This is a genomic window from Acetobacter fabarum (assembly GCF_022483405.1).
In the GTDB taxonomy this organism is placed as follows: Bacteria; Pseudomonadota; Alphaproteobacteria; order Acetobacterales; family Acetobacteraceae; genus Acetobacter; species Acetobacter fabarum.
The window spans coordinates 680172-792597 of record NZ_JAKVNI010000001.1 but is presented as its reverse complement, the minus strand read 5'-3'; the positions used below and the strand labels follow the sequence as shown (position 1 = coordinate 792597).

General features: G+C 58.6%; 109 protein-coding genes, 6 tRNA genes and 1 pseudogene (2 of these 116 only partly in view). 53 read left to right on the top strand and 63 right to left on the bottom strand.

The annotated features are described in order from the left end of the window. A protein-coding gene (locus LKE65_RS03920; RefSeq protein ID WP_278740517.1) for an N-acetylglucosamine-6-phosphate deacetylase crosses the window boundary here: on the top strand, nucleotides 1–981 show its 3' portion. The gene continues 126 nt to the left of window position 1, outside the view; only the last 981 of its 1107 coding nucleotides appear in the window; its start codon lies beyond the left edge, outside the window; it ends in the stop codon at nucleotides 979–981. A gap of 54 nt (nucleotides 982–1035) precedes the next feature. Here LKE65_RS03920 and mdoH read toward each other — a convergent pair whose 3' ends face one another. The 3 genes from mdoH to LKE65_RS03905 all read right to left on the bottom strand — a co-directional run bounded on the left by mdoH (nucleotide 1036) and on the right by LKE65_RS03905 (nucleotide 5169). Continuing rightward, a complete protein-coding gene (gene mdoH / locus LKE65_RS03915) occupies nucleotides 1036–3186 on the bottom strand; it encodes a glucans biosynthesis glucosyltransferase MdoH (protein ID WP_278740516.1) in 2151 nt (716 codons plus the stop codon). 2 nt (nucleotides 3187–3188) lie between these two features. Then, on the bottom strand, nucleotides 3189–4733 hold the full coding sequence (locus LKE65_RS03910; RefSeq protein ID WP_086646896.1) for a glucan biosynthesis protein: 1545 nt from the start codon (nucleotides 4731–4733) through the stop codon (nucleotides 3189–3191). 61 nt (nucleotides 4734–4794) lie between these two features. Next, nucleotides 4795–5169 (bottom strand): winged helix-turn-helix domain-containing protein, encoded by a 375-nt coding sequence (locus LKE65_RS03905; RefSeq protein WP_086646897.1) that lies wholly within the window; start codon nucleotides 5167–5169, stop codon nucleotides 4795–4797. Nucleotides 5170–5233: 64 nt separating this feature from the next. On the opposite strand from LKE65_RS03905, the gene LKE65_RS03900 reads away from it, so the two are divergent. After that, complete coding sequence (locus LKE65_RS03900; RefSeq protein ID WP_278740514.1) at nucleotides 5234–5749, top strand: GNAT family N-acetyltransferase; 516 nt, start codon at nucleotides 5234–5236, stop codon at nucleotides 5747–5749. Here the strand turns inward: LKE65_RS03900 and recA are convergent, their stop codons facing one another. Then, complete coding sequence (gene recA, locus LKE65_RS03895; protein ID WP_095349508.1) at nucleotides 5750–6781, bottom strand: recombinase RecA; 1032 nt, start codon at nucleotides 6779–6781, stop codon at nucleotides 5750–5752. 262 nt (nucleotides 6782–7043) lie between these two features. Further along, on the bottom strand, nucleotides 7044–8480 hold the full coding sequence (locus LKE65_RS03890; RefSeq protein ID WP_086646900.1) for a gamma-glutamyltransferase: 1437 nt from the start codon (nucleotides 8478–8480) through the stop codon (nucleotides 7044–7046). Between the two features lie 193 nt (nucleotides 8481–8673). Here LKE65_RS03890 and LKE65_RS03885 point away from each other — a divergent pair, with 193 nt between their 5' ends. Further along, complete coding sequence (locus tag LKE65_RS03885; RefSeq protein ID WP_095349507.1) at nucleotides 8674–9450, top strand: DsbA family protein; 777 nt, start codon at nucleotides 8674–8676, stop codon at nucleotides 9448–9450. 457 nt (nucleotides 9451–9907) lie between these two features. Then, nucleotides 9908–10966, top strand: coding sequence for a methyl-accepting chemotaxis protein (locus LKE65_RS03880; RefSeq protein WP_278740512.1), 1059 nt, complete (start codon nucleotides 9908–9910; stop codon nucleotides 10964–10966). A gap of 58 nt (nucleotides 10967–11024) precedes the next feature. Here the strand turns inward: LKE65_RS03880 and hemA are convergent, their stop codons facing one another. After that, on the bottom strand, nucleotides 11025–12338 hold the full coding sequence (gene hemA, locus LKE65_RS03875) for a 5-aminolevulinate synthase (protein ID WP_095349529.1): 1314 nt from the start codon (nucleotides 12336–12338) through the stop codon (nucleotides 11025–11027). Nucleotides 12339–12399: 61 nt separating this feature from the next. Then, nucleotides 12400–12876 carry a hypothetical protein gene (locus LKE65_RS03870; RefSeq protein WP_086646903.1) on the bottom strand — a complete coding sequence of 159 codons (477 nt, stop codon included), beginning with the start codon at nucleotides 12874–12876 and terminating at the stop codon, nucleotides 12400–12402. A gap of 254 nt (nucleotides 12877–13130) precedes the next feature. Between LKE65_RS03870 and LKE65_RS03865 the strand changes: the two genes are divergently transcribed. The 3 genes from LKE65_RS03865 to LKE65_RS03855 are packed head-to-tail and all read left to right on the top strand — an operon-like array spanning nucleotide 13131 to nucleotide 17355. Further along, on the top strand, nucleotides 13131–15086 hold the full coding sequence (locus tag LKE65_RS03865) for a transketolase-like TK C-terminal-containing protein (protein ID WP_278740511.1): 1956 nt from the start codon (nucleotides 13131–13133) through the stop codon (nucleotides 15084–15086). Between the two features lie 20 nt (nucleotides 15087–15106). Continuing rightward, the gene (gene gap / locus LKE65_RS03860; RefSeq protein WP_086646905.1) at nucleotides 15107–16129 is read left to right on the top strand and encodes a type I glyceraldehyde-3-phosphate dehydrogenase; all 1023 of its coding nucleotides are present in this window, start codon (nucleotides 15107–15109) and stop codon (nucleotides 16127–16129) included. Then, the gene (locus LKE65_RS03855) at nucleotides 16129–17355 is read left to right on the top strand and encodes a phosphoglycerate kinase (RefSeq protein WP_278740509.1); all 1227 of its coding nucleotides are present in this window, start codon (nucleotides 16129–16131) and stop codon (nucleotides 17353–17355) included. The genes gap and LKE65_RS03855 overlap by 1 nt, the downstream gene beginning before the upstream one ends. A 191-nt stretch (nucleotides 17356–17546) precedes the next feature. On the opposite strand, the gene LKE65_RS03850 is transcribed toward LKE65_RS03855, so the two are convergent. The 8 genes from LKE65_RS03850 to LKE65_RS03815 all read right to left on the bottom strand — a co-directional run bounded on the left by LKE65_RS03850 (nucleotide 17547) and on the right by LKE65_RS03815 (nucleotide 26154). Continuing rightward, on the bottom strand, nucleotides 17547–19445 hold the full coding sequence (locus LKE65_RS03850; RefSeq protein ID WP_278741750.1) for an acyltransferase family protein: 1899 nt from the start codon (nucleotides 19443–19445) through the stop codon (nucleotides 17547–17549). A gap of 131 nt (nucleotides 19446–19576) precedes the next feature. Further along, complete coding sequence (locus tag LKE65_RS03845; protein ID WP_278740508.1) at nucleotides 19577–20494, bottom strand: DMT family transporter; 918 nt, start codon at nucleotides 20492–20494, stop codon at nucleotides 19577–19579. Between the two features lie 28 nt (nucleotides 20495–20522). Next, entirely contained in the window at nucleotides 20523–21185 is a 663-nt protein-coding gene (locus LKE65_RS03840) for a tyrosine-protein phosphatase (protein WP_086646909.1), read from the bottom strand. A 185-nt stretch (nucleotides 21186–21370) separates the two neighbouring features. Then, nucleotides 21371–22153 (bottom strand): succinate dehydrogenase iron-sulfur subunit, encoded by a 783-nt coding sequence (locus LKE65_RS03835; protein ID WP_086646910.1) that lies wholly within the window; start codon nucleotides 22151–22153, stop codon nucleotides 21371–21373. Between the two features lie 24 nt (nucleotides 22154–22177). Beyond that, a complete protein-coding gene (gene sdhA, locus LKE65_RS03830) occupies nucleotides 22178–23989 on the bottom strand; it encodes a succinate dehydrogenase flavoprotein subunit (RefSeq protein ID WP_086646911.1) in 1812 nt (603 codons plus the stop codon). Between the two features lie 116 nt (nucleotides 23990–24105). Continuing rightward, complete coding sequence (gene sdhD / locus LKE65_RS03825) at nucleotides 24106–24519, bottom strand: succinate dehydrogenase, hydrophobic membrane anchor protein (RefSeq protein ID WP_086646912.1); 414 nt, start codon at nucleotides 24517–24519, stop codon at nucleotides 24106–24108. Between the two features lies 1 nt (nucleotide 24520). Further along, complete coding sequence (gene sdhC, locus LKE65_RS03820; RefSeq protein WP_086646913.1) at nucleotides 24521–24994, bottom strand: succinate dehydrogenase, cytochrome b556 subunit; 474 nt, start codon at nucleotides 24992–24994, stop codon at nucleotides 24521–24523. Nucleotides 24995–25131: 137 nt separating this feature from the next. Continuing rightward, the gene (locus LKE65_RS03815) at nucleotides 25132–26154 is read right to left on the bottom strand and encodes an aspartate-semialdehyde dehydrogenase (protein WP_086646914.1); all 1023 of its coding nucleotides are present in this window, start codon (nucleotides 26152–26154) and stop codon (nucleotides 25132–25134) included. A 409-nt stretch (nucleotides 26155–26563) separates the two neighbouring features. Between LKE65_RS03815 and LKE65_RS03810 the strand changes: the two genes are divergently transcribed. From LKE65_RS03810 to LKE65_RS03790, 5 genes are all read left to right on the top strand, one after another. Continuing rightward, nucleotides 26564–27712 (top strand): NAD(P) transhydrogenase subunit alpha, encoded by a 1149-nt coding sequence (locus LKE65_RS03810; protein WP_278740507.1) that lies wholly within the window; start codon nucleotides 26564–26566, stop codon nucleotides 27710–27712. Beyond that, complete coding sequence (locus tag LKE65_RS03805) at nucleotides 27712–28038, top strand: NAD(P) transhydrogenase subunit alpha (protein WP_166115435.1); 327 nt, start codon at nucleotides 27712–27714, stop codon at nucleotides 28036–28038. The genes LKE65_RS03810 and LKE65_RS03805 overlap by 1 nt, the downstream gene beginning before the upstream one ends. A 1-nt stretch (nucleotide 28039) precedes the next feature. After that, a complete protein-coding gene (locus tag LKE65_RS03800; protein ID WP_278740503.1) occupies nucleotides 28040–29455 on the top strand; it encodes an NAD(P)(+) transhydrogenase (Re/Si-specific) subunit beta in 1416 nt (471 codons plus the stop codon). Nucleotides 29456–29520: 65 nt separating this feature from the next. After that, nucleotides 29521–30549, top strand: coding sequence for an alcohol dehydrogenase AdhP (gene adhP, locus LKE65_RS03795; RefSeq protein ID WP_086646916.1), 1029 nt, complete (start codon nucleotides 29521–29523; stop codon nucleotides 30547–30549). A gap of 37 nt (nucleotides 30550–30586) precedes the next feature. After that, nucleotides 30587–31978, top strand: a complete 1392-nt coding sequence (locus tag LKE65_RS03790) for an NAD-dependent succinate-semialdehyde dehydrogenase (RefSeq protein WP_086646917.1) — start codon at nucleotides 30587–30589, stop codon at nucleotides 31976–31978. Between the two features lie 219 nt (nucleotides 31979–32197). Here LKE65_RS03790 and LKE65_RS03785 read toward each other — a convergent pair whose 3' ends face one another. The 4 genes from LKE65_RS03785 to xseA form a co-directional block, all read right to left on the bottom strand. Beyond that, nucleotides 32198–33373, bottom strand: a complete 1176-nt coding sequence (locus LKE65_RS03785) for a phosphoserine transaminase (protein WP_086646918.1) — start codon at nucleotides 33371–33373, stop codon at nucleotides 32198–32200. A 31-nt stretch (nucleotides 33374–33404) separates the two neighbouring features. Beyond that, nucleotides 33405–33491, bottom strand: a tRNA-Leu gene (locus tag LKE65_RS03780). Between the two features lie 85 nt (nucleotides 33492–33576). Continuing rightward, nucleotides 33577–33918 (bottom strand): hypothetical protein, encoded by a 342-nt coding sequence (locus tag LKE65_RS03775; protein ID WP_278740502.1) that lies wholly within the window; start codon nucleotides 33916–33918, stop codon nucleotides 33577–33579. Nucleotides 33919–34014: 96 nt separating this feature from the next. Further along, complete coding sequence (xseA, locus tag LKE65_RS03770; RefSeq protein ID WP_278740501.1) at nucleotides 34015–35463, bottom strand: exodeoxyribonuclease VII large subunit; 1449 nt, start codon at nucleotides 35461–35463, stop codon at nucleotides 34015–34017. A gap of 43 nt (nucleotides 35464–35506) precedes the next feature. On the opposite strand from xseA, the gene purD reads away from it, so the two are divergent. Continuing rightward, nucleotides 35507–36796, top strand: coding sequence for a phosphoribosylamine--glycine ligase (gene purD / locus LKE65_RS03765; protein WP_278740500.1), 1290 nt, complete (start codon nucleotides 35507–35509; stop codon nucleotides 36794–36796). An 81-nt stretch (nucleotides 36797–36877) separates the two neighbouring features. Here the strand turns inward: purD and LKE65_RS03760 are convergent, their stop codons facing one another. The 8 genes from LKE65_RS03760 to uvrA form a co-directional block, all read right to left on the bottom strand. After that, nucleotides 36878–37321: a GNAT family N-acetyltransferase gene (locus LKE65_RS03760; protein ID WP_278740499.1), complete on the bottom strand. Its 444-nt coding sequence runs from the start codon at nucleotides 37319–37321 to the stop codon at nucleotides 36878–36880. Between the two features lie 14 nt (nucleotides 37322–37335). Continuing rightward, nucleotides 37336–38028, bottom strand: a complete 693-nt coding sequence (tsaB, locus tag LKE65_RS03755; protein ID WP_278740498.1) for a tRNA (adenosine(37)-N6)-threonylcarbamoyltransferase complex dimerization subunit type 1 TsaB — start codon at nucleotides 38026–38028, stop codon at nucleotides 37336–37338. Beyond that, on the bottom strand, nucleotides 38028–38612 hold the full coding sequence (locus LKE65_RS03750) for a malonic semialdehyde reductase (RefSeq protein ID WP_086646922.1): 585 nt from the start codon (nucleotides 38610–38612) through the stop codon (nucleotides 38028–38030). Before LKE65_RS03750 ends, tsaB begins: the two co-directional genes overlap by 1 nt. Nucleotides 38613–38714: 102 nt before the next feature. Next, complete coding sequence (locus LKE65_RS03745) at nucleotides 38715–39275, bottom strand: NifU family protein (protein WP_086646923.1); 561 nt, start codon at nucleotides 39273–39275, stop codon at nucleotides 38715–38717. A gap of 207 nt (nucleotides 39276–39482) precedes the next feature. After that, nucleotides 39483–40694 (bottom strand): DUF2075 domain-containing protein, encoded by a 1212-nt coding sequence (locus LKE65_RS03740; RefSeq protein ID WP_278740496.1) that lies wholly within the window; start codon nucleotides 40692–40694, stop codon nucleotides 39483–39485. An 80-nt stretch (nucleotides 40695–40774) separates the two neighbouring features. Then, entirely contained in the window at nucleotides 40775–41977 is a 1203-nt protein-coding gene (locus LKE65_RS03735) for a YVTN family beta-propeller repeat protein (protein WP_086646924.1), read from the bottom strand. Between the two features lie 135 nt (nucleotides 41978–42112). Then, nucleotides 42113–42931, bottom strand: coding sequence for a creatininase family protein (locus LKE65_RS03730; protein ID WP_278740494.1), 819 nt, complete (start codon nucleotides 42929–42931; stop codon nucleotides 42113–42115). Then, complete coding sequence (gene uvrA, locus LKE65_RS03725) at nucleotides 42931–45795, bottom strand: excinuclease ABC subunit UvrA (RefSeq protein ID WP_253529147.1); 2865 nt, start codon at nucleotides 45793–45795, stop codon at nucleotides 42931–42933. The genes LKE65_RS03730 and uvrA overlap by 1 nt, the downstream gene beginning before the upstream one ends. A 238-nt stretch (nucleotides 45796–46033) precedes the next feature. Here uvrA and LKE65_RS03720 point away from each other — a divergent pair, with 238 nt between their 5' ends. The 4 genes from LKE65_RS03720 to LKE65_RS03705 all read left to right on the top strand — a co-directional run bounded on the left by LKE65_RS03720 (nucleotide 46034) and on the right by LKE65_RS03705 (nucleotide 48344). Next, entirely contained in the window at nucleotides 46034–46990 is a 957-nt protein-coding gene (locus tag LKE65_RS03720) for a tetratricopeptide repeat protein (RefSeq protein ID WP_086646927.1), read from the top strand. Nucleotides 46991–47064: 74 nt separating this feature from the next. Beyond that, nucleotides 47065–47706, top strand: coding sequence for an LON peptidase substrate-binding domain-containing protein (locus tag LKE65_RS03715; RefSeq protein WP_086646953.1), 642 nt, complete (start codon nucleotides 47065–47067; stop codon nucleotides 47704–47706). Between the two features lie 22 nt (nucleotides 47707–47728). Then, nucleotides 47729–47914 carry a Trm112 family protein gene (locus LKE65_RS03710; RefSeq protein WP_059024588.1) on the top strand — a complete coding sequence of 62 codons (186 nt, stop codon included), beginning with the start codon at nucleotides 47729–47731 and terminating at the stop codon, nucleotides 47912–47914. Between the two features lie 34 nt (nucleotides 47915–47948). Beyond that, nucleotides 47949–48344 (top strand): hypothetical protein, encoded by a 396-nt coding sequence (locus tag LKE65_RS03705; RefSeq protein WP_278740491.1) that lies wholly within the window; start codon nucleotides 47949–47951, stop codon nucleotides 48342–48344. Nucleotides 48345–48353: 9 nt separating this feature from the next. Here LKE65_RS03705 and LKE65_RS03700 read toward each other — a convergent pair whose 3' ends face one another. From LKE65_RS03700 to LKE65_RS03685, 4 genes are all read right to left on the bottom strand, one after another. Next, complete coding sequence (locus LKE65_RS03700) at nucleotides 48354–49586, bottom strand: multidrug effflux MFS transporter (RefSeq protein WP_278740490.1); 1233 nt, start codon at nucleotides 49584–49586, stop codon at nucleotides 48354–48356. 144 nt (nucleotides 49587–49730) lie between these two features. Next, the gene (locus LKE65_RS03695; protein WP_233129171.1) at nucleotides 49731–50267 is read right to left on the bottom strand and encodes a Spy/CpxP family protein refolding chaperone; all 537 of its coding nucleotides are present in this window, start codon (nucleotides 50265–50267) and stop codon (nucleotides 49731–49733) included. 173 nt (nucleotides 50268–50440) lie between these two features. Then, nucleotides 50441–50516: transfer RNA gene (locus tag LKE65_RS03690), tRNA-Ala, on the bottom strand. A 99-nt stretch (nucleotides 50517–50615) separates the two neighbouring features. Continuing rightward, on the bottom strand, nucleotides 50616–51248 hold the full coding sequence (locus LKE65_RS03685; RefSeq protein ID WP_278740489.1) for a Maf family protein: 633 nt from the start codon (nucleotides 51246–51248) through the stop codon (nucleotides 50616–50618). Nucleotides 51249–51616: 368 nt separating this feature from the next. Between LKE65_RS03685 and hemE the strand changes: the two genes are divergently transcribed. From hemE to LKE65_RS03660, 5 genes are all read left to right on the top strand, one after another. Beyond that, the gene (gene hemE / locus LKE65_RS03680) at nucleotides 51617–52696 is read left to right on the top strand and encodes a uroporphyrinogen decarboxylase (RefSeq protein WP_095349494.1); all 1080 of its coding nucleotides are present in this window, start codon (nucleotides 51617–51619) and stop codon (nucleotides 52694–52696) included. Beyond that, complete coding sequence (locus LKE65_RS03675; RefSeq protein ID WP_095349493.1) at nucleotides 52696–53388, top strand: HAD family hydrolase; 693 nt, start codon at nucleotides 52696–52698, stop codon at nucleotides 53386–53388. Before hemE ends, LKE65_RS03675 begins: the two co-directional genes overlap by 1 nt. Further along, complete coding sequence (hemJ, locus tag LKE65_RS03670) at nucleotides 53388–53840, top strand: protoporphyrinogen oxidase HemJ (protein ID WP_278740487.1); 453 nt, start codon at nucleotides 53388–53390, stop codon at nucleotides 53838–53840. The genes LKE65_RS03675 and hemJ overlap by 1 nt, the downstream gene beginning before the upstream one ends. Nucleotides 53841–54087: 247 nt before the next feature. Continuing rightward, nucleotides 54088–54672: a TIGR00730 family Rossman fold protein gene (locus tag LKE65_RS03665; RefSeq protein WP_086646509.1), complete on the top strand. Its 585-nt coding sequence runs from the start codon at nucleotides 54088–54090 to the stop codon at nucleotides 54670–54672. A gap of 69 nt (nucleotides 54673–54741) precedes the next feature. Then, a tRNA-Pro gene (locus tag LKE65_RS03660) sits at nucleotides 54742–54818 on the top strand. Nucleotides 54819–55035: 217 nt separating this feature from the next. Here the strand turns inward: LKE65_RS03660 and LKE65_RS03655 are convergent. After that, nucleotides 55036–55485 carry a hypothetical protein gene (locus tag LKE65_RS03655; RefSeq protein ID WP_086646510.1) on the bottom strand — a complete coding sequence of 150 codons (450 nt, stop codon included), beginning with the start codon at nucleotides 55483–55485 and terminating at the stop codon, nucleotides 55036–55038. A gap of 223 nt (nucleotides 55486–55708) precedes the next feature. Continuing rightward, a complete protein-coding gene (locus LKE65_RS13520; protein WP_408744024.1) occupies nucleotides 55709–55888 on the bottom strand; it encodes a hypothetical protein in 180 nt (59 codons plus the stop codon). A gap of 10 nt (nucleotides 55889–55898) precedes the next feature. Here LKE65_RS13520 and LKE65_RS13515 point away from each other — a divergent pair, with 10 nt between their 5' ends. After that, nucleotides 55899–56141: a hypothetical protein gene (locus LKE65_RS13515; protein ID WP_408744023.1), complete on the top strand. Its 243-nt coding sequence runs from the start codon at nucleotides 55899–55901 to the stop codon at nucleotides 56139–56141. Nucleotides 56142–56455: 314 nt separating this feature from the next. Here the strand turns inward: LKE65_RS13515 and LKE65_RS03645 are convergent, their stop codons facing one another. Continuing rightward, the gene (locus LKE65_RS03645; protein ID WP_086646512.1) at nucleotides 56456–56920 is read right to left on the bottom strand and encodes a methylated-DNA--[protein]-cysteine S-methyltransferase; all 465 of its coding nucleotides are present in this window, start codon (nucleotides 56918–56920) and stop codon (nucleotides 56456–56458) included. A 180-nt stretch (nucleotides 56921–57100) separates the two neighbouring features. Here LKE65_RS03645 and mnmE point away from each other — a divergent pair, with 180 nt between their 5' ends. The 7 genes from mnmE to LKE65_RS03610 all read left to right on the top strand — a co-directional run bounded on the left by mnmE (nucleotide 57101) and on the right by LKE65_RS03610 (nucleotide 64670). Further along, the gene (gene mnmE, locus LKE65_RS03640) at nucleotides 57101–58420 is read left to right on the top strand and encodes a tRNA uridine-5-carboxymethylaminomethyl(34) synthesis GTPase MnmE (RefSeq protein ID WP_278740483.1); all 1320 of its coding nucleotides are present in this window, start codon (nucleotides 57101–57103) and stop codon (nucleotides 58418–58420) included. A gap of 21 nt (nucleotides 58421–58441) precedes the next feature. After that, a complete protein-coding gene (mnmG, locus tag LKE65_RS03635; RefSeq protein WP_278740482.1) occupies nucleotides 58442–60322 on the top strand; it encodes a tRNA uridine-5-carboxymethylaminomethyl(34) synthesis enzyme MnmG in 1881 nt (626 codons plus the stop codon). Further along, a complete protein-coding gene (gene rsmG, locus LKE65_RS03630; protein ID WP_165925737.1) occupies nucleotides 60312–60908 on the top strand; it encodes a 16S rRNA (guanine(527)-N(7))-methyltransferase RsmG in 597 nt (198 codons plus the stop codon). The genes mnmG and rsmG overlap by 11 nt, the downstream gene beginning before the upstream one ends. Further along, on the top strand, nucleotides 60895–61686 hold the full coding sequence (locus LKE65_RS03625) for a ParA family protein (RefSeq protein WP_086646516.1): 792 nt from the start codon (nucleotides 60895–60897) through the stop codon (nucleotides 61684–61686). The genes rsmG and LKE65_RS03625 overlap by 14 nt, the downstream gene beginning before the upstream one ends. After that, nucleotides 61683–62594, top strand: coding sequence for a ParB/RepB/Spo0J family partition protein (locus tag LKE65_RS03620; RefSeq protein WP_278740479.1), 912 nt, complete (start codon nucleotides 61683–61685; stop codon nucleotides 62592–62594). Before LKE65_RS03625 ends, LKE65_RS03620 begins: the two co-directional genes overlap by 4 nt. Nucleotides 62595–62661: 67 nt before the next feature. Beyond that, nucleotides 62662–62737, top strand: a tRNA-Lys gene (locus LKE65_RS03615). A 922-nt stretch (nucleotides 62738–63659) separates the two neighbouring features. Further along, on the top strand, nucleotides 63660–64670 hold the full coding sequence (locus tag LKE65_RS03610; RefSeq protein WP_278740478.1) for an integrase family protein: 1011 nt from the start codon (nucleotides 63660–63662) through the stop codon (nucleotides 64668–64670). Nucleotides 64671–64721: 51 nt separating this feature from the next. Here the strand turns inward: LKE65_RS03610 and LKE65_RS03605 are convergent, their stop codons facing one another. The 13 genes from LKE65_RS03605 to LKE65_RS03545 form a co-directional block, all read right to left on the bottom strand. Next, nucleotides 64722–66335, bottom strand: a complete 1614-nt coding sequence (locus LKE65_RS03605) for an ISL3 family transposase (RefSeq protein ID WP_075624942.1) — start codon at nucleotides 66333–66335, stop codon at nucleotides 64722–64724. Between the two features lie 164 nt (nucleotides 66336–66499). Beyond that, the gene (gene istB / locus LKE65_RS03600; protein ID WP_025437151.1) at nucleotides 66500–67279 is read right to left on the bottom strand and encodes an IS21-like element helper ATPase IstB; all 780 of its coding nucleotides are present in this window, start codon (nucleotides 67277–67279) and stop codon (nucleotides 66500–66502) included. After that, nucleotides 67269–68792: an IS21 family transposase gene (gene istA / locus LKE65_RS03595; protein WP_165926476.1), complete on the bottom strand. Its 1524-nt coding sequence runs from the start codon at nucleotides 68790–68792 to the stop codon at nucleotides 67269–67271. The genes istB and istA overlap by 11 nt, the downstream gene beginning before the upstream one ends. 180 nt (nucleotides 68793–68972) lie before the next feature. Continuing rightward, nucleotides 68973–69278, bottom strand: a complete 306-nt coding sequence (locus LKE65_RS03590) for a DUF1330 domain-containing protein (RefSeq protein WP_185706178.1) — start codon at nucleotides 69276–69278, stop codon at nucleotides 68973–68975. 11 nt (nucleotides 69279–69289) lie between these two features. Continuing rightward, complete coding sequence (locus LKE65_RS03585) at nucleotides 69290–69970, bottom strand: type 1 glutamine amidotransferase domain-containing protein (RefSeq protein ID WP_185706176.1); 681 nt, start codon at nucleotides 69968–69970, stop codon at nucleotides 69290–69292. Between the two features lie 46 nt (nucleotides 69971–70016). Next, the gene (locus LKE65_RS03580; protein ID WP_185706174.1) at nucleotides 70017–71042 is read right to left on the bottom strand and encodes an NADP-dependent oxidoreductase; all 1026 of its coding nucleotides are present in this window, start codon (nucleotides 71040–71042) and stop codon (nucleotides 70017–70019) included. Between the two features lie 21 nt (nucleotides 71043–71063). Then, the gene (locus LKE65_RS03575) at nucleotides 71064–72221 is read right to left on the bottom strand and encodes an iron-containing alcohol dehydrogenase (protein WP_185706173.1); all 1158 of its coding nucleotides are present in this window, start codon (nucleotides 72219–72221) and stop codon (nucleotides 71064–71066) included. A gap of 70 nt (nucleotides 72222–72291) precedes the next feature. Further along, on the bottom strand, nucleotides 72292–72903 hold the full coding sequence (locus tag LKE65_RS03570) for a TetR/AcrR family transcriptional regulator (protein ID WP_185706171.1): 612 nt from the start codon (nucleotides 72901–72903) through the stop codon (nucleotides 72292–72294). A gap of 110 nt (nucleotides 72904–73013) precedes the next feature. After that, nucleotides 73014–74024, bottom strand: a complete 1011-nt coding sequence (locus LKE65_RS03565) for a zinc-dependent alcohol dehydrogenase family protein (RefSeq protein WP_185706169.1) — start codon at nucleotides 74022–74024, stop codon at nucleotides 73014–73016. 50 nt (nucleotides 74025–74074) lie between these two features. Continuing rightward, nucleotides 74075–74743, bottom strand: a complete 669-nt coding sequence (locus tag LKE65_RS03560; RefSeq protein WP_185706167.1) for a glutathione S-transferase family protein — start codon at nucleotides 74741–74743, stop codon at nucleotides 74075–74077. A gap of 76 nt (nucleotides 74744–74819) precedes the next feature. Next, nucleotides 74820–75947 (bottom strand): alkene reductase, encoded by a 1128-nt coding sequence (locus tag LKE65_RS03555; RefSeq protein WP_185706165.1) that lies wholly within the window; start codon nucleotides 75945–75947, stop codon nucleotides 74820–74822. Between the two features lie 144 nt (nucleotides 75948–76091). Continuing rightward, the gene (locus tag LKE65_RS03550) at nucleotides 76092–77147 is read right to left on the bottom strand and encodes an NAD(P)-dependent alcohol dehydrogenase (protein WP_185706163.1); all 1056 of its coding nucleotides are present in this window, start codon (nucleotides 77145–77147) and stop codon (nucleotides 76092–76094) included. Between the two features lie 37 nt (nucleotides 77148–77184). Further along, a complete protein-coding gene (locus LKE65_RS03545; RefSeq protein ID WP_185706161.1) occupies nucleotides 77185–77595 on the bottom strand; it encodes an organic hydroperoxide resistance protein in 411 nt (136 codons plus the stop codon). Nucleotides 77596–77906: 311 nt separating this feature from the next. Here LKE65_RS03545 and LKE65_RS03540 point away from each other — a divergent pair, with 311 nt between their 5' ends. Together LKE65_RS03540 and LKE65_RS03535 are read left to right on the top strand one after the other, a co-directional pair. Then, nucleotides 77907–78536 carry a TetR/AcrR family transcriptional regulator gene (locus LKE65_RS03540; protein ID WP_185706159.1) on the top strand — a complete coding sequence of 210 codons (630 nt, stop codon included), beginning with the start codon at nucleotides 77907–77909 and terminating at the stop codon, nucleotides 78534–78536. A gap of 25 nt (nucleotides 78537–78561) precedes the next feature. Further along, entirely contained in the window at nucleotides 78562–79494 is a 933-nt protein-coding gene (locus tag LKE65_RS03535; protein ID WP_185706157.1) for an amidohydrolase family protein, read from the top strand. A gap of 39 nt (nucleotides 79495–79533) precedes the next feature. Here LKE65_RS03535 and LKE65_RS03530 read toward each other — a convergent pair. Further along, a protein-coding gene (locus tag LKE65_RS03530) for an IS3 family transposase (RefSeq protein ID WP_278740474.1) occupies nucleotides 79534–80687 on the bottom strand; the annotation gives its coding sequence in 2 pieces (ribosomal slippage) (nucleotides 79534–80429 and nucleotides 80429–80687; 1155 coding nt in all). Nucleotides 80688–81230: 543 nt separating this feature from the next. Beyond that, nucleotides 81231–81305: transfer RNA gene (locus LKE65_RS03525), tRNA-Gly, on the bottom strand. Between the two features lie 181 nt (nucleotides 81306–81486). On the opposite strand from LKE65_RS03525, the gene LKE65_RS03520 reads away from it, so the two are divergent. The 9 genes and pseudogenes from LKE65_RS03520 (at nucleotide 81487) to ubiM (ending at nucleotide 89787) form a co-directional block, all read left to right on the top strand. Continuing rightward, entirely contained in the window at nucleotides 81487–83538 is a 2052-nt protein-coding gene (locus tag LKE65_RS03520; protein ID WP_278740473.1) for an NAD(+) synthase, read from the top strand. A gap of 58 nt (nucleotides 83539–83596) precedes the next feature. Then, nucleotides 83597–84193 carry an imidazoleglycerol-phosphate dehydratase HisB gene (gene hisB, locus LKE65_RS03515; RefSeq protein WP_086646529.1) on the top strand — a complete coding sequence of 199 codons (597 nt, stop codon included), beginning with the start codon at nucleotides 83597–83599 and terminating at the stop codon, nucleotides 84191–84193. A gap of 137 nt (nucleotides 84194–84330) precedes the next feature. After that, the gene (hisH, locus tag LKE65_RS03510) at nucleotides 84331–84987 is read left to right on the top strand and encodes an imidazole glycerol phosphate synthase subunit HisH (RefSeq protein WP_253529099.1); all 657 of its coding nucleotides are present in this window, start codon (nucleotides 84331–84333) and stop codon (nucleotides 84985–84987) included. Then, nucleotides 84987–86326: pseudogene (gene hisA / locus LKE65_RS13510) on the top strand (1-(5-phosphoribosyl)-5-[(5-phosphoribosylamino)methylideneamino]imidazole-4-carboxamide isomerase). The gene hisH and the pseudogene hisA overlap by 1 nt, the downstream one beginning before the upstream one ends. Next, nucleotides 86320–87108 (top strand): imidazole glycerol phosphate synthase subunit HisF, encoded by a 789-nt coding sequence (gene hisF, locus LKE65_RS03495; protein ID WP_086646530.1) that lies wholly within the window; start codon nucleotides 86320–86322, stop codon nucleotides 87106–87108. The pseudogene hisA and the gene hisF overlap by 7 nt, the downstream one beginning before the upstream one ends. Beyond that, a complete protein-coding gene (locus tag LKE65_RS03490; protein ID WP_095349485.1) occupies nucleotides 87105–87587 on the top strand; it encodes a phosphoribosyl-ATP diphosphatase in 483 nt (160 codons plus the stop codon). The genes hisF and LKE65_RS03490 overlap by 4 nt, the downstream gene beginning before the upstream one ends. Before the next feature lie 6 nt (nucleotides 87588–87593). Beyond that, nucleotides 87594–87968 (top strand): histidine triad nucleotide-binding protein, encoded by a 375-nt coding sequence (locus LKE65_RS03485; RefSeq protein ID WP_086646532.1) that lies wholly within the window; start codon nucleotides 87594–87596, stop codon nucleotides 87966–87968. Nucleotides 87969–88008: 40 nt separating this feature from the next. Next, nucleotides 88009–88590 (top strand): nitroreductase family protein, encoded by a 582-nt coding sequence (locus LKE65_RS03480; protein WP_278740468.1) that lies wholly within the window; start codon nucleotides 88009–88011, stop codon nucleotides 88588–88590. A gap of 3 nt (nucleotides 88591–88593) precedes the next feature. Further along, nucleotides 88594–89787, top strand: coding sequence for a 5-demethoxyubiquinol-8 5-hydroxylase UbiM (gene ubiM, locus LKE65_RS03475; protein ID WP_278740466.1), 1194 nt, complete (start codon nucleotides 88594–88596; stop codon nucleotides 89785–89787). Here ubiM and LKE65_RS03470 read toward each other — a convergent pair. After that, on the bottom strand, nucleotides 89769–90245 hold the full coding sequence (locus tag LKE65_RS03470) for a DUF4186 domain-containing protein (RefSeq protein ID WP_165925743.1): 477 nt from the start codon (nucleotides 90243–90245) through the stop codon (nucleotides 89769–89771). The two genes, ubiM and LKE65_RS03470, sit on opposite strands and share 19 nt — an antisense overlap. An 8-nt stretch (nucleotides 90246–90253) precedes the next feature. Then, nucleotides 90254–90706, bottom strand: coding sequence for an Ivy family c-type lysozyme inhibitor (locus LKE65_RS03465; RefSeq protein WP_278740464.1), 453 nt, complete (start codon nucleotides 90704–90706; stop codon nucleotides 90254–90256). A 751-nt stretch (nucleotides 90707–91457) separates the two neighbouring features. Between LKE65_RS03465 and LKE65_RS03460 the strand changes: the two genes are divergently transcribed. After that, nucleotides 91458–91727 (top strand): HU family DNA-binding protein, encoded by a 270-nt coding sequence (locus LKE65_RS03460; protein ID WP_025826862.1) that lies wholly within the window; start codon nucleotides 91458–91460, stop codon nucleotides 91725–91727. Nucleotides 91728–91813: 86 nt separating this feature from the next. Here the strand turns inward: LKE65_RS03460 and LKE65_RS03455 are convergent, their stop codons facing one another. From LKE65_RS03455 to LKE65_RS03430, 6 genes are all read right to left on the bottom strand, one after another. Further along, the gene (locus LKE65_RS03455; protein WP_086646537.1) at nucleotides 91814–93055 is read right to left on the bottom strand and encodes an MFS transporter; all 1242 of its coding nucleotides are present in this window, start codon (nucleotides 93053–93055) and stop codon (nucleotides 91814–91816) included. Between the two features lie 243 nt (nucleotides 93056–93298). After that, nucleotides 93299–93373: transfer RNA gene (locus LKE65_RS03450), tRNA-Gln, on the bottom strand. A 69-nt stretch (nucleotides 93374–93442) separates the two neighbouring features. Next, the gene (locus LKE65_RS03445; RefSeq protein WP_278740461.1) at nucleotides 93443–94102 is read right to left on the bottom strand and encodes a TetR family transcriptional regulator; all 660 of its coding nucleotides are present in this window, start codon (nucleotides 94100–94102) and stop codon (nucleotides 93443–93445) included. A 64-nt stretch (nucleotides 94103–94166) separates the two neighbouring features. Further along, nucleotides 94167–94988 (bottom strand): pyrroline-5-carboxylate reductase, encoded by an 822-nt coding sequence (gene proC / locus LKE65_RS03440; protein ID WP_086646538.1) that lies wholly within the window; start codon nucleotides 94986–94988, stop codon nucleotides 94167–94169. Nucleotides 94989–94990: 2 nt separating this feature from the next. Further along, nucleotides 94991–95491 carry a YbjN domain-containing protein gene (locus LKE65_RS03435; protein ID WP_086646539.1) on the bottom strand — a complete coding sequence of 167 codons (501 nt, stop codon included), beginning with the start codon at nucleotides 95489–95491 and terminating at the stop codon, nucleotides 94991–94993. A 60-nt stretch (nucleotides 95492–95551) separates the two neighbouring features. Further along, the gene (locus LKE65_RS03430) at nucleotides 95552–95842 is read right to left on the bottom strand and encodes an accessory factor UbiK family protein (protein ID WP_086646540.1); all 291 of its coding nucleotides are present in this window, start codon (nucleotides 95840–95842) and stop codon (nucleotides 95552–95554) included. Between the two features lie 421 nt (nucleotides 95843–96263). Here LKE65_RS03430 and LKE65_RS03425 point away from each other — a divergent pair, with 421 nt between their 5' ends. Further along, complete coding sequence (locus tag LKE65_RS03425; protein WP_278740459.1) at nucleotides 96264–97190, top strand: J domain-containing protein; 927 nt, start codon at nucleotides 96264–96266, stop codon at nucleotides 97188–97190. Nucleotides 97191–97260: 70 nt separating this feature from the next. Here the strand turns inward: LKE65_RS03425 and LKE65_RS03420 are convergent, their stop codons facing one another. After that, complete coding sequence (locus tag LKE65_RS03420; RefSeq protein WP_086646542.1) at nucleotides 97261–97674, bottom strand: hypothetical protein; 414 nt, start codon at nucleotides 97672–97674, stop codon at nucleotides 97261–97263. 174 nt (nucleotides 97675–97848) lie between these two features. Here LKE65_RS03420 and LKE65_RS03415 point away from each other — a divergent pair, with 174 nt between their 5' ends. Next, nucleotides 97849–98190: a hypothetical protein gene (locus LKE65_RS03415; RefSeq protein ID WP_278740457.1), complete on the top strand. Its 342-nt coding sequence runs from the start codon at nucleotides 97849–97851 to the stop codon at nucleotides 98188–98190. 30 nt (nucleotides 98191–98220) lie between these two features. On the opposite strand, the gene LKE65_RS03410 is transcribed toward LKE65_RS03415, so the two are convergent. From LKE65_RS03410 to LKE65_RS03390, 5 genes are all read right to left on the bottom strand, one after another. Continuing rightward, a complete protein-coding gene (locus LKE65_RS03410) occupies nucleotides 98221–98973 on the bottom strand; it encodes a 2OG-Fe dioxygenase family protein (RefSeq protein WP_086646544.1) in 753 nt (250 codons plus the stop codon). Between the two features lie 12 nt (nucleotides 98974–98985). Next, entirely contained in the window at nucleotides 98986–101487 is a 2502-nt protein-coding gene (locus tag LKE65_RS03405) for a mechanosensitive ion channel domain-containing protein (RefSeq protein ID WP_165925748.1), read from the bottom strand. A gap of 135 nt (nucleotides 101488–101622) precedes the next feature. Then, nucleotides 101623–102282, bottom strand: coding sequence for an RDD family protein (locus LKE65_RS03400; RefSeq protein WP_278740456.1), 660 nt, complete (start codon nucleotides 102280–102282; stop codon nucleotides 101623–101625). Nucleotides 102283–102338: 56 nt separating this feature from the next. Then, the gene (argJ, locus tag LKE65_RS03395; protein ID WP_086646547.1) at nucleotides 102339–103586 is read right to left on the bottom strand and encodes a bifunctional glutamate N-acetyltransferase/amino-acid acetyltransferase ArgJ; all 1248 of its coding nucleotides are present in this window, start codon (nucleotides 103584–103586) and stop codon (nucleotides 102339–102341) included. An 84-nt stretch (nucleotides 103587–103670) separates the two neighbouring features. Next, nucleotides 103671–104582 carry a peptidylprolyl isomerase gene (locus LKE65_RS03390; RefSeq protein WP_086646548.1) on the bottom strand — a complete coding sequence of 304 codons (912 nt, stop codon included), beginning with the start codon at nucleotides 104580–104582 and terminating at the stop codon, nucleotides 103671–103673. A 245-nt stretch (nucleotides 104583–104827) separates the two neighbouring features. Here LKE65_RS03390 and secA point away from each other — a divergent pair, with 245 nt between their 5' ends. The 9 genes from secA to LKE65_RS03345 form a co-directional block, all read left to right on the top strand. After that, entirely contained in the window at nucleotides 104828–107551 is a 2724-nt protein-coding gene (gene secA, locus LKE65_RS03385) for a preprotein translocase subunit SecA (RefSeq protein ID WP_086646549.1), read from the top strand. 40 nt (nucleotides 107552–107591) lie between these two features. Then, entirely contained in the window at nucleotides 107592–108341 is a 750-nt protein-coding gene (locus LKE65_RS03380) for a YebC/PmpR family DNA-binding transcriptional regulator (RefSeq protein ID WP_086646550.1), read from the top strand. Nucleotides 108342–108343: 2 nt separating this feature from the next. After that, entirely contained in the window at nucleotides 108344–108850 is a 507-nt protein-coding gene (ruvC, locus tag LKE65_RS03375) for a crossover junction endodeoxyribonuclease RuvC (protein WP_086646551.1), read from the top strand. After that, entirely contained in the window at nucleotides 108847–109455 is a 609-nt protein-coding gene (ruvA, locus tag LKE65_RS03370) for a Holliday junction branch migration protein RuvA (RefSeq protein WP_086646552.1), read from the top strand. Before ruvC ends, ruvA begins: the two co-directional genes overlap by 4 nt. After that, nucleotides 109452–110528 carry a Holliday junction branch migration DNA helicase RuvB gene (gene ruvB / locus LKE65_RS03365; protein WP_086646553.1) on the top strand — a complete coding sequence of 359 codons (1077 nt, stop codon included), beginning with the start codon at nucleotides 109452–109454 and terminating at the stop codon, nucleotides 110526–110528. The genes ruvA and ruvB overlap by 4 nt, the downstream gene beginning before the upstream one ends. After that, nucleotides 110525–110938: a tol-pal system-associated acyl-CoA thioesterase gene (gene ybgC / locus LKE65_RS03360; RefSeq protein WP_086646554.1), complete on the top strand. Its 414-nt coding sequence runs from the start codon at nucleotides 110525–110527 to the stop codon at nucleotides 110936–110938. The genes ruvB and ybgC overlap by 4 nt, the downstream gene beginning before the upstream one ends. 97 nt (nucleotides 110939–111035) lie before the next feature. Further along, entirely contained in the window at nucleotides 111036–111776 is a 741-nt protein-coding gene (tolQ, locus tag LKE65_RS03355; RefSeq protein WP_025826892.1) for a protein TolQ, read from the top strand. Between the two features lie 2 nt (nucleotides 111777–111778). Next, nucleotides 111779–112210, top strand: coding sequence for a protein TolR (gene tolR / locus LKE65_RS03350; RefSeq protein ID WP_086646555.1), 432 nt, complete (start codon nucleotides 111779–111781; stop codon nucleotides 112208–112210). 32 nt (nucleotides 112211–112242) lie between these two features. Continuing rightward, on the top strand, nucleotides 112243–112426 hold the 5' portion of the coding sequence (locus LKE65_RS03345) for an energy transducer TonB (RefSeq protein ID WP_253529078.1). Its footprint extends 824 nt past the window's final position; only the first 184 of its 1008 coding nucleotides appear in the window; it begins with the start codon at nucleotides 112243–112245; its stop codon lies beyond the right edge, outside the window.

Sequence of the window (112426 nt, the reverse complement as noted above, 5' to 3'; positions counted from 1 at the left end):
GGCTTTATTGATGGCCATGTGCATGGCGGCAATGGGGCGGATACCATGGACGGCGTACAGGCCATTCACACACTTGCCCGTTTCCATGCCCGCCATGGCACCACCACCATACTGCCCACCACCATTACCAGCCCTTGGGCAGACGTGCTTGGCGCACTTGCCGCCATTGCCGAAGTTTGCGGTACCACCATGCCAGACGGCCCAAACATACATGGTGCACACTTGGAAGGCCCGTTTGTAAGCCCGCACAGGCTGGGTGCGCAGCCTCCCCACGCCTTGGCGCCAACCCCCGAACGCGTGGCGGAAGTTCTGGCGTTTGGCTGCGTGCGCGTTGTAACCCTTGCCCCTGAACTCCCCCATGCGCAGAAAGCCATGCAGCTTTTTGCGCAGGCTGGTGTGCGGGTCAGCCTTGGGCACACCCTTGCCGGGTATGAAGAAACCGAGCAGGCCATATGCCGCATCTGCTCCGCAGGGGGCATAACAGGCGCCACCCACCTGTTTAACGCCATGGCTGGCATAGAAAGCCGTAAGCCCGGCCCCGCCACGGCCCTGATGTGCAGCGATGCCTACGCCGAACTGATTTTTGATACGCACCACGTCCACCCCGCCACCTTCCGGCTGGCCCAGCGCGTTATGCCCGAACGCCTGCTGTTTGTAACAGACGCCATGCGGGCCGCCGGGCTACCCGATGGTCCAAGCCTTTTGGGAGGGCAGCAGGTTATGGTGGAGCACGGCGCGGTCCGCCTGCCCGGCGGCAATCTGGCCGGGAGTGTGTTGACTCTGGATACCGCATTGCGCAACGCGGTGCAGGCGGGCCTGCCATTGCATCAGGCCGCCGTGCTGCTCACACGCAACCCGGCCCAGTATCTGGGCCTGCATGACCGGGGCACCCTGCACGCAGGCAAACGCGCCGATTTTGTTGTTATGGATAACGCACTCACCGTGCAGGAAGTCTGGGTGGCTGGCCAGCGCATTGCCTGAGCAGACCGCACACCCATCGGCCCCATAACAGGGCCATCACCCCGCGCCGTTTTGTTACGACTCGGGGAGGTGCAAAATCAAGTCCACACCTTTGCGGCTGCCCAGAACGGCGGCTTTTTCCTTAACCGTCAGGCGGCGTTCCGCATCCGGCAGGGAGGGCGCTTCCGCCAGCTTGACCAGACCGACAAGCTGATCGGCGTTAATGGGGTCCCCCACACGGCGCTCGGCTGGCAGCATGGCAATATGCGCCTGACACAATGCGGGATCAGCCCGCAGGGCGCGCAGGGCGTCATCGGGCAGGGTTGGGGTTTGGTCCTGCGCCTCCTCATGCTCAAGCTTTTGCAGGACATCGGGGGTCTGTGTTTCTTCGGGCACCAGCAAAAGCCCTGCCCGCCTGAACCCAAGCCCCACATTCCGGCTGCTGGTAAAGGCAACCAGAGGAATGGAAAACACCAGCCCAAGCAGAACCGGCGTCATCCAGAAAAACAGGGAGGGAGAAACAACCCATGCCCCAGCCCCCAGCACCAGCCCAAACAGGGTAAAGCGCGCGTACTGGCGCACCACTTCCATAAAGGGAATACCGCCATCATCACGCCGCTGGGTATTCCAGCCGGAATCATGCCCGCTCAGGATCGAGATAACGCCCGATGTCTGGATAAGCATGGCAATGGGTGCGATCAGGCCGCCGATCAGCGTTTCCACCAGCACGGACACAGCCGCACGGACCGGGCCACCACTACCGCGCCGTGCCTCGGGGTCCAGCAGCAGGGCAATATAGGCCAGCAGCTTGGGGGCAAGCAGCACAACCATTGTACCAATAAACACGTATTTGGCCTGCACCGGGTCCACATGGGGCCAATGCGGGTACAGGAGCTTGGTATCCCCAAAATATTCAGGACGCTGAAAATGCGCCTGAAGCGAAATTAAAATCCCGGTCAGCAGGAACACCAGCCACAGGGGGGAGGTCACATACGCGCCAATGCCCACAACCATGTGCATGCGGCTGACCCAGTGCAGCCCCTTGGTGGGCAGCACCTTGACGTGTTGCAGGTTACCCTGACACCAGCGCCGGTCACGAATGGCCACATCGGTCAGCGAGGGCGGGCTTTCCTCATACGATCCGTCCAGTGCGGGGATCATGTGAATGGCCCAGCCACCACGGCGCATCAGCGCGGCTTCCACAAAGTCATGGCTAAGAATATGCCCGCCAAAAGGCGGCTTGCCGGGCACATGGGGCAACCCCGCCTGACTGGCAAAGGCGCGGGTGCGAATAATGGCGTTGTGCCCCCAGTAATTGCCTTCCGAGCCATGCCACCAGGCAATGCCATACGCAATAATGGGGCCATACACACGCCCGGCAAACTGCTGCAAGCGGGCGAACAGGGTCGTGCCCCCCACAATAACCGGGAGTGTCTGGATCAGCCCCACGCCGGGGTTGCGCTCCATGGCATCCGCCATACGCACCAGCGTTTGGCCGGACATGACGGAATCCGCATCCAACGTAACCATGTGGTCGTATGCGGCCCCAAAGCGGCGCACCCATTCCCCCACATTGCCCGCCTTGCGCTCTACATTGTTGTGCCTGCGGCGGTAAAAAATACGCTCATGCCCGCCAACCTGCTCCCGCAGGGCCAGAAAAGCGGCTTCTTCCTTGACCCATACATCCGGGTTGGTCGTGTCGGAGAGGATAAACAGGTCAAAACTGCCAAGCTGCCCCGTTTCCTCCAGACTGCTGTAAATGGCCCGTAGCCCCGCCATAACGCGGTGGGGGGGTTCGTTGTAGGTGGGCAGCAGCAGGGCGGTTCTGCGGGTCAGCTGGGGCAGGGGGCCTGTGCGGCGGATACCAAGCCCAAGGCCGCCATGCGTTACCAGCGAGCAGAACCCGGCCACCGAAGAGGTGAACGCAAGGGCAATCCACATAAACAAGGCAATGAACAGCACCAGCATGATAACGCCGAGGGCAGACACACCCGCCTCGTCCATAACCATGTGCGTGCGCCATGCCCCATACGCCGTGAGTGCGAGCGCAGACCCGATAACCGAAAGACGGCGCAGCACAATGCTGGAAGGCGATGTGGCAGGCGTGCGCCCGCGCCCTTCCATACTGGCGGGTTTTTGCAGGTTCTGGACCGGCATATCCAGCCGTGCTTCGGGGGGCAGGGCTTCAAAAGGTCGTTCAGAGGCACCCGTATTCATATCCGGCATAATCAGGGCGTCCACCGGTACAGCCACTGTTCGGAAATGGGGCCAGAATCCGTTTCCAGCACCGCACTCAGGTCAGCGACCTTGGCATCCCCCGGAATAAACTCAAACGTAGTGCGGATTCCGTTAATAGCCGGATTAGGCTCGACAACCACATTCTGGATTGTGCCCGCCGATGTTTTGGGCGTGACATGGAAATGCGTGTCCTTTGGCAGATGCTCAAAGGGAGTGCCCATAAAGTCTATGGCAAAGAAACGGGCATCATTATTATCCACCACCGAACCCACGCGGGTCGCGCCTATACGGGCCAGCGGTGTGGGGAAGGGCGCATCCCACCCCCAGTACATGCGGTAGGTAAAGTGGTATTCCTGCCCTGCGCGCAAGGGCTCCTTGGGCCGCCAGAAGGAGACGATGTTATCGTTCACTTCGTTGGGTGTGGGGATTTCCACCAGATCAACCCAGCCAGCACCCCAATCCCCGATCGGTTCGATCCACAGGGAAGGACGTTTTTCGTAATGCAGGGCAAGGTCTTCGTAATCATGGAAGGCGCGCCGACGCTGCATCAGCCCGAACCCACGGGGGGAGACATCCGAGAACGTGGAAAACTGGAGGTCCAGCGGGTTGCGCAGCGGGCGATAAAGCTGCTGGTCCGCACCGGTCCACATTTGCAGGGCTTCGCTGTCATGCGCTGCGGGGCGCCAGTCATCGACGTGGTTATGGTCGTTAACATCAAAATAGAACATGCCGGTCAGGGGAGCGATACCGGACTGCTCGATCTTGGCGCGCGGGAACAGGGTTGTCTGCACGTCAAACACAGTGTTGTCGCCCGGGCGGATGGTAAAGCGGAAGGCCCCTGTTACCGTCGGGCTGTCCAGCAGCGCATGCACAACAATGGACTGTACGCCCGGCTGCGGTTTTTCCAGCCAGAATGCGCGGAACAGTGCGAATTCTTCCCCTTTTGGATCCCCCGTGCCATTGGCGAATCCACGGGCGGAAAGCCCATAATCCTGCCCCTTGGCCACAGCCCGGAAGTAGGACGCCCCCAGAAATACGCAGAACTCCTCCATAACACCGGGGGTGTTAATGGCGGTACGCAGGCGGACACCGGCAAAACCCAGATCATCCGTAACCCGCAAGGCGGGGTCGGAATAAGTGAACAGGTCGGGGGAGTAGGGCACAGTGCCGGCCTGCCCGTCCCGGACCTCATAAATTTCTATGCGGGGACGGTAGAGAAAACCGCGGGGGAAGAACTCCACGTCAAACGCAAGGTTATCCCCTGCCCACAAGGCGCGGTCGGGCCGGTAGGCAATGCCACGATACTGGTCAAACGTCAGATTATCCAACGCTTTGGGCAGGCTCTGCCCCGGCGGATGATACTCCGCATTGGCCAGCCTGCGGGCAATCTGGATTACGGTGCTATCATCAAACTTGCCGGTGGCGCCACTCAGCCCCTCCGCCCGTGCCTTACGGGCGACTCCGCCAACGAGCGATGCCAAAGTCACGCCCGCCCCGGCCCGAATGACCCCGCGTCGCTGTACGTTTGATGACACTTTAATCTCCCGCTATGACCAATAAATCTCTGGCGCGATTGTAGCTACGCCGTGCATTTTGTCACTCAGATAAGGTTTTTTGGAGGCATTCGGCCGCAGGTGCCAGCAGGGCTTCCATCTGGCTGATACCAGAACGGGCCGCCTGCGCCGCGTCACGCTCGATCTGGCGATAAAGTGCCAGAACGGTTTTGCCTGTCTCGGTCAGGAATGCGCCACCACCCCCGCCAGGCCGGGTCATAACCAGCGGCTCCACAAAAAGCTGGTTCAGGTTATCCACCAAAAGCCACGTACGCCGGTAAGACATGCCCATGGCACGCCCTGCCGCAGAAATAGAGCCGGTTTCGGCCAACTGCTCCAGCAGGCGAACCTTGCCATGCCCCAGAGCGGCACGTCCATCGGCATCAACCCGCAATGTCAGTCTAAGTCGGCCTGTCATGATCTCTGCTTTTCAGTCATAAGTAGCTCCGTGCAACACCACGCATAAAGAGCGGAACCTTGGTATGAACACTTCGCGCGCAGATATCATCTGGCGTTTGATGACGCCAGATGATCTTGCCCACGTTACAGCACTGGCTGGCAGTGTGCACCCTGACTACCCCGAAGATACAGATATTTTTGCCGAACGCCTGCGCCTTGCCCCCACAGGCTGCCTGAGCCTGATGCTGGACGGAATGTTAGCGGGCTACCTGATCAGCCACCCGTGGCGGGGGCTGCTTTCCCCCCCATTGAACGCCCTGCTCGGTGCCCTGCCCGCTCCGGCGGACCGCTGGTATATTCATGATGTGGTCATAGCCCCGGCCGGGCGCGGCAGGGGCTATGCACAAATGGCCATTGCCCGGGCCGAAGAGGCCGCGCGCACAACGGGCCTGAACACACTGACTCTGACATCCACCCGCCATGCCCTTCAGTTCTGGGCGCGGCAGGGGTTTGTGCCAGATGTGATCAGTGCGGAAGAACAGGCCATTCTGGCATCATACGACCCACAGGCCTGCCTGCTCTCCCGCCGTATCGGATAGTTAGTCCTCGCCCTCGGCATCATGCTCGGGGGCGACCATCATGGCTTCAGCCACAACGCCTGCGTGTTCACGCACCTTGCGCTCAATATCCGCCGCCATTTCGGGGTGATCACGCAGGAACTGCTTGGCGTTCTCACGCCCCTGACCAATACGCTGGCTGTCGTAGGAGAACCATGCGCCGGATTTTTCCACCACGCCGGCCTTCACACCAAGGTCGATGAGTTCCCCCACCTTGCTGATGCCTTCACCGTACATGATGTCAAACTCGACCTGACGGAAGGGCGGAGCCATCTTATTCTTGACGACCTTGACGCGCGTCTGGTTGCCCGTGACCTCGTCCTTGTCCTTGATCGAGCCGATGCGGCGGATATCCAGACGGACAGAAGAATAGAACTTGAGCGCATTCCCGCCCGTTGTGGTTTCGGGGTTGCCGAACATCACACCGATTTTAAGGCGGATCTGGTTCAAAAAGATCATCAGCGTATTGGAGCGTGCGACTGTGCCGGTCAGCTTACGCAGGGCCTGGCTCATCAGGCGGGCATGCAGGCCCACATGGCTGTCGCCCATATCGCCTTCAAGTTCGGCACGGGGCACAAGGGCGGCCACACTGTCCACCACCAGCACGTCAATCGCCCCTGACCGCACCAGAGTGTCAGCAATTTCGAGCGCCTGTTCACCCGCATCGGGCTGGCTGATCAGCAGGTTATCAACATCCACGCCCAGTTTTTTGGCGTAGCCGGGGTCCAGCGCGTGTTCGGCATCAATAAATGCGCAGGTGCCGCCCCGTTTTTGCGCCTCTGCAATGGCGTGCAGCGCCAGTGTGGTTTTACCCGAGCTTTCCGGCCCGTAAATTTCCACCACACGGCCACGGGGCAGACCACCAATGCCCAGAGCAATATCCAGCCCGAGCGAGCCGGTGGAGATGACATCCGACTGTTCCTTGGGCCGCTGGCCCAGCCGCATGACGGACCCTTTGCCAAAAGCCCGTTCAATCTGCCCAAGAGCGCCTTCCAGCGCCTTTGCCTTATCCATTCTCTACCATTCCCTCAGCTTATGAGCCGAACAACCAGACCGGGCCCCCGCGTGACCCCGAGCCTGAAACCTGTTGGTTCAGGTTTAAAACCCCTGCCACAAACATTTTTGCTCCGCAACGCGCCGCCACGAAGGCTCAGGCCCCGGCACAAACCCCGTTAAGAATTTGGACCCGTTTTGTTCCATTATAGAACAAAAGAAAAACATGGCAAGGGCGGCATGCTGCTCCAGCACGCCACCCCTGATTTTTATAACGCCAGACCTAGTGCGCGACAGGGGTGCTCCCCACCGCAAGGCCGGCTCCTCTGGGGTCCGTCCAGCCAAAGCACCGGCCAGCCCCACCAGAAAGCCCACCAGGGCAGGACACAAAATTGGCCCGTCCGTTGCCATTGGTCACCTGCGGACGCACGCCTGCAACTGCTGCCTGCAAGGCAATGGCCGCTGTATCAGCCGCCACATTCTGCCCCGAGGCCGTAGCGGCCGCGCGGAAATCCGTGCCCTGATGCACAATACCCGCTGCCAGCAGGGGGAGCGGCCTTTGTGCGGGAGAAGCCCCCAGCACAATGCCGGTCGAACCTGCAATACGCCCTGTGCCGAACAGATTGTTCATGCTCAGTGCGCAGGCCACGGTCTGGCCCTGCCGGTCGGTCACAACAAAGGAGGTGGAGGCTGGCAGCGCAGGCAGCGCCCCGCCGGAGGAGAGGCTGCCAGAATTAAGCAGTGCCTGTGCATCGGCCACCATGGTCGCACTGCCCTTGCCGCTCTGGCGCGCACGCCATGCCGCTACAACACGCTCCCCACCACGGCCACCGGCCATATAGGCCGCAGCCATGCCAACCCCGCCATCGGCCGGGGGAGGAAGAAAACTGATGTCCAGCCCACGGGCATGCACCGTAAGCGGGGGCTCGGCCACGGGAACATCCCCTCGCAGGTCGGCAGAGGACAGGCCACCACCCGCAGCCTGCGCCCCTTCAATAAAGGTCTGGGCCAAAGCACCTGTGTACAGGTCACCCACCCCGGCAATGCGCATACGCTCAAGTGCTCCCGCCAGACGGGTCTGCACCAGTATGTCATCTGCTGCCAGCACATGCCCGCTGTCGTTACCAAAAACGGCACGCGCCTTGTCATCCGCCAAAAGGGAGGACTGAACAGCCGCCAGATCCGCTGCCAGCAGCCCCCCGACGGGCACCCCGCGGGAGGCCAGATTCCGCGCAGGCACAATAAGGTCTGCAAAATCCACGCTGCCATAACGCATCTGCATCAGGAACAGCCCCCGCGCGAGCAGGGGCACGGATGCAGGCCGGTCTGCCTGTGCGTTGGTCTGGGCGGCACCCTGAGGCACAAAAACAAACGCCTGTCCCGCAGGCTCACCCGGGCGCCATGCAAGGCAGGCCCCGCCCCCACCAAGGGAGGCGCGCGATGGCAGGGAAACCGAAAGCGCAAGCCCCAGTGCCGCAGCCGCGTCCGCCGCATTGCCACCCTTGGCCAGAATGTCCCGCGCGACCAGAGCCGCGCGCGGTTCATCCGCCGCCACAGCCCCGACAAACCCGCTGACAACCGGCTGGTTCACGTGGTCATCCGCCCCCCCACAGGCCGCCAGTGTGCTGGTCAGGGCAAGAGCAAGCGCTGCCGCGCGGGCACGACCGGGCAAGCCGGTGCGGGGCAGGACAGAACGGTGTTTGTTGAATCGGGCAGCCACGCCTAGCGCTCTCCACTTCTGGGCCCGTCCGGCGGGCAGACGTTTTTGTACTTTAATCTCATAGCTGGATTACCCTGCTTTGGGGCTATCAGCAACACAACTTGCGTGGCACCTTTGTTGCAGAACACTCTGTGTATTCCCTTGCCCCAAGCGGGCGGGCACCGTAGCGTCCTGTTTTACGGATAAGGACACCATGCAAAAACTGATCTCATCTTTCTATCGTCTGACAGCCTCAGGCGCTCTGACAACCCTGCTTGCACTGGGCGGCCAGACAGCCGCACATGCTGCAACCGATGGCAGCTTTACCCCCGCCCAGCGGGCCGAGATTGTCTCGATCGTACGCAATGCGCTTAAAACCGACCCCACAATCCTGACCGATGCCGTGGCGGCCATGCAGAGCAAGGCATCAGAGCAGAAGGCGACATCCGCGCTGGATGTTGTCCGCCACAACAAGGCGCAGTTTGGCAACAGCACAAGCGACATTGTTCTGGGCAACCCCCACGGCAAGCTGAGCATTGTCGAGTTTTATGACCCGCGCTGCCCTTACTGCCGCAAGGTGCTGCCAGACCTTGATGCACTGGTTGCCGCTGAACCGGACCTGAAGCTGGTGGAAAAGGTCATTCCCGTACTGGGGCCGAACAGCGTGCTGGATTCCCAGGCTATTGTGGCCGCCGGTTTGCAGAATGCCTACAAGCCGTTCCAGCAGGCCCTTATGGCCGACACCTCCGCCCCCGGCATGGAACGTATCCGCCATGCAGCGGCACTGGCCGGGCTGGATGCGGACCGGCTGGTAAAGGACATGAAAAGCCCCGCCGTAGCCACAGCACTGGCACAGAACGTAGCCCTTGCCCGCTCGATTGATCTGGATGGCACGCCTACCTTTATTATTGGCGAACAGCAGATTATTCCCGGCGCGGTCTCTCTGGACGACCTGAAAGCTGCGGTTGAAAAGCTGAAGCAGGCGCACTAACCGCCGCAGGCACACCATCCGGGCATACCTGTGCCCGGATGGTGATACCGCTTTTTTATGACGCAGACTTTTTACCAAACTTTCATATTAATTTTATAGACTTCACTTTTTTAAAACCTGTTTGAAATGGACGGATTTGCAGTTCTCTCCCGCAATCCGTCAACACGGCGGCCGGCGGAGCGACACAAAACTGTCACTTTACCCTTCGCAAAAACTGGCACTACGCTCAAAAACCCTTTTATTTTAACCAAAAAATAGACAAATGACCCTGCCGCAAACATTCGACCAGCACAGCATGGGTTCCCTCGCGCAAGACGGATTCAGACTCAGCCCGACAGAATCCGGAAGTGCCGTCATGGAGATTTTTAAAAATCATCCAGACACCCATCATATTTGCATTATCAACGCCAGGAATATTCCCGTTGGCGTGGTGGAAAGGCAAAAGTTCCTTTCCCTTATGTCCAGTCCGTTTTCATACGCCCTGTATCACAAACGCCCTGTTACACTGCTGATGGATGATAGCCCACTTATGGTGGAGGCCAGAACGCCCATTCTGGATTTTACAAAAAAGATTCTGAACAACAAAATATCTGACATTAACAAATCTTTTATAATTACACATAACCAGTGCTATGTTGGCACGGCCACTCCGTTTGACCTTATGCGGATGTCCTACCTCCACAGCAATCGTATTTCAGATACACTCCAGACCAGAACCATAACGCTGCATGAAACACTGCATAAAATCCAGACCGCAACCCATTCGATCAGTGCGGAATCCCGCAGCCTGAGGGATGAGTCCGAAAACCTTTCGGAGCGGAACCGCACGCAAAACCAGCATTTGCAGGAATCTGACAAACGCATAAAATCAACCATAGAAAAAACCCAAGACCAGAATATAAAAATGGAAGAATCCAGAAATTATATTCAGCATGCCTCCACCAGCATACGGGAATCATGCGTAAAAATTAACGACACCATAGAAAAATTCAAAAAAATATCGGAAGCATCAGAAGATATTGGTAAAATTCTTAATATCATGAAAAGCATTTCTTCCCAGATCAATATTCTGGGGATCAATGCAACCATAGAAGCCTCCAAGGCTGGCAGCTATGGTGCTGGCTTTGGTGTAGTTGCGCAGGAAATCCGTAGCCTGTCACACATGACATCGGAATCTCTGCTCCGCACCAGAACACTTATCTCCTACTTGCAGGATTCCATACATACCTGCTCCGGCTCCATGTGCGACAACTCCCAGACACTGGCCGGCATTATTCACCACGTTGAAAAAATAAAGTGTTCCTTTAAAGAGTTTGAAGAAACCGCACTGGTGCAAAAAGAAGAAATTAACCAACTGCACCAGATTATGCAGAAACTCAATGTCTCCACCGCCCAGAATAACGAAACAGTGCACAACACCAACGCGATCTGCGACAATCTGTTCATCAATGTTTCAGAACTGGCGCAAATGACAAGTAACATGCACAGCCTACCAGCACATTATAACCTGCAATAAAAAACCCTCCATGTTCATGGAGGGTTTTTAAACAGACCAGAACAGGGCCGGTTCTGCCTCAGGCTACGTTTTCGACCTTTTGCGCAACCGGCTGGGGAATAACCCCTTCCTCGCGCAGAAGATGCGCAAGTGCGCGCACCATATCGTCCATCATCTCATCCGTATGGAAGGGGCCGGGCGTCAGGCGCAGGCGCTCGGTGCCTTCGGGCACGGTCGGGTAGTTGATCGGCGTTGCATAATGGCCAAACTCCACCAGAAGACGGCGGCATATCCGCTTGCAGCGCTCGGCATCCCCAATGGGAATGGGCACAATGTGGCTTGGCGTCATGGTAAAGGGCACACCGGCAGCCCGCAGGCGCTGGCGCATGGTATGCACACGCTCAAACAGGGACTCGCGCCGCCAGTTTTCTGCCCGCACCTTGCGCACGCTGGTCAGCGCCGCCCCCACCACGGATGGCGGCAGGGCTGTGGTGAAAATAAACCCCGATGCCGTTGAGCGCAGGAAGTCCACAATTTCGGCCGAAGCGGTAATGTAGCCCCCGTGCACGCCAAAACCCTTGGCCAGCGTGCCCTCAATAATGTCCACCTGATCGGCCACACCATCGCGCTGCGATACGCCGCCCCCTTCCTGCCCGTACAGCCCTACGGCATGCACTTCGTCCAGATAGGTCAGGGCATTGTATTTTCTGGCCAGAGCACAGATCGCGCCAATGTCGGACATGTCTCCATCCATGGAGTACACGCTCTCAAACGCAATCAGCTTGGGGGCATCAGCCGGGGCTGCGGCCAGCTTGGCTTCAAGGTCCTGCAGGTCGTTATGTTCAAAAATAACGGTCTGGGAGCCACGCGCGCCCTTGATGCCCGCAATCATGGAGGCATGGTTCAGGCGGTCGGAAAAACAGATCCAGCCGGGCATCGACGTCAGAATTGTCTGTAGGCTGGCCTGATTGGACACATAACCCGAAATAAAGAGCAGCCCGGCTTCCTTGCCATGCAGGGCGGCCAGTTCGGCTTCCAGCTGGTTATGCAGCGGGCTGGTGCCAGCAATATTGCGCGTGCCCCCCGCTCCTGCGCCATGCTCGCGAATGGCGGCAATGGCGGCATCCTGCACTTCGGGCACTACGCCCATGCCCAGATAGTCGTTTGTGGACCAGACGATAACCTCACGCCCTTCGGGCATGTTGGCCACGTATTCCTCATACAGGGGAAAGCGTTCTGCCTGACGCGCAAGTGGCGTAAAGGTTCTGTAACGCCCCTGCTGCTTGATCCGCCCCAGCGCTTCCTCACAGTGTTCGTAAAATGGATGCCGGGCGTTCTTGATCGCTCCCACGCTTGTTTTCTCCTCGCTTCTCGTCAGAAACGGTCGGGGCATGGGCTTACCCATCGGCCGTCTGGCCTTTTGTCTTCGTACTTTTGCGTTTCGGTTCGGTAACCTATCGCACATACACCCGTATGGTGGGCTTCGTCACCGACGAATCCGGCATAGCGGACATTTCCACCTGTGCTTCGGGCGCGCCTGCGTCCACCAGTTCCTGCATAATGGCGTGTCCGTCATGCTGGACAAGCTCCTGCAAGGCGGTCTGTTCCGCCTCCTGCCCGGCCTGTGGTGGCACCAGACAGCTTACAACAAAGAGCACTTCCTTTTTACGCGCAAGAGCCTTGTGCGCAATCTGGTCCACCGGCGCCTTCCACTCCGCCTGTGGCGTGCCTGCCACCAGTTCGATCAGGGGCGGCACGGGTGGTGGACCGGGAGGGGGAGGGGGAATATACGGTTTGGGCTCAACGCTGGCGGAAGGGTCAAACGTTCTCTGGTCCAGCGGTTTGCACCCGACCATGCCCGCCAGCAGGCAGACCGAGAGCGCCGCCCCAACAGCGCGCCCCCCTTTTGCGGCATGAAAAACAGACAGCATGACCGGACCACTCTCCACTTGAAACAAGGCAGCGCACCAGACGCACGTATTTTACAAGGTATCCGCCCCTTCTTTCGCGCTCCCACGCGCCCGGCGCAAGCCCTTACGCCTGTAACCCGGCTGCAAAACACGTATTCGACCGCCAAACTGCCTCTTGCGGGTACCGTTTGCTCTCTGGTTAACTACCCAGCGGCACCGGGCGGGTTGCGCGGGGCACTTCTGTACTGCACTCCCTTGGGCAAAACACAGGGCTGATGGCCGGCACATCTTCCACAGACCACACCATACCACACGCCTCCCACACGCAGGACGCCCTTGTGCTGCGTATGGACAAGGCAGCCCGCGCGCTTCTGGCCTCCGCCACCACGGAAGAGGACACCCGGACCGAACTCCAGACCATGTGCCTGCCCATGACAGCGCTATGGTGCCGCATTCTCCGCTTTGACCCCGCAATGCCCACATGGCCGGACAGGGACCGCTGCGTAGTACCCTCTTCCGCCATGCTGCCCCTGCTGGCCGCCATGTTACGCCTGACTGCCCCGGCCGGCGCGCAGGAATTAAGCCCAACGCTGGAATATGGCCAGCACCCGGCCGTGGAAATTGCCACAGGCCCAGCGGGGCAGGGCATGGCTGCGGCGGCCGGTATGGCGCTGGCCGAACAGCATCTGGCCAAACGCTATGGCCGTTCCCTTGTAAACCACCGCACATGGGTGCTGGCGCGTGACAGTGATCTGGCCACAGGTGTTGCGCTGGAAGCCGCACAACTGGCCGGCCGCTTTGGCCTGAACCGCATGGCCGTACTTGTCTGCCCCTCCCCCCTGACCGACCCGGCTGATTTTTCGGACTCACTGGCCCGGTTTGGGGCATCGGGGTGGAGTGTGCGCAAAGTGCGTGCCCATGACCTTGGTGGCATTATGGCAGCGCTGCAGGCCACGCTGCGGGCCAGAAAGCCCACCCTTGTTGCCTGTATGCCCGAATGCTGCGCCACCCTGCCCGACCTGCCAGCCGAGGAGGAGCTGACCGGCCCATGGAGCCCCACCGCCCGGCGTGGTGGCTCCATCCGCCGCTCCTGGCTGCGCAGGCTGGCCCAGCACCGCGCCCGTGCGGATTTTGAGCGCGAACAGTCCGGCAAGGCCCGCCAGACCATGCGGGAGGACTGGGGGCGGCTCTGGCGCCAGACCATGCGCGCAGCCCCCGATGGCTCATCCCAGCAGGCAGCCTTTGCCGGGCTGCGCGCACTGGCAATACTCCGGCAGGATGTGGCCATTCTGGCCGCCACCTCCAGTACCAGAAGTTCGCGCCGGGCCAACCTGCCCATACCCTTCAGCAATACCGCGCAGCCTTGTGGCATACAGGAGCATGGCATGGCGGGCATGCTCAACGGCATGGCCCGCCACGGGGGTATTCTGCCCTGCGGCGTAGCCGGGATGATGACCATTGACCGCATGCGCTCGGCCTTGCGCATGACGGCACTCATGCGCAGCAAGGTGCTTTACCTGCTAACCGATGACGGGCTGGCCCTGAGCGATAACGGCGGCGGCTGGCAACCTGTGGAACAGCTAGCCAGCCTGCGCGCCATGCCGCATCTGGCCGTTTTCCGCCCGGCCTGTGCCGATGAAACCTTTGCCTGCTGGCAGGCCGCCCTGAACTGGCCGCAAGGCCCGGCCCTGCTGATCCTGTGCCCACACCCCCCACCGCCACGCGCAGCCCGGCGGGCCGGGCATTACGGCGGCCCATCCCATGGCGGCTACCTTATAACCTGTGGTGCGGGGGAGCGGCACGTCACGCTCATGGCATCCGGCCCCGAGGTTGCCATTGCCACGCAGGCAGGGCAGCATCTGGCCGAGCAGGGGCTGAACGTGGCTGTTGTTTCCATCCCCTGCTGGGAGGTTTTTGCACAGCAGCCAGCCGCCTACCGCACGGCCGTGCTGGGGCAGGAGGGTTTGCGCGTGGGAATAGAAGCCGCAAGCAGCTTTGGCTGGGAACGCTGGCTGGGAGCAGATGGAATTTTCGTTGGCATGGATGATTTTGGCATATCCGCCCCTGCCAACGCGGTGTATGAACGCTTTGGCATTACAGCTGGAGCGATCTGCGAGAAAGTGCTTGCACGTTTTCTTGCATCTGGAGCGCAAAAGGACTCGTCCCCTACCGCCCCACCCCCGTCCCGGCTGGAAGCCCTGGACATGTCACTAACGATAACAAGATCATAAAAAGTACGGAGACACATCCCATGGCAGTCAAAATCGCCATCAATGGCTTTGGTCGTATCGGTCGCCTTGTGCTGCGCGGCATTATTGAAAGCGGACGCACCGACGTTGTGCCCGTAGCCATTAACGATCTGGGCAGCGTTGAAGATAACGCCCACCTCCTGAGCTATGACAGCGTGCACGGCCGCCTGCCTGCAGACGTTCGGGTGGAAAACGGCAAGCTGGTCATTTCCGCCAATGGCCGCACATGGGACCCGATTACCGTTTCCGCCGAGCGTGACCCCTCCAAGGTACCGTTTGCAGGCGTGGACGTGGCCATGGAATGTACCGGGCTGTTCACCACCAAGGAAAAAGCAGGCCTGCTGCTGGCTGCTGGTGCACGCAAGGTTATTGTCTCCGCCCCGGCAACGGATGTGGATGCAACCATCGTCTTCGGCGTGAATGAAGATGTGCTGACATCGGATATGACCGTCATCTCCAATGCCTCGTGCACCACCAACTGCCTGGCCCCCATTGCCAAGGTGATGGAAGACGCCTTTGGCATCGAACGTGGCTACATGGTGACCATCCACTCCTACACCGGCGACCAGCGCACGGTGGACACGCTGCACAAGGACCTGCGCCGCGCCCGTGCCGCAGGCATGAACATGATCCCCACCTCCACAGGGGCAGCCCGCGCCGTGGGTCTGGTTCTGCCGCAGCTCAAGGGCAAGCTGGATGGCACGGCCATCCGTGTGCCTACGGCCAATGTGTCCGTTGTCTCGCTCGATTTCGTGCCCAAAACGGCTCCCGGCAGCGTGGAAGAGGTCAACAACGCGATCAAGGCCGTTGTGGACTCCGGCAAAATGAAGAACGCACTGGCCTATAACGAAGCCCCTCTGGTCAGCTCCGACTTCAACCACGCCATTGCCTCCTCCACCTTTGATGCCACACAGACCGCGCTGGTCGATGGCGGCAAGCTGGTGCGCGTGTGCTCCTGGTATGACAACGAGTGGGGCTTCTCCAACCGTATGTCCGATACGGCAGCCCTGTTTGGATCGCTCTAATGGCTACCAATCTCCCCTTTGCCACGCTGGATACGCTGGACCCCAAGGGCAAGCGCATCCTGCTCCGCGTGGATCTGAACGTCCCCATGAAGGACGGACAGGTTACCGATCAGACCCGCATTGAGCGGGTCGTTCCCACCATTCGGGAACTGGCGGAAAAAGGCGGGCGGGTTATTCTGCTCAGCCATTTTGACCGGCCCAAGGGCCAGGTTGTACCGGCCATGTCGCTCAAACCCATTGCCACGGCACTGGCCACGGCACTGGGTCGCCCGGTCAGTTTTGCCCATGACTGCATTGGGCCTGAAACAGAAGCCGCAACCCGCACCATGAATGACGGGGACGTTCTGCTGCTGGAAAACACCCGCTTCCAGCCCGGTGAAGAACGTAATGACGCAGAGCTTTCCGCAGCACTCGCCAATCTGGGCGATGTGTATGTGAACGATGCGTTCTCCGCCGCACACCGCGCCCATGCCTCCACGGCCGGGATTGCCACCCATCTGCCATCCTTTGGTGGCCGACTGATGGAAGCGGAGCTGCAGGCCCTGTACGCAGCACTGGAAAACCCCGAACGCCCCGTGGGGGCCATTGTGGGCGGGGCCAAGATTTCCACCAAGCTCCAGCTGCTTGAAAACCTGCTGGACAAGGTGGACATGCTGGCTATTGGCGGTGCCATGGCCAACACGTTTCTGGCGGCTCAGGGCCTGAGCGTTGGCAAATCGCTCAAGGAAGAGGACATGCTGGACACGGCCCGCCTGATTATGGCGCAGGCCAAAGCCAAGAACTGCGACCTGATCCTGCCGGTTGACATGCTCATCTCCGAAGACTTCATGGCAGGTGCCCCCACCAGCACCGTGCCATCCAACGCCATTCCCGATGGCTGGATGGCGCTTGATGTGGGGCCGGAAACGGTCAAGCTGCTCAACAGCAAGCTGGCAGGGCTTAAAACGCTGGTCTGGAACGGCCCGCTGGGCGTGTTTGAACTGCCTCCGTTTGATGAGGGCACAAACGCGGTAGCGCAGGAAGCAGGCCGACTGACCAAGGCTGGCCAGCTAAAAACCGTTGCCGGGGGTGGGGATACCGTATCCGCCCTGCGCCATGCGGGTGTGCTGCATGACATGACCTATGTCTCGACCGCTGGTGGCGCTTTTCTGGAATGGCTTGAAGGCAAGATTCTGCCGGGCCTGACCGCAATCAGCACCACGCTGGAAAAAACCCTGCCGATCTAACGCGCAGGGCCTGCCTGTTCCTCTCTGGACCACCATGCGGACATGAGCCGCATGGTCTTTCCCTACCCCGTAGGGAAAGACCGAGGGCGACGAGAAAGGCAGGGTATACCAAGACCAGACCATATCAGGCGCTTGTGGCTTACTTTGCAACCTGCAAGCGCCTGATCTCATTTTAAAACTCACAGATAACCCTAATGCGGCAAAGCCTCGCCAGCATTGCCGTGTGTCTGGCCAAACAGCGGCATGTTTTTGGCCAGAAAAACCGAACCCTCGGCTGTAAAATGGTCCGCATCGAATAAAACCGGCACGTTGTTGTTGACGGTTGTCAGGCACACAGTGCCGGGACAAAGAATGTTGTAAACAGATACATATTCAATGCCTGTTCCCTTCAGCCGGGCGGCAAGCATCTGGTCCCGTTTTTTCCGGTCCTGCAGAATGTGGTTGAAAACCAGATCCATATTGTTTTTTACCATTGCCCGCACAAGCAGCAACGGCAGAGGTTGGTCGTATTCCGGGCTTGGGCCAAGCACAATAACGCGGTCTGTATAATTCCTGAGCATCTGTGCTGTTTTAACAATGTTGTTAAAATCGTGCTCCAGCCAGTTTGCTGAAAGAATAATGCCATCCAGATGATGAGACAGCACAAAATCTTCAAAAATATAGCGCAGGAGTGCACCACACTGGCCGCCATTTTTGCCCAGAACAGGCTCGCAGCTTGGCGCTGTTGCCTGCAGAAAATGGATGTTAGGGTAACCCTGCTGCAACCCGTACCAGCGGTCTGCCGCATGGCTATCCCCCAGAACCAGATAGTTCGGCTGGCCTGCCTGTACATCCAGGCAATGTGCGGCCTTATATGCCTCAATATCTTCGGTCTTCCGGTCAATAAAGCATGTGCCAGTCCGCATTGTGGTCGGCTTGTATGCCATATAGGACATGACCTTCTGCTCAGCAGGGCTGTAATGCCATAATGTTGCATTAAGCCTGCTGCTTGCAAAAGCCAGAAGTACCATGAGCACCATAATGCCCCCCATGATGCCTATTGTGCTTTTGGCAGATAAGCGGAATGGCCTTGTGCGGAACGGCTGTTCAATAAACCGCCATGACAGAACAGAGACCCCAAAAGCCGCCCCCAGCAGCAACGGGATTGTCCAGAAACCGGGCCTGTCATACATGGAAAAAAAGACCCATATCGGCCAGTGCCACAGGTATAACGAGTAGGAAACAAGGCCAATAAACCGCAACGGCCTGTAGGAAAGGGCGGTAGCAACAACCGTGCGCTGCTGGCTACCAGAATACAGGACTAAAGCCGCCCCCAAACACGGCCCCAAAGCCCCCGGTCCGGGAAAGAGCGATTTGTTGTTAAGCGCGAACAGACTGGCCAGAATAACAACAAGACCAACAGCCCCAAAACTTTCCAACACAGGCTTTGTCACCCGGCTTCTGGCCAGAATGGCTGGCTGCGTGGCAAGCATGACAACAGACCCCAGCAGAAACTCCCACGCCCTGTATTGCGGCAGGTAGAATGCTGCTGATTTATCGTAAAAAACCTCGACCAGGCAGGCAGAAAAACTTAACGCTAGAAGAGAGAAAATTATGAATTTTAAAGGTATTTTTAGAACTTTTTTTGAAAAATAGATCAAAAAAGGAATAACTATATAAAACTGTTCCTCCACAGAGAGTGACCACGTATGCAAAAGGGGGTTAGCCTGCAAAGCGGAATCAAAATAGCTGCTCTGACTATAGAAAAAAATGTTCGATGCAAAAAGTATGGACCACAGGATTCCACGGCTTGTATTATAAACCTCCGGTGGCGTTTGTATGAGTGTGGACACACCAAAGCAGACCACCAGAACTGAAAACAGCGCAGGCAATATTCTGCGAATTCTACGGTTATAGAAATCAAGAATATCAAACCGGCCCTGCTCCACCGCATCGTTGATGTGCCGGGTAATCAAAAAACCGGAAATAACAAAAAAAACATCAACCCCGGCAAATCCGCCGTTAAAGGGATGCTTAAGTCCATAATGGAAGAAAACAACAGGAAGAATTGCAAGCGCGCGCAGGCCGTCAATATCACTTCTGTAACGCATCATACGACGTTCATATTCCTCAGCCATGCGTAAAAAGGAGGGTTTTTATGCTCGCTTCCTGCACCCTCCCTCTCCTTACAACAAAAATCCGGTTTTATTCGGTGCCGGCATAACCCTGATGCCCAGCAGCCTTAATCCGAGCCATCTGGCAGGGTAAGCGGAGTAGATCGGGGGCGGCCATATGTTTGCATGAGCAACACGCCAGCCATAACCACCGCCCCACCCACCAGTGTTGTCAGGGCGGGCACTTCATGCGTCATGACATAAGCCAGAATCAGCGTTGTTGGAGCCAGCAGAAACAAAAAGCCCGAAGAACGCGCAACACCGACCGCACCCACAACATGCGCCCATGCCGCATACCCCAGAACAGCGGGGAAAACACCAAGCAGAATGACCAGAAACCACGGCCAGCCCCCTTGCCCTTGCAAGGCGGTAAGGCCTGCGGGCAACCAGGGGGCCAGCACAACGGCACCAATCAGCAATATCCATGCCGTGGATGCCAGTGCGCCATAGCGCGCCACAAGCGGCCTTTGCAGCAGAAGGTACAGGGCCGAACAAAACGCAGCCGCCAGCACATCGGTCGCCCCCGAACCAAAGGTAAAACCACCCGGCAGGCCACTGCCAATCAGCACAATCCCGCTAAAACTTATAACGGAACCAACCCACCCCCATAACGGCAGGGATTCCCCCAGAAACACCACAGCCACAAAGGCAGACATAAACGGCGCAAAATTAACCAAAAGGCTTGTTGCCCCAGCAGAAACACTCTGCTCGCCCGTGTTGAAGAAGATATTATACAGAGCAATACCCACAGCCCCGCACAGTAAAAAACGCGGGATGTCACGCAGCTTGGGCCGCACCGGCCGCTGCACACACAACCACCCGGCCACAATAACGGCTGCTACAGCGTACCGTAATGCGGCAAGTGGTATGGGGGGCACGTAAACAAGCGCCATTCGCACAAGCGGATATGCGCTTGCCCAAGACAAAATAGCCGCACACACCGCCAGAAACGGCACTTTGCGCGTTGCGTATCCTCCATGTGTCATGCACGGCTCTTTTTTTAATAATGCAGGGCTACTCCCTGCGCAAAACCTGATCGGTCAGGAACGCGGCAATCCGCCCTGCAACAAAATCCTGTTTAAGGGCGGCTTCATCATACTCGGTGTTCAGCCATTCCATGAACGGGATGCGCCCCTCCGCCTGTGCCTGATAACGCAGGAAAAACGCATCCAGAATCCCCGTGCGAGAACCACGGAAATGCCCGAACCGCCACGAAAGCTCGCGCAGGGCCTGTGCCGCACTCCCGCCTTCAAACATCACCACCAGAGCAGATGCGAGCCCGGCCCGGTCTGCACCGGACTTGCAGTGCATCAGCATAGGGAACTGCAATGTGCTGTACATCTGTGCAAAGCGCAGAATACGGTCCTTGTGCGGAGCACCCCTACTCTCAAACGCCATATCCAGATGGGTCAGGCCGATCTGTGCAGCCGCATTGCGGGAGAGGGCATCCGAACCACACTGCCTGTGCCCGCGCAGGTTGACCAGCGTGCGCAGGCCCAGCCTGCTGACAGCCCGCCGCAAACGGGCAGGGGTGGGGTGGTTACACCGGTACACCTTGCCCGGAATAACCGCATGAAAATTGGTCCAGACCAGACGGAGGATAGCATGATCAACAAACAGGCTATCCGTCCATGCTCTGGCACGGCCGGTCTGGGAAGAAAGATGGCCGTTAAACACAAAACCCCCTCATGTCTCATGCAGCAGCATGCTGGCTTTCCATGTTCCACCTCCGGCCCCACACGTCAATAATCCCCCGCTGCCCCGTGCATGCGCCCTGAACAGAAAAACCCCGGCAGGGGTTACTCCTGCCGGGGCTTCATTTATTCCTGCCAGACCAAACCAGGCAGGCCGAACCTGTAGGATCAGATCTTGCGTTCGATCTGCAATTCCTTGATCCGGCCAATGGCCTTGGCCGGGTTCAGCCCCTTGGGGCAGGTCTGGGTGCAGTTCATGATCGTACGGCAGGCGTAGAGCTTGAACGTATCTTCCAGTGAATCAAGGCGTTCACCGGTATGTTCGTCGCGGCTGTCTGCAATCCAGCGATATGCGGCAAGCAGCACGGCCGGGCCAAGATACTTGTCCCCATTCCACCAGTAGGACGGGCAGGACGTAGTGCAGCAGAAGCACAGAATGCATTCCCACATACCGTCCAGCTTGCCGCGTTCCTCAATACTCTGGCGGCGTTCACCATCCGGCGGAGGAGCGCTGTCTGCCTGCATCCAGGGCTGGATGGAGCGCAACTGCGCATAAGCCCCATCCAGGTTGGACACCAGATCCTTGACAATGGGCATATGGGGCAGCGGGTAAATCCGCACGTCGCCCTCAATGCTTTTGATCGGCTTAAGGCATGCCAGTGTGTTTTCGCCATCAATGTTCATGGCGCAGGATCCACAGATCCCTTCGCGGCAGGAGCGCCGGAATGTCAGTGTGGGGTCCACTTCATTCTTGATGTGGATAATGGCATCAAGCACCATTGGCCCAAAGGTATCCAGATCAAGCTCGTAAGAGTCTATGACCGGGTTTTTACCGTCATCAGGGGACCAGCGGTACACCTTGAAGGTTTTGACATTTTTTGCGCCGGCCGGAGCGGGAAAGGTTTTGCCTTTCCCTACGGTGCTGTTACGCGGCAGTCTGAGTTCGACCATGTTCGCCTCCCTTTGCCCTGCGGATCAGTAAACGCGCTTTTTGGGTGGGAAAACCTCGACATCGTCGGTCAGGGTTTTCATATGTACCGGACGGTAGGTCAGCTTGACGCCGCCCTTGTCATCCAGCCACGAAACGGAATGTTTGAGCCATTCCTTGTCATCACGATCGGGGAAGTCATCGCGGGCATGCGCGCCACGGCTTTCGTGCCGGGCCAGACCACTTTCCAGCGTGGCTGTTGCATTGGCCAGCAGGTTTTCAAACTCCAGCGCTTCCATCAGGTCACTGTTCCAGATCAATGAGCTGTCGGAAACGGAGATGTCACCCAGACCACTCCAGATGTCACGGATCTTGTCCACGCCTTCCTGCAGGCTTTCCTGCGTACGGAACACGGCGGCATGGGCCTGCATATCCCGCTGGAGGCGGTCACGCATGGCGGAAACCTTGGTCCCACCCTTGGCGTAACGCAGCTTGTCCAGACGATCGAGAGCAAACTCGCCAGCCCCGGCGGGGAGCGGGCGCACAAAGTCGCTCGGCTTGACGACCTCTGCCGCACGGCGGGCCGCCGCACGACCAAACACGATCAGGTCGAGCAGGGAGTTGGTGCCAAGGCGATTTGCACCATGCACGGACACACACGCAGCCTCGCCCACAGCCATCAGGCCCGGCACCACCGCATCGGGGTTGTCCGCTGTGGGGCGCACCACTTCGCCGTGAATATTGGTGGGAATACCACCCATATTGTAATGCACGGTCGGCAGAACCGGCACGGGTTCCTTGGTTACGTCCACACCGGCAAAAATACGCGATGTTTCCAGAATACCCGGCAGGCGCTCATGCAGCAGGTCGGAGCCCAGATGCTCCAGATGCATCATGATGTGGTCTTTTTTGGGACCACAGCCACGCCCTTCCTTGATCTCGATCGTCATGGCGCGGGACACCACATCGCGCGAGGCCAGATCCTTGGCGGTAGGAGCATAACGCTCCATAAAGCGCTCACCCTCGGAGTTGGTCAGGTAGCCACCTTCACCACGGCACCCTTCGGTCAGCAGGCAGCCTGCGGGGTAGATACCCGTGGGGTGGAACTGCACAAACTCCATATCCTGCGTAGGCAGGCCCGCACGCATGACCATGCCGTTACCATCACCCGTACAGGTATGGGCGGATGTGCAGGACTGGTAGGCACGGCCATAACCGCCCGTAGCCAGCACCACCATTTTGGCATTGAAGCGATGGATCGTGCCATCGTCCTGGCACCAGGCCATAACGCCACGGCAGGCGCCTTCATCATCCATAATCAGGTCGATGGCGAAGTATTCGACAAAGAACTCAACATTATGTTTGAGGCACTGCTGGTACAGCGTGTGCAGAATGGCATGGCCCGTGCGGTCGGCGGCAGCGCATGCGCGAGGCACCGGTGCCTTGCCAAAGTCGCTCATATGGCCGCCAAAGGGGCGCTGGTAGATCTTGCCTTCTTCCGTGCGGGAGAAGGGAACACCAAAATGTTCCAGTTCCTGCACAGCGGGCACGGCCTCACGCACCATGAACTCAATGGCGTCCTGGTCGCCCAGCCAGTCAGACCCCTTTACGGTGTCATACATATGCCAGCGCCAGTTATCCTCGGCCATGTTGCCAAGGGAGGCACCAATACCACCCTGTGCGGCCACCGTGTGGCTGCGGGTGGGGAAAACCTTGGTAATGCACGCAGTACTCAGGCCCGCGGCCCCCATACCCAGCGTTGCACGCAGGCCCGAACCACCTGCACCCACGACCACAACATCGTATGCGTGATCAACAATCCGGTAAGCTCCCCGAGAAGGAGAGGAATTGGCATTCATCGTGACGGCGCTCCCATATGCGTTCGGCCTGTCAGTCGTTCAGGTTCATGCCGCCGCGTATCCGACCTGTTCCGTCGGCGGCACAAGGCTCTTTATCTATGTGGCAGGTGCCCGGCTTACTTGCCGGAACCGCTCCGCACCACCAGCTTGATCACGGCAAATACGCCAAGCAGCCCCATAAGGGACGTGCCAATCTTGACCAGCAGGCGGGTAGGCAGGTGCGCCTTGCCGTGCACGTAGTCATCCACAATAACCTGCAGGCCAACCTGCGCATGGTAGAAGGTGGTAATGATCAGTGCTGCCAACATGGTGGCGTTAACGGGCTTGCCGCCCCACTTAACCACCTCGGCGTGGTCTGCCCCGCCAAGGCGGAACATCTGCACAACAAACCATGTGGAAAGCGGCAGCAGGCTGGCGGCGGAAACACGCTCGGCCCACCAGTGGCTTACACCCGAATGCCCCGCACCCAGACCGCGCGCGCGGCCAAGCTGGGAGCGCATGACTTCAATATGTGGAACAGAAGCGTTCATGTCAGGATACCTTCCCGGCTTTGGCGCGTTTGCTTCTGCGGCAACCCGCCACAGCAAGCAGGGCGACGGCCAGCACGGTGCTTACACCGGCTGTAACACCCACCGCCACTGGGCCATCCTTGTTCAGCTCTTCCTTGTCGTAGCGGTATCCTGCATCCCAGATGAGATGCCGGATGCCACCGACCGTGTGGTAAACGACCGAAGCCAGCCACCCTACCAGCACAAGCTGGCCTAGCGGGTTGCCCGTTACCTTACGCGCCGTAGCATAGGCTTTTGGCCCCTTGGCCGCAGCGCCAAGCCAAAAAACGCCAAGCGCGGCACCGGCCGTGGCGACCACTCCCGTGATTCGATTTGAAATGGAAAGAACCATGGAAAGCCGGTAACGGTACACCTGCAAGTGCGGCGACATGGGCCGCTGGATCAGTGTGCCGTCACTTCGGCTCCCTACATAGAGGGCCTTACGGATATCCTGCATTGTCAGCCTCGTACCCCGTGTCTATCCCTGAGCGCTGGTTGCATCCAGCGTTTTGCATCGTTTTTGTCCTACGCCCCGTGCCTCGGCCCGGTCAATTCAACGGATCAACACGAGACCGAGAGGGGCAGGATTCTCACTCAGGCGTGTCTGGGCAGCAGATCAAGTGCGATCATGGTTTCCGCGATCTGAACCGCGTTCAAAGCCGCACCTTTCCGCAGATTATCGGACACACACCAGAACGCCAGACCATGCGGCACGGTCGGGTCGACACGAAGGCGTGACACATAGGTTGCATCTTCCCCCACGCACTCGAGCGGGGTCACGTACCCGCCATCTTCGCGCTGGTCGAGCAGGACAACCCCTTCGGACTCCCGCAGGGCCGCACGGGCGCGCTCAAGGTCCACAGGCTCGGCAAACTCGGCAATAACGGCTTCGGAATGACCGACAAACACCGGAACACGCACGCAGGTTGCCAGCACTTCCACGTCCGGATCGAGAATTTTTTTGGTCTCGACTCGCATCTTCCATTCTTCCTTGGTCGCACCGTCATCCATAAAACGGTCGATCTGGGGAATGCAGTTGAACGCGATCTGCTTCTGGAACTGCTCGATCTTGGGCGGGTCGTTCACAAAGCTGCCACGGGTCTGGGAGAACAGCTCGTCCATGCCATCCTTCCCCGCGCCGGATACGGCCTGATACGTGGAGACCACCACCCGCTTGAGGGTAAACAGGTCATGCAGGGGCTTGAGAGCCACCACCATCTGAATGGTCGAGCAGTTGGGGTTGGCAATAATGTTGCGCTTCATGTCCTTGAGCGCCAGCGGGTTAACCTCGGGCACCACCAGCGGCACATCCGGCTCCATGCGGAAGTGGGATGTGTTGTCGATCACAACGCAGCCAGCCTTGGCGGCAATGGGCGCATATTTGGCGGACACAGACCCACCGGGGGAGAACAGCCCGACATCCCAGCCCTTGAAATCAAAGGTTTCAAGGTTCTGGACTTTCAGAACGCGATCCCCGAACGAGACTTCACGCCCAGCAGAACGCGGGGAGGCCAGTGCGACAATCTCATCCACCGGGAATTCCCGTTCGGCCAGTGTCTTGAGGATTTCCCGCCCCACCGCACCTGTCGCGCCTACAACAGCAACCCGATAACCCATAATCCACCTTTGATTCAGAGCACGTTAGAAACCAGAAAAACGCACCCCCGCACGGGGGCCGTTCAATCGCGCGAACCCTAGACCATTCCGGCAGCAAATGGAATTGCTCGCCCCAAAGCTTTCCCACCCACCACTCCGGCAAATGGCGGGCAGGGCGGAATACGGCCCGCGCGGATGACAAGCCGCTCAGGACATTACGAGAAATGACACCTGAGACTTATTTATAAAGTGCAATAATGAAAAAAATATTTTTATATCCTGCGGGAAAGGTTTCTTTGACGCATATCAATGCAACCTTTTTCAGATATGGTTGTCATATCAAACAGAAGAAGTTGTGGAGGACGACCGTTTTTCTACCCTGCCATCCCGGTCCCTCCTCACCCCATACAGAATGCATTGGGAAAAGAACGTGACCGTTAAAATTGCCATCCTGAAGGAAACGCAGCCCGACGAACGCCGGGTTGCCATGATTCCCGCGGTAGCACAGCGCATAGCCAAGCTTGGGGCAAATCTTGTTCTGGAGCAGGGAGCGGGCAGTGCTGCAACCTACACGGACGATGCCTACACAAAGGCGGAAGTAACGCAGGAGCCCGATACCGGGAAACTTGTTGCCGATGCGGATATTGTGCTCTCCGTCCAGCCTCCATCGGTCGAGACCGTCAAACAGATGAAGCCCGGCGCCCTGCTGGTTTCCTTCATTTACGCCCAGACGCAGCCTGATCTGGTCAAGGCGCTGCGCGATGGCAAGATCACCACGTTTGCCATGGAGCTTATTCCACGCATCAGCCGTGCACAGGCCATGGACGCCCTGTCCAGTCAGGCAGCTCTTGCAGGGTACTATGCGCCTTTGCTGGGCAGTGTACACATGCAGAAAATCCTGCCCATGATGACCACCGCCGTTGGCTCGCTGCGTGCGGCCCGCGTACTGGTCATGGGGCTGGGGGTTGCGGGCCTGCAGGCTCTGGCTACGGCACGCCGCCTTGGCGCCGTGTGCGAAGGCTACGACGTACGCCCCGAAACCAAGGAAGAAGCGGAATCCGTTGGCGCCAAGTTCGTGGATACAGGCATTGATGCACGCGGCGCAGGCGGTTACGCCCGTGAACTGACAGCAGATGAAAAAGCCAAGGTCCGGGCGACCCTTTCGCAGCATATCGCACAGGCCGACCTGATCATTACCACAGCAGCCGTCCCCGGCCGCAAGGCCCCCCGCCTGATTGATGCCGAACAGCTTGCCGGCATGAAGGAAGGCTCCGTTGTGGTGGACATGGGCGCGCCCAACGGCGGCAACTGTGAAGGCACCAAAGCGGGCGAAACCATCAAGGTTGGTCCCGTGGTCATGGTTGGTCCGACCAACCTGCCCTCCAGCCTGGCGGCACAGGCGAGCGAGCTCTACGCCAAGAACATTTACAACCTGCTCGAGCAGGTTCTGCATGATGGTGTGCTCAAGCCCGATTTTACAGACGAAGTCATAACCGGCACCACCCTGACCCATGATGGCAAGATTACCAATGCCGCCATCCAGACGGTCATCGAAGGCACACCAGCGGAGAAAGCATGATGGATTCCGTAACATCCATGACCTTCATTATCGCCCTCTACATCTTCATGCTGGCCGCGTTTACCGGCTACGTGGTGATTAGCCGGGTGCCCTCCATCCTGCATACGCCCCTTATGTCCGGCTCCAACTTCATTCACGGTATTGTGGTGGTTGGCGCGCTGGACGTACTGTTCAACGCCACCACGCTGACCGGGCAGGTTATCGGGTTTGTTGGCGTTTTTCTGGGAGCCGGGAACGTTATGGGCGGCTACGTCGTGACCGACCGCATGCTGGCCATGTTCCGCCCGAGCCAGAAGCCGACAACAGAGAAAAAAGGCCAGCAGTAACATGTTCATCGAATACATTGTTGGCCTGAGCGGACTGATTGCCGCAGGTCTGTTCATTTACGGGCTGAAGGCCATGTCCTCCCCCGTAACCGCCGTATCGGGCATTGTAACCGCAGGCTACGGCATGGTGTTTGTGGTTGGGGCCACGTTCCTTAACCTGTTCAATGTCAGCCCCGATGCACGCCCGCATCTGCTGGTCAATGTCGCACTGGCCGTTGTGGCCCTGCTGCTGGGCTGCCTGTGGGCGGGCTGGCGCGGCCGCACGGTGCAGATGACCGCCATGCCGGAGATGGTCGCCATCTTTAACGGCATGGGGGGTGGCTCTGCGGCATCCCTTGCTGCGGTCAGCCTTCTGTCCGACCATGCCACGTCCGGCCTGCACCTGAGCGTTACCATCGTGGGTGCGCTTATTGGCTGTATCTCCTTTACCGGTTCGATCATTGCATGGGCCAAGCTTGACGGGCGTATGAGGAAACCCGTGCGCTTTGGCGGACAGCGGATTTTCAACGCCGCCCTGTTCCTGATCTCGCTCGCCCTCGGTGCGCTGACAGTCATGCAGTATGGCACGCCAGAAGGTGTTCTGCCCGGTATTCTGTTCTTTGGTGCGGCCCTGCTGTTTGGTGTCTGCATGACCCTGCCCATTGGTGGGGCAGACATGCCGGTTGTGATCTCGCTCTACAACGCCTTTACCGGTCTGGCCGTGGGCCTTGAAGGCTACGTGATGGGCAACCCCGCCCTGATGATTGCCGGCATGGTTGTTGGCTCGGCTGGCACGCTGCTGACCGCCCTTATGGCAAAAGCCATGAACCGCTCGCTCACCAACGTGCTGTTCAGCAACTTTGGGGATACGGCAAGCTCTGCCAAAGGCCCCGAAGGGGAAATGAAATCCGCCGACCCGTCGGATGCAGCCACCTCCATGCGCTATGCATCCAGCGTGATTATTGTGCCCGGCTATGGTCTGGCCGTGGCACAGGCACAGCAGAAGCTGTACGAGTTTGTTAAAATGCTTGTGGCTGATGGTGTGGATGTCAAATTTGCCATTCACCCCGTGGCAGGCCGCATGCCGGGGCACATGAACGTGCTGCTGGCCGAAGCTGGCGTTCCATACGACATGATTTACGATATGGACGATATTAACGACAGCTTTGCCACCACCGACGTTGCCCTGATTATTGGTGCGAACGACGTGGTCAACCCCGAAGCCCTGACCGACAAATCCTCCCCCATTTATGGCATGCCTATCCTGAACGCTTACAAATCGCGTCAGGTCTTTGTCATCAAACGTGGGTCCGGCACGGGGTATTCCGGGGTGCAGAACCCGCTCTTCTTCCAGAAGAACTGCACCATGGTCTTTGGGGATGCACAGGCCGTGCTCTCCAAAATGGTCGAAGCCGTCAAGGCGCTCGGCACCGCCTAACGGCAAACGGGAGGGAACCAGACGGTCCCTCCCGTTTTTTTTGTTTGCAACAAAAGGCGTAGATTATGTCAGGCAAGATGAAAGCCGCTGTTGTCCATGAATTTGGCAAGCCGCTCACGCTTGAGGAACTGGACATTCCCTCCATCAACTCCAACCAGATCCTGGTCAAGATGATCGCCTGCGGCGTCTGCCATACGGACCTGCACGCAGCCAGCGGGGACTGGCCCAAAAAGCCGACCCTGCCCTTTATTCCCGGGCATGAGGGCGTGGGCACGGTTGTGGAAGTTGGCAGCAATGTTGACTGGATTAAAAAGGGGGACATCGTTGGTGTGCCCTTCCTGTATTCCGCCTGTGGTCATTGTGAGCACTGTTATGCAGGCTGGGAAACCCTTTGCCAGAAACAGGAAGAAACCGGCTACTCCGTTAATGGCTGCTTTGCGGAATACGTTGTGGCGGACCCGGGCTATGTGGCTCATATTCCCCCCGGCGTGGACCCCATTAAAATTGCGCCGGTCCTGTGCGCAGGGCTGACCGTTTACAAGGGTCTGAAAATGACCGACACGCGCGCAGGTGACTGGGTTGCGGTGTCCGGTGCCGGCGGGCTGGGGCAAATGGCCATCCAGTACGGTGTGGCCATGGGCCTGAACATGATCGCGGTTGATATTGACGACGCCAAACTTGAAACCGCACGGAAACTTGGCGCCGCACACACCGTTAACGCCAAGACAACCGACCCGGCAGCCTTTATCCAGAAGGAAGTCGGGGGCGCTCATGGGGGATTGATCACGGCTGTTTCCACCAAGGCGTTCTCTCAGGCCATGGGGTATGTGCGCGCTGGTGGCACACTGGTCCTGAACGGGCTGCCGCCGGGGGACTTCCCCATTTCCATTTTTGATATGGTCATGAACGCCATTACCGTCCGCGGTTCCATTGTGGGTACCCGGCTGGACATGATCGAAGCTCTCTCCTTCTTTGCTGAAGGAAAAGTGACCTCGGTTACCAAGACTGATCGGCTTGAAAACATCAATCAGATATTTGATGATCTCGAGCATGGTCGTGTTGAAGGGCGTGTTGTTCTGGATTTCAGAAACTAACCCCCTTCAATATTGACGAACCAGAAGGATTTTTTCCATGGCTTACGCAACGACAAACCCTTTTACCGAAGAACAGGTCAAGGTTTTTCCCAGCCCGACCGATGCTCAGGTCGATGCCGCACTGGACAAGGGCCATGCGGCCTTCAAAAAATGGAAAAACACAACTTTTGCTGAACGTGCACGCGTTTTGCAAAAAGCGGCTGATCTTCTGCGCGCCAATGTGGACGAATACTCCAAGCTGCTGACGCTGGAAATGGGCAAGCTCTACGCCGAAGCAAAGGCAGAAACCGAGCTTTCCGCTGCAATTTTTGAATATTATGCCGTTAATGCCGAGCGCCTTCTGGCACCCGAAGTGCTCCCCCTTGCCTCCGTCAAGGAAGGTCGCGCCAAGATCGTGTTCGAAGCGCAGGGCATTCTGCTGGCTATCGAACCTTGGAACTTCCCCTACTATCAGGTCGCCCGCATTATTGCGCCGCAGCTTTCTGCTGGTAACGTGGTTATTCTCAAGCACGCATCCAACGTGCCGCAGTGTGCCGCCGCCATGGAAAAACTGATGCACGATGCCGGTCTGCTTGAAGGTGGGTTCCAGAACCTCTACCCAACGCGTGACCAGCTTGCCAAGATTATTGCCGATATCCGCGTACGTGGTGTGGCCCTGACCGGCTCCGAAGGTGCTGGTGCCAAGGTTGCTTCCGAAGCGGGGCTTGCACTTAAAAAATGCACCATGGAACTCGGCGGGTCCGATGCCCTGATCGTGCTGAACGATGCTGATATTGAAAAAGCCGCCAAGTGGGCCGTTTATGGCCGCCACTGGAACGGTGGGCAGGTTTGCGTTAACGCCAAGCGCATGATTGTGGAAGACGGCGTTTACGACAAATTTGTTGAGCTGTACCGCAAAGGTATTTCCGAACTGCGTATGGGCGACCCGATGGACCCCGCCACCACGCTGCCGCCCCTGTCCTCTCGCGGGGCGGTAGATGGGCTGAAGCAGCAGGTTGCCGATGCCGTGGCACAGGGTGCCAAAGCGGAAGAAATCCCGCTGGAAATGCCCAACAAAGGCTGCTTCTTCCGCCCGGTTATCCTGAGCCATCTGGAAGAAGGCAACCCGGCCCGCCACACGGAATTCTTTGGCCCGGTGACCATGCTGTTCCGTGCGAAAGATGCTGACCACGCCATTGAAATTGCCAATGACTCCCCCTACGGGCTTGGTGGTTCCATCTTTACCAAAAACGAAGAGCGTGGTGCAGAACTGGCCCGCCGGATTGATACCGGCATGGTCTACATCAACCACCCGACCATGGTTAAGGCCGATCTGCCGTTTGGTGGCGTCAAGCGCTCGGGCTTTGGCCGCGAATTGCTGGGTCTGGGCCTGAAAGAGTTCGTCAATGCCAAGCTGATTGATATTGTGGACATTGACGCACCGTTCTGATGCTTTCTGAACAGCGTTAACCAGAAAGGGCGGAAGGATCACTCCTTCCGCCTTTTTTGTATCCAGATGTCAGACTAAAGGTTTTCAAATACCCCGAGCAGATCATGCTTTTTTCGCGTGGGCCGTATTTTCCGCACAAACCCCGCATAAAAAAAGACCGTGTGCCAGGCACACGGTCTTTTCATAATACTGGTCAGGGTTACCCCTCTCCAGACAGAATTATGCAGGCACAACCAGTGCAAACGCCCAGTCCAGCCAGGGCAGCAAGGCCGCAATATCGGCTGTTTCCACCGTAGCACCGCCCCATATGCGCAGGCCCACGGGCGCGTCACGGTAGCTGGCAAGGTCAAAGCCAATGCCTTCCTTATCCAGCACAGCCAGCATTGTTTTGACTGTTGCCATCTGCCGGTCCCGCTCCAGAGCCAGAAACCATGGTGCGACAATCCGCAGGCAAATGGCGGTAGAGGAACGCTCCTCCTCCTTTTCTGCCAGAAAGGAGACCCAGTCCGTGGTTTTAACCCAAGCGGCAACAGCCGCCAGATTGGCCTGAGACCGGGCCTTGAGCCCTTCCAGCCCTCCGACGGATTCCGCCCATTGCAGGCTGTCCAGCGCGTCTTCCACACACAGCATGGAAGGGGTGTTGATGGTATCGCCCTTAAAAATACCTTCGATCAGCGCATCCTTGGCGGTCATGCGGAAAATCTTGGGGAGCGGGCGGGGGGCCTTAAAGGTTTGCAGCCGTTCCACAGCACGCGGCGAAAGCGCGATCATGCCATGTGCGGCCTCGCCCCCAAGAGCTTTCTGCCAGGACCATGTTACCACATCCAGCCGGTCCCATGGCAGGTCCATGGCAAAGGCGGCGGAGGTGGCATCGCAGATCACCAGCCCTTCATGCTCGGCGGGAATGGCATTAGCCGATGGCAGGCGCACGCCCGAGGTGGTGCCATTCCATGCCAGCACCACATCATGCGCCCAGTTGACTTCGTTCAGGTCTGGCAACTGGCCGTAATCGGCCTTGAGCACGCGGGTATTGTCCAGCTTGAGCTGGGTTACAATATCCTGCGCCCACAGGGCGGAAAAACTCTCAAACGCCAGCACGTCCACCGGGCGTTCGCCCAGCAGGGACCACAGGGCCATTTCCACCGCACCCGTGTCGGACGCAGGCACAATGCCTACGCGCCAGCCTTCGGGCACACCCAGAATTTTGCGGGAGCGTACAATAACCTCGTTCAGCCGCGCACGCCCTTCTGGCGAACGGTGGGAGCGGCCAACCAGCGCCTTATCCAGCGCGGCAAGGCTCCACCCCGGGCGCTTGGCGCACGGTCCGGATGAAAAACAGGGATTGAGCGGGCGAATGGCCGGACGGGACGAAGCGGAAGGGGAAAGGGCGTTCATAACCTTGGCCGAGAAGAGGGAGGGACAAGTCTGGTGCGAGAGAGGGGACTCGAACCCCTAAGCCCGTAAGGGCGGTCGATTTTGAGTCGACTACGTCTACCAGTTCCGTCACTCTCGCGAACTGCTTTTTCCCCTACCAGCAAATTGCCGCCCGGAAAAGGGTTTGTTGGCGGCATTTGTCGCACAAAGCGCTTCACCCCAGCCTAACGGCAGACCCGCTGGGTGCCGTCTGCAGCAATGTAGGTGCCGGTCTGTGTACTGTAGCACGCATTGCGCACGCAACTGCCCCCTACGGCAAGCGGCTGGGGGTAGTTTTGCACCGCCATGGCTATGGCCTCCCGCGCGGCAGCCCCGCACAGCGGCGTATTGGTGGGGGCGGAGGGGTCATTCACCAACTGGCTTTCGTTTGCGGGGGGCGGTGTTGGTGCGCTCAGCCCCGGTGCAAAGCTCTGCGGGGGAATACGGGTGGGCTGGCTGGCGCACCCGGCCAGCAGCCCAAGCACAAGGACAGACCCCAAAGCCGGAATACGAACAGGAATGAACATGCGCTCTTCAGTCTTTCAGCACGCGGTGGCTTGTTGCCCACACAGTTGCAGGGAGGCCAGCATAACCCGGTTACCCGCCTGAACCCAACATCAGGCTTACAGGTCCAGCAGGCCCTGCGCAGGTTGGCCACCAATAATGGCACGGCAGGAGCCATCGCCAAAAGTCAGGTCAACCTGCTGCCCGCTCCTTAGCCCTGCGGCTTTTGTCACGGGGTGGCCATCTGCTGTGACCAGCGCATAACCGCGTGCCAGCACTGCTTGGGGGGATACGGCCTCCAGTTGCCCGGCAGCCCCTGCCAGCGCAATCCGCCGCTCACGCAAAAGCGCCATCAGGGGGGCGGGGGACACGCGGCAGCGGCCCAGCCGCACTTCCTGCCGTTGCAGGGTGTGCTGCATGCCCCCCACAAACGCGCCACCCAGTACGGCAAGCCGTGTTCTGCGGCTGGACAGAAGTGTTTCCACCGCAGGCATGTGCCGCTCCACCGCCACAAGGTCCGCCTTACGGCGGCGGACAAGGGCTGGTAGGGCCACGTCCAGCCTGCGGGCACGGTCATCTAACTGCATGCGCGCGGTCTGTACCAGGCCGGGCAGGTCCGGTAGCGCGGCGGCTGCCCTGTCCAGCCGCAGGCGGGCGGTTTGCATCTGCCGGGCCAGTGCGCCTGTGGCACGGGCGGCGCGGTGTTCAATTTCGGCCAGCAGTTCGCTCCGCACAGGTACGGCCATTTCTGCCGCCGCGGTGGGGGTGGGCGCTCTGCGGTCGGATGCAAAGTCGATCAGGGTTGTATCGGTCTCATGCCCTACGGCCGAGATCAGGGGGATGGAACAGGCTGCGGCTGCCCTCACCACGCCTTCATCGTTAAAGGCCATCAGGTCTTCAAGCGAGCCGCCACCGCGTGCGACAATCAGCACATCGGGCCGAGGCACGGCCCCTGTGCCATCCAGCGCGGAAAAACCGTTAATGGCAGCCACAATCTGGGCGGCAGCCCCCTCACCCTGCACGGGCACGGGCCACACCACCACAGGCCGGGGGAAGCGCCGCCGGAGCGTTGTGCAAATATCATGCAGCACAGCACCCTGCGGGGATGTAACAAGCCCGATCACGCGCGGCAGAAGGGGAATGGGCCGTTTGCGGGCGGGGTCAAACAGCCCCTCCTCCCCCAGCCTTATCCGCAGGCGCTCAATACGGGCGAGCAATGCGCCCTCGCCCGCATATTCCATGCGTTCCACAATAAGCTGGTAGCTTGAGCGCTCGCCGTAGGCGGAGACCTTGCCGGTTGCAATAATTTCCAGCCCGTTTTCAGGCACCAGCCCAAGGCGGCTGACACTGCCACGCCAGACCACGCCGGAAATCTTGCCCTGCTCATCCTTGAGCGAAAAATAGATGTGCCCGGAGGGGTAGCGTTTGAATTCCGTAATTTCGCCGCGCACGCGCACGCGGCTGAACGACCCCTCCAGCGTACGCCGGATTGCGCCGGAAATTTCCGAAACCGTATATTCAGGGACATTGCCGCCAGATGGGGAGGCGGCTCCAAACTCTTCGTGCATCCGCACAACCTATGCTACAGACGCTCGCCCTGAAAGAGCAGACATGAACAGCAGGAGAAAAGAATTGCGCGTACTTCTGGTAGGCTCAGGCGGCCGCGAACATGCCATGGCCGAAACACTGGCCAAATCCCCAGCACTTTCCGCGCTGTTCATTGCCCCCGGCAACCCCGGCACGGCCCGTTGCGGAACCAACGTGCCCATTGGCGCGCATGATGTGGCAGCCCTTGTAACCTTTGCCCGCGAGCAGAAGATTGATCTGGTGGTGCCCGGCCCCGAAGCGCCACTGGTCGCAGGGCTGGCCGATGCCTGCGCACTGGCGGGTCTGCCCTGTGCCGGCCCCACGCAGGCCGCCGCCCAGCTTGAAGGCAGCAAGAGCTTTACCAAGGAAGTCTGCGATGCGGCGGGTATTCCCACCGCGGCATGGGAACGCTTTACGGATGCACCCTCCGCCATTGCCTATGTGCGCCGCAAAGGAGCGCCCATCGTGGTCAAGGCCGACGGGCTGGCTGCGGGCAAGGGTGTTGTTGTTGCCACAACCGTAGCCGAAGCCGAAGCCGCCATTACGGACATGATGACAGGTGGCGCACTGGGCGATGCCGGGCGCAGCGTGGTGATCGAAGATTGCCTTGTAGGGGAGGAGGTCTCTCTCTTTGCCTTCTGTGCGGGGGAAACCGCCTGCCTGATTGGTGCGGCACAGGACCACAAACGCATTGGAGATGGGGATACAGGCCCCAATACCGGGGGCATGGGTGCCGTATCCCCCCCAAAAGGCTTTGGCCGGGCAGAGCAGGAAGCCGCACTGGACCTGCTGGTGCGCCCCATGCTGCGCGAAATGGTGCGCCGGGGCACGCCATTCCGGGGCGTCATTTTTGCCGGGCTGATGCTGACCGAAAACGGGCCATCGCTGATTGAATACAATGTGCGCTTTGGCGACCCCGAGGCCGAAGCCCTGCTCCCACGCCTGACATCGGACCTGCTGCCTGCCTTGCAGGCACTGGCCGAGGACCGGCTGGACGTGGCCCCCATTACATTTTCCAACCAAGCATCGGTCTGCGTGATCATGGCGGCACGGGGTTACCCCGGCAGCCCGGAAAAAGGGGCCGTGATCCGTGGGGTGGACGCCGCCAATGCTCTGGAAGGGGTGCGGGTTTTTCAGGCAGGCACCACACAGAACATGGCCGGAGAACTGGTGGTTTCAGGCGGGCGTGTGCTGGCTGTCTGCGCTCTGGCGGACACGGTGCAAGAAGCCCAGAAGCGCGCTTATGCCGGTGTTAAGGCCATTACGTGGGATGGTGCGGTATGGCGGACGGATATTGGCAACCGCGCCCTGTAAGCAACCGGGTAAAAACGGGGTCAATCTGGCCCCGTAAACCAGCATACCCCATGCCGCACGGCACCCCCGGCGGCATGGGCCTTACCCGCCACACTCCAGAACATGCCCAAGCACAAGGGCATCGGACCCATCGGGGTAATAGGCCCGGCGCAGGCCTTTTTGTTCAAACCCTGCCTGTGCATACAGCTTTTGTGCCGCAGGGTTCCCGACCGAAACTTCCAGAAAAACCATTTCGGCCTTTTGCGCTCTGGCGTGGACAAGGCTCCATGCCACCAACTGCGCGGCCAGCCCCTGCCGCCTGTATGTAGGCAGCACACACAGGGTCAGAATTTCTGCCTCCCCCGCCACGCAACGCAGCATAACAAACCCTGCGGGCTGCTCCCCCACCAGCACCAACCCGGCGCAAACACCGGCTGAGCCGAGCAGGCTGAGCATGGCGGCTGTGTCCCACTGCTCCTGCGGGGTAAAACACTGCGTATGCAGGCAGGCCAGCACAGCCGCGTGCCCCACCCCCACAGACTGCATTTGCGGCAGACCCATTAGACCGGAGCAGCCCGCAACCCATTGGCTGGCAGTTTGGCCTCCGGCGGGTCCACGTAAACGGGCAGTGCGCCACGCGGTGGCAAGTCCCCACGCATCCGGCGCAGGGCCGTAGCCGCAACCTGCTCTACATCAGGGTGGGTAATCGGGCATAGGATCACGGAGGGGAAAGCCAGATCAGCCCGGGATTCACCTGCAACCAGCCACCGCCCTTGCGGGGCGGACCAGTCTGCTATGGTTACGGCCCGCGCACCCTGCCTGTCTTCCACAAAAACGCGGCCACGCCGGGCGGCGGTCACCACCAGCCAGCCAGCCATGGGGTCTGGCTGAGCGGCAAGGGCGGCGTCCAGTTCCGGGGCCAGAGCCTCTGCCCGCGTGACCCCCACAACCGGGCACCCCACACCTACGGCATACCCTGCCGCCGCCGCACAGGACGCCCGCAGGCCGGTAAAAGACCCCGGCCCCACCACAACAGCAACCAGATCCGGCACACTCCCCTGTGCGCGTGACCAGCCAGCCTGCTGCAAAACCTGTGCTGCCAGCAGGCTAAGCCCTTCCGCCGCCTGCTTGCCAGCCTCCTGCCTGAAGGCAAGCACCTGCAACACGCCATCTGTATTGGTAACACAGGCCGCCGTGCCACAGGCATGGTCGCCTGCGGGGCTCCCGTCGAGCACCAGAATACGCTGCACCACTACTCTACAATCCGGCAGGCCTGATCGAACTCAAGCCGGGGGGCCCGCTCGGGCTGGCCCGCGAAGTCCCCATACCCCAGACAGAGCAGGAAGTTGGCGCGCCAGCCCCATTCGGCCAGAAAAGCGTCTTCCACCACGGACTGGTCAAACCCTGAAACAGGCAGAACATCCAGCCCAAGGGCACGGGCCGCCATGATCATATACCCGCCCTGCAAGGTGCCATTACGAAAAGCGGTTTCCTCAGACAGGCCGACATCGGCGGCAAACCAGGAGCGCAGTTCTTCCCCCGGGCTCAGCTTGGGGAGCTGTTCAAAAAACAGCGGGTCATGGGCAAGCACAGCAATAACCGGTGCCCCCATAACCCGGTTGACGTTCCCTGCGGACAGGGCGGGGCGCAGTTTTTCGCGCCCATTGGAGCCTGTAATAAAAACAATGCGGGCAGGGCAGCAATTGCCCGAGGTCGGCCCCATGCGCACCAGATCATAGATCTGGCGCAACAAAGCCTCCTCCACAGGGCGGGTCGTCCAGCGCAGGGGGGTTCGCGCCTTTGTAAACAGCAGTTCTAACCCACTTGCGTCCAACATGTTCTGTCCTGCCTCCTGCTGCGCCAGCTTGCTCCGGCGCGTGACTTCCCTCTTTTAAGGCAAGCATCCCGCGCCGAAAAGAGCCACCGTTGCAGGGGCTGCTCAGTCTACCTGTTCGACCGAGACAACCTCTGGCACGTAATGCTTGAGCATGTTTTCCACCCCATGCTTGAGCGTTGCGCGGGAGGAGGGGCAGCCGGAGCACGCACCCTGCATGGTCAGGCGCACAACCCCGTTGCGATACCCGCGAAAAACAATATCCCCACCATCGCCCGCAACGGCAGGGCGTACGCGCGTATCCAGCAGTTCCTTGATCTGGACAACAATCTCCGCATCTTCTGGGGCAATGTCGTCTTCAAGAACAGCAACGCCTTCGGCAACAACCGGCAGGCCCGCCACAAAATGATCCATCAGGGTGGACAGCACCAGCGGACGCAGTTCCTCCCAGTCCGCACTATCGGACTTGGTGACGGAGACAAAGTCATTCCCCAAAAACACGCGGGCAACACCGGGCAGGGCAAACAGCGCATCGGCCAGAACCGAGCGGCCAACCACGGCGTCGGCATCAATAAAGTCTATGGTGCCCGCATCCCCTACCACGGCCTGACCGGGCAGGAACTTGAGCGTTGCGGGGTTGGGGGTGCCTTCGGTTTCGATAAACATGGCGGAAATGTCCGATCTGTAGGGTAAACCTGTATGATTACCTTTCAGTTGGCACCAGAATGAGGACAGAACAAGTTCTGTATGAAAATTTTAGTGCCACCAGCCCCCGGAACAGGGCCAGAAAGGGCTGTTTTGGGCCGTTCCCGCCCGACATCCACACAAGGCAGCCATGCCGTGCACGACATTCAGCCCTTGCCCTTTGCGCCCTTACCCGGCCCGGAGCTGAACAAGACGTGCCCTTAACGCGGGGTCGTGCGCATAAATATAAAGCCCCCTGACCGCGCGCGTCATCAACACATTGATCGCATTGAGCATGATCCGCTCCATGGTCTGCCCGGGCTGGGCAATACCATTGCGCCCGGCAAAAGCTGCGCCATCCTCATACCGGGTCGGGTCAAGTATCAGGGTATCAGCCGCGCTATCGTACCTTACGGATGGGCCAAGCAGCAGGCCAACGTAATTCAGGTCGAACCCCTGAACGGTGTAAACGGAGCCGACCTCATCTATTGTATCGGCACGTTCGGCCCATGGCAGGCGGGCTTCGGGTTTGGCAATATCCCATTTAAGCCGAAAACGCCCTTCGGTTACAAAATGCTCCTGACCATCCAGCCGGTAGGGGTAGTCATACGTTGCCACCATGCGGGAGAGGCCGAACTCGGTGTTTTTCTGGCGCACCAGATCGTACATATCCTGCGCATCCTCAAAAACCCTGAGGTCAAAAGACGGATCATGGGGAACCGGCAGAATGGTCTTTTTGCAAAATGCGTCTATCCATGCGCATGTCTGTGCACCAGCGTGCATACGGAACTGGTTTTTAAGCCGACAGGTCTGCACCTGCTTTTGGGCCAGAACTGTTTCCAGCATATTCCTTGTCCAATGGCTTTTGAACTTGAGAACCTGCTTGTCATCAAAAACCAGCACCACAACCCTTGCACATTTCAGAATCTCTTCAAGATGATTATCCTGTGCAAACCTGTTGTACTTATCGGATTTTGTTAAAAGAAGGTGCGCCTCGTCCACCAGAACCACATCCGCCATCTGCCCGGTTTTGTGCATGGTGTTGATGAAAGTTGTCGGGCGCTCATAGTCTTTCTTTTTCACATAAAGCGAATGTTCCGAGATATTCCTGTAAAGTTTCATCATCTCTGGATGATTGACCAAAAGATAATTTTTTGTCCCCGTTAACGGGTTTGCAGCTGATTTTTGTCGGGACAGTTTTTGTATTTCGTTAAAAATTTTATTGATAACAATACTTTTTCCTGTCCCTGCATCGCCTTCAATAACAAAAACAGCATTCCCCTGCCCAACGTGGTCCTGACAGAACCTGACAACCTGCTGGCATAGCTGCTCCTGCTCTACGGAAAGAGAATGATCGGGAGAGAGTTTTTGCAAAGCCTGATTGTTCTGCCTATCCACCACGTTTACCCCCCATAAAACAAAAAAGCCTTTCCTCCATTATGAGGAAAGGCTTTTGATCCGTCCAGAAAACCCGATGGTTTTTAGCGCAGGATACCCGTGTGACCAATGGAGTAGCGGCCCGGCTGCGGCCATACGGTAAGGCCATGTGGCTCCTGCCCAACCGGAATACTGATCATGGTACCATCATCGGTGTTAATCCGGTAAACGACATCATCAAAGCGGCCAGACAGCCACAGGGCTTTGCCATCCGCGCTGACATTGCCCATATCCGGGCTGCCACCACCGGGAATAAGCCATGTTGCCACAACCTTGTTTGTAGCAAAATCAATAACCGAAACCCCGCCCCCCTTGCTGTGGGGGTGGCCATGAATCAGGTGGGAACCACGGTTGGCAACATACATTTTTGTGCCATCACGGCTGGGGTACAGCCCATGCGCACCCAGCCCCGTGCGGATAAAGCCTGTCTCGCGGAACGTATCCCCATCCACCAGAAACACGCCATCGGCCATCATGTCGGCAACATAAAAGGTTTTGCCATCGGGGGAGACCAGAACATCCTGCGGCATGCCACCACTGGACAGTTTGAGGTAACCCAGAACCTTTTTCTCAACCATATCCACCTTGACCAGATGGCCACCAAATTCACAGGTGAAAATGGCGTAGCGCCCATCTATGGAAAAATCGGCGTGGTTGACGCCCTTGCACTCGGGCACATCAATGGACTGCTGCAACTGCATGCTATGCGGGTCGCGGAAATCCAGACGTTTGCGGGCTTCGGCCACCACAATGGCGGATTTGCCATCGGGCGTAAAATACATGTTGTAGGGATCATCCACCGCAATGGACGGGCCGGGGCGGGCCGTGCGCGGGTCAATGGGGGTCAGGCTACCATGCACGGTGCCTTCCGCATTATTGGTCACCCACAGGGTGCGCAGGTCCCATGACGGCACAACATGCTGGGGGCTTTTACCCACAGGAAAATGGTCCACCACCTTGTTGGTGGTCGGGTCGATGACAGACACATCATTCGAGCGCAGGTTGGGCACGTAAACCCGCTCGGGGTCCTGCGCCACTTCCGGCGCAATGTGGCCTACCCCGGTCTCGCTATACAGGTTGGCAGGGTTGGGGACTGGGGGCATGCCAGGAATGGTCTGCACCAGAGGAGCCGCCGTGCTGCTCCCGCTCTCGGACGGAGTGCCAACATCCTGCGCCCAACCGGGCGCACTGCCAGCATTTATGCCAACAATGGCAACCGCCGCAACCAGATACTGTTTAAAACCCATAACCCAGACCCTTCTGTGCCTGTTATCACTTTAACTCCTGATACGGCTCCGCATTTATCATGCGGCGTAAATAACGTCTATTCGGGGGTGGTTAAAATCTTTCATTTATTATTATAGAAAAATTATTTTATATATTTATTTGCTGCGCGCATCATCAATGGCTTTAACGGCCGCGTCCACCTGCATGGACAAGCCGGGCTGCCCCAGTGTGGACGTGGCCCGCCGTGGGTCTCCACCATAAATCCCCTGCGCCGCAGACGGGTTGGGTGCATGCCGCAAGGCCTCCTCCCGGACCATGGATGGATCAACCGCGAGCATGAGCGATGTATCGCTTATATCCGCATGCTGGCCCACATCCAGCCTGTAGCCATTCTGCCGGAGCCATTCGCTATACTGGTGGGGGATCACATTGTAATAATCCCGCACATACAGCACCCGCGCACCCGTGGCCTGCCACCGCACATTCAGCTGTGCGGCCAGTTTTTCCATATCTTTCTGGTAGCCACCGTGATCACCGATCAGAACAACCAGCTTAAACCCCTGCACCCGAAAACTTTCGGCAATGGAAGCCAGCATTCTGTCAAACACATCGGGCGGTAATGTAATGGTACCGGGGAAACGCATATGCGATGTACGCGGAGCCGTACCCCCTTCTGGCACATAAGCCACCACAGGAGCCACCAGTGTTCTGCCGGACTGACGGGCTATTTTTTCAGCCTGAAACTGCACACGGCTGTTATGTTTGCCAACGGCTATGTACGGTCCACTCTGTTCCGTACCCCCCACAGGCACAATAATGGTTGTAAAACCACAGGATATATCCTGTGCAATTTCGGTCCATGTCAGTCTTTCAAACAGAACACTTCTGGCAAGGTTCAGGCACTGGGCCTGCGCTGGCAAGGGTGATACTGCCAACGCCCCTAAAAACAGACCGCATAACCATGCTTTTTTCATTATGACTGCACCAGAAGGGGGGCAAGAAACTGACCCGTATAGCTTTTTTTGCATGCAGCAATGGTTTCGGGCGTGCCTTCGGCAACAATGGTGCCACCACCATCGCCCCCTTCTGGCCCTACATCTATAAGCCAGTCCGCAGTCTTGATAACTTCCAGATTATGCTCGATCACAATAACCGTGTTCCCCTGATCGACCAGTGCATGCAAGACTTCCAGAAGTTTTCTAACGTCTTCTGTATGTAACCCGGTTGTGGGTTCATCCAGAATATAGACGGTTCTGCCCGTAGCCCTGCGCGCCAGTTCCTTGGAAAGTTTGATGCGCTGTGCTTCCCCCCCCGATAGGGTCGTTGCCTGCTGGCCAAGTGCCACATAGCCCAGACCAACCTTTTGCAAAATGGCCAGTCGGTCGCGTATCCGGTTCTGGGCAGAAAAGAGCGGGTAGGCTTCATCCACACTCATGGCCAGCACATCCGCTATGGTTTTACCCCTGAAGCGGATATCCAGTGTTTCGCGGTTATAGCGCGCACCTTTACAGGCATCGCAGGTAACAAACACGTCGGGGAGGAAGTGCATTTCTATTTTAAGCACGCCATCACCCTGGCAGGCCTCGCACCGTCCCCCTTTGACATTAAAGGAAAAACGCCCCGCCTTGTACCCTCGGGCCTTGCTTTCTGGCAGTTCGGCAAACCAGTCCCGGATGGGGGTGAACAGGTCGGTATAGGTTGCGGGGTTGGAGCGGGGGGTGCGGCCAATGGGGGACTGGTCAATATCAATAATTTTGTCCAGCAGTTCCATGCCCTTGATTTTTTTATACGGCTCGGGCGAGGTGGCAGCCCCCATAAGCTGGCGCGAGAGCGCCTTGTAAAGCGTATCAATCACCAGGGTTGATTTACCGCTCCCCGAAACACCGGTTACACATGTAAATGTACCAAGCGGAAAATGCGCGGTGACATCTTTAAGGTTATGCCCAGTTGCCCCTTCCACCGTAAGCATCCGTTTTTTGTTCACGGGCCTGCGCTGTTGTGGCACCTCAATTCTTTTGCGACCAGACAGGTAAGCGCCTGTCAGGCTATCGGGGTTTTTGGCAACCTGCTCCGGCGTACCCTGTGCAACAACCTGACCGCCATTAACCCCGGCTGCGGGCCCCATATCTACCAGCCAGTCAGCACTTCTTATGGCGTCCTCATCATGTTCGACAACAATGAGTGTATTCCCAAGGTTTTTTAACCGCTCGAGAGTACCCAGCAGGCGTGCGTTATCGCGCTGATGCAACCCGATGGACGGCTCATCCAACACATAAAGCACCCCTGTAAGCCCCGATCCAATCTGGCTTGCCAGACGGATACGCTGGCTCTCCCCCCCAGAAAGGGTGGCTGACCCGCGTGAGAGGGTCAGGTAATCCAGCCCCACATCATCAAGGAATTTCAGACGTTCCAGAATCTCACGCAGGATACGCCGGGCAATTTCTGCCCGCTGAGGGGTAAGGGTTGGCAAAACAGTGTCAAACCAGCCCAGCGCATGCCCAATGGAGAGGTCGCAGGCCTGCGCAATGGTTTTGTCTGCCACACGAACAGACAGGGCCTCCGGCCGCAGGCGTGCACCATGGCAGACATGGCAGGCTTTTTCTGACTGATAACGGGAAAGTTCTTCCTTGACCCACGCACTCTCAGTATTGGCCAGTCTTTTTTGCAGGCTTGTCAGAACCCCTTCAAACGGCCGTTCGACAACATAGCTTTTTTTACCATCCTGATAGGTAAAGCTTATATCGTCTTCCACACCGTATAGAATACCGTTCTGGGCCTGTTCGGGCAGGTCGCGCCATGGGGTATCCATGCTGACGCCAAAATGCTGTGCCAGACTTTGTAGCGTCTGCTCCAGAAGGGGAGATTTTGCATCTTTCCACGGTGCAATAGCACCTTTTTTAAGGGAGAGTGCAATATCGGGCACAACCAGAACCGGGTTGAAGTATGTTTCCACCCCCAGACCATCGCAGGCCGGGCAGGCACCCTGCGGCGCATTGAAGGAGAACAGGCGCGGTTCTATCTCTTCCAGAGTAAACCCGCTGACAGGGCAAGAAAAGTGCGATGAAAAAACCAGTTTTTCCGGTTCACGCTCTTCATCCTTGAGCACTTCCTCGGCATAGACAATGCCATCACTCAGGGTCAGTGCGGTTTCCAGACTATCCGCCAGACGGGTTTGCACACCGGGTTTTACCACCACGCGGTCCACAACCACTTCCACCGTGTGGCGGAGTTTGCGGTTCATGCTCGGGGCTTCTGCAATTTCGTACAGCGTGCCATCCACCCGCACACGGGTAAAACCCTTGCGCTGGAGTTCAGCCAGTTCCTTACGGTATTCGCCCTTGCGGTCCCGAATAACGGGGGACAGCAGCATAAGCCGCGTGCCCTCAGGCATGGCCAGTATACGGTCCACCATCTGGGTTACGGTCTGTGCCTCAATAGGCAGGCCGGTGGCGGGGGAATACGGCACACCTGCCCGCGCCCAGAGCAGACGCATATAGTCATATATTTCCGTGACCGTCCCCACGGTAGAGCGCGGATTTTTGGATGTTGTTTTCTGCTCGATGGAAATCGCGGGGGACAGGCCCTCTATGGAATCCACATCAGGTTTGCCCATAAGCTCCAGGAACTGGCGCGCATAGGCGGACAGGCTCTCCACGTACCGGCGCTGGCCCTCCGCGTAAATGGTATCGAACGCCAAAGAAGATTTGCCCGACCCCGAAAGCCCGGTCACGACGGTCAGCCGGTCACGGGGGATATCAATATCAACATTCTTCAGGTTATGGACACGCGCTCCACGCACCCGAATGCTGTGCTGACCTCGAAGACCTGATTTTGTCATGAAGAGCTCTTTTACCGTCGTTCCTGTTTTGTCCTCTATTATGGCGCTTTAATCCGTCCCTATGCAATCCATGAAACACACCAGAGGGAGCCGCCATGCAAAATGCCCTGACCGGCCATTCTGACCATTGCGCTTGCGGGCATGATTGACCATTTACAGACACAAGTGATGTACTGTGGCCAAAAGCATGACAGGTACCATTTTGCCTGCGTGACAGAAATTTGAGGAACAAAACCAGATGGAGCATCTGATCGGTCAGCCAGCCCCGAGCTCGGATAACAGTTTAGGTGGCTCGGGTGCTGCTGCTGTCATTACCGACGGTACGCAGGCCAGCTTTATGCACGACGTTATGGACGCCAGCCGGAACGTGCCCGTTCTGGTGGACTTCTGGGCGGAATGGTGTGGCCCGTGCAAGCAGTTGACCCCCATTTTGGAAAAAGTCGTTACCGCTGCCAAAGGCAAGGTCCGGCTGGTTAAAATTGATATTGAAGCCAACCGCGCCCTTGCAGGCCAGCTTGCACAGGCTGGTTTGCCGCTCCAGTCCATCCCGCTTGTGGCAGCCTTCTGGAAAGGGCAGATTCTGGACGTGTTCCAGGGCGCCCTGCCTGAAAGCGAAGTAAAAAAGTTTGTAGAAAACCTGCTCAAAGCCAGCGGGGGCGGCACTCTGCCCGCAACCGAGCAGCTGCACGAAGCCGATGTGGCCATGGAAACAGGCCAGCATGCCGAAGCCGCAGCCATGTACTCCGCTGTTATTGGCGAAGAGCCTGAAAACGCCAAAGCCTGGGGCGGGCTGATCCGCGCCATGCTGGCCCTTGATGATGAAGAGGCCGCAGCCGCAGCTCTGGCCGATGTGCCTGCAAAAATTACGGATGCACCGGAAGTTGCCGGGGCCCGTGCGGCCCTTGAGCTGAAAAAGGAAGGCCGTCAGGCAGCCGAAGCCATGGAAGGTATTCGGGCACGGCTGGACGCCAACCCTGAAGACTACGAAGCCCGCTGTGAACTGGCCACAGCCCTGAACGCCGCAGGCAAGCGGGAGGATGCCGCAAACGAACTGCTCCACATCATCAGGGCCGACCGGGGCTGGAAGGATGGCGCAGCCCGCCAGCAGCTCCTGCGCTTTTTTGAAGCATGGGGGAACGATGACCCAGCCACGGTTCTGTCCCGCCGCCGCCTGTCCTCCCTCCTGTTCTCCTGATCAGCACCTTGCCCCGCACAACACCCCTGTTTGTAGATGATGATGTTCCCCGCCGTATTCCACGGCTGGGGGACATGACACTGGCGGATATTCCGCCAGAAGTGGGGCTTTTCCCGCTTAGTGGCGTGCTGCTCCTGCCCCGGGGCAAGCTGCCGCTCAATGTGTTTGAACCCCGCTACATTGCACTGGTGGAAGATGCTCTGGCATCACACAGGCTGATCGGCCTTATCCAGCCCCGCTGGCAGGAAGATGAGGACGAAGGGAACGAAGCACCGCCCCTTTATACCACTGGCTGCCTTGGGCGCCTGACATCCATGACCGAACGGGCCGATGGCACCTATGCCATGACCCTGACCGGCCTGCTCCGCTTCCGCCTGCTGCGTGAAACTGGGCTGCGCCGTGGGTACCGGGTTGCGCGTATTGACGTATCCTCCTTTGCGGGGGACCTGAACGAAATTCCGTCCGAACCGTTTGACCGGCCCCAGCTTTTGAGCTCGCTGAAGAGTTATTTTCAAAAAAAAGGGCTGAATGCCCGCTGGTCCCTGATAGAACAGATGGACGACAGCCTGCTTCTGGTGACTTTACCCATGATCTGTCCTTTCCCTCCGGCGGAAAAACAGGCATTGCTGGATGCAGAAAATCTGACAGACCGTGTGCGGGTCCTGCAAACGCTGCTAGACCTGTCCGGTCCGGAACAGGAAGGCCCTCCTTCCTGACAATATATGTGGGAACCGTTTTATGTCCGATACAGCACCGCTTGATCCGCGCCTTCTGTCCATTCTGGTCTGCCCCGTGACCAAAGGCCCACTGGTTTTTAACGCGCAGACCAATGAACTGATCAGCGAAAAAGCCGGACTGGCCTTTCCTATCCTTGATGGCATTCCCGTTATGCTGCCCGATGAAGCCCGCCGTATTGAAGGCTGACTGACGTTTTTTTCCCTCTGCCTCGGATTTGCCCATGCTTCTGGGAAAAAAAAACAGTGCTTGTTTTAGGAGGCTGCTCCTGCTCGCTCCATTGCTGGCAGGCTGCCACCATCTGATCGAGGGGGATGATATTGATCTTCCCCCCGAACGCCCCGGCCGTTTTTTACCCGAGGCCGCACCGGCAGAGGCACGGGCCGCACAAAGAGATGTCGAACGGCAGGAAAAGCTGGATGCAGCCCAGCGGGCCGCAGGCATAAAAAAACCGGATACGCCCCCCAAACCCGAAGACCACTACGAAGTTCTGCCACCCATGTATGATGGAGGTGGCTCTGCTGGCCCAATGCTTACGGAAGATGGCCATACCATTACGCCTCAGGCGCAGGCTATTTACGGCAGGCCGGACAACGGGCAGGTACAAAAATCCAAATAACGCGGGGCGTTAATGCTCTGCATCATACAGGTGGGATGTTCTGCGCCGCAGAAGATCCCCTATGGCCATACCCATAACGCCGGTCATCATGCCTATGGCGGTTGGTATGGCGCCCCCTCCGGGCAGCAGGCCAACCAGCACACTGCTCAGCGAGCCAAAGCTGTACTGCATGGTCCCCAGCAGGGCAGACGCACTCCCCGCATGATGCCCATGGCGGGAAAAGGACATGACCGTGCCATTGGGGCCAATAAACCCCAAAGCTCCGGTTAGTCCCACAATAAAGACACAGGTCAGCCATGGGTGACCAACCCCGACCACACCCGCCAAGGCCAGAGCCACAAAGGCGCACCCCAGCACAAAGGCCCACAGAATAGCCCCATCCAATAAGGCAGGCATGGATACACGATGTATCAAACGCCCGTTGACCTGAGTGCCCAGAATAAAAGCTGCCGCATTGGCACCAAAGAAAAGCCCGAACGCCCCGGGCGAAAAATGCAACCTCTGCTCAAACAGAACAGGGGCACTCCCCAGATAGGCGAACATGACAAAAGTGGAAAATGTTGTGATCAGGGCATTGGAAAAAAAGACAGGCTCACGCAAAATACCCTGATAGCGCCATAAAATTTCCACTGGGCGGAAACGGATACGCCTCTCGACCGCCAGCGTATCGGGCAGCATAAGCAGCACACCCATAATGGCCGCAACCGCGTAGAGTGTTCCAATCCAGAACATCCAACGCCAGTCACCAATTTTTAAAACAAGGCTCCCCAGCCCCGGAGCAAGAACAGGCATGACACCAAAAACCAGTGTCAGTTGCGCCATAATATGTGCGCCTTTTTTGCCTGTTGCCACATCCCGCACAATCGCACGCGGAATAACCGCGCAGGCAGACCCACCAAACGCACCAATAAAACGCAACACACAGAACAGGTGGTAATTACTGACCAGCGCACACCCCGCAGAAGCAAGTGCATACACCCCCAGCCCCACAACCAGTGGCCCCTTGCGCCCGAACCGATCAGACAGAGGGCCCTGAGAAAACTGGCCCAGCGCCAGCCCCAAAAACCACGCCCCCAGCGTAAACTGTGCAGACCCGGCCCCACCTCCCAAATCGTGCTCAACCGATGGAAAAGCGGGCAGATACATATCTGTCGCTAATGGCCCAATGGCCGTGACCAGCCCCAGAAGGAAAATAAGCCTGAATGGAAAAGAGGATAACGGGGCCGTGGGAGAAGATGTCATCTCGTGAATTACCGGAGAAAGAATGGGTCTTTTTTTCTCCCGTCACTCCGCTTTTGTCCACCACCTAAAACCGGGCATCTCCTGCTCGGGCAGCGTATCTTACCAAAAAGGCTGCCGGACGAACCGGCAGCCCCTGAATCTGGCTTACTCTGCCTTGCCACTCTGGGCAGGCTTGGGAGGCGGCGGCGGCATTTTGCCACCACATTCGGGGTGATGACCGGGCGGATGGTCAGGCTGCTCGGCAATCTGCTTGAGCTGCTGGCTGGTCAGAATATCATGAATCTGGGCTTCAACCTGGAGCTTATGCAGGGCATGCTGCGTATGCAACGCGCTTATCTGCTGTTCCAGATCCTGCAATTTGGCCTGATCAACCGGGCCTGGTGTTGTCAGCACGGTGCGGATCCGTTCCTGCAGGGCATGCGCCTGCTCCATACCTGCCTTGGGGTCTTCCGGCCGGTTGGCATCGAGCACAGCCTTGATCTTCTTTTTCTGCTCGGCGGTCAGTTTGATCCCGTCCAGCCTAAGAATGTGCCCACCCGGCCCGTGGTGCATGCCACCACATTCCGGCGGAGGGGGAGGAGCCCCGACTGGAGGAGCGGCTTCTTCCGCCCGCACCGCAGACCCGGAAAAAGCTGCAAGGCCCATAACCAGTGTTGTTGCCAGCAATGCTCTTTTCATCATTCAGCCTTCGTCTTCATGAATACCAAGCTACAAGGCGATACACCCTGCCTGTGAGGAACAGTGGCACCCGGATATGTCTGAAAAAAGGCATTGCACCCAAAACGCATACAAAGCAGCAGAGCCGCTTGAAGCGGCTGCCGGAGGATTATACTATTTTGAGGATTTTAAAGAACTGGTGGAGCCAAGCGGAATCGAACCGCCGACCTCTTGAATGCCATTCAAGCGCTCTCCCAACTGAGCTATGGCCCCACTGTTCTGTCACACACTGCCCTGTTCTGTTTTGCAACAGTCCTGCGGTGCGTGTTGAGCCTCTTACAACCTACTTAAAATGCTGACAAGCCCTAATTTTTAATCTGGGAGCACTTTCATCTCACGCAGTGCCGCAACAAGGGGGAGGAGCGGCAAACCCTGAATGGCAAAAGCATCTCCTTCTATTGCAGCAAACAACTGTATGCCCGGACCTTCCAGCCGGTAAGAGCCAACACAGCCAAGGCAGGCCTCTCCCTCCAGTGCCAGATACTGTTCCACAAATGCATGTGAAAAGGTACGCATGCTCAACTTTGGGCAGGCAACATGCCGCCAGAGAATATGCCCATTCCGGCACAGCACGACCGCAGTATGTAAGGTGTGTGTTTTTCCCCTCAGCTCAAGCAACTGCTGGCGGGCCCCTGCCAGTCCCCCCGGCTTGTCATACCATGTGCCATCACAGCTCAGCATCTGATCCGCCCCGATCACAAGCCGATCGGTTTTTTGAATCGAAAGCGCTTTTGCTTCAGCAAGCCGAAGGGCTACCGTATCGGCAGACCAGTTCTGCTGTAAGCCTTCGTGCTTGATATGTGCCTCATCCACATCAGAAACTTCAACATCAAAGGCCAGTCCGGCATTTTCCAGAATACGCCGCCTGGCAGCAGAACCACTGGCCAGAAGCAGTTTGTCCGCTCTGTTCTGTATTAGAGTCGGCGTTAGTACTAAATCAGTCACGGAAGCGAGTCTCTTTCAGGTACTGGTGAAAAATGGGGCTGTGAGTACTTCCCTTAGTACCGGGGTACATGTGGATTGTACGGAGTTCAGAACATGGCCGTACCGAGTACCGGGCACAACCTGCAACTCTCATGAACCGGTGAGTTGTACACAGGGGTGGCTGGATGTTTTCTGGATAACTCCAAAAAGCCTTTATTTTGCAAGGGTCTTCAATCTGTACACAGTGTGGGAAAGATGGGGTACATTTTTGGAATGCCGGGTACCCCGTTATCAACAGTACCCTTATATCTCATCAAATCTTTTTCTTTCTTTTTTTATAGGAAGAGGGGCGTGGACAGCGCGGACAAAGACGTGCAGGACTTCTGCTCATGACAACGCAAACACACATTCCCGCCGCCAAACGTCTGCTCAGAACTCTGAACGGGGAGGCACTGTGGCCCCCTCCGATGTGGTTGATGCGCCAGGCTGGCAGGTTTCTGCCTGAATTCCGCGCCATGCGGGCACAGGCGGATTTTCTGACCCGTTGCATGACCCCTGATATTGCAACGGAGCTGACCTTACAGCCTATCCGCCGCTTTGGCATGGATGGGGCAATCCTGTTCTCGGATATTCTGATCCTGCCATGGGCTATGGGTCAGTCCCTTGAATTTGTGGAAGGCACAGGCCCGGTTCTTGGCGCTATCCGCTCCGAACAGGACCTTAATGCACTGGACCCTGCCCGCATTGCAGAGGCAACCGCCCCTGTGCTGGAAACCCTGTCCCGCCTGCGCAAGGCTGTGGATGGGCCAGAAAGCATTGGGGTTGCCAAACCTGGTGCAACCACGTTGCTCGGCTTTACGGGCGCTCCATTTACCGTGGCCTGTTATATGGTTGAAGGTCGTGGCTCGCGCGAGTTTTCTGTAACGCGGAACATGGCTTTTTCTGAACCTGCACTTTTTGACCGGCTTATGGCCCTGCTGACCGAGACAACAGCAACCTATCTTTGCGCCCAGATTGAAGCCGGGGCAGAAGCCGTTATGCTGTTTGATTCATGGGCCGGGCTTTTGCCTCCTTCGGAATTTCGCCGTCACGTTATCCAGCCTAGCCGGCAGATCGTGCAGACCATCAAGGCCCGTTACCCGCACGTCAAAGTTGTTGGGTTCCCACGCCTTGCTGGTGTGATGGCCGCAGAATACGCGCGTGAGACGGGTGTGGATGTTCTTGCACTCGATACCGGGGCCGATATGGCAACCGTGCGCAATATGGTGCCAGACACTTTGGGCCTACAGGGTAATCTGGACCCGGTTGCCGTGCTGGCCGGGGGGGAAGCCATGCGGCGTGAAGCCCTGCAGGTGCGTGAAGCCGGGCGGGGGCGTGCCCATGTGTTTAACCTAGGCCACGGTGTTCTGCCGCAAACGCCTGTGGAGCATGTGGCTGATCTTGTTCAAACCGTGCGGGAAACGCCCTGATGACTCTGGCTCTCTCTCAGGTTTTTCGCGGGCCGCTTAAACTGGTCATTTTTGACTGTGATGGTGTGCTGGTTGATAGCGAGGAAACCTGTTGCCGCCTGTGTGCGCAGGCGGCGCGGGAGGCCGGATGGAACGTGCCCGATGCTCTGGCTGTGCAGACATTTTCTGGCATGTCCCTGGCGACCATTCAGCCCATGATCGAGCGCAATGCAGGCAAAAAGCTTGGCGCTGAGTGGGAGCCAACAATGCAGCAGCGCTTTGTTGCCGCCATGAAGGAAGGCGTGGAACCAGTTAGCGGTGTGCACGCCATGCTTGATGCTGTGCAAAAGCTGGGTGTTCCCGTGCGTGTTGCGTCCAATTCCTCCTGCGAGGAAATGGACGTAAAGTTTGAAAAAACCAGCCTTTCCCCTTATTTTGATGGGCGTATTCATTCTGCGCGGGATATGGGCGTGCCCAAGCCCAGACCCGATGTGTATCTGAAAGCAGCCGAGGCAGAAGGTGTTCTGCCGTGCGAATGCGTGGTGCTTGAAGATAGTGACCCCGGTGCTAAGGCAGCAGTTGATGCAGGTATGGCCTGCGTTATGCTCCGTGCACCGGAAAAAGCACTTCCGGATTGGAAAGGGGTCGAAAGAATAGAGAAATTATCTGATTTCCCGCATATTCTTTCCGAACTGATCAAGGTTGCATCATAATGGTTTTTGACGTGCTTCTTCCCTGGGTCAGGTGGTTTGTCGCGTTTCACATCATGTCTGTCATGGCATGGATGGCGGGGTTGTTTTATTTGCCCCGGCTGTTTGTGTATCACTGTCAGGTCAAGGCCGGGACTGCGGAAAGCACGCGGTTCAAAACCATGGAGCGCCGGTTGATCAAGGCCATTATGGTGCCGGCCATGTGCTCCAGTCTGCTCTTTGGTGTCTTGCTGGTTTTAACACCCGGCTCGGTGGATTGGGGAGCTGGCTGGTGGCATTTAAAATTGCTGTGTGTGCTGCTTATGTTCGGTTTTCAGGGCCTGTGTGGTCGTTGGTACCGTGGGTTTGCACAGGATAATAACCAGCATTCGGAAAAGTTTTACAGACTGGCCAATGAAGTGCCAACCGTGCTGATGATGGTTGTCGTGATTATGGTTGTTGTTAGGCCATTTTGAAAAATATGATATAATATAAAAGTATTTCGTATATTATATCATGCAGCGTACTACCATTACTCTGCTCTTTTTGTGCGGGGTAATGGCTTTGACTTTCCTGCAAAAGACACAGATTTGCGTTTTATGTAAATCCTTGTAACCTGACATCAAGGTTTAAAAACCTATGGCAAAAACATGGATTATTTTTTGCCCATATGTTTGAATTGCTAAAATTTACAAAAATACAATATCGGGGAGAAGGCGTAATATGTCCTTAACTGTGCGTTCAGTTGCGGTGTTTTGTGGCTCCCGCATGGGGGATAAACCTGTTTATCGCCAGACAGCGGAACTGGCTGGTAAAACATTGGCCGAAAAAAACATCCGACTGATTTATGGCGGTGGTGCCAACGGGCTCATGGGCGTGGTGGCCGATGCCGTTATTAAATCCGGCGGGGCGGTAACGGGGGTTATCCCCGAGTTTTTGAAAACCCGTGAACGGATGCATGATCAGGTTTCCGAGCTGATTGTGACGGACTCCATGCATGCCCGCAAACAGATCATGTTTGCGCAGGCCGATGCATTCTGGATTCTTCCGGGCGGATTTGGCACATTTGATGAGACAATGGAAATTCTGACCTGGAAGCAGCTTGGCCAGCACAAAAAGCCTATTCTGCTGGTTAATGTGGACGGCTGGGGCGATGCCATGGTCGCCATGCTGGATACAGCAGTTAGTCAGGGGTTTGCCTCGGCAGAAGCGCGCGCACTGTTTCAGGTCGTGCCGGATATATCGGCCGCTCTGGCGTGTTCTGTTGTATCTGATCAGGTGCATGATCTGCCTATGTCTGCCCTGTAAACCAGAGGGCTCATGCATTTCCTCTCTTGCTTATAAAGCAAGAGAGATGTATAGCGCATTCAGCCATAACGGAGTGTAGCTCAGTCTGGTAGAGCACTGTGTTCGGGACGCAGGGGCCGGAGGTTCGAATCCTCTCACTCCGACCATGGCTTTTCTGGAAAAATCAGTTTTCCTTGCAGGGTGCTTTTAGGCACTCTGTTTTTGCATGCCAAGAGTATGCAACACCTGCAAAATCCAACGCATATAATATGCAGACAGCGTATTCCTTTGTCCCATCATTTATAAAAATTATTGTTGTATTCAATAAAAAACCCCTCACGCTATCCAGAAGCGTGAGGGGTTTTTATGTGGCAAAAGTTCTGTTCAGGCCCGTTTGGCGACTGCTGTGTAATGGCTGTCCACAAGGGTATTGGCTGCAAACAGGGAGGGATGATGTGCATCCTGCATCTGCCCGACCAGAAGGTTTTCCCACCGGCGCATATCGGCCTGTCGGTCAGCCTGAATACCTTTGTTCAGCTCCTCAAACTGCAATGCGGCAAAAGAACCGAGCACAATGCTGGACACAAAAGCCGCACTGGCAACCAGACCGGGGAGTGAGAGCGCATAGTCGGACCATTGCTCGGACTCCGGCAGGGATTGCCACAAGAACCGCGACAGGGCGGAATTATCTGTAAAATCCTGCCAGTGCACGGCCAAACCGGCATGGAAGACAGAAAATTTAAGTCCGCATGTCATAAAAATAAACGTGGAGCAGATAGCAAGGCTCAGGGCTGCGAGCCAGAGCGAGACGAATGTTGCTTTTTTCCATGCCATGTTGTCCGGCCTCCTAATTTGGGTTTGTTAGGGGGCAAAAGCGGAACGGTGTATAAAGACACCGCGCTTCCTCCGTTGTTTAAAACGTATATCAGGTATTCAATATATGCAAGGTAAATCGTGCAGGAGAGGCTCTTCTGGCATACTGAAAAAGATGGAATCCTGTGCTGGAAAGCCTTCCAGATCATGCCCATTATTAGAACATGATTTTTTTGTCTCCTGATCAGCAGACAAGAGTGGGGGCGTAGGAATGAAGCAGACACATACGGTAAAAATAGGTCTTCTGGCTTTGCTGCTGGCGGGGGTTCATCTTTCTTTCGGTCATGCCTATGCGCAGCATGGGGGGCATTTTGGCGGTGGCCCCGGTGGTGGTCATTTTGGCGGGCCGGGTGGTGGCTGGCATGGGGGTGGCCATGGCGGCTGGGGCGGCGGTTGGCGTGGCCCTGGTGGATGGGACAGAGGCCCCGGCTGGGGCGGTGGCTGGGGTGGCTATTACGGAGGCGGCTGGGGGTGGGGATACCCCTATTTTTATGGTGGTTATGGGGGATATGGCGGTTGGAACCCGTATTGGGGCAACCCCTACTGGAGCCCTTACTGGGCGGGTTGGGGCTGGGGATGGTCCATGCCATATGCTTATGGCCGCACGGCTGATGTAGAAACATATAGCGGATCATATGCACCGCCAGAGCAGGTTCCTCCACAACCCGTGCCAGAGGGAACGCCACCACAGCAGGCAACGGGGCAGAGCTACTACGCGCCGCCATCCTATTATGCCAGTCCGGATTATGGGCAATATCCGGCAACACAAAGCATGCCCCCGCCCAGCCAGAATGTGGAGGGGAGTGATGGAACTGCGATGTTCAATTGTAAAAGTGGTTATTTTTACAACAACTTAACGCAAAACTGCGATAAGCGCTAAGGCCAGAGCCACAGGTTGCTACGCGGGAGCATTGGCAACCTGTGGGGCTGTTCAGGCCCGTTGCGGGAGTTCCACCCCTTCAAGTTCAAGTAGCCAGACCTTGTCATCCACGCCACCATCGCCCGAATATCCACCAAGCCCATTGCGTGCCAGCACGCGATGGCACGGGATAAGAATGGGAATAGGGTTGCGCCCAACAGCCTGCCCTACAGACTGGGGGCTGCCGCCAGCCTTTTGTGCCAGCTCGCCATAGGTTGTGGTCGTTCCTGTGGGTATGGTCTGCAAAACGGCCCAGATTTTTTTCTGGTATGGTGTGCCATAGGGTTCGAGCGGAAAGGGGAAGGCGCCTAGGGCCGACGGGTCATCAAACCACTGGTCCAGCCAGTCCCGTGCCTGGCAGAGGAGTGGTGTTTCGGTCTGGTCCCGTCCCCAGCCCCAATCCAGGGAAATGATTTTTCCATCTTCTTCAGACAGGGTAAGTGGTCCCAGGGGAGAGTGGAGGGAAAGCTGAGGCATGGGTCTGGCACTTTCTGAATAACAACAGAGTGGACGGAGCAAAAGCGGGCACGGTGTGGTGCTGCTGCGAGCACATTCCATATAGGCCGCTTTTTATCATTTTTTAAATCTACGTTTGCGGACAAAACTGCACTAAAAACACGGTGTTGTCTTGAACAAAACAGTAAGGAACACAGTACGGTGGGATATCAGGGGGAAGACACTATTTTTGCTGTGTCTACAGGTGTAGAGCGCGCGGCTATTGCTGTTATGCGTGTGAGCGGCAAAGGGAGTGCGGATCTTCTGGTAAAGCTCTGTGGTGTGTTGCCTCCACCACGCAAGGCGGTTTTACGCCGCATATGGCGGCAGGCGGATGTGCAGGACACCCTGTTGGACGAAGCCCTTGTCCTGTGGTTTCCCGGCCCCAAAAGCTATACGGGGGAGGATGGGTTTGAGCTGCACCTGCATGCGGGGCCTGCCATAATTCAGGCTGTGGCCCATGCTCTGGTGGATGCAGGGGCACGTCCTGCGGAGCCGGGTGAATTTACGCGCAGGGCTTTTACCAATGGCCGGATGGATCTGGTAGAGGCCGAGGGCATAGCCGATCTGGTGGCCGCGGAAACCGAAAGCCAGCGCAGGCAGGCACTGGCGCAGGCCGATGGCGCACTGAGCCGTGTTTATGAGGGATGGTCAGAGCGGCTGAAAAAGCTTCTGGCTTTTCAGGAAGCCCTGATAGACTTCCCTGACGAGGATATCCCCCCCGAAGTGGAGGAGGAAATCCGATCAGGAATCCGCCAGCTTATTGAGCAGATGCAGCAGCATATTGCTGATGGGCAGCGTGGGGAGCGTATTCGGCGTGGGGTGGTTTTTGCCATTACAGGCCCACCCAATGCAGGTAAGTCCAGTTTGTTAAACTGGCTGGCAGAACGGGATGCCGCCATTGTTTCCCCCATTGCAGGGACCACGCGGGACGCGCTGGAAATTGTGGGTAGTCTGGCGGGGATCAAGGTCACGTTTGTTGATACTGCTGGCCTGCGTGAAACCGAGGATGAAATAGAGGCCGAAGGTGTGCGTCGTGCTTTGTTTCACGTGAAACAGGCCGACTGTGTTGTGCAGATGTTTGCAGCCCCCGACGTGCCACAAAGTGTATTCCCCGGCGCGCTTGTGGTTGGGAACAAGCTTGACTTGGCCGACCTTCCGGCAGAGGTAGAGGGCGTTGGTGTTATTCCTGTCAGCCTGAAAACAGGCGAGGGGCTGGATGCGCTACGCCAGATTCTGGAGCAGAAGGTACTGGCGCTAACCGCATCGTCCACAGGGATGCCGTTGTTAACCCGGGCCCGCCATAGCGCAGGCGTGCAGGATGCCTGCGCCAGTCTGGAAGAAGCACTCCGGCAGGAATGGCTCGAAGTGCGGGGTGAGGAACTCAGGCTGGCCATGCGGGCTCTGGGGCGGTTAACAGGACATGTAGGGGTTGAGGAACTGCTGGATGCCATTTTTGGGCAGTTCTGTATTGGCAAATAAGGGCATGGTGCAGGCGTGGTGATGATGGAGTCTTACGATGTGATTGTGGTTGGCGGTGGTCACGCCGGGTGCGAGGCAGCCGCCGCAGCCGCCCGGTGTGGAGCCAGAACGCTCCTGCTGACGCATAACAAACACACGGTTGGTGCCATGTCCTGCAACCCGGCAATCGGGGGCATAGGCAAGGGCCATCTGGTGCGGGAAATTGACGCACTGGATGGGCTTATGGGCCGCGCGGCTGACCGGGCTGGTATTCATTTCAAACTGCTTAATCGCTCCAAGGGGCCAGCCGTGCAGGGGCCGCGTGCGCAGGCGGACCGTATGCTGTACCGTCAGGCCATACAGGACCTGCTCGCCCAGACACCGGGGTTGGATATTGTGGAAGGCGCTGTGGCCGATCTGCTGTGCCAGAACGATGGACGCGTCTGTGGTGTTGTGTGCGAAGATGGCAGGCAATGGCAGGCCGGTGCGGTTGTGCTTACAACCGGTACGTTCCTGGATGGGGTTATCCATATCGGGCATCAGTCCCAGCCAGCAGGGCGTATAGGGGAGCAGCCGGCAAAAGCTCTTGCACAACGCCTGCGGGGTATGAACCTGCGCATGGGGCGCCTGAAAACCGGTACACCGGCAAGGCTTGAACGCAGCAGCATAGACTGGTCCGCTCTGGCTGAAGACAAAGGGGACGTTGTTCCCGAACCTTTCAGCCGCATGACGCAGGCTATTACCAACCCGCAAATGGTGTGCGGCATTACCGCGACTACACAGAAAACGCACGAGATCATTCGTGAACATCTGCACCTGTCCGCGGTCTATGGGGGAGGGATTTCGGGCCGTGGGCCAAGATACTGCCCGTCGATTGAAGATAAAGTCGTGCGGTTTGCGGATAAGACAAGCCACCAGATTTTTCTCGAACCCGAAGCTCTGCCCGAGCATGAGGGGGGCAATCTGGTTTACCCCAACGGTATTTCCACCAGCCTGCCTGCCCATGTGCAGGATGCCATGATTCACTCCATTCCCGGCCTGGAACACGCGGTGATCGCGCAGTACGGATACGCAGTGGAGTATGATTATGTTGACCCGCGCGAGCTCACAACATCGCTTGAGCTACGCCAATGCCCCGGCCTGTTTCTGGCAGGGCAGATTAACGGAACAACCGGGTATGAGGAGGCCGGGGCACAGGGCCTGCTGGCCGGGGTTAATGCCGCCTGGTGTGCCGGTGGGCAGGTAGGTGTGAGTCTGGACCGTGGCAAGGCCTATATTGGTGTTATGGTGGATGACCTGACAACGCAGGGGGTGAGCGAACCCTATCGTATGTTCACATCCCGGGCCGAATACAGGCTGACCCTGCGGGCAGATAATGCCGACATCCGTCTGACTCAGCTCGGCGTGGAGTGGGGGTGTGTTGGTGCCCAGCGGCAGGCAGCTTTTGCGCACGAACTGGCTCAGATCAATGCCGTAACGGCGCAGGCCGAAGCCGAAGGCTGGCAGCCACAGCAGCTTGCCAGTGTGGGCATGAAGGTTGCGCAGGATGGCCGACGCAGGAGCTTGCTGGAAGTTCTGGGCTATGGGGCCGATCCATCGATTGTAGAGCAGATTGCTCCATGGTTTTTGCAGGTGCCGGAACGGGTGCGCCAGTATGTGACCACGCAGGCGCGCTATAGTGGGTACCTGACCCGCCAGAACAGGGAAATCAAGCAACTGGAAGCTGAAACGGAAATCCGTTTTCCGCCGAAGCTGGATTTTGCCAGCATTGGTGGGCTGAGCACGGAAATGAAGGAAAGGCTGGAGCAGGCGAAACCAGAAAGCTTTAGTGCTGCACAGCGTATTCCCGGAATGACACCGTCGGCACTTATGGCAATTCTGGCCTATTTGCGCAAAGGGCAGGAGCAGGTGCATGTTGGCTGAGTACGAGACTGTTTCACGTGAAACAGAAGAACGTCTGCACGCCTATATGGCTGTGCTCAAAAAGTGGAATGAGCGGATCAACCTTGTCTCCCCCAAGGATATGGATAACCTGTGGGAGCGGCATATTCTGGATAGTCTCCAGCTTGTACCTTTGGTAAAAGGGCGCGAGCGATTTGTGGATATGGGGTCAGGTGGTGGTTTTCCCGGTATTGTGCTGGGTATAGCGGCCAATATTCCGGGGGTGCTGATCGAATCCGATCAGCGTAAATCCGCGTTTTTGCGTGAAGCCGCCAGAATAACGGGTGCCCCCCTTACTGTCCTGCCCTGCCGGCTGGATAGTGCTGAGGTTGCTCCCGCACCAGTGGTTACGGCGCGTGCGCTGGCCCCGCTGGACAAATTGTTAACATGGGCGCGTCCATTACTGGAGCCCGGTGGTGTTGGTCTGTTTCTGAAGGGACGGCAGGCCGAGCAGGAAATTGAGGAGGCAGCCAGGACCTGGCGGTTTGATGTCCGGTCATGGCCCAGCAAAACAAGCCCCGATGGTGTTATTCTGGAAGTGAGTAATTTTAATCGTGCAGAAGGCTAAAAAAAACCGAAAAGACTGCTGCATTCTTGCAGTAGCAAACCAGAAAGGCGGCGTGGGCAAAACAACCACCGCCATCAATCTGGCCGCAGCTTTGGCAGCCGATGGCGCTCGCGTTGTGCTTCTGGATCTGGACCCGCAGGGCAATGCCTCTACCGGTGTTGGTGTCAGCTATGATGCCAGAAAAGGTGGCGCTTATGCTCTGCTCATGCACGAAAAATCTGCGCAGGATCTTTTGCAGCCAACCGAGATTGATAACCTGTCGGTTATCGCAGCCAACACGGAACTGGTCGGGGCGGAGATCGAGCTGGTTGAAACGCAAGGCCGCGAATACAGGCTGCGCGAGGCACTGGAGCCACTGGCCCAGCAGGTGGACTATATTATCATAGACTGCCCCCCAAGCCTTGGCCTGCTGACCCTGAATGCTCTGGTTGCAGCCCACGGCGTGCTGGCCCCCTTGCAGTGCGAATTTTTTGCGCTCGAAGGCTTGGGGCATCTGGTCAAAACCATTGGGCATGTGACCAAAAACCTGAACCCCGGTCTTAAGGTCGCAGGCATTGTGCTGACCATGTATGACAAACGGAATAATCTGTCCGAACTGGTCGCAGCAGACGCACGCAGCTTTTTTGGCGATGATGTGCTTGAAACCCTTATCCCGAGGAATATCCGCATTTCCGAAGCGCAGAGCCACGGTCTGCCCGTCATGACCTACGACCCCCGCGCAACTGGAGCCACGGCCTATCAGGCGCTTGCCGCCGAAATCATGAGGAGAACGGCATGAGCGCGCCACCACGGAGCAAAGCTGCCGCCCGCCCAAAACTGGGCCGGGGGCTTGCCGCATTACTGGGGGATGCCGCCGGGGCGGGCATGAGTTCAAAAGGGAATGAATCTGAATACAAGGGTGGTGCTGTGAGCGTTCTTCCGGTTGAAGCCCTTGTTGCCGGGCCATTCCAGCCTCGGCAGATTATGGAACCGGCCGCCCTTGAGGAACTGGCAGCCTCCATTCGCGAGCGGGGTATTTTGCAGCCTATTCTGGTACGCCCGGACCCGGGCAAAAAAGGCCAGTACCAGATTATTGCCGGTGAGCGCCGGTGGCGGGCCGCTCAGTTGGCCCAGTGCCACGAAGTGCCCGTGCATGTGCGTGACCTGAGCGAAGCCGATGCCATGGCCGCGGCACTGGTGGAAAACCTCCAGCGTACGGACCTGAACCCGGTGGAAGAAGCCGAAGGCTTTAACCGCCTGATGGACGATTACAGCCTGACGCAGGAAGACCTTGCCAGAGCCATTGGCAAGTCCCGCCCCCATGTTGCCAACACGTTGCGCCTGCTCAAGCTGCCTGATGCCGTTCGGGCGGAGCTTAAAAAAGGCACGCTGTCTGCGGGTCATGCCCGGGCATTGCTGGCGCACCCCAACCCTGTGGCTGCTGCGGCCGAAGTTATTGCCCGTGGTTTGTCAGTTCGCCAGACTGAAGCATTGGTGCAGAAGGCATTGGAGCAGCAGGCCGGTAAGCCGGTGGTGAAGGAAAAAAAGACCCAGAACCCGGAAATCGCAGCCCTTGAGCGTGATCTTGCCAGCCGGTTGGGGCTCAAAGTGGCCGTTAATTTTGATGGACGCAAAGGGGGCTCTCTGGAAATCCATTATAAAAGCCTCGATCAGCTGGATACTGTGCTGGCTTTGTTAAAATCCTGAATTTTCAGGCTTGTGCTTATCAAAAAGGGGTGGTAAAAGACCCCCACTTCAGCCCAATGGGCTGTAAGGGTGCATAGCTCAGTTGGTAGAGCAGCTGACTCTTAATCAGCGGGTCCAAGGTTCGAGTCCTTGTGCACCCACCAAATTTTCCTAAATTTTGGTGGTTCAGATGTCAGGCTGGAAAAATAGTCCAGCCTGCCGGAGTCTCTTCGGAATCATTTGAAACTGTTTTTTCAAGCTGACCCGGCGCAAGCTTTATTCCGTTGCCGGCGTGTTCTCAGCACCAAGGCTGGGGCTTCTTCCTCTCTTTTCCAAAAATCTGTCTGTTTTTGTGATTCTATGACCCAAAGGCTATCCGTGCGTTGAGCATATGATGTGCCACCAGACACAGCCTTGGTTATGTGTTTGCTGCATTGTGCGGAAGAATGGAGGTGGGTTCTTATCAAGGAAGAACTCCTGCCTGAGGTCACGCGCCCTCCGTATGGCCATGTTTTTTATTACGGCGAACTAGGCAGAAAAAAAGCCGTGCAAAATGAAAAGGCAAACTGGCTGGACTACGGTAAGCGCCGTTCTTTTAGGGCGGCCCATGCACAGCCATAACGTGTATGGGGAAGGCACTATGCGTGGCTACTTCAGGCAATCTAGGGGGATTGGCCGAATGACTGCACAAGAAGTGCTCATCGTAGATAAAGGCAATGCGATCAGCTGCACGTAACACGGTGGATGATCGGAGTATTTATGAATATCATAAGGGAAGTAAACAATGCGGCAGGATGAACATTTTTGGTATTCATCCAAGCTCCAGAATTTTTCAGGAAAACCTGGAGCGGGCGATGGGATTCGAACCCACGACCCCAACCTTGGCAAAATTGAGAAGGCCCTACGCTAGACTAGCCAAAAACACTATAACATGCTATAAAACATATAGATGTTTCATATCTCTCCGCCGAACTTAACCGTCTCATCCCCAATTTTTTCCGCTCATTTGCTGACAATATGCTGACAATAGCCGCTCGATGGATTATTGTCAGCAAAGATCGCAACTGGAGGCAAGAGGAGGGTCATATGCCGAAGCTCACCAAGCGGGCGCTCGAAGCGATGGTCCCGCCCGCGAAAGGAAAGCAGGCAATCCTGTGGGACAGCGAACTGCGCGGCTTCGGCGTGCGTATGCTGCCCTCGGGACTGCAAACCTTCGTGCTGAATTATCGAAATGCGGCCAATAAGGAACGCCGCATCAACCTTGGCCGCTTCGGGGTGATGACCGTCGAGCAGGCCCGTGATCAGGCGAGGATCAAGCTGGGCGCGATCGCAGCCGGTGAAGACCCTGCCGAACCCGACGAGAACCCCCACCAGCAAGCAACGGTGTCCGCGCTGTGTGACTGGTATCTCACGGAGGCCGAGGCAGGCCGCATCCTGGGCCGCCGCAATCGGCCGATCAAGAAATCGACGCTCGCCATGGACAAGAGCCGGATCGAAACGCACATCAAGCCGCTTCTGGGCGACCGCCTCGCGCACACCCTGAAGGTGGCCGACATCGAGGGGATGCAGTCCGATATCGTCGACGGCAAGACCGCCAAGCCGAGAGGAGAAGGCCGCGGCGGCGTCACGACAGGCGGCCCCGGCGTTGCCTCCCGTGCTGTCGGAACCCTCCAGAGCATCCTTAGCCATGCCGCCCGCCTCGACAAGCTCGAAAGCCATCCGAGCCGTGGAGCCCGCAAGCTGGCCGCGAACAAGAAGAAGCGTCGTCTGAGCGTGGCCGAGATCAAGAAGCTGGGCGCGGCGATGCGACACGCGGAACGCAACGGCGAAAGCCCTGTGGCCCTTGCGATCGTGCGGTTCCTGGCCCTGACGGGCTTCCGCATCTCCGAAGGCCAAGGCCTGCAACGGCCGTGGCTCTATGCCGATGCGGGTTATGTGGCCTTCCCCGACACCAAGGGGGATGCTCAGATCCGGGCGATCGGCCCGTCCGCTGCGAAACTGGCCGCCAGCCAACCTGTACGAGGCAAGGGCCTCTACATCTTCCCATCCGACATCACCGACGGGCATTTCACGGCGGCCAAAGGCTGTCTGTGTTGATTTTCACTGAGAACTGGGTTCTTCCGCACTTTTCGTGATGATGTTTTTTGATTATGCGGGCTGAAGGACACGCGCCCTGAGGAGTTCGAAGCCTGCTCTTCCGAACATGGTTCGCTTGATCATTTTCAGTCGGCTGATCTGTCCTTCAACCGGGCTGGTTGTCCAAGGTGTGACAAGAGACGCTTCAATGGCAGCCGCATCCCGTTCAAGCGCGGGAATCAGACGTGACAGCAGCGTCGTCTTTCCTTCTTCCAGCAGAGCCTTCAGATCGCCTCCCGTGCAGGTGTCACCCCTTTTACAGAGCAGGGTCTGCATTTTCCTGAGCCAGCAGAGTGTGACGGCAAGGTGCGGTTCAGCTTCCAGAAGGGCAGGAACCAGCAGTCCCTCCTGTCCGGCAGATAACGGATCCTCTGCGAGGAGAAGCCGCGCAAGTCTGCGTCCCCGAGGTGCAACGACATGCGCGGAAGGAACGGGTTTCGCGGAACATCCCTGTCGCGTCGCCACCCATTTCCAGACGGTGCCATATTGTCCTGCAAAGCCCTGCTCCAGGAGTTCCCGCCATAGCTGACGACTATTGCGACATCCTTCGGACCATCTCTTTTCCAGGTGGGCTGCGTAAGGCACGAGTATGCTGCGTAGCGGAACCGTCCTTTTCCATGGTGGTGCATGGCCCCGCTGAAACCAGCGCCGCACGGTTTTTCTCTCTACCCCGATCGTTGTGGCGATAGCCTGAATGCTGTGTCCCTCTGCTTTCAGGGCAAGAGCTTCCTTGAAAAGAATATCACGTCGTTCCCCAGAGGCTGACCTGACGACCGCCTGCGCCTCTTCTGGATGCGCTCTGATTGTTTCAGATATTTTGCTTACTGCCGTTGATACGTTCAGCTGTCGTGTCAGGGTCCTCACTGTTGTCGTAAAACGGTCCAGAATGCTGACAAAAGCGTCTGACAGGTTCTTCAGCAGATGCCAGCGGTCTGTCACCTGAAGAGCGGATGGTGCGCCTCTGCGGCATCCGTCTGCATAAGCACCGGCACGGTCTCTGGCAATGATTTCAATACCGGGATGGACCTGCAGCCATCGGGCAAGGGTATCAGCGTCCCGATCTGGCAGGAGGTCAATGACATCATTTTTCTCAAGATCAACCACAATCGTTCCATAGTGATGTCCCCGCCGCCATGCCCAGTCATCCACCCCCACCACACGTGTACGGGCCATGCCTTTTGTGGTGTTCTGCGCACGTGAGAGAAGACGGCGGACAAGAGTATCGGCGCTGATGGGGCAACACAGGCGCACGGTCATTCGTGCTCCAGCGGAACCGCCCAGGGTATGGGCGATATAATAATGAAGATCGGCAAGACGTGTGGTCTGTCTGCCATGACGCACGGTTATCCCCTCAAGGGGCATGACAAACGTCCGACGTGGACAAAGCATCGTCTGGCAGAAAAAGCGCGGCACAGAAACGATCAGCGTGGCTGGACGGCCCTGCCATGGAAGATCCGCGAGTTTTCTCTGATAGAAACTGTGAATGCGTCGTGTCGGGCACTGACAGTCCGGACACACTGCACTCCGCTTTCGCAGACTGACTTCGATCTCCACTCTGTTGTCCAGTGCAACAACACGACGAACGACGAGGGAACGGGGAAGATCAAGAGACCGAAGGCGTGACACTGGGGAATATCCATGAAAGTGAACGACTTTCTGGATTTCCCAGTTCCGGAACCTAAGTACAAGATACCCATCACGAAAAGTGCGGAAGAACCGAGAACTGACCCGGGTTTTTCATCAGGAATTGACCCAGCCAGATGGTATTTCAGGCACAGTCGGGCGGGCGGTCAAGAAGAGGATCTGTCCTTTCTGTTTTTTGACGCGGCGGTGCTGGCGCGGAACCTGTAGCTGTCATTTCCTGTCTCGAGGATATGACAGTGATGGGTCAGCCGATCGAGGAGCGCCGTTGTCATCTTCGGGTCACCAAAGACGTCTCCCCATTCACTGAAGCTCAGATTGGTTGTGATGATGACACTGGTGCGCTCGTAGAGGCGGCTGAGCAGATGGAACAGCAGGGCGCCCCCAGACGCACTGAAGGGGAGATAACCGAGTTCATCAAGGATCACGAGATCCAGACGGAGCAGCCTGTCGGCAATCTGCCCGGCCCGGTTGGCGGTCTTTTCCTGTTCGAGCGCATTGACCAGGTCGACCGTTGACCAGAAGCGCGCCTTCTTGCGGTGATGGGTGATCGCCTGGATGGCCAGCGCGGTCGCCAGGTGGGTTTTCCCGGTTCCCGGACCGCCGATCAGCACGACATTTTCAGCACGCTCGATGAAGTCCCCGCTATGGAGCTGGCGGATCATGGGCTCGTTGACCTGCGTATCGGCAAAGGAGAACCCGGACAGGTCCTTGTAGGCGGGGAACCGGGCGGTCTTTGTCTGGTAGGCGATGGAGCGCACTTCGCGTTCGGCCAGTTCCGCCTTCAGGAGTTGTGAGAGGATGGGGATGGCCGCCTCGAAGGCAGGTGCCCCCTGCTCGATGAGGTCGGCCGTGGCCTGGGACATGCCATACATCCGCAATCCACGGAGCATGACCACAAGTGAAGCAGCCGCAGGATCATGACGCATGGCGGCTGTCCCTTCGCAGGATGTCATACCGCCCTGTATCGGCGCACGGTTCGTGTTCGAGCACCAGGGCCTGTGGGGCATCGAGCCGGGGAACCACGGTTCTCTTGGCATCGATCAGGCGATGAAGCGTATTGAGAACATGGGTCTTGGTCGCCACGCCGTCTTCAAGTGCCAGTTCAACCGCGCAGAGGACAGCCTGCTCATCATGCTGCAGCACAAGGGCCAGGATTTCAGCCATTTCCCGGTCGCCTCCAGGCCGCCTGAGCAGTTGATCCTGCAGGGTCCGGAAGGCGGCTGGCAATTCGGTAAACGGCGCGCCATTGCGTAGGGCGCCCGGTTTGCGCTGGATGACCGCCAGATAATGCCGCCAGTCATACACCGTGCGGCCTGGCACACCATGCGAACGCGTGATGATCCGGTCATGCACGCACAGAACCTGCCCTTCGGCGATAATGCGCAGCTTGTCGGGATAAACCCGCAGGCTGACCGGACGATTGGCAAAGGAGGCCGGCACGCTGTAGCGGTTGCCATCGAACTGGATCAGGCAGGTTGGTGAGACGCGCTTGGTCTGTTCGACAAACCCGTCAAAGGGACGCCCCGGCACCATGAGGTGAGGACGCTCGCTAGCATGGACCTCGGCGATGCTCCGGGCCAGTTCGATATGCTGCAGCCGTTCCCAGCAGTCCAGGCAGCGGGCTTCCAGCCAGGCATTCAGCGCCCCCAGATCAGGAAAGGCAGGCAGATCCTGCCAGATCTGGCGCCGGGCATCCTGCACGGTCTTCTCGATCTGCCCTTTCTCCCATCCGGCTGCCGGATTGCAGAAGGTCGTCTCGAACAGGTAATGGCTGGCCAGGGCCATGAAGCGCAGATTGACCTGACGTGCCTTGCCAGAGCCAATCCGGTCCACAGCGGTCTTCATGTTATCAAAAATACCCCGCCGTGGCACGCCACCGAGCACGCGGAAGGCCTCGGTCAGCGCATCAAAAAGCATCTCGTGGGTCTGCAGGGGATAGGCCCTGAGTATGAAGGCCCGGCTGAAGGACAGTTTGGTGTGGGCAACCTGCAGCTTGACGCGACGGCCGGCAATGACCGCCCAGTCCTCGCCCCAGTCGAACTGGAAGGCTTCCCCAGGCTGGAAGCACAGGGGCACAAAAACACCCCGACCCGTTGTCTGGCGTGCCTGGTGCTGTTCGTGTTTCCACTGCCGGATGAAAGCGGCCACCCGTCCGTAGGATCCATCATAACCCAGTGCCACAAGGTCTTCATGCAGTCGTCGCGCCGTGCGCCGATTCTTGCGGGGGCGAGCGGCTTCCAGGACCAGCCATCCCCTCAGCCTGTCAGCAAACGGGTCCAGTCGGCTGGGACGTTCGGGGACCTGGAACCGCGGTTCAATACTCTGTGCCCGGAGATATTTCCGGATCGTATTGCGTGACAGTCCCGTCCGGCGTTCGATCTCGCGGATCGGAAGATGATCCCGGCAGTGCCACCGGCGGATCACACTCAGAAGCTCCATGTCAATCACTCCAAAAACCCCCCAGCAGATGATGCCGGGGAGTGTGAAGGCATGGGTCAAATCTCGATGAAAATTTCCGCCCTACCCGGGTCAGTTCTCAGTGAAAATCAACAGGGATGAACCAGACAGCTGCGCAGCGCCCTTGACGGCGCGCGCGAACTGCTTGGTATGATCCGCCCGTCAGATGGCTGCTTCCGTATCTGTTCCCTCGATAAAGAAAGCGCGGCTTTGCGTTCCGCGGAGGCGGTGCGGAAGCGCTTCGCGGTAGGTAGGGCTGTTGTACCAGGCCCGTGCCGCTTCCATGGACGGGAAGCGCAGGATCACTGCGCCTTCGATCGATTCGCCTTCCAGCACCTCGAACGCACCATAGAAGGCAAGTGGCGTCAGATCGTGGCCCTCACGAGCGGCGGGTGCCTTTTGCTTGTATAGTTCCAGTTCTCCGGCATCGACTGTGCGATCGCGGATTATGACAGCATATGCAGACATGTTTTCTTCCTTCAGGCGAGCAGTTCGAGCAGAGCATGCGCGGCTGCATTGGAGGACGCAGGATTCTGACCGGTCACCAGCAGCCCATCCCTCTGGATATGGGACTGCCAATCTGGGCCCTTGCTGTAATGGCCACCGCTGGCCTTGAGCATATCCTCCACAAGGAAAGGCACGACGTTGGTCAATCCAACGGCTTCTTCTTCACTGTTGCTGAAGCCGGTGACGGCCTTGCCATTGACGAGCGGCGTGCCATCGGCATTCCTTACATCGCGGAGCACTCCCGGCGCATGACACACCAGGCCGACAGGCTTGCTCGCGCTGAACGCATCCTCGATCAGCGTGATCGAATGGGGGTCGTTAGCCAGATCCCAAAGCGGCCCATGGCCACCCGGATAGAAGATCGCGTCGAAATCTGTGATCGAGACATCGGACAGCTTTTTCGTATTCGAGAGCACCGCCTTGGCTGTGGCGTCGGCCTCGAACCGGCGGGTTGTGTCGGTCTGGAAGTCCGTCTCGTTACTTTTCGGATCGAGAGGCGGCTGCCCGCCCTTCGGGGAAGCCAAAGTGACTTCAGCGCCTGCATCGACGAACGCATAATAAGGCGCGGCCAATTCTTCCAACCAGAAGCCGGTCTTCTTGCCCGTGTCTCCGAGTTGATCGTGAGAGGTGAGAACCACAAGGATATGAGTCATGAGATAAGCCTCTGGAAGCGAGTTGATGTAAGGTGGCTCGAAGTGTTCAGATGTCGCTCACGCGGACCACGACCTTTCCGAAATTTTTGCCTGAGAGCAGGTTCAGAAACGCCTGCGGTGCGTTCCCGATGCCATCTACAAAGTCCTCACGCAGCTTGACTTTGTCCTGCGCCACCCAATTGCTCATGTCGGAAAGAAAGGGGCCGAAACCCTCCGCCCAATGATCGGTGATGATGAAGCCCTGGACGCGCCAGCGTTTCATGAGGATCTGCATCATCAGGCGTGGCGCCTGGTTCGGTCCGGGAGGAAGCGCCGAATAATCATTATAGTGTGCGATCAATCCGCACACCGGGATGCGCGCACCGATATTTAGCCGGGGCAGGACGGCATCGAACACCGCGCCCCCGACATTCTCGAAGTAGATGTCGATGCCATTGCCCGTCGCGGCGGCGAGCTGGTCCGCGAAATCGGGCGCACGGTGATCGATGCAAGCATCGAACCCCAGCGTGTCGACCGCGTAGCGGCACTTGTCCGCGCCGCCCGCAACGCCGACGACGTGCGCGCCTTTGATCCTACCGATCTGCCCAACCACGGAACCGACGGCGCCGGTCGCGGATGCAACGACCAGCGTTTCGCCGGGGCTGGGTTCACCGATCTTCAGCAGGCCATGATAGGCGGTGAAGCCGGGCATGCCGAGCAGGCTGAGCGCGTAGGAGGGGTGGGTGACGCGCGCGTCGAGCCGGGTGATGTCGCGACCGTCCGAGATGGCATGGCTTTGCCAGCCGGTGTCGCCCACCACGAGGTCGCCTTCCTTATAGTCTGGATGACGCGAGACCTCGACGCGGCTCACGGCGCCCCCGACCATGACCGCTCCCACCTCGACGGGAGGCGCGTAGGACGGCGCATCGCTCATGCGGCCGCGCATATAGGGATCGAGGGACAAATAGATCGTGCGGAGCAGGACCTGTCCCTCACCGGGCTTCGGGACAGGCTGTTCATCGAGCCGGAAGTCGGAGAGTTGCGGAGCGCCCGTCGGGCGCTTGTCGAGCAGGATTCGATGTTGCGTGGTCATGACGATGCCTCCCGTTTCTTGTCAAAGACTGGCTTCGAGAATACGCTGACCCACCTCAGGGGTGACGTCCTTGCGCTCGCCGAGTTCGACCATGCCGTGCGCGCGAAGCTGGCCGACAAGGATCCCGATCTCGCTTGCGTCGATGCCATAGTCGGGCAGCCGGGTCTGGATCCCCATGCTTTCGAAGAAAACCCGGGTCCGATCGATCGCTGCATCGATGCGTTCGTCTTCAGAGCCTTGCGTGATGCCCCAGACGCGCTGCGCATATTGTAGCAACTTGCCATGCTTCGCAGTCCTACGAACCTGAAGGTTGGCGGGAAGGACGACGGCCAGCGTGCGTGCGTGGTCGATATTGTAGCGCGCGGTCAGTTCGTGACCGATGATGTGCGTCGACCAGTCCTGCGGCACGCCGGCGCCGATCAGCCCGTTGAGCGCGAGCGTCGCGACCCACATGAAATTTGCGCGCAGCTCGTAATCATCAGCCTTCTCCAGCAGCTTGGGGCCGATCTCGATCAGCGTTTGAAGCAGACCTTCGGCGAAGCGATCCTGGACGAGGCCGTCTGCGGGGTAGGTGAGATATTGCTCCATCACATGGGTGAAGGAATCGACGACACCGTTGGCGATCTGCCGGATCGGAAGCGTGTAGGTTTTCGTGGGATCGAGAATGGAGAATCGCGGAAACACGTGCGGGCTGGTGAAGGCGAGCTTCGCCTGGGTGGCTCTGCGCGTGACGACTGAGCCGTCGTTCATCTCCGATCCGGTCGCCGGCAAGGTGAGGACGCTGCCGAAGGGAAGAGCACTCGTCACGGTATCGCCACGAGTCTCCAGGATGTCCCAGGGCTCACCGTCATAATCGATCGCGGCGGCCACGAATTTCGTGCCGTCGATCACCGAGCCACCACCGACTGCGAGCAGGAAATCGAGTTTTTTCTCACGGACAAGGCTCACCGCCTTCATCAGCGTCTCGTAGCTGGGGTTCGGCTCGATCCCGTCGAACTGATAAACCTCCCGAGTGCCAAGTGCGGCGCGAACCTCGGCAAGCGTGCCGTTCTTCCGGGCGCTTTCGCCACCGAGCAGGATCAGCACGCGCGCATCCGAGGCGACCAGCGTGTCAAGCCTCGCGATCGTCCCCTGGCCGAAGACGATGCGCGTCGGGTTAAAAAATTCGAAGTTCAACATGACTGCACTCCATATTAGACTGGTCGTCTAAGCGATAGGCAAAAGCATGTGATCGTCAGGAGGAAATGACCTACGTCGCCTGGTTGATCCCGAGTGTGCGCTGGCTGGCGGCAAGCGCGCTCAACAATGGTTCGGCATTGCGTGCGATCTTGGCGAGCAAGCTGGCACCAAGCCACGTTTGATAAAGCGTTTCTGCGGTCTCCTGAGGTTCCCCGGCGATCGTGACCGAACCATCAGCCAGGCCACGTTCGATCGTCCGAGCGAGCCGTCCAATAACGGCCGACGTGCCACGCAGCAGGACTTTGCGCATTGTCTCGGACAGATCCGACACTTCGGCGCCGAGCTTTACCGCAAGGCACTTGCCCTCCGGATCGCAACTGGCCTGGGTGTCCACCCATTTTTGCCAGTAAACCATCAGACGCTCACCCTCACTAAGTCCAGGGCGCTGCAGCATGGCGTCGAGATCCTCAAGGTAGGTCTCGAAATAGCTCTCTAGCAGCGCCTCACCAAAGGCATCCTTTGATTCGAAATAATGATAAAAGGACCCCTTCGGAACACCAGCCGCTGCAAGAATTTCGTTCAAGCCGACGGCCGCATACCCCTTGCCACTGATGATGATTTGGGCGGTGTCGAGAATCTCCTGTCGGACGTCGCGGGCGAGTGTAGTTTGCGGTGTGGACATGATTCACATCATATATATGAAGTTAGACCAGTCGTCTAGTGGCGGCGAAGTGTTCGCCGGGCATGGGCGCCACAAGGGAAAAGCGATAGCCTGAGGCTGCTTCGATTGGCTCACCACTCCACACAGATCTTGCCAAAATGGGCGCCGCTGGCCTGGTAGTGAAAGGCGTCGCCGAGCTGATCCAGGGTGAAGCTGCGATCTAGAATTGGGCGCATGTCGTTCTGGTTCAGCGCAACAATGTAATCCTGCTGCTGTCGCCGGCTCCCCACAATAAGTCCCTGCAAGCGCGCCTGCTTGGCCATCAACACTGCTGTTGGTATCTCTCCCTGCCGACCGGTGAGAACACCGATCAGTGCGATATGACCGCCCACCCGAACTGCCGTGATCGAGTGCGCCAAAGTCCCAGGGCCGCCGACCTCGACAACATGATCCACGCCACCGCCGGTGAGATCGCGCACTTTTTTTCCCCAATCGGGGGTCTGCCGGTAGTTGATCACATGATCCGCGCCGAGCGCCTGGATTCGTTCGAGCTTCTCGTCGGACGATGATGTGGCGATGACCGCCGCTCCCATCGTCTTGGCGATCTGCAGAGCCGCGATCGACACGCCGCCAGTGCCGAGGACAAGGACCGTCTCTCCGGCCCTGATTGAGCCATCGACGACAAGAGCGCGCCACGCGGTGAGCCCAGCCGTTGTGATCGTCGCGGTCTCCGCATGGCTCCAGCCACTCGGTGCGTGGGTGAACGCAGTCGCTGCCCTCACGGCATATCCGACCGCGAAACCGTCAATGCCGTCACCCGGTGTGCCGGCGAAGTTGCCTACCCCTCCCCAAGGCAGTCCGTCCGACCACTGCGGGAAGAAGCAGGAAACGACCCGATCCCCCGCCTTGAACTCCGTCACCCCTTCCCCCACCGCTTCGACAACACCGGCGCCGTCCGACATTAGGATACGTCCATCGCTGGTCGGAATGCCTCCATTGGCAACCAACAGGTCATGGAAATTGAGCGAGGTCGCGTGCACGGCAACGCGAATCTGACCAGGGCCAGGCTGCCCTGGATCGGCGATCTCCCGGATCTCAATCCGATCGATACCACCGGGGCTTGCCAGAATAGCAGCTCTCATTACTTCTTCCCTTCGTCGTTATGTTGAGTGGGCGTTAGGTAATAGACTTTCTATATTATTGATGAGGGCTTATTGCTCGCAGCCAGCAGAGGCTGCATTTCAGGATCCGCCTTGGCCATCGCCCGCTGGTATCCTGGACGGTCGCCGATCCTCGCGAGATATCGAAGGATATTTGGATAAGGTGAGAGATCTTTCGGAAAGAAAACCCGCATTGTGGTTAATGGGAACAGCATAATGATATCGGCTGCCGTAAAATCATCACCGGCGAGATACGGCGCCTGTCCCAGTTTTGCTTCAAGCAAATCATAGGCAATCGGCAGGCGCTTCATAAGATTGTCAAGAACTCCATGACTTCCATCATAGCCTATGCCGTTCAAGATCATGCCGATCATCTCCATCGGCATAACGGTCCCGTTCGCATAGTTGAACCAGAAGAGATAATCCGGATAGGCGTCGCTTTCGGGTCCGACAGCCAGCCTTCCGTCTCCATGGCGGTGAATGATATAGTCGATGATGGCACAGGATTCCGCCAATACAACGTCCCCGTCCTTGATTACGGGAGCCATTCCCGTGGGATGCAGCGCCTTGTACGCGGTAGGGGCCAGACGGGTGACGGGATCTCGGTCGAAGCGGACAAGATCGTATGGAATTTCCAATTCCTCGCACAACCAGACGATGCGTTCAGATTGAGAAACTCCCAAATGATAGACGGTCAGCATGGATATCTTCCTCACCCTTCTGTAGATGCCCCAAAAGAGCATCTACAGAGCCTGCTTTCTCGATCCAATGATGGCGTCAGACAGCTAGATTAGCCGTCTGGTAGCGCGGAAAATCCGTATAGCCTTTGGCGCCGCCACCATAATATACGCTGCTGTCACCCTGCGAGATCGGCCAGCCGTTGCGGAACCGTTCGACGAGATCGGGGTTGGCGATAAAGGGCCGCCCAAATGAAGTCGCGGTTGCATAACCGTCTTCAAGCAGTGTTTCCGCGCTGTCCGCAGTTAGGCCGCCATTGGCGATGTAGGCGCCATTCCAGAAAGCACGAAGGCGATGGAATACGGCCCGCTGCTCCCGGCTGGGCGCTTGACCCGGCTCCATCTGGATATTGGCGAACGGGAACTCCTCGACCATGTGCAGATAAGCCAACCCGAGAGGGTCGAGCTGCTCGATGAGAGTGCCGAAGGTATTTTCCGGGTCACTGTCGCCCATATCGCCATAGGTGCCGAACGGCGACAGGCGGATGCCGATGTGCCCGGCATCCCACGCCTCACTAGCGGCTGCCGCGATTTCCAGCGCGAAACGCGCGCGATTTTTCGCCGTGCCGCCATATTCATCGGACCGATGATTGGTCCGGTCCCTGATGAACTGATCGATCAGGTAACCATTGGCCCCGTGAATTTCCACGCCATCGAACCCGGCTCGTCGAGCATTGGCTACGCTTTTGGCGAAATCGGCGGCCACTTCGCGGATGCCAGCGCGATCCAGCGCTACAGGAGGCGCACACGGCTTCGGGCCTGAAGCGGTGAACGCAATGGAATCTGCCTGAATCGCCGAAGGTGCTACAGGTGAAGCATGATCGGGCAGCAGATCGGGATGGCTGCTGCGACCAACATGCCAAAGCTGGACGACGATTTTCCCGCCAGCAGCATGAACCGCATCAGTAACCTTGGCCCAGGCCCTTACCTGTGCATCGTCGTAGATGCCCGGCGTTCCGATATAGCCTTTGGCCATGCGGCTGATCTGCGTCGCTTCGGTGACGATCAGGCCGGCGCCAGCGCGTTGCGCGTAATAATCCGCCGCAAATTCAGAAGGAACATCGGTCGCGTCATCGGCACGGCTGCGCGTGAGGGGCGCCATGACGATCCTGTTCGCAATTACTATTTTTCCGAGTTGGGCTGGGGTGAACAGTGTTTTATGATCCATAGTGAACTCCATTTGAACCTTAATGCTGTCGACGACTACGTCAGGGACATGGGCATCAGGCGAGCCTTTCGCGTTCCGCTCGAATGATGATGGCGTGGCCGGTGAAATGCTTCGCTAGGCGCAGGCAGCGTGTCGTCTACAGGGTCAGGCCGCTGCCAGTGTTGCGTTGTCGATGACGAACCGATACTTCACATCACTGCGCACCATCCGGTCATATGCGTCGTTGATTTTCTGGATGGGGATCATCTCGATATCTGCCACGATCCCCTTTTCTGCGCAGAAATTCAGCATCTCTTGCGTTTCGGAGATACCGCCGATCAACGAACCGGCGATTTGCCGCCGCTTGAAGATCAAATGGCTGATATCGGGCGAGGGATGGGGGTGTTCCGGTACACCGACCAACGTCATCGTGCCATCGAGCTTGAGAAGATCGGTGAACGCATCGAGGCTGTGGCTTGCTGCGACGGTATTCAGAATGAAGTCGAAGCTATTGGCGTGTGCAGCCATCTCTTCGGCATTCTTTGATACGATGACGTCATCAGCTCCGAGTTCGCGTGCTGCGGCACGCTTGTTCTCCGAGGTCGTGAAGGCCACTGTGTGGGCGCCCATGGCATGGGCCAGCTTGATCCCCATATGGCCGAGCCCGCCGATCCCGACGATTCCCACTTTCTTGCCTGGCCCCGTTTTCCAGTGACGGAGCGGTGAATAGGTGGTGATGCCGGCACATAGCAACGGTGCGACGGCGGCGAGCTGTTCTCGCGGATGGCTGATTTTCAGTACGAAGCTTTCCTGGACCACAATCTGCTGGGAATAGCCGCCCATTGTATGTCCCGGAGGATCCTGGATCGGGCTGTTATAGGTATAGACCGTGCCGTTGTCGCAATATTGCTCCAACCCATGTTCGCAAGGCGCGCAGTGGCCACAGCTTCCGACCATGCAGCCGACACCAACCGTATCCCCGACTTTGAACCGGGTCACGCCGCGGCCGACGGCGCTCACGTGACCGACGATTTCATGCCCGGGAACGCAGGGCCACACTGTGTTGCCCCATTCGCCGCGCGCTTGATGAAGATCGGAATGGCAGACGCCGCAATAAGCAATATCGATCTTGACATCGCTGGCGCCGGGCTCGCGACGAACGATATCGAGTTCTGCCAGAGGAGTATTAGCCGCTAGGGCTCCATAAGCCTTTACAGTCATGTTTATGTTTCCCGAAATAGCTAGGAAGTGCCTCAGATCACGCGACGCTGGTATGTAGGCGCACGTCGACGTTGCCTCGCGTGGCGTTCGAATAGGGGCATACCTGGTGTGTCGCTTCGACCAGGGCATGCGCATCGGCTTCGCTCAGACCCTTCACCTCGACATAGAGGTCGATGTCCAGCGCGTAGCCGCCCGCCTCCGTTTGGCCGATGCCCACCTCAACGGAGGTCCTGCTACCTTCCGGGTGCAATCCCAATTGCTTGGCCGCCACCGGCAGCGCATTGTCGAAGCAGGCCGCATAGCCCATTGCGAACAGCTGCTCAGGGTTGACTCCGGCCTTGCCAGATCCCGGCATCGCCATCTCCAGCGCCAGACTGCCATCGTCTAACGCTGTGTGGCCGGATCGACCACCGGTGGATGTTGCGCGGGTTTTATAAAAGATTTTCATAACAACTGCTCCACTTTTGCTTGGTCTGCCCTGCGACCGAAATGGTTGACCGCAACGCTGGAGCACACTCGGTGCAGCCATCGCTCGGGGCGCCGAGTGTGCCGACGCTGTCGATCGCCATCCCCACATAGCTAGAATTAGACTAGTCGTCTAGTGACATTTTGAGGGCGTCTCGCTGGCCGCCGACCATGGCAATCTTGATAAGGTGCGATCTATAATATATCCTCATATGTAGATATAATTTGCGAAAGGCCGAGGAGAAGTTGGACGGGGTATCGGAACAGCGACGGCGCGGACGAAGGCGGCGCGACATGCCGGATGGGCGACTGGCGCTGATCGAGGCGGCAACATTCGCCTTCGCAGAACGCGGTTATGAGGCTGCTGACTTGCGGAGCATCGCGCGTGCCGCGGATGTTGATGCGGGGCTTGTCCGTATCCATTTTGGCGGCAAGGCTGGTCTTTGGCAGGCCTGCATGGATTCCATCATCGCGCGAAGAGCACCCCTGATCGCGGAAATCGAACGTATCACGTCTGATGCAAGCGCCACGGTGTCGGAGCGACTGACTGCCCTGATCCAGCACTATGTCGGTTTTGCCTTTGCCCACCCGGAAGTTCGCCAGTTCGTTGTTCGCCACGCTTCCGAGAACAGCGAGCGGGCGATCCTCCTCACCGAGCAGTTGGTCCGGCCGTCCTATAAGGCGAGCCTACCCCTCATTGAGGTGGGGATAGACGTCGGCATCATCCGCGTCCGTCACCCGGCGGCCTTCTTCGCGCTGCTGAACAACGCTGTGAACCAGCCACGCGCCGCCCCCATCCTGCTCCATCAACTCTCTCCAGACATCCATCCGGACAGCGCTCAGGAGTTGCTAACAGCCAGCATTCTTGAAGCTTTTCTGCATCTCCCGGCACTTTCGCAAGCAGAAACCAAGGTCACAGGCTAGCCATCACACCCAAAGGAGTTCAGTCATGACATCACCCGCACGTATTGACACCCACCAGCACCTGATCCCGCCCGCATACCGCAAGTTGCTTGATGAGCGCGGTCTGACCGCTGGCGGTTGGCCAACTCCCGATTGGAATCCACAGGCAGCTATCGCCATGATGGACAAGGAATCGATCGCAACCGGAATCCTGTCCCTGAGCGCGCCGGGCGTGCATCTGGCGAACGACGCAGAAGGCCGCACTCTGGCGCGGCAGGTGAACGAATATCACGCGGAGCTCGTCAAGGGCCGACCTGATCGCTTCGGCCAGTTCGCTTGTATCCCACTGCCGGACGTGGAGGGGGCGGTCGCGGAAGCGATTCATGCACTCGATGTGCTACACGCCGATGGCGTCGTTCTTCTGTCTAATGCCGGCGGTAAATATCTGGGAGATCCCGACTACGAACCGCTGTGGGCCGAACTCGACTCTCGCTCGGCTGTGATTTTCATCCACCCGACCGAGCCGCCGATCCAGATGCTCAAGGGCTTGCCGAGCCCGTTGCTCGATTATCCGTTCGATACCACGCGCACTGCGATCCACATGGTCGCCAACGGAGTCATGAGCCGACACAAACGGATCAAGGTGATTCTGTCACATGGCGGAGGTTTTCTTCCCTATGCTGCCTATCGCTTCGTCGGCGCGGCGCAGTTCAATCCCAGCACGACGCCCGAGGGTATCATGGCGGACATGAAGCGCTTCTATTTCGATACCGCGCTGTCCTCGACCCCGGCCGCGCTGCCGTCGCTGCTGGCCTTCGCAGATCCGACACATATCACCTTCGGGAGCGACTTTCCCTTTGCACCATCAAGTCACCAATTCAACGCCGCCTTGGATGCCTATCCGCTGGATGAGAACCAGCGCTACGCGATCAACCGGGGCAATGCGGAGAAGCTGTTCCCTCGCCTGACGGCTTCCTGAAATTCAACGTATTTGACCTGCCCCCCGTCAGTCCCTCGATCATAACGAGAGTCCAGCGGTTAAATACGATGTGCCCTGCGCCTGCACAAGCGCGTCGGGCGTGACGGTTTCATTCTGCTCGAACGCTCGACGCGCTTGTGCAGGCGCCCGGTTTCCCAACGATGAGTGAGGCCGGACATGGTTGTAATCGTAACGCCAGATGGCCAGCTTCCGGCGGGCGTCAGCCAGGCTGTCGAACAGTTCCTCATTGAGGAATTCATCGCGCAGAGAGCCGTTGAAGCTCTCGATGAACCCGTTCTGCTGGGGCTTGCCCGGATCGATGTAGTGCCACTCGATCTCATTTTTGGCCGCCCATTCCAGGATCGCACGACTGGTAAATTCGGTCCCATTGTCGCTGACAATGCAAGCCGGTTTGCCATAGAGCCGCACCAATGTGTCGAGTTCGCGCGCCACCCGGGCACCAGAGATGCTGGTATCCGCCACCAGGCACAGGTTCTCCCGGCAACAGTCATCATTGATCGCCAGAATCCGGAACTTGCGCGATGCGCCGAAGGTGTCGGACACGAAGTCCATCGACCAGCGAGCGCCCGGAGCCAGCGGCACGGGCAGCGGCGTGCGGCTGCCCCGCGCCCGTTTGCGTCCGCGACGCCGGCGCACTGACAAGCCTTCCTCCCGATAGAGCCGGTAGAGCTTCTTGTGGTTCATGGTCATCCCCTGGCGTTCGAGCATGATGCCGATCCGCCGGTAGCCAAACCGGCGGCGCTTGCCCGCAACCTCCTTCATGGCGTCACGGATGGCGCTATGGTCAGGCGAGCGTTCGCGCCGAACCGTTTTGGGATCGACACCAATCAGCCCGCAGGCCCGGCGTTGCGAGATCTCATAGTCCCGCAACACCCGCAGCACCGCGTCCCGCCGCTGGACCGGTGTCGTCAGACTTTTCCCAGCAAATCCTTCAGGATGACGTTGTCGAGCATACTGTCGGCCAGCAGGCGCTTGAGCTTGCCGTTCTCATCCTCAAGCTGCCGCAGGCGGCGGGTATCGGATACTTCCAATCCGCCGTATTTGGCCTTCAGCTTGTAGAACGTCGCCGTGCTCAGTCCGTGCTTGCGGCAAACATCCACAGTCGGCAGCCCGGCCTCCTGCTCCTTGATCATCCCGATAATCTGCGCCTCGGTGAAACGGCTCTTCCTCATGCGGCTGCTCCTTCTCGTGGACAGACTCTACATCAGAATGAGGGATCTTTCGGGGGGCAGGTCAACCTCATTTCCCTGAGCAAATGCCACGCTCCAAACTGTGGAGACCATCCCAGCGGCCAGATGCGCGGCGGGATCATCGTGCGGACGATTGGCTGCGCCAGCGAGGACAATGGCTAAAGCAGCGAACCTAACCCCGCCGGCGAACCCCGCTCGACACCGCCTCCAGGGGGCGGCATCATTTCGGAATCCGGGGGCGACTATTTCTCGGAACAGGGGGGCGGCATCATTTCGGAATTGGGGGGCGGCTTCCCTCGGAATCTACAGGCTTCCGCCTTCGGAGGGCAGCGGAGATCAATAGGACCAGAACAGCCCTCGTGCGCCTTCCCATGAGGCGTCACCCACACCAAAAGTACGCCATGACGTCCCACAGTGCTCTTTTGGGCGCTGACAACCTGCTGACAATAGGCCTCTATGGAGGCGTTGTCAGCAAAAACGGTCCCGAAGGACCGTCTTTATCGACCTGATTTTCAAGAGAAAATCTGGAGCGGGCGAAGGGATTCGAACCCTCGACCCCAACCTTGGCAAGGTTGTGCTCTACCCCTGAGCTACGCCCGCATTGGATGGCCTTCTTTTATGGGGGAGCGCTCAATTGTGCAAGAGGGAAAATGCAAAAAAGGCGCTTTTTTTTCATGCAACTGCACGCATCTGTCATGGAGCAGCGCTTTGCCAGCCCTTGGCGGTCGGTTTGCCTGCCTGCTAGACAGGACAGTGCTCCTCGCAGCAAGGAAGGAAAGCCGTGACCACGTCCTTATTCCGATCTCTGTACCATCAGGGATTTGTGCGCGTGGCGGCCTGCACGGCGCCCGTCACTCTTGCAGACCCGTATGCCAACAAGGACCAGATTCTGGCCACGGCCCGCACCTGCGCCCAGCAGGGTGCAGGCTTGTGCGTTTTCCCAGAACTCGGGCTGAGCGGCTATTCCATCGAGGACCTGCTCCAGCACAGCACGCTCCAGCGTGGGGTGGAAAACGCACTGGTGGAGCTGGCGCAGGCAACGGTGGATCTGCTGCCCGTGCTGGTGGTTGGGGCTCCTCTGGCCCACAGGAACAGCCTGTATAATTGCGCTGTGGTGCTGCACCGGGACCGTATTCTTGGCGTGGTGCCTAAAAGTTACCTGCCCAATTACCGCGAGTTCTACGAAAAACGGCACTTTGCTCCGGGTGCTGCCGTGCGGGGGCAGAGTATGCGCCTCGGTGGGCAGGATGTTCCCTTTGGTGTGGACCTGCTGTTTACCGCCCAGGATGTGCCGGGTTTTTGCCTTGGTGTGGAAATCTGTGAGGATATGTGGGTCCCCAATCCACCCTCCACAGCGCAGGCCATGGCCGGTGCCACCGTGCTGGCCAACCTGTCTGCAAGCGATATTACCGTGGGCAAGGCCCGTACCCGCAGTTTGCTCTGCCTTTCCCAGTCTGCGCGGTGTGTGGCGGCCTACCTGTATGCCGCGGCGGGCGAGGGCGAATCCACCACGGATCTGGCATGGGATGGCCAGACCGCCATTTTTGAAAATGGTGTGCTGCTGGCCGAAAGTGAGCGTTTTCCCACAGGCGCACAGGCCGTTGTGGCGGATATTGACCTTACATTGCTCCGCCATGAGCGCGCACAGGTTGGCTCCTTTGCCGACTGCGCCGCCATGGCTGGCCCGGCCCAAGCCCTCTGGCGTTCTATAGGGTTTACGCTGGCTCCTCCGGTCTCTGACCTGGGTCTGCTGCGCCCGCTCTCCCGTTTTCCCTTTGTGCCAGCGGACCCGGCACGGCTGGAGCAGGATTGTTTTGAAGCCTTTACCATTCAGGTTTCGGCTCTCAAGCAGCGGCTTAAAAGCTGCCGGGCTGCGGGCATGGTTATTGGCGTATCTGGCGGGTTGGATTCCACCCATGCTCTGCTGGTGGCGGTACGCACGGCGGACGAACTGGGTTGGCCCCGCACGGCCATACGGGGCTACACCATGCCCGGCTTTGGCACCACGGAGCAGACACTGGCCAGCGCGCATGCCTTGATGGAGCATCTGGGCATCACGCAGGCAACGCTGGACATCCGGCCTGCCGCAACCCTTATGCTCCAGACCATGGACCACCCCTTTGCCAGAGGGGAGCCTGTGCATGACATTACGTTTGAAAATGTGCAGGCCGGGCTGCGCACGGATTTTCTGTTCCGTCTGGCCAACCAGCACAACGGTATTGTTATTGGCACGGGTGATCTGTCGGAGCTGGCGCTGGGGTGGTGTACCTACGGCGTGGGGGACCAGATGGCGCATTACAACGTGAATGCTGGCCTGCCCAAAACCCTTATCCAGCACCTTATCCGCTGGTGCATTGCCTCGGGGCATTTCCCGGCGGATGTTTGCGCCGTGCTGCGCACCGTGCTGGCAACCGAGATTTCCCCCGAACTGATCCCCGCAACGGCGGGTGCCAGCCAGAGCACGGAAGACACAATCGGGCCATATGCCCTGCATGACTTCACGCTTTATTACGTGCTGCGCCACGGCTTTGGTCCCGCGCGCATTGCCTTTATGGCTGAACAGGTCTGGCGTGATGCCGGGCAAGGCGCCTGGCCGCCGGGCTTTATGCCGCATGACCACAAAAGCTACGGCCTGCCGGTTATTCGCAAATGGCTGAAGGTCTTTATGTTCCGGTTTTTTACCACCAGCCAGTTCAAGCGCTCGGCCATGCCCAATGGCCCCAAGGTCATGGCGGGGGGGAGCCTCTCCCCCCGTGGGGACTGGCGCGCCCCATCCGATGGCAACGCAACCCTGTGGCTGAAGGAGCTGGAAGAGCATGTGCCCGAAGCCTGAAATACCGCCCAGTCGGCGGAATGGCATTGTGCCCGGTCTTGGGCTATAAGCTGGGACCATGACAACATCGCGCCACGCCACAGTTCACCGCGTTACCAGCGAAACCGATATTGCCATTGCCCTGACTCTGGACGGGACTGGCAAGGCTCGGGTTGAAACCGGTATCGGCTTTTTTGACCACATGCTGACCGCCCTGGCCAAGCATGGCCTGTTTGATCTGGATATAACGGTCAAGGGTGACCTGCATATAGATGGCCACCATACGGTGGAGGATACGGGCATTGCCCTGGGGCAGGCCATGCGGCAGGCGCTGGGCGACAAGCGCGGCGTGCGCCGGTTTGGCTCGGCCCTTGTACCGCTGGACGAAGCGTTGTGCGAGGCAGTGGTCGATCTTTCTGGCCGTCCGTTCCTGACGTTTGAGGCCACCTTTGACCGGGACCGTATTGGCGAACTGGATACGGAACTGGTGGAAGAGTTTTTTCGGGCGTTTGCCATGTCCGCCATGCTCACCCTGCACCTGAACCAGCGGGCCGGTAAAAACTGCCACCATATTGCCGAGGCAGCGTTCAAGGCTCTTGCCCGCGCACTCCGTATGGCAGTAGAGCCGGACCCGCGCGCCCTTGGGGCCATTCCGTCGACCAAAGGCGTCCTGTAAACCAACCGGCGGCGGGTGTGATTCCGCCATGTTCTGGCCAGAACATGGTCCCGCCCCAACAGACAACCAGCCGTGTTTTTTGCCCCGGTGCGGGGGAGTGGCACGGTTTTCCGCACGATCAGAACCAGGAGGGTTTTATGGCCCAGCCTCTCTCCATTGCTGTTGTCGATTACGAAGGGGGCAATCTGGCCTCTGCCGCCCGGGCCGCCCAGCGTGCTGCCGAGCTTTCCGGCCTTGACGCTTCGGTGATCATTACCAACGAACCGGGCGAGGTCCGGCGCGCGGACCGTATTATCCTGCCCGGTCAGGGCGCATTTGCGGACTGCGCGCAGGGGCTTGAGGCCATTGCGGGTTTAAAGGACGCCATTTTGCAGGCTGTAGCAAAAGGCACGCCGTTTTTGGGAATCTGCGTTGGCATGCAGCTTATGGCCGAACGCGGGCTTGAGCATGGTGTAACCGAAGGTTTTGGCTGGATTGCGGGGGAAATCGCCCCCATGGAAGCCCCCGGTCTGCGCCTGCCGCAAATGGGCTGGAATGAGCTGGAACTCCACCAGTCCCACCCGCTGACCCAGGGGCTGGGCCCAGCCCCGCACGGCTATTTTGTCCACTCCTACGCCCTGCGCAACACCACGGATGACGTGCTGCTGGCCAGTGCGGATTACGGCGGCAGCGTGCCAGCCATTGTCTGCCGCAATAACGTGGCAGGCACACAGTTTCACGTGGAAAAAAGCCAGACTGTAGGGCTGAAGATTCTTGCGAACTTTTTAGCATGGCAACCGGAAGCGACGTTCTGATGTCCCGCGTAACCCGCGTCCAGCGCATTCTGTCGCTGGAGGAAGATGACCTTCAGGCTTTGTGCGAGTCCGTGGATGCCGCCATTCTGGATGGCGGCGGGTTTGGCTGGTTGCAGCCACAGGGCCGGCAGGTGCTTGAGCGTTATTTCCGCGGTCTGCTGCTGGTGCCCGAGCGCATGCTGTTCGCCATCCGGCTGGATGGGGTTATTGTTGGCGGGGCCCAGCTTATTCGCGCTCCCCGCAATAACGAATTGCAGGCCATGTGCATTACCCTTGCCCACCTGTTTGTTGCACCGTACGCGCGCAGGCAGGGGTTGGGGGCCGCCTTGTTGCAGGAGGTGGAAAACGCCGCACGCAACATGGGCTTCCGGGTGCTGAATGTGGATGTGTTGCAGACACAGACCGCAGCCATTGCTCTATTTGAAAAGACTGGGTTCCACATATGGGGCAAACACCCGTTTTACGCCCGGGTGGGGGATGAGCTTGTATCGGGGCTGTTCCTTACCAAATGCCTCGATGATACCCTGCCTTTACAGTCCACCAAGACCCGTAACGAACAAGAAGCCAGCCACACGCCATGACCACATCCACGCCCTCCCGCCCGCTGACCCTCTACCCCGCCATTGACCTGAAAGATGGCGCGTGTGTGCGCCTGCGGCGTGGGGAAATGGACGACGCAACCGTTTATTCCGACAACCCCGGCGCACAGGCCACGGCATGGCAGGATGCAGGGTTTGAATGGCTGCATGTGGTGGACCTGAACGGCGCATTTGCCGGGACATCGGCCAACACACAGGCTGTACGCTCCATTCTGGACGCCGCCCATGTGCCGGTCCAGCTTGGCGGTGGCCTGCGGGACATGGCCGCCATTGCCGCATGGCTGGAGGCGGGGATTACCCGCGTTATTCTGGGTTCGGTCGCGGTCAAGAACCCCGCTCTGGTGCGCGAGGCCTGCCGTGCCTTCCCCGGCCGTATTGTGGCCGGGATTGACGCGCGCTCCGGTCTGGTGGCGACCGAGGGCTGGGCAGAAGTGTCGGACATGCAAGCAACCGACCTTGCCCTGCGGATGCAGGATGCAGGGGTTGGCGCAATCATCTTTACCGAAATCAGCCGGGACGGCATGCTCGAAGGGCTGGATATTGAGCAGACCGTAGCGCTGGCCAACACCGTATCCATTCCCGTTATTGCCAGCGGGGGGGTGGGCAGCCTTGACCACCTTGCAGCCCTGCGCGTGGCGGCTAACACCACACCGGGCATAGAAGGTGTTATTGTTGGCCGCGCGCTGTATGATGGCCGCGTATCACCCTCACAAGCCCTGCGAGTGCTGAGCGGATGCTGAAGCTACGCGTTATTCCCTGTCTGGACGTAAAAAATGGCCGGGTGGTCAAGGGCGTCAACTTTGTTGCCCTGCGTGATGCGGGCGACCCGGTCGAGCAGGCTGCGGTGTACGATGCTGCCGGGGCTGATGAACTGACTTTTCTGGACATCACCGCCAGCCACGAAAACCGGGATACCATTCTGGACGTGGTGAGTCGTACTGCAGAAAAAATCTTCCTGCCCCTGACCGTGGGCGGGGGGGTGCGCACCACGGACGACATGCGCCGCCTGCTGCTGGCCGGGGCAGACAAATGCGCCATGAACTCCGCCGCCGTGACCCGCCCCGAACTGATTAGCGAGGCCGCGCGCAAGTTTGGCAGCCAGTGTGTTGTGGTTGCGGTGGATGCCCGCCAGACCGCACCGGGCACGTGGGAGGTCTTTACCCATGGTGGCCGCACCCCAACGGGCATTAACGCCATAGACTGGTGCAAACAGGCTGCCGAGCGCGGCGCGGGTGAAATCCTGCTGACATCCATGGACCGTGATGGCACGGGCAGCGGGTTTGATCTGGACCTGCTGCGCGCGGCAACACAGGCTGTGCGCCTGCCTATTGTGGCCTCTGGTGGTGTTGGCACGCTCGACCATTTTGTGGAAGGTGCCCGGGCCGGGGCAACAGGGTTGCTGGCGGCCAGTGTTTTCCATTTTGGGCAGTTTACCGTCTCTCAGGTCAAACAGGCTTTGACCCAGGCCGGACTGCCGGTTCGCCCTTCCCCCGCTCCTTTTCAGGTCAGTCAGACGTCATGATCAAAAAAGCTCCGTCAAAAGCCACTGCCAAAGCCGAGACAAAAACCGTCAAGGCTAAAAAAACCAAGGTGGCAGAAACTCAGGAACTCCCTCCTCTGTCCGATGGGGCAGATGCTTCCGTGCTCAACCGGTTGTATGACGTTGTGCAAAGCCGCAAGAACGCGGACCCCGCAGTAAGCCATTCGGCCCGCCTGCTCTCACGCGGTACCTACAAGATCGCGCAGAAGTTTGGTGAGGAAGCGGTGGAATGCCTGATCGAAGCCGTGGCAGGCCGCACCAACCTGCTGGTGGGGGAAAGTGCCGATGTGCTGTACCACCTGATTGTCATGTGGGTGAATGCAGGCATTACGCCAGATGAGGTCTGGGCCGAACTGGCCCGGCGTGAAGGCACAAGCGGCATTGCCGAAAAAGCCTCCCGCCCCAAAGTATCCCTGCCCCCATCCGGCGCAACCGCATCAGACGCAACAAAACAGGACTGACCGACCATGGCTGTGACCGGCAAAGGCCCTTACGACCAGCAGAACATTTTTGCGAAAATCCTGCGTGGTGAGATTCCGTGCAAACCCGTTTTTGAAAACGACTGGGTGCTGGCCTTTGAGGACATTGCCCCCAAAGCTCCCGTGCATGTGCTGATTATTCCCAAAAAGCCGTATGTCTCCTTCATGGATTTCAGCAAGACCGCTCCGGCGGAAGAAATCGCCGGGGTCATGCGCGCTGCCGGGCAGATTGCCCATACTCTGGGGCTGGAAGAAAACGGCTACCGGCTGATTACCAACGCAGGCACCAATTCGGGGCAGGAAGTCCCGCATTTTCATCTGCACCTCATGGGGGGTGGCCCGCTTCCGGCGTTCCCACAATAACACGGCTTAACGCCCCCTTTTGCAACAAAGGCACCAGACCATGACGCCTATGGACATGCTTCTCTCCCGCGCCTCTACCGACCGGCTGCAGGACCCGGCTCCTTCGCCCGAGCAGTTGATGGCTATTCTGGGCACGGCCATGCGCGCACCCGACCATGGTCGCCTTCAGCCATGGCGTTATGTTGTGATCGAGGGGCAGGACCGCCCCGCTCTGGCCGAGCGCATTGTGGCCAGCATGGCGCGCGTGGAGCCAGAAGCCCCCGCTGCCAAAATTGAAAAACGTCGCACCCGTTTTGCCACCATGCCCATGATTATTGCCCTGGGCATGCACCTGCAGCCCGAGCATAAAATTCCGCTCTGGGAGCAGGAAATGTGCGTGGCCGCAGGGGCCATGAACATTCTCAACGCCCTGTATGCAACGGGTTTTGGGGGCGTATGGGTTTCCGGTGCACTGGTGGAGGACGCCGCTCTGGCGGCCGAGCTGGGGTTAAGTCGGCTGGCGGGCTTTTTGTTTGTGGGTACGCCGGACGGCGCACAGCATACACCCAAGCGGGCCGACCCCGGCCTGTTTACCGCGCGCTGGCACGGCCAGCCCGTAACCTTTGGCGCAGACAAGGACTAACCCATGTCCGACATACAGCAGACAGATGTTGCCGTTATTGGTGGTGGTCCGGTCGGGCTGGCCACGGCTCTTCTTATGGCGCGTGGTGGTCTTTCGGTAACCGTTCTGGAGCGCGCTCCGCTTGATACATGGTCCGAACCCGGATTTGACGGGCGCGAAATTGCCCTGACCCACCACTCTGTCCGTCTGCTTGAACAGACCGGCGCGTGGGCCCATATTCCGCAGGCGGTTGTTTGCCCGCTCAAGGAAGCACGGATTGAAACCGGCAGTTTCCGGCACCCGCTCACGTTTGACACGCGGGGCGAAGGGGTGGATGCGCTGGGCTGGCTGGTTTCCAACAACCAGATCCGTCGCGGCCTGTTTGCTGCGGCACAGCATATGCCTAATATTACCCTCCAGCCCGGCACGGCGGTGCAGACCATCCGGCAGGGGCAGGATTACGCGGCGGTTCACCACACGGGCGGGCAGGTGAATGCAAAGCTGGTTGTCGGGGCGGACGGGCGTTTTTCTCCCACCCGGCAGCGCGCGGGCATTGGCGCAATTGTGCATGATTTTGGCAAGTCCATGATGGTCTGCCGCATGGCGCACGAATCCCCCCACCATAATGTTGCGCTCCAGTGGTTTGATGAGGGGCAGACAATCGCCCTGCTGCCCGTTAACGGCATGGCCTCCTCCCTTGTGCTGACCCTGTCCCCGCAGGAGATTGAGGCACTGGCCCATATGCCGCGTGAAGCGTTTAATGCCGAAATCATGCGTCGCGTGGGCAACCGCCTTGGGGCCATGCGGCTTGTCAGCACCCGCCACGTGTACCCGCTCAAAGGCGTTTACGCGCACAGGTTTACGGCCCGCAGGCTGGCACTGGTGGGCGATGCTGCGGTTGGCATGCACCCGATTACGGCACACGGGTTTAATCTGGGCCTGAAGGGGCAGGACATACTGGCCCGGCAGGTGCTGGCAGCCGTTGCGAATAATGGGGATGCAGGCAACCCCGCGGCCCTGCGCGCATTTGAGCGCCAGCACCGTAAGGCAACGGCGCTACTGTTTGCGGGCACAAACGGGATTGCCTCGCTCTACACCCATGACGGCCCACCCTTCCGCCAGATTCGTGAAGGGTGCCTGCGTATGGCAGACAGGTTCTCCCCTTTCAAAAAGGCAGTGACATCCTTGTTAATGGACCGTCAGCCCTCTACTCCCTGAGCCGGAGGGCGGACAGGTTTACGGGTTTTGCGGGCTGGTTGTGGTGTGTCTGGCCGCGCCAGCTCCCCAGCCAGCCAGTGGGCCAGCACGCTGAGAATATAGTCCTGTTCCGCTTCATTCAGCTGGCGGCCGGATGGCAGCGCATGCCATTTGGCCAGACATGAGCGGCAGCATGTTCCCGTGGCATGCTGGGCTACAAAAACCGGGTGCCCCTTCCACGGTGTCTGCCGTCCATCTTTGAGCGGTGCGGCGGGTGCCAGGCGGCGGGCAATGAAGTCCTGCCCATGCTCGAGCACCAGCGGCAAACCTTTTTCCCGCAGATACGCCATATCCTGCGCATTGAGATGAAAACGTTGTCTGAACGTGGAGCGCGCCAGTTTTTCCCACAACTCTGGTGGCACCACAGCTTGTGGTGCTACAGTCCGGCGCGGGAAGAGGTCATCCTGAAAAAAAGTCATACCCTGCTTTATGGGGTTGGCTGGTCTGTTTTTCCAGCGGCAGGGCTATTGCAGCCGGGATGTTCGGGGTTGTTGGTCGTATAGGCGGCCCTGAGTGCTGCCAGAATGGGGGCAGATGGTTCACCCAGTGGCATCTGGTACAAGGCACCATTGGTGACAACGGACAGGAACCCCCATGCCTTATGGCCATCTGGAGTAAATACCACCTCCATCTGGTAGGCCGCACAGTCATGGGGTTTGCACAGGTGCCCCAGCAGGTAGGGCTTGCCATCAATGCTTGTTTTTTCAACCGGGACCGAGGTCGCCTTTAGCTCCGAAACCCACGGGGGCAGGGTGCTCATGGCATGGTACGCGGGTGCGAATGCAGGCTGTGCGGCAAATTCCGCAGTAACAGGGAGTTCTGCCGCCAGAGCCGGTGTTGCCAGACCAAGAGCCGACAGTAAAAGGAGGGAAAAACGCATGGTTGCACCTCATGAACTCTGTTTGCCACAATAACAGAACCATATCCGTTCTGTATTTGGCTTACGGATCAGACTATACCTGTATTATGATCAAACAAGGGCAATAAACGTACAGGCAGTGCATAATAAAACCAGACCGAATTGCTCCCGTTAATATTAAATTAACTGTGACGGACTCCATAATTTACAAAATCTGGAATCCCCGGAAAGAACGGGAAGTCTGGTGTGTGGCCGAAAAAAAAGACGTAAGCATATGCTTGCATAACCGGCCATGCCACGGAACCTATGCGTGGGTAGTTTAAAAAATCCATTATTCAAAAACGGTATTTTCAAAAATAAGTCGCCATATACAAACCCTGTGGCTCTCTGGTTGTTGTGTCAGGTCAGGGGTGTTGCTTTTATCCGCACAAGAAATGATCTGAGTCATTGAATATGTTCTGCAAATTGTCATGCTATTTATGGTTAGGAATTATGTAATAGCATAAGGGAGTTTGTAACAGTTGGAGGGAATAGTGCGGGTTTTGCGGTCTGCACAGCCAGCACATCGTGCCTGTGAGCAGGTGGGAGGTGTGTGTCTGTAAAGACACAGATTCTGTTTCTGCTGTTCCCATCGGGAGGAATCGAAAAAAGATATATTTTTTATGTTGGTAATTTTTAAGAAATGTGACTACAAGCCGTTAAAGCCTTTTAGGCATATCCGTTCAATAATTGTCATGTACAAAATTCTGTCTGAAAGGGAGCCAGTAACTCTATGAGCAAGGCCTTTATTGCAGCAGTGATTCAGGATTCGATCAACTGCACAGGGGTTGCCGCCAATCAGGCTGCGAATGACCTTATTGATGCTATTGTTGTCGAACTCAAGCGTGAGGGTGGGTTTACCCTGCCGTCCTTTGGCACGTTTACAGTCCGTAAAACCAAGGCCCGCAAGGCGCTTAACCCCCGCACGGGCGAGCCGGTCAAGGTTAAGGCTGGTAAAACGGTACGGTTTAAAGCCAGCCCCAATCTTAAAAAAGCTGTCTGAACACCAAAGCCATACCGGCCTTTAGGGGCCGGTCATGCAAGGAGCCGCACCGGTCATTTGGTGCGGCTTTTTTTATTGTTCGGGGTTTATACTGTATCGGTTGTAATATCTTCCAGCCTGTCCAGCTTGCGCAGGCCGGGGAACAGGCCCATCCATATGCCTGTTACAACCAGTGTGCCAACACCTCCCAGTACAACGGCGGCAACCGGACCCATAACAGCCGCCAGCATCCCGCTTTCAAATTCACCCAACTGGTTGGATGACCCGATAAAAAGCATGTTCACGGCCGATACGCGGCCGCGCATTTCGTCCGGTGTGCCAAGCTGGACCAGTGCGCCACGGACCATAACGCTCACCACATCCGCCCCGCCCAGAATGGCCAGCATAAGCACGGATACGGCTATGGAGTGGGAAAAACCGAACAGAATGGTCGCCACGCCAAAAACGGCTACGGAGGCAAACATCCACCGCCCGGCATGCCTGCCCAGCGGGTGGCGGGCCAGCACCGCAGCAACAAGCAAGGCACCAATGGCAGGGGCCGCCCGTAGCAATCCAAGCCCCCACGGCCCGGCATGCAGAATATCCGTGGCAAAAATGGGCAGCATGGCCGTGGCCCCGCCCAGGAGTACGGCAAACAGATCAAGCGAGATCGCACCCAGCATGGTGGGTTTGCGCCGCAAAAAGGCAATGCCGCCAAAAACCGCGGCCAGAGTAGCCCGCTGCCGTGGCCGGGCCGGACTTGTTATGACCATGGACCAGGTCGCCAGCGCCGCTATGGCAAAGCTGATCGCGCAGAGCGAATAGCACACCCCCGCACCCAGACCGTACAAAAGCCCCCCCAGAGACGGCCCGGCAATGCTCGCGACCTGAAACAGGGAGGAAGAGAGCGCTGTGGCACGGGGGAAGAGTGCCGGCGGCACAATGGAGGGCAGGAAGGTCTGCTGGGCCGGCATTTCAAACGCCTTGCAGGTGCCAAATATGGCAACCAGCCCGTAAATCATGGTGGCGTTCAACTGGTGCGTAAAAGAGGCATAGGCCATGAACGCCGCAGCCAGAAGTTCTATGGTCTGGCAGGTGACCACAATACGCTGGCGGTTGTGCTGGTCTGCGGCATGCCCGGCCGGGAAGATAAACGCCACCATGGGCAGGAACTGTGCCAGCCCCACAAACCCCAAGGCCGCTGCACTATGGGTGAGCGCGTAAACCTGCCAGCCAACAGCTACGGCCTGCACCTGCCCGGCAAAAGCGGACAAGGCCCGTGCGCCAATAACAGCAACCAGACCGGGGTGGCGCAAAAGGGGGGATGGGGGAGCAGGGGCATCAGGCATGGCAAAAGCTGTATTGTATCCGGGAACAGAAAAAGTGGCGGGCTTAAAAAGCACTCTGTTCGGCCATGAATGCGCACGAACACCCGCAGGGCTAATCAAAACACCGTATTGGCAAAAACTGCTGTGTTATGGCCACCACCTGATGTGGAGACCATGATGGTGGAACAGTAAGACCATCGCACCCTCCCACAAGACCGGGAGAAGCCGCAACCGTATGATTTATCGGAGGGGGAAAACAGGTTCTGGCTGGGGCGGGAGGATTCGAACCTCCGCATGGCGGAATCAAAATCCGCTGCCTTACCGCTTGGCTACGCCCCAATGGCCTGAACTGCCTGCGCCTCTTTTAAGCTAAACAGGGTTCGGTCGTAAAGGCCGGTTGTCGCAAAATTAGTCGCGCGGGGCGGATATTGTGCCCTGCGTAAAGCCTGCATCCATGTCAGCCATATCGTCCAGGTCAGCCAGTCCGTCCGGCTGGGTATCTGCATCTGCGCCGGTGGGGAACAGGCCAAAGCGCCCGGCCTTGTCCAGTGCCTGATCCAGAGCTGCCATGGTGCTGCCCATGTCGGGGCTTTCGTCTTTTTCCCAGACGCGCAGGGTGTGGGTCCATACGGCCACCAGCATGTTCACGCGCACAAAGCCAAGCACGCCATTGGCGTTTACGCCTGCGGCATCGGCCATCCAGCGCATGCTCTCCACCGTAGCGCCCCCGAGCAGCAGGGTCAGGGCCGGGTCCATGGGCAGGGTGCGCAAAACGGACTGCAATCCACCGCGGTACTGCTGGAACACATCCAGCCTGCGCATAAGCAGGTCAAACAGCCGCTCGCGCACAGCGCCACAGAGCATGTCGTCCGCCAGAGCCACATCATCGGCCAGGCGGCCAAGACGGAGCAGGATACTGGCCTTGAGAGGGAAGCGCCGCCGAGCTTCAGGCAGGGGTAGCCCTGCCTCACGCGCCGCAGCCAGCACGGTTACGGAGCTCCAGCCCCGGTCCTGAGCCAGTGTTAGGGCAGCCGAGACAAGGGCTGTGTCAAAGTCGTCATTATCCATATCAAAGACCTGTCGCATGAGCGGTAAATGGCTTGGCGGAGTGGTGCTGGCAAAGCAGTACAGGCTAGCTGGCCAGCTCTTTGGCGCGGTGTACGGCAGCGGCAATGGCGGCGGAGGTGGTTGCAGGCCATGCCTGCGGGGCCATCATTACCTTTAGGGCTTCAGCCGTGGTGCCGCCGGGGCTGGTTACGTTGCGGCGCAGTTCTTCGGCATCGGTCGGCAGAGTATGCAGCATGCAGCCTGCGCCATACAGGGTGCCACGGGCCAGCTTGCGGGCAACATCGGCGGGCAAGCCCTGCTCCACGCCTGCTTTTTCCAGCAGTTCTGCCATTAAAAATACATAGGCCGGACCACTGCCGGAAATGGCAGCAACGGAGTCGATCAGTCCTTCCTCGGCCACCCATACGGTTTCCCCCACAGCACAAAGCAGGGCATCGCAATAAGATTTCTGTTCCGCTGTGGCGTTGGGGGGGGCGTATAGCCCGCTCATACCTGCCCCCAGCGCACAGGGCGTGTTGGGCATGGAGCGAATAATAACCGGGTTGGCCTGCGGGTTGGCCTGCACATAGGTGTCGTGCAGGCTGGCAATGGTACGCCCCGCCATGACCGAAAGCAGCGTTGCCTGCCCAAAACGCTGGGCCAGTTCGGCCAGCACGGGGTTGGCCTTCTGCGGTTTAACCGCAACAATAATCACGTCCGGCGTAAAGCTGGCGGGAACATCCTGTATGCTCTGCACCACCTTGTGGGGGGCTGGCAGGTCTGCAAGGTGGCGATCAATAATAACGGAGGGGGCCAGCCCGGCCTTGAGCCAGCCTTCAAGCATGGCACCACCCATTTTGCCGCACCCGACAAGCAGGATGGAGGGAAGGGGAAAATGCTCAGTCATGTTCATGCCTCTCCATGGCAGTCCAGCATGGCCGAAGCCAGTGCATCTGCCGCACTCAGCCCACCGGTCAGGAAAAAGCGCAGGGCCGGATAAAACCGCTCGCACTCGGTCAGGGCGATGTCGATCATGTCTTCAAAAATGTCGGTTGCGGTTTCCGTGCCACGCAGGAGCAGGGCGTGGCGGAACAGCAGCACCCCGTCTTCCGTATCGACGCTAAAATGGCCGACCCATACCTGCTCGTTGGCAAGACCGATCAGCTCGTACAGGGCCAGCCGCATGTCCGGGCTTACGCGCAGGTCAAAGGCGCAGGTAAACAGAATGGTGCCCAGCTCGGCCGACCACGAAAAAAACAATCCGTAGTCGCACCATCTGGCCGGGGCTTCGGCCGCCATTTCGGTCGGGGTGCAGCGGTCAAAGGTCCACCCATGCCCGGCAATGACCTGTTCCATCAGGTCCAGCGGGTTGGTGGGTGGGGTGGTGGAGCCGGTTGTCAGGGCTGGCATGGCATGACTCCCGTGCCTGCGGTCAAAAACAAAAACGGGACAAAGGGCGTGTGCGGCCTTTTAGTGTGCGCCGCCCTTGTGGCTGCTGGTCAGGTGCTGTTCCAGCGCTTCTACCCGTGCTTCCAGTGCGGCCAGGCGGCGTTCGGCCTCTTCCTGGCCAATGCGGGCCTGTGCGGCCAGTTCGCGCATGACTTCAAATTCTTCACGGCGGACAACCTGCAGGCTGGTCAGCACTTCGTCCACACGGCTGCGGACAATGGCGTTCATTTCTTCACGCACACCGGTCAGTGCGGACACGGCACCTCCGGCAACACCTGCAAGATCATCAAAAAAGCGCGGTTTGTCAGCCATGCGGGAGTCTCCAATCAATCCGTTATGAGCGACCAACAGCCTGCGGCTGTCTGGCGTAGCGCTCTTATGGTCCCGACTTTATAAAGAATAAAGGCTCAGCCGGACAGAGGCCATGCCCCGGTTTCCGTTTTTGTGGTGTAGTTTATCTGTTGGGCGCACATGTGGCTTTCGCTCTCCCTCCATTGACCGCTTGAGGGCGCGTTCCCATTATTAGGGATAACAGTTGCAAAAACGGTGCGCGCAACCAACACACTTTGGGCAGGCGTGCAGTGTGGTATGGAGACACAATTATAATGACAACAGTCTTGGCGGAGGCTTTTTGCCCCCTCCGCCTGAATGCACGCCTTGGGGCGGTGGCTGGCTGTGGGCGGCGCAGGATGCAGCCCGACAATGGTAACAGGATGGGGGAAGGGACGGCTGCATGAGTGATCGCGATCCGTATTCAGTATTAGGTATTGCCAAGACAGCCAGTCAGGATGACATCCGCAAGGCGTACCGCAAGCTGGCCAAAAAATATCATCCAGACCTGAATCCCGGCGATAAAAAGGCCGAGGAGGAGTTCAAGGCGCTCAATCAGGCCAATGATCTTTTGTCCGATGCGGACAAGCGCGCGCGCTTTGACCGGGGCGAGATTGATGCCTCCGGGCAGGAACGCCACCCTGGGTTTGGGGGCGGAGGTTTTGGCGGCGGCGGCTTTGGGGGTGGTTTTGGCGGTGCAGGCGGGTTCCGCCCCGGTGGCGCTGGCATGGGTGGTTTTCAGGAAGAAGACCTGAGCGACCTGTTCGGTGGCATGTTTGGCGGAGGTGCCCGCGCACGCCGTGCTGGCCCGCGCAAGGGGGCTGACCGGTCCTTTGCGCTGAATGTCAGTTTTCTGGATGCAGTGAATGGCGCTACGTCACGCGTGAACCTGCCAGATGGCGCAACGCTGGATGTGCGTATTCCCCCCGGTATGGAGGATGGCAAGGTCCTGCGCCTGCGTGGCAAGGGTATGCCCGGCGTGCAGGGTGGCCCCGCAGGGGATGCGCTGATTACAGTGACCGTACTGCCCGATGCCACCTTTACGCGAGAAGGCCCGGACCTGCGGGAAACCCTGCCCGTGGACCTGAAAACCGCAGTGCTGGGTGGCCCCATTATGGTGCCAACACCCACAGGCACGGTTAAAATGAATGTACCCGCAGGCTCCGATACCGGCACCGTGCTGCGCTTGCGCGGCAAGGGTGTGCAGGCTCATGGCGGCAAGGAAGCGGGGAATCTTTACGTGCGGCTGGAGGTCAAGGTTGGCAAGGCCGATGCCGCACTGGAGGCTTTTCTAAAGGACTGGACGCCAGAAAGCGCAGTAAACGCATAATGCGTGCCCCTCCCGCGCGTTAAAACGAGCGGGAGGGGGGATCTGTCTGGCCCGCAGGCCAGTCAGTGGCTCAGGGGTCGTTGCGGTACAGGGGAACGTCCACCTTGTGACCGTTGGTATTGGTGATCAGGATATGCCCTGCGTTAGGGGAGATCAGGGTCATGGTCATGGTGGTGCCATGCTGTGTGCCAGACCAGGATGAACCGGATTTCTGGGCAAGGCTGAACCGGCTTTCACCAATATTGGCGGCATAGACTTCGGGCACATTGACCAAAAGCCGGGCGGCGGGGCCCATGGCCCGGTTGCCAGCAACCGTAAAGGCAGGCACTTCGGCCCGCACGGTCCAGGCACCCATAAAGGTGGCCATGGGGTAGGTGGCCTCTGCCGTGGCGGCTGCGGGTGCGGGGGTAGCCGTATGGGGGGCGGCCATTGCGGGAGCCGCTGCCAGCCCCAGCATGGCGGAACAAAGAAGAATATGTTTCATGTCTGCTTCCGTAGCAAAAAATCAGGTCCGGTCTATGTGGCGTGTTTGGTCAGGTCCCGTCCAGTGCTGGCACCGTGGGGCAGATACCCTGAACTGCTTGACGAACCCCCATGACAGGACCAAAAAAACAGGATCTTTTCCGGTCTGCATGACAACCACGTGGAGAACAGCATCATGAGTGAGCAGGAAACACAAAGCCGTGTTGACGGGGCCGCTCCTCTGCACGATGGGCAGGCACCCGTAGTACAGGCCCCGCAACAGGCGGATGAATCCCAGCCTGCCGCACCCAGCAACGCTGCGGTGCATACGCAAACGCACGAGGCACTGGCCGAGCCGGTGCATGTGCTGCCGGCCTCCAAGCCGGATAATCCTGCCCCCATCCAGCACCCTGTTGCCCCGCCAGCCCATAATCCGGGCATGACGTTCAAGGAATTTTCCCAGATGGCGGGGGCAATGGTTTTTGTAGTCTGCTTTGTAGCCCTTGGGCTGCACGCAATTTACTACGCAGGTTACTAAAAGCGGCCCTGCTCCGGGCCGCTGCTCCGCCTATTCGTGGCGGAGGGTTACAACCAGCACATCGCGGTAAGCCGGGCGGCTGGGGTCCACGGGCTGTACAGGGGTTACGCCGTGGTAAACCCTGTTGTCGTTTACAACGGCTGTGTCCATGGGGTTGGTCAGGGTAAAGCTGCCAACCTGTTTGTGGCCGAGATCGTGGATGGATGTTTCCCCCTGCGCCACGTTTTCCCGCCGTACCATCACCACAAAAACCCAGTCCACGCCATCACGGTGCAGTCCTTCAGGCGTGGGGCGGCCAACGGCATCGGGCCGTGCCTCAATACGGAACTGGTGTATTTCCGTGTGCCATGCGTTGGGCCTGCGCTCTGCGGGGGTCAGGTCCGTTACCACGCGCAGGGCCAGCCGCAATATGGCCATGAGTGCCGGGTGCTCGCCAAGGGCGGGGAGTACGGGTTTAAACCAGCGTTCCACCCCCCCATTAAGGGTATTGTAATCCCGGCTCTGGTAATGGGGCTGGTGTGGTTTGCGCGTTATCGCGCCCTGGGTCAGCGAGAACGTGGCATAGCGCCTGCGCCGGTAGCGCCCGCCATCGGCCATGTAGCGGTCCACGCCCAGATCGTTCCAGCTTGCGGCAAAATCCTCCCACCCCTGCAGGCCCTCGGCCTCCAGTGCGGTCTGCATGGCCTGCGCCTGAAGGAAGGCAAAGCCATCCTCCGCTAAAGGGGTTTCCAGAGTCTGGAGAATGGTGCCCGCAAGGGTGGTCGCAAAAATAGGCTCGGACATGGGATGGGCCTCTTATTCGTCGGCTTTGGGCGGTGCGGCCGGTGGCGTGTTTGCCGTAGGCTGCTGCGCGGGCTGTTGCTCGGTTCTGGCCGGGGCGGGGGCTGCTGGGCCACCTTGCGGCATGGGGGGCATGGCGTCGAGCGCCATATGCAGGGGCACGTTGGGGGGCGTGGTGGAGTAGCTGGTGGGGGTGTAGAACTTGACACCAGCGGCTGCCATACGCAGGGCAATACGGCGGTAGAACTCGCGCTGGACCTTCCACTTCATCATCGGTGCGGTTTTGATGATGCCAACCAGCACAGCACCGTTCCCATCCGAGCTATCCACACCCAGATCGGTATAATCAGAGAAGATCATGGGGCGGAAGGTGTCTTCCTTGCGCATGTCTTCAATGGTTTTCTGCATGATCTTGACGACCTTGCTCGTGTCTTCGCTCAGGTCCAGCGTCTGGCGCACAATAATCTGGTTAAAGCCGCGCGCCGTGTTGGCAATGGAGGTCACGGAGGAGAACGGGATAATATGCAGGTCCCCGTCAAACGACCGGACGCGCAGGGTGCGGATGGAAAGATGTTCAACCGTACCGGCAATGCCACCCGTTGTAACCCAGTCCCCCACCTGAATGGCGTCCTCTGCCAGCATGAAAAAGCCGGTGATCACGTCTTTGACAAGGCTTTGCGAACCAAAGGACAGGCCAACACCCAGAATACCCGCACCCGTAAGCAGCGGTGTGACGTTGATCCCGATTTGCGAGAGTGTGGTAACGGCCACAAAAATAATGATCACGGCCAGCAGCACCGTGCGGATAATGGGGAGCACGGTACGCAGCCTTGCGGCCCGTGCCTCCTGCGCACTGGCCGAATAGCGCGAGATCTGCTTGTTCAGAATACTGTTCACTGTCTCCCATGCCACAGCGGCAATGGTCATGCCGATCAGCAGGCAGGCCGCAGCCCCGACCAGACGCAGCCCAAGGGCTGAGTGGAGGAAGAAGTCAAAGGTGGGAATGCTCCAGCTTTGTGCAACGCAGATCGCGGTGGTCAGGATAATGGCAATGGTGATGATCTTGCGCACGAACGGGTAGTAAAAATCCGCCCGTTTCTGCAGGTCAGGATACTGGGCCTGCAATTCCGGGCCAACGCGGAACAGCCGGTCCTGCAACCCGTAAACCAGCAGTGCAAGAACGCGGGAGACAATCAGGCACAGGAAGTTCAGCAATGTGCCATGCAATATCCACTGGTATCCCCCCTTCAGGTGGGCTGCCCAGACAAACCACAACGCCATGTCCAGAAAAATAACCGGCACCCACCACAGCTTGGCCAGCGTGCCAGCAAACGCCCACAGGGCATTTTTGCGCAGCCCCGGAGAGGGCTGGAGTGCGCGGGCCACAATATGGCGGATACGCCAGATAAAGGCGGCAATCAGCAGGTGTTCGATCAGCACCACACCGCGCATCATGGCTTCCACCCCTCGCGTATCCAGATCAAACTCCCGCCCCAGAATGGACAGGCAGATCACAATGGACGGGGCTGCGACCAGCACGTTCCACCACCGGGTCAGCAGCCGGGCCGTGTCATCTGGCATGGGCAGCAGGCGGATGGCGGGCGAGCGCGGGACCAGAACGGTCTCGACAATCAGGTAAAGGCCGCGGGCAATGGCGTAGGCGTTAACCAGAGTCAGTGCCACGGTGCGGGCCTGATCGGTGGAGGTCAGGAACTCCGCGCCAAGGTAGCCAAGCAGCAGGCATACCCCAACCGGCAGCAGTTTGAGCAGGAAGTGCATGGCATTGTAGGGAATGCGCACAAGGTAGCGGAGCACTTCGTTCCCGCGGCGCTGGTCTTTTTCGCGCGTTTGGGTCGTGTCTGCATCTGTGGCGCTGTCCGCATCGGCCACGGCTGCGGTTTCGGTCGGTGTGTCGCGGTTTATGGTCTGAGCTTCTGCCTGCCGGGCCTCGCGCGCCTCGGCCATTTTTTTGACCGAGGTCAGGGGGCGGCGCAGGCCAATGCTGGTTGCCCGCTCGGCCACAAGGGCCAGAGCAATAATCAGCAGGGCGCGGCCAAAGGAATCCAGCAGGGACTGGCGGGACTGCGGGTTCTGCACCTCATGGCGGAACCATGTGCCAACAGAGCCCAGATCGGTAAACAGGCTGGTAAAGTTGTCCACGTACTCGGTGGCCGTGTTGCCCAGATCATCAAGTTCCGAGTGCACGGAATTGTCTATGACCGCAGGTGTGGCGCTGGAGGCGGCAGAAGCCTTGGAGGCAGCACCGGCCGGGGCTGCGGGCAGCCCTTTGGCCATAAGAGAGAGCGTTTTGGAAAATTCGGCGCGCTTTTGCGGGTCGTTCAGCACGTTCAGCAGTTGCTGGGCATCCTGCTGGCTCAACCCGCCTGCCTGCACGGCGGCAGGGCTGTCAGCCAGAGCGCGCGCGGTGGGGAGCAGGCCCCAGCCGAGCAGGAGAATAAGGCAACTTTTGAAAATCCAGGAGAAAAAGAAAAACCGGTCCCGGCTTTGTGCGGTCATGACCTGCCCTGTCCTTTGCTGAACGGTCTGGGGGTTTTGCGCTACGCGCCTGATATTGCCCGCAGGGTAGGAGGCAAATCAGGCGGTATCAAGACCGGCAACCGGTTCAACTGTTATTCGGGCAGGCGGGTGGGCTTAGTTGTGGGGTGGAAAAGGGGCAATCTGGGCGGGTTTTGTGTGCCGCAGGACCAGTGTGCCCGCCATCATGTCATGCAGCCCCTGCTTGCGTTGGGTGAACGCAACCATCAGCACCCCGATGTAAAGTAGGGGGAAGGACAGAAACGCCTTGATAACAAACCGCAGCAGCGCACGCGGATGCGAAATCTGTTCCCCCTGAAGCGTAACCACTTCCAGCCCGAACAGCCGCTTGCCCGGCGTTGCCCGGAACGAGGAGGCTTCGAACATAACGCAGTACACCATGGGCAGCAGACTGAGCACAATGCCGAACGTATGCCATTCCGACCCCGCATGCAGGTGCGGGATCAGCACGGAAATGGGGTTTGCATGCGGGAGCGATGTTGCGGCGATGTTCACCACATCCACCGTCTGGCTGGAGGTATCGGGGATGGGCAGTTCTTCCCAGTCCACATTAATTTTGGGGCCAAAAAACAGGCTGAGAATACCTTCAGCCGTGCTCAGGATGACCGCATCAATCAAAAATGCCCAGACACGCCACCAGAACCCTGCGTAAACCCATACATCGGGCTGCGGCTGTGGTGTGTTCCATGCTCCGGACCCGGCAGGTTGGGGTTGCGGTGTTGCGCCCCAGCCGGGCGGAGGCGTAATGCTGGCCATGGTCAGGCTCCCTGATGTGCCGCGAAAAGGCAGGTCATCTGTAAAAAACGGAACACTCAGCTACGGTACGAGCCGTTGATGTCGATATAGCCGTGTGTCAGGTCACAGCTCCATGTGCGGGCCGTGCCCTGGCCAAGCCCCAGGTCAACTGCAATATCAATTTCCTGCCCCTTCATGTGGGCGACCACGGGTGTTTCGTCATACCCTTCGGTTACGGTGCCATCCCGGGCAATGCAGACGCCGCCAATGGATACGCTCAGCGTGTCCCGGTCAGCAGGTTCGCCACATTTGCCAACGGCCATGACCACACGGCCCCAGTTGGCGTCTTCCCCCGCAATGGCGGTCTTGACCAGTGGGGAGTTGCCAATGGCCATGGCCACACGCCAGGCGGATTCGTCCGATACCGCTCCGCTGACCGTAATGGTCATGAGCTTGGTTGCACCCTCCCCATCACGGATGACCAGCAGGGCCAGTTCGCGCAGCAGGTCGTTCAGGGCGGTCCTGAAATCGGCCAGAGCGGGGTCGTGCAGGGCATCCACCGTGTCGGCCACGGGGGCATTGCCCGCAGCACCGGTGGCAAACAGCAGAACCATGTCCGATGTGGACGTATCGGAATCGACCGTAATGCAGTTGAAGGTGGTTTTAACCCCGGTGCCCAGCAGGGTTTGCAGCACGGAGGCTGGCAGGGCCGCATCCGTTGCAACAAAGGACAGCATGGTGGCCATGTCGGGCGCGACCATGCCACTGCCTTTGGCCATGCCCTGAATAACCACATCCGTGCCGTTGATCCGTGTTTTGCGGATGGCGGCCTTGGGGAAGGTATCCGTGGTCATGATCCCACGTGCAGCAGCCTCCCACCCCGTTTCGGACAGAGCGGCATGCAGTGCGGGCAGGGCGGTGGTAATGCGCTCGGCAGGCAGAATTTCCCCAATAACCCCGGTGGAGGCCAGATAGACGGCATCGGGCGAGCAGCCTGTTACTTCGGCGGCGGCCTGTGCCGTGGCCTCGCATGTCTGGCGGCCGGCGCGGCCGGTGAACACGTTAGCGTTACCAGCGTTAACCACCAGTGCGCGGGCCTGCCCGCTGGGCAGAATGGCGCGGCACCAGTCCACCGGCGCGCCGGGGCATTTGGATTTGGTAAACACGCCGGCAACCGTGGTGCCGGGTGCAAATTCGGCCAGCACCAGATCGGTCCGGCCCTTGTAGCGAATACCTGCCGCAATGGCGCCAAGCCTTACTCCACGAACAATGCCAAGCTCAGGCATTGGCTGGGCAAGGGGAGAAACGGGGAGAGACTGCGCCATCTGGCGGTATCCTTGGTAGATGTCAGCCCCGGTCCACCACAGAACATTCTGGGGCGGGCCGGGGCTGTTGTCGGTTGGAGTATCTTACTTTTTAGGTGCTGCGGGCGTATCGGCCAGCGGCTTGCCCGTGGTGGGGTCAAAACGCACGATCTTGACACCGGCTGTGGCTTTTTCCACGGCCTGACGCACGTATTTCTGGATCAGGGCCTGACGGATCTTGTCATGCACGGCGTCAAGCGTGGGGGTCGGGTCCGTGCGTGTGTCCAGTACCTGAATAACGTGGAAGCCATACTGGCTCTGCACGGGTTTGGTGCTGATTTCGCCCTTTTTCATGGCAAAGGCTGCATCGGAGAAGGCAGGGATCATGTCGCCCTTTTTAAACCAGCCAAGGTCACCACCGTTCTGGGCGGCACTGCCTTTGTCGGTCGAGACTTCGGCAGCCAGCTTACCAAAGTCCGCGCCACCTTGCAGCTTCTTGATAACGTCGTTGGCTTCGGCTTCGGTCTTGACCAGAATGTGGCGTGCGTGAACTTCCTGCTCGGCAGGCTTGCCCACGTAGTTTTCGTTATAATACTGCTTGATGGACTCATCAGACAGGTGAGGCATCACCTGCTGGGACAGCCATGCGTTCTGGAGTGCGTTGTCCGCTGCTGTCTGCATCAGCTTCTGGGTGTCGGGCTTTTTGTTCAGCCCTTCCTTCTGCGCTGCAATCAGGATGGCCTTCTGGTCTGCCAGCTGGTTGACCAGCATGGGGTAGATCAGGGTGGTGGGGAGCTGGCGCATCTGCGGTGGCATGGTGCCCATGGCGTTCTGCACATCGGCAACGGTGATTTTTTCACCATTAACGGTGGCCACAACCGTGTTCGGGTCTGTGGGCTGTGCAGGTGCCGTGGAGGCCGCCGGAGCTGGTGCTGCCGCAAAGGAGGGAGCGCACAGCATGGAGGAACCGAGCAGGGCAGTAGCTGCCAACCCGAACGCGTAGGGAATAAACCGCATAGGACAAAACCTTAAAGTCGGTAAAAAACAGTTCGATATGTATGAAGGAGGCTACCCGCCCCGGCAACCCCTGTTTCGTTCGGATATGGGGGCTGGACGGTAAGCTTGGTTGACCGAACCCCTGCCCGGTCCTATTTTGCAGGGCAAGCCACGCAAAACGCCTGTGTCTTTCGCCCTGTCCCGCATCATTTTTGCGGGATGATTGAGGGTGGGGAGCAAGGCCGCACTGTTCTGGAAAGGTGTTCATGCTTTCACGCTTCGTCCGCGCCCTGTTCGGCACAGCCAATGACCGGACGCTCAAGGCATTCCAGCGCCGTGTGTCGGAAATTAACGCACTGGAGCCTCAGATTCAGGCTCTGGATGATGCTGCCCTGGCAGCCAAAACCATAGAGTTCAGGGACCGGCTGGCCAAAGGTGCCACGCTGGATGACCTGCTGCCCGAGGCCTTTGCCGTCACGCGTGAGGCCTCGCGCCGCGTGCTGGGCATGCGCCATTTTGACGTGCAGCTGATCGGCGGCATGGTCCTGCACTCCGGCCGCATTGCGGAAATGCGCACGGGGGAAGGCAAAACGCTGGTGGCAACGCTGGCTGTGTATCTGAGCGCCCTTTCCGGCAAGGGTGTGCATGTGGTCACGGTCAATGATTATCTTGCCTCGCGCGATGCGGCGGAAATGGGGCAGCTCTATACATTTCTGGGGCTGACCACGGGCGTTATCGTGCCCAACATGCCTGATGAGCAGCGCCGTCAGGCCTACGCGGCAGACATTACCTACGGCACGAACAACGAGTTCGGGTTCGACTACCTGCGCGACAACATGAAGTACCAGCTGAACGAAATGGTTCAGCGGCCCTTCCACCACGCCATTGTGGACGAGGTGGACTCGATCCTGATTGACGAGGCGCGGACCCCGCTCATTATCTCCGGCCCGGCGGAAGACAGTTCCGACCTGTATCGCTCGGTGGATAGCGTTGTCGCCCGGCTGGTGCAGGACGAAACCGCATACGAAAAAGACGAAAAGTTCCGCACGGTCATCCTGACCGATGCCGGATCGGATGCGGTGGAACTGCTGCTGCGTGAAGAAGGCGTGCTGGATGAGGGCGGGCTGTACGACCTGCACCACGTGGCCGTTGTGCACCATGTCATGCAGTCCCTGCGCGCACATACCCTGTTTGCGCGCGATGTGGATTACATCGTGCGTGACGGCAAGGTTGTGATTATTGACGAGTTTACCGGCCGCATGATGGAAGGCCGCCGGTATTCCGATGGTCTGCACCAAGCACTCGAAGCCAAGGAACACGTGGAAGTCCAGCAGGAAAACCAGACGCTGGCCTCCATTACCTTCCAGAACTTCTTCCGTCTTTATCCCCGCCTTTCGGGCATGACCGGCACGGCCATGACCGAAGCCGATGAATTTGCCGAAATCTATAATCTGGATGTGGTGGCCATTCCCACCAACCGCCCCGTAGCCCGCAAGGATGAGGACGACGAGGTTTACCTGACAGAGGCGGAAAAATTTGCCGCCGTTGTCAAGCTGATCAACGAGGTGCACCAGCGCCAGCAGCCCATTCTGGTCGGCACCACCTCGATTGAGAAGAGCGAGGCCCTGTCTGCCCTGCTCAAGAGCGAGAACATTCCCCACCACGTGCTCAATGCCCGCTTCCATGAGATGGAGGCCAAGATTGTGGCGCAGGCTGGCGCACCGGGGTCCATTACCATTGCCACCAACATGGCTGGCCGCGGGACGGACATCAAACTCGGCGGCAATGTGGAAATGCTGATCGCCCAGCAGCTTGGCGATATGGAAGACACGCCCGAACGCGCCGCTGCGGAGCAGGAAATCCGCGACCGCGTAATCCGTGACCACGCTACGGTGCGTGAGGCCGGTGGGCTGTACGTTATCGGCACGGAACGGCATGAAAGCCGCCGGATCGACAACCAGCTGCGTGGCCGTGCGGGCCGGCAGGGGGACCCAGGGAACTCCAAGTTCTTTATTTCGCTTCAGGATGACCTGATGCGGATTTTCGGCTCCGACCGTATGGGCAGCATGTTCCAGAAGATGGGCATGCAGGAAGGCGAGGCCATTGTTCACCCATGGCTGAGCAAGGCGCTGGAACGGGCGCAGAAAAAGGTCGAAGCCCGTAACTTCGACATGCGCAAGAACACGCTCAAATATGATGACGTGATGAACGACCAGCGCAAGGAAGTATATGCCCAGCGCCGCGAATTCATGGCGCAGGATGACGTATCCGCAATTGTGGCCGATGCGCAGGACGATGTGACCGATATGCTGGTTGCACGCCACATCCCCGAAAAATCCTTTGCCGAGCAATGGGATGTTGAGGGGCTGACCCAGCAGGTCCACAAGACGTTTGGCCTTGACCTGCCAATTGCCGACTGGGCGCGTGAAGACGGAATGGATGCCGAAGGCGTGGCCGACCGGATCAGTCAGGCGGTTACCCAGTCTCAGGCCGCGCGGGCAGCCAATATTGGCCCCGACCTGATGCGGTTTATTGAAAAGCAGATCCTGCTGACAACGTATGATGCGGTCTGGAAAGAGCACCTGCACGCGCTGGACCAGCTCCGTCAGGGCATTGGCCTGCGCGCATACGGGCAGAAAGATCCGCTGAACGAATACAAGCATGAAGCCTTCCAGCTCTTTACCTTCATGCTTGAGGAAATGCGCCAGCGCGTAGCATCGCTCATGGCGCATGTGGAGGTCTCGCCTCCACCGATGGAAGACCCCTTTGCAGACACGGCGGCCATTCATGCTGACCCCGAAGTTGCAGGGTATGCCTCGGAACCGGGTACCGGGCTTACGCCGGGTGCCGCGCCGGAAATGGCCGTGCCCATCGGGGGCAGCGCCATTATGCCGGATGATCCGTCCAGCTGGGGAGAAACCCCCCGCAACGCGCCATGCCCATGCGGATCGGGCAAAAAATACAAGCATTGCCACGGGCAGCTCGGCTGAACACGGCCCACCCGGGGCAGGACAGGTAAGGTTAAGGAATATGGCTGGTCATTCCCAGTTCAAGAACATTATGCACCGCAAGGGTGCGCAGGATGCCAAGCGCGCCAAGCAGTTTGGCAAGATTATCCGCGAGCTGACCGTAGCCACACGCTCCGGCCTGCCCGACCCCAACTCCAACCCGCGCCTGCGTGCAGCGATTGTTGCGGCGCGTGATGTGAACATGCCCAAGGACACCATTGAGCGTGCGATCAAAAAGGCATCGGGTGGCGCTGGTGGCGATGACTACGTGGAAATGCGCTACGAAGGCTACGGCCCTGCAGGTGTGGCGGTTATTGTGGAAGCCCTGACGGACAACCGCAACCGCACGGCATCGGAAGTGCGCGCAGCATTTTCCAAAAGCGGCGGCTCCATGGGGGAAACCAATTCCGTCTCCTTCATGTTCCGCAGGCTGGGGGTGATTACCTACCCCGCATCCGTTGCTTCGGAAGATGACATGCTCGAAGCGGCTATTGAGGCCGGGGCCGAAAACGTGGTTTCGACCGATGCAGGGCATGAGATTACGTGCGAGGTCGAATCCTTCTTTGCGGTCAAGGACGGGCTGGAAGCCCGGTTTGGTGAGGCCGAAAGCGGCAAGCTGGACTGGCGGCCTGAAAACACCGTGACACTGGATGAGGAAAAGGCCCGGAGCCTGTTCAAGTTCCTTGATGTTCTGGAAGACAATGATGACGTCCAGAACGTTTATGCCAATTTTGACCTGCCGGATGATCTGGCGGAAAAACTGTCGGCCTGATTGTGGTACGTCTGCTCGGCATTGATCCCGGCCTGCGCTTTACAGGGTGGGGCGTGATTGATGTTGAGGGCAACAGGCTCCGGCATGTGGAAAATGGCGTTATTGCCACCAATAGTGCAGAGAGCGTGCCAGACAGGCTTAAAGTCCTGCACGATAATCTGCATTGGCTGATAGAGCGCCTCCAGCCCGCAGAAGCAGCGGTGGAGGAAACCTACGTCAACCGCAACGGGGCTGCTACGCTCAAGCTGGGTTATGCCCGTGGCGTGGCCCTGCTGGCCCCCGCCCTTGCCGGGCTGAGCGTGGCCGAATACGGCGCGCTTGCGGTTAAAAAAGCGGTGGTTGGCACCGGCTCGGCAGATAAAAAACAGGTGGAAATGATGGTGCGCAGGCTCCTGCCGGGGGTGGAGGTCATACGGGCGGATGCGTCCGATGCACTGGCCGTGGCCATCTGCCATGCCCACCACAGGGCCAGCGCCCGCCACATTGCAGCCGGAGTGCGCATGGCATGATTGCGTTTTTATGCGGACTTGTCATTCAGGTGGATCTGGGCAGTTGCGTGGTGGATGTGAATGGCGTGGGCTATCTGGTAGCCGCGTCCACCCGCACTCTGGCAGCCCTGCCCAACCCGCCTGAAAAGGCCCGGATTCTGATCGAAACCGTGGTGCGTGAGGACGCGATCCTGCTTTACGGTTTTTCCGAAAGTGCGGAGCGTGAGTGGTTCCGCCTGCTTACGGGTGTGCAGGGAGTTGGGGCCAAGGTGGCGCTGGGTATTTTGTCCGCTCTCTCGGCGAGTGATCTGGTGGCAGCCCTGACCACGGCAGACAAGGCCACCCTTATGCGCGCACCGGGTGTGGGTGCGCGGCTGGCCGAGCGGATTTTGACCGAACTGCGCGACAAGGCAGGTAAAATGCCCGGCAGCAAGGGCGGTTTTAGTGTGCCGGTCATGGCAACCCCTGTTGGCAGCATAGAGGCCGATGCTCTTATGGCATTGGCAGGTCTGGGCTTCCGGCGCATGGAGGCAGCCCCCGTTGTGCGCCGCATTATGGACGCCAGTGGGCCGGAAGCCACGCTGGACACGGTGCTGCGTGACAGCTTGAAAGACCTTGCCCGATGAGCCCCGAATTTACCCCCGAGCGCGAGATTGACGCGACCCGGCAGGGGGAGGATGTGGGGGAGGCCGCCTTACGGCCACAAACTCTTTCCGATTTCACGGGGCAGCAAGCCAGCCGCGAAAACCTGTCCGTTTTTATTCATGCCGCCCGCAACCGGGGGGAGGCGCTGGACCATGTTCTGCTGCATGGCCCGCCGGGTCTGGGCAAAACCACACTGGCCCAGATTGTGGCGCGCGAACTGGGGGTGGGGTTCCGTGCTACATCCGGCCCCGTTATCCAGCGTGCGGGTGATCTGGCGGCTATTCTGACCAACCTGCAACCGCGGGATGTGCTGTTTATTGACGAAATCCATCGTCTTCAGCCCGCGATTGAGGAAATTCTCTACCCTGCCATGGAGGATTTCCAGCTCGATCTGATTATTGGCGAAGGCCCGGCAGCGCGCTCCGTGCGGATTGACCTGCCCCCCTTTACGCTGGTTGCGGCCACCACCCGTGCCGGGTTGCTGGCGACACCTTTGCGTGACCGCTTTGGCATTCCGCTCCGTCTGGTGTTTTACACGCCGGAGGAACTGGCGCGCATTGTGGCGCGTGGGGCGGACAAGCTGGGGTTTGCCCTGTCCGCCGGTGGGGCTATGGAAATTGCACGCCGCTCGCGGGGGACACCCCGTATTGCAGGGCGTCTGCTACGCAGGGTGCGTGATTTTGCCTCTCTCTCCGTGCCAGAGGGGCAGGTGGTTGAGGTTGATGTGGCCGATGCAGCCCTGACCCGGCTGGAAGTGGATGGTCTGGGGTTGGACGGCATGGACCGGCGTTACCTGCGGCGCATAGCAGAGTACCATCACGGTGGCCCCGTTGGGGTGGAAACACTGGCTGCAGCTCTGGCCGAATCGCGTGATACGCTGGAAGATGTGATTGAGCCTTTTCTTATTCAGGAAGGGCTGGTCCTGCGCACAAGCCGGGGCCGTGTGCTGGGCGAGCGTGGCTGGCGGCATCTTGGCTTGACGCCTCCGCCCCGACCGGAAAACACTGCCGGACCCCAGATGGATTTTCTGGCGGATGATGAGGAAGCTCCATGAGCAGCCACTCCATAGATTTTCGCGTTTATTATGAAGATACGGATGCAGGGGGCATTGTGTACCATGCCCGGTATCTGGCGTTTGCCGAGCGGGCGAGAACCGAGGCCATTCGCAGCTGCGGCATGCCTGCCTCGGGCCTTTTGCATGATTACGGGCTTGTGTTTGTGGTGCGTGACGCCAGACTGACCTACCGCATGCCCCTGCGGCTGGATGATGTGCTGACCGTTACAACACGGCTGACATCCCTGCGTGCGGCCAGTTGCCGGCTGGAACAGATTGTAACCCGCGGGGCCGATGTTGCGGCCGAGGTGGATGTAGGTCTGGCATGTGTGCGCGCAGCAGATGGGCGTCCTGCCCGATTTCCGCCTTTATGGCATGATCTTCTAAGCCGGTTGGCACCAAAGGACTAAAAGCGCCTCTTCTGCTTTTTTACGGAAAACAGTAAGAAGCAGCAGTGTTGGGCCGTGAGGAATCTCGCCCGAGTCGGAGACTGGTGGCCCGCAACGGGTGCAGAGGCAGGAGGCATTATTGGATCGTGCGGTTGATGCGGCAAATCTCGGCGTAAGCGCGGCGGGAGACCTGTCGGTTTGGGCGTTGTTTATGAACGCCTCGCTTGTGGTCAAGCTGGTTATGCTGGGGCTGCTTTTGTGCTCCATTATGGTCTGGGCCATTATTATCGACAAGTTTGTGACAATCCGGCGGATCAACCGCGCGGCTTCGGGGTTTGAGGACCGGTTCTGGTCCGGTGGCAGCCTTGATGACCTGTACGAAAGCGATGGCGCAAAGCCCGTAAGCCCGATGGCCGCCGTGTTTGGCGCAGCCATGGGGGAATGGCGGCGTTCAGCCCGTATTCCGGGGGTGGATCTGGTGCGTGGTGGGGTCAAGGAGCGCGTGGACCGCGCCATTGGCATTACCATCACGCGGGAGATGGACCGCCTGCGCCGCTGGGTGATCTTTTTGGCAACCGTGGGGCCGGTCGCTCCGTTTGTGGGCCTGTTTGGCACGGTGTGGGGGATCATGCATTCCTTCAGCTCCATTGCGGCAGAACACAACACCAACCTGAGCGTTGTGGCTCCCGGTATTTCCGAGGCGCTGTTTGCAACCGCCATTGGCCTGCTGACCGCCATACCCGCCTATGTGGCCTATAACGTGATCAGCAACAGCATGGACCTGTTTGAGGACCGCCTGGAAGGATTCGGCACCGAGTTTGCCGCCATTCTCTCCCGCCAGTCTGAAGAAAGGGTCTGAGCATGGCTATGTCGTCTGGTGGGAGCGGGCGCCGCCGCAGGCGTCCGATGGCCGATATTAACGTAACGCCCATGGTCGATGTCATGCTGGTGCTGCTGATCATCTTCATGGTCACATCTCCCATGATGACCAGCGGCGTGAATGTTGACCTGCCCAAAACCGACGCCCGGCCCGTAAACTCGGATACAAAGCCGATTACGGTGTCCATCAAGGCGGATGGGGCCCTTTTTCTGGGGGATGAGCCGGTCACAGCGGAACAGCTTGTGGCCCAGCTCAAGGCAGCTGCGAACAATGACACCGAGCACCGCATTTTTGTGCGTGGTGACGCCCATATTGATTATGGGCAGGTCATGCAGGTCATGGGTCAGATTACCGCAGGTGGATTTACACATGTGGCTCTGCTGGCGCAGCAACCCGCCAGCTCCGGGCAATAAGCCATCCGGTCGGGTGGAGAGGTACGAACACGATGCCTATGGCACGGCCACGCCGGTCTGATCAGCTTTTGCTCAGGCGGTCTCTTTATGTGTCAGGTGCGGCGCATATCGCAGCACTTGTGGCACTGCTGATCTCCCTGCCGCCGCCAAAGCCGCCGGAAGAACCGCCACAGCCAACGGTCGAGATGGAGTTCGAGCCATCAGACGCGCAGGATG

What these genes read in the sequence shown, in the direction of transcription:
- LKE65_RS03720 (WP_086646927.1), top strand. Translation starts at nt 46,034, where the DNA reads ATGGAGCATCTGATCGGTCAGCCAGCCCCGAGCTCGGATAACAGTTTA.
- LKE65_RS03585 (WP_185706176.1), bottom strand. Translation starts at nt 69,970, where the DNA reads ATGACTCATATCCTTGTGGTTCTCACCTCTCACGATCAACTCGGAGAC.
- ubiM (WP_278740466.1), top strand. Translation starts at nt 88,594, where the DNA reads ATGTCCGACATACAGCAGACAGATGTTGCCGTTATTGGTGGTGGTCCG.
- LKE65_RS03480 (WP_278740468.1), top strand. Translation starts at nt 88,009, where the DNA reads ATGACGCCTATGGACATGCTTCTCTCCCGCGCCTCTACCGACCGGCTG.
- hisH (WP_253529099.1), top strand. Translation starts at nt 84,331, where the DNA reads ATGGCCCAGCCTCTCTCCATTGCTGTTGTCGATTACGAAGGGGGCAAT.
- LKE65_RS03555 (WP_185706165.1), bottom strand. Translation starts at nt 75,947, where the DNA reads ATGGATCATAAAACACTGTTCACCCCAGCCCAACTCGGAAAAATAGTA.
- xseA (WP_278740501.1), bottom strand. Translation starts at nt 35,463, where the DNA reads ATGCACGAAGAGTTTGGAGCCGCCTCCCCATCTGGCGGCAATGTCCCT.
- LKE65_RS03855 (WP_278740509.1), top strand. Translation starts at nt 16,129, where the DNA reads ATGGCTACCAATCTCCCCTTTGCCACGCTGGATACGCTGGACCCCAAG.
- LKE65_RS03845 (WP_278740508.1), bottom strand. Translation starts at nt 20,494, where the DNA reads ATGACACATGGAGGATACGCAACGCGCAAAGTGCCGTTTCTGGCGGTG.
- hisF (WP_086646530.1), top strand. Translation starts at nt 86,320, where the DNA reads ATGCTGAAGCTACGCGTTATTCCCTGTCTGGACGTAAAAAATGGCCGG.
- LKE65_RS03485 (WP_086646532.1), top strand. Translation starts at nt 87,594, where the DNA reads ATGGCTGTGACCGGCAAAGGCCCTTACGACCAGCAGAACATTTTTGCG.
- LKE65_RS03430 (WP_086646540.1), bottom strand. Translation starts at nt 95,842, where the DNA reads ATGGCTGACAAACCGCGCTTTTTTGATGATCTTGCAGGTGTTGCCGGA.
- LKE65_RS03715 (WP_086646953.1), top strand. Translation starts at nt 47,065, where the DNA reads ATGACACTGGCGGATATTCCGCCAGAAGTGGGGCTTTTCCCGCTTAGT.
- LKE65_RS03800 (WP_278740503.1), top strand. Translation starts at nt 28,040, where the DNA reads ATGTTCATCGAATACATTGTTGGCCTGAGCGGACTGATTGCCGCAGGT.
- LKE65_RS13520 (WP_408744024.1), bottom strand. Translation starts at nt 55,888, where the DNA reads ATGCCAGCCACCACCCGGCCCGCCAAAATGACCACCACCGGGGCCACC.
- LKE65_RS03490 (WP_095349485.1), top strand. Translation starts at nt 87,105, where the DNA reads ATGATCAAAAAAGCTCCGTCAAAAGCCACTGCCAAAGCCGAGACAAAA.
- LKE65_RS03730 (WP_278740494.1), bottom strand. Translation starts at nt 42,931, where the DNA reads ATGAAAAAAGCATGGTTATGCGGTCTGTTTTTAGGGGCGTTGGCAGTA.
- LKE65_RS03465 (WP_278740464.1), bottom strand. Translation starts at nt 90,706, where the DNA reads ATGCGTTTTTCCCTCCTTTTACTGTCGGCTCTTGGTCTGGCAACACCG.
- LKE65_RS03460 (WP_025826862.1), top strand. Translation starts at nt 91,458, where the DNA reads ATGAGCAAGGCCTTTATTGCAGCAGTGATTCAGGATTCGATCAACTGC.
- LKE65_RS03580 (WP_185706174.1), bottom strand. Translation starts at nt 71,042, where the DNA reads ATGACCACGCAACATCGAATCCTGCTCGACAAGCGCCCGACGGGCGCT.
- LKE65_RS03405 (WP_165925748.1), bottom strand. Translation starts at nt 101,487, where the DNA reads ATGACCGCACAAAGCCGGGACCGGTTTTTCTTTTTCTCCTGGATTTTC.
- LKE65_RS03775 (WP_278740502.1), bottom strand. Translation starts at nt 33,918, where the DNA reads ATGTTCATTCCTGTTCGTATTCCGGCTTTGGGGTCTGTCCTTGTGCTT.
- LKE65_RS03620 (WP_278740479.1), top strand. Translation starts at nt 61,683, where the DNA reads ATGAGCGCGCCACCACGGAGCAAAGCTGCCGCCCGCCCAAAACTGGGC.
- sdhA (WP_086646911.1), bottom strand. Translation starts at nt 23,989, where the DNA reads ATGAATGCCAATTCCTCTCCTTCTCGGGGAGCTTACCGGATTGTTGAT.
- LKE65_RS03390 (WP_086646548.1), bottom strand. Translation starts at nt 104,582, where the DNA reads ATGCGGTTTATTCCCTACGCGTTCGGGTTGGCAGCTACTGCCCTGCTC.
- LKE65_RS13515 (WP_408744023.1), top strand. Translation starts at nt 55,899, where the DNA reads ATGGCGGCTGGGGCGGCGGTTGGCGTGGCCCTGGTGGATGGGACAGAG.
- proC (WP_086646538.1), bottom strand. Translation starts at nt 94,988, where the DNA reads ATGACTGAGCATTTTCCCCTTCCCTCCATCCTGCTTGTCGGGTGCGGC.
- LKE65_RS03735 (WP_086646924.1), bottom strand. Translation starts at nt 41,977, where the DNA reads ATGGGTTTTAAACAGTATCTGGTTGCGGCGGTTGCCATTGTTGGCATA.
- rsmG (WP_165925737.1), top strand. Translation starts at nt 60,312, where the DNA reads ATGTTGGCTGAGTACGAGACTGTTTCACGTGAAACAGAAGAACGTCTG.
- istA (WP_165926476.1), bottom strand. Translation starts at nt 68,792, where the DNA reads ATGGAGCTTCTGAGTGTGATCCGCCGGTGGCACTGCCGGGATCATCTT.
- adhP (WP_086646916.1), top strand. Translation starts at nt 29,521, where the DNA reads ATGTCAGGCAAGATGAAAGCCGCTGTTGTCCATGAATTTGGCAAGCCG.
- LKE65_RS03590 (WP_185706178.1), bottom strand. Translation starts at nt 69,278, where the DNA reads ATGTCTGCATATGCTGTCATAATCCGCGATCGCACAGTCGATGCCGGA.
- LKE65_RS03785 (WP_086646918.1), bottom strand. Translation starts at nt 33,373, where the DNA reads ATGAACGCCCTTTCCCCTTCCGCTTCGTCCCGTCCGGCCATTCGCCCG.
- gap (WP_086646905.1), top strand. Translation starts at nt 15,107, where the DNA reads ATGGCAGTCAAAATCGCCATCAATGGCTTTGGTCGTATCGGTCGCCTT.
- LKE65_RS03815 (WP_086646914.1), bottom strand. Translation starts at nt 26,154, where the DNA reads ATGGGTTATCGGGTTGCTGTTGTAGGCGCGACAGGTGCGGTGGGGCGG.
- LKE65_RS03900 (WP_278740514.1), top strand. Translation starts at nt 5,234, where the DNA reads ATGAACACTTCGCGCGCAGATATCATCTGGCGTTTGATGACGCCAGAT.
- LKE65_RS03750 (WP_086646922.1), bottom strand. Translation starts at nt 38,612, where the DNA reads ATGTTGGACGCAAGTGGGTTAGAACTGCTGTTTACAAAGGCGCGAACC.
- secA (WP_086646549.1), top strand. Translation starts at nt 104,828, where the DNA reads ATGCTTTCACGCTTCGTCCGCGCCCTGTTCGGCACAGCCAATGACCGG.
- LKE65_RS03545 (WP_185706161.1), bottom strand. Translation starts at nt 77,595, where the DNA reads ATGAAAATCTTTTATAAAACCCGCGCAACATCCACCGGTGGTCGATCC.
- LKE65_RS03695 (WP_233129171.1), bottom strand. Translation starts at nt 50,267, where the DNA reads ATGATGAAAAGAGCATTGCTGGCAACAACACTGGTTATGGGCCTTGCA.
- ybgC (WP_086646554.1), top strand. Translation starts at nt 110,525, where the DNA reads ATGAGCAGCCACTCCATAGATTTTCGCGTTTATTATGAAGATACGGAT.
- hisB (WP_086646529.1), top strand. Translation starts at nt 83,597, where the DNA reads ATGACAACATCGCGCCACGCCACAGTTCACCGCGTTACCAGCGAAACC.
- LKE65_RS03425 (WP_278740459.1), top strand. Translation starts at nt 96,264, where the DNA reads ATGAGTGATCGCGATCCGTATTCAGTATTAGGTATTGCCAAGACAGCC.
- LKE65_RS03760 (WP_278740499.1), bottom strand. Translation starts at nt 37,321, where the DNA reads ATGCAGTCTGTGGGGGTGGGGCACGCGGCTGTGCTGGCCTGCCTGCAT.
- LKE65_RS03535 (WP_185706157.1), top strand. Translation starts at nt 78,562, where the DNA reads ATGACATCACCCGCACGTATTGACACCCACCAGCACCTGATCCCGCCC.
- LKE65_RS03885 (WP_095349507.1), top strand. Translation starts at nt 8,674, where the DNA reads ATGCAAAAACTGATCTCATCTTTCTATCGTCTGACAGCCTCAGGCGCT.
- LKE65_RS03850 (WP_278741750.1), bottom strand. Translation starts at nt 19,445, where the DNA reads ATGCGTTACAGAAGTGATATTGACGGCCTGCGCGCGCTTGCAATTCTT.
- LKE65_RS03570 (WP_185706171.1), bottom strand. Translation starts at nt 72,903, where the DNA reads ATGTCCACACCGCAAACTACACTCGCCCGCGACGTCCGACAGGAGATT.
- LKE65_RS03905 (WP_086646897.1), bottom strand. Translation starts at nt 5,169, where the DNA reads ATGACAGGCCGACTTAGACTGACATTGCGGGTTGATGCCGATGGACGT.
- LKE65_RS03790 (WP_086646917.1), top strand. Translation starts at nt 30,587, where the DNA reads ATGGCTTACGCAACGACAAACCCTTTTACCGAAGAACAGGTCAAGGTT.
- LKE65_RS03610 (WP_278740478.1), top strand. Translation starts at nt 63,660, where the DNA reads ATGCCGAAGCTCACCAAGCGGGCGCTCGAAGCGATGGTCCCGCCCGCG.
- sdhC (WP_086646913.1), bottom strand. Translation starts at nt 24,994, where the DNA reads ATGCAGGATATCCGTAAGGCCCTCTATGTAGGGAGCCGAAGTGACGGC.
- hemE (WP_095349494.1), top strand. Translation starts at nt 51,617, where the DNA reads ATGACAACGCAAACACACATTCCCGCCGCCAAACGTCTGCTCAGAACT.
- hemJ (WP_278740487.1), top strand. Translation starts at nt 53,388, where the DNA reads ATGGTTTTTGACGTGCTTCTTCCCTGGGTCAGGTGGTTTGTCGCGTTT.
- LKE65_RS03645 (WP_086646512.1), bottom strand. Translation starts at nt 56,920, where the DNA reads ATGCCTCAGCTTTCCCTCCACTCTCCCCTGGGACCACTTACCCTGTCT.
- uvrA (WP_253529147.1), bottom strand. Translation starts at nt 45,795, where the DNA reads ATGACAAAATCAGGTCTTCGAGGTCAGCACAGCATTCGGGTGCGTGGA.
- mnmG (WP_278740482.1), top strand. Translation starts at nt 58,442, where the DNA reads ATGATGGAGTCTTACGATGTGATTGTGGTTGGCGGTGGTCACGCCGGG.
- LKE65_RS03880 (WP_278740512.1), top strand. Translation starts at nt 9,908, where the DNA reads ATGTCCAGTCCGTTTTCATACGCCCTGTATCACAAACGCCCTGTTACA.
- LKE65_RS03745 (WP_086646923.1), bottom strand. Translation starts at nt 39,275, where the DNA reads ATGTTTATCGAAACCGAAGGCACCCCCAACCCCGCAACGCTCAAGTTC.
- LKE65_RS03470 (WP_165925743.1), bottom strand. Translation starts at nt 90,245, where the DNA reads ATGACTTTTTTTCAGGATGACCTCTTCCCGCGCCGGACTGTAGCACCA.
- LKE65_RS03410 (WP_086646544.1), bottom strand. Translation starts at nt 98,973, where the DNA reads ATGTCCGAGCCTATTTTTGCGACCACCCTTGCGGGCACCATTCTCCAG.
- LKE65_RS03415 (WP_278740457.1), top strand. Translation starts at nt 97,849, where the DNA reads ATGAGTGAGCAGGAAACACAAAGCCGTGTTGACGGGGCCGCTCCTCTG.
- LKE65_RS03445 (WP_278740461.1), bottom strand. Translation starts at nt 94,102, where the DNA reads ATGGATAATGACGACTTTGACACAGCCCTTGTCTCGGCTGCCCTAACA.
- purD (WP_278740500.1), top strand. Translation starts at nt 35,507, where the DNA reads ATGAACAGCAGGAGAAAAGAATTGCGCGTACTTCTGGTAGGCTCAGGC.
- argJ (WP_086646547.1), bottom strand. Translation starts at nt 103,586, where the DNA reads ATGGCGCAGTCTCTCCCCGTTTCTCCCCTTGCCCAGCCAATGCCTGAG.
- ruvB (WP_086646553.1), top strand. Translation starts at nt 109,452, where the DNA reads ATGAGCCCCGAATTTACCCCCGAGCGCGAGATTGACGCGACCCGGCAG.
- recA (WP_095349508.1), bottom strand. Translation starts at nt 6,781, where the DNA reads ATGGATAAGGCAAAGGCGCTGGAAGGCGCTCTTGGGCAGATTGAACGG.
- LKE65_RS03455 (WP_086646537.1), bottom strand. Translation starts at nt 93,055, where the DNA reads ATGCCTGATGCCCCTGCTCCCCCATCCCCCCTTTTGCGCCACCCCGGT.
- LKE65_RS03565 (WP_185706169.1), bottom strand. Translation starts at nt 74,024, where the DNA reads ATGAGAGCTGCTATTCTGGCAAGCCCCGGTGGTATCGATCGGATTGAG.
- LKE65_RS03700 (WP_278740490.1), bottom strand. Translation starts at nt 49,586, where the DNA reads ATGACATCTTCTCCCACGGCCCCGTTATCCTCTTTTCCATTCAGGCTT.
- tolR (WP_086646555.1), top strand. Translation starts at nt 111,779, where the DNA reads ATGGCTATGTCGTCTGGTGGGAGCGGGCGCCGCCGCAGGCGTCCGATG.
- mdoH (WP_278740516.1), bottom strand. Translation starts at nt 3,186, where the DNA reads ATGCCGGATATGAATACGGGTGCCTCTGAACGACCTTTTGAAGCCCTG.
- LKE65_RS03710 (WP_059024588.1), top strand. Translation starts at nt 47,729, where the DNA reads ATGTCCGATACAGCACCGCTTGATCCGCGCCTTCTGTCCATTCTGGTC.
- ruvA (WP_086646552.1), top strand. Translation starts at nt 108,847, where the DNA reads ATGATTGCGTTTTTATGCGGACTTGTCATTCAGGTGGATCTGGGCAGT.
- hemA (WP_095349529.1), bottom strand. Translation starts at nt 12,338, where the DNA reads ATGCCCCGACCGTTTCTGACGAGAAGCGAGGAGAAAACAAGCGTGGGA.
- LKE65_RS03560 (WP_185706167.1), bottom strand. Translation starts at nt 74,743, where the DNA reads ATGCTGACCGTCTATCATTTGGGAGTTTCTCAATCTGAACGCATCGTC.
- LKE65_RS03420 (WP_086646542.1), bottom strand. Translation starts at nt 97,674, where the DNA reads ATGAAACATATTCTTCTTTGTTCCGCCATGCTGGGGCTGGCAGCGGCT.
- LKE65_RS03870 (WP_086646903.1), bottom strand. Translation starts at nt 12,876, where the DNA reads ATGCTGTCTGTTTTTCATGCCGCAAAAGGGGGGCGCGCTGTTGGGGCG.
- LKE65_RS03380 (WP_086646550.1), top strand. Translation starts at nt 107,592, where the DNA reads ATGGCTGGTCATTCCCAGTTCAAGAACATTATGCACCGCAAGGGTGCG.
- LKE65_RS03655 (WP_086646510.1), bottom strand. Translation starts at nt 55,485, where the DNA reads ATGGCATGGAAAAAAGCAACATTCGTCTCGCTCTGGCTCGCAGCCCTG.
- sdhD (WP_086646912.1), bottom strand. Translation starts at nt 24,519, where the DNA reads ATGAACGCTTCTGTTCCACATATTGAAGTCATGCGCTCCCAGCTTGGC.
- istB (WP_025437151.1), bottom strand. Translation starts at nt 67,279, where the DNA reads ATGCGTCATGATCCTGCGGCTGCTTCACTTGTGGTCATGCTCCGTGGA.
- LKE65_RS03835 (WP_086646910.1), bottom strand. Translation starts at nt 22,153, where the DNA reads ATGGTCGAACTCAGACTGCCGCGTAACAGCACCGTAGGGAAAGGCAAA.
- LKE65_RS03400 (WP_278740456.1), bottom strand. Translation starts at nt 102,282, where the DNA reads ATGGCCAGCATTACGCCTCCGCCCGGCTGGGGCGCAACACCGCAACCC.
- LKE65_RS03575 (WP_185706173.1), bottom strand. Translation starts at nt 72,221, where the DNA reads ATGTTGAACTTCGAATTTTTTAACCCGACGCGCATCGTCTTCGGCCAG.
- LKE65_RS03675 (WP_095349493.1), top strand. Translation starts at nt 52,696, where the DNA reads ATGACTCTGGCTCTCTCTCAGGTTTTTCGCGGGCCGCTTAAACTGGTC.
- LKE65_RS03550 (WP_185706163.1), bottom strand. Translation starts at nt 77,147, where the DNA reads ATGACTGTAAAGGCTTATGGAGCCCTAGCGGCTAATACTCCTCTGGCA.
- LKE65_RS03705 (WP_278740491.1), top strand. Translation starts at nt 47,949, where the DNA reads ATGCTTCTGGGAAAAAAAAACAGTGCTTGTTTTAGGAGGCTGCTCCTG.
- LKE65_RS03540 (WP_185706159.1), top strand. Translation starts at nt 77,907, where the DNA reads ATGCCGGATGGGCGACTGGCGCTGATCGAGGCGGCAACATTCGCCTTC.
- LKE65_RS03665 (WP_086646509.1), top strand. Translation starts at nt 54,088, where the DNA reads ATGTCCTTAACTGTGCGTTCAGTTGCGGTGTTTTGTGGCTCCCGCATG.
- LKE65_RS03865 (WP_278740511.1), top strand. Translation starts at nt 13,131, where the DNA reads ATGGCCGGCACATCTTCCACAGACCACACCATACCACACGCCTCCCAC.
- LKE65_RS03435 (WP_086646539.1), bottom strand. Translation starts at nt 95,491, where the DNA reads ATGCCAGCCCTGACAACCGGCTCCACCACCCCACCCACCAACCCGCTG.
- LKE65_RS03805 (WP_166115435.1), top strand. Translation starts at nt 27,712, where the DNA reads ATGGATTCCGTAACATCCATGACCTTCATTATCGCCCTCTACATCTTC.